Origin of the sequence: Pseudosporangium ferrugineum, assembly GCF_003002065.1 — a bacterium.
GTDB lineage: Bacteria > Actinomycetota > Actinomycetes > Mycobacteriales > Micromonosporaceae > Actinoplanes > Actinoplanes ferrugineus_A.
In genome coordinates this window covers 111,480-226,822 of record NZ_PVZG01000014.1, presented here as the reverse complement: position 1 = coordinate 226,822, position 115,343 = coordinate 111,480, and the positions used below count along the sequence as shown (strand labels likewise).

General features: G+C 71.2%; 95 protein-coding genes and 2 pseudogenes (1 of these 97 only partly in view). 72 read left to right on the top strand and 25 right to left on the bottom strand.

The window, feature by feature from the left end; translation table 11 throughout:
- The 6 genes from CLV70_RS27385 to CLV70_RS27360 all read left to right on the top strand — a co-directional run.
- On the top strand, nucleotides 1-1,404 hold the 3' end of the coding sequence (locus CLV70_RS27385) for an Rne/Rng family ribonuclease (RefSeq protein ID WP_106129470.1). It extends 1,686 nt beyond the left edge of the window; 1,404 of the gene's 3,090 nt are visible here — the last part of the coding sequence; its start codon lies beyond the left edge, outside the window; the stop codon is at nucleotides 1,402-1,404.
- A gap of 126 nt (nucleotides 1,405-1,530) precedes the next feature.
- Entirely contained in the window at nucleotides 1,531-2,076 is a 546-nt protein-coding gene (locus CLV70_RS27380; RefSeq protein ID WP_106129469.1) for a hypothetical protein, read from the top strand.
- Nucleotides 2,077-2,246: 170 nt separating this feature from the next.
- Nucleotides 2,247-2,561, top strand: coding sequence for a 50S ribosomal protein L21 (rplU, locus tag CLV70_RS27375; protein ID WP_015619590.1), 315 nt, complete (start codon nucleotides 2,247-2,249; stop codon nucleotides 2,559-2,561).
- Nucleotides 2,562-2,573: 12 nt separating this feature from the next.
- Entirely contained in the window at nucleotides 2,574-2,834 is a 261-nt protein-coding gene (gene rpmA, locus CLV70_RS27370) for a 50S ribosomal protein L27 (protein ID WP_106129468.1), read from the top strand.
- Between the two features lie 156 nt (nucleotides 2,835-2,990).
- Complete coding sequence (gene obgE, locus CLV70_RS27365; RefSeq protein WP_106129467.1) at nucleotides 2,991-4,496, top strand: GTPase ObgE; 1,506 nt, start codon at nucleotides 2,991-2,993, stop codon at nucleotides 4,494-4,496.
- A gap of 59 nt (nucleotides 4,497-4,555) precedes the next feature.
- A complete protein-coding gene (locus tag CLV70_RS27360) occupies nucleotides 4,556-5,008 on the top strand; it encodes a GNAT family N-acetyltransferase (protein ID WP_106129466.1) in 453 nt (150 codons plus the stop codon).
- Here the strand turns inward: CLV70_RS27360 and CLV70_RS27355 are convergent.
- Both CLV70_RS27355 and CLV70_RS27350 read right to left on the bottom strand, forming a co-directional pair.
- Complete coding sequence (locus CLV70_RS27355; RefSeq protein WP_106129465.1) at nucleotides 4,995-6,566, bottom strand: ricin-type beta-trefoil lectin domain protein; 1,572 nt, start codon at nucleotides 6,564-6,566, stop codon at nucleotides 4,995-4,997. The two genes, CLV70_RS27360 and CLV70_RS27355, sit on opposite strands and share 14 nt — an antisense overlap.
- Nucleotides 6,563-7,141, bottom strand: a complete 579-nt coding sequence (locus CLV70_RS27350; protein WP_146164179.1) for a type IV pilus modification PilV family protein — start codon at nucleotides 7,139-7,141, stop codon at nucleotides 6,563-6,565. Before CLV70_RS27350 ends, CLV70_RS27355 begins: the two co-directional genes overlap by 4 nt.
- A 111-nt stretch (nucleotides 7,142-7,252) precedes the next feature.
- On the opposite strand from CLV70_RS27350, the gene pepN reads away from it, so the two are divergent.
- The 7 genes from pepN (at nucleotide 7,253) to CLV70_RS27315 (ending at nucleotide 14,372) form a co-directional block, all read left to right on the top strand.
- Nucleotides 7,253-9,766 carry an aminopeptidase N gene (gene pepN, locus CLV70_RS27345; RefSeq protein ID WP_106129509.1) on the top strand — a complete coding sequence of 838 codons (2,514 nt, stop codon included), beginning with the start codon at nucleotides 7,253-7,255 and terminating at the stop codon, nucleotides 9,764-9,766.
- A gap of 55 nt (nucleotides 9,767-9,821) precedes the next feature.
- The gene (locus CLV70_RS27340) at nucleotides 9,822-11,345 is read left to right on the top strand and encodes a hybrid sensor histidine kinase/response regulator (protein WP_106129463.1); all 1,524 of its coding nucleotides are present in this window, start codon (nucleotides 9,822-9,824) and stop codon (nucleotides 11,343-11,345) included.
- A gap of 14 nt (nucleotides 11,346-11,359) precedes the next feature.
- Nucleotides 11,360-11,959 carry a nicotinate-nucleotide adenylyltransferase gene (gene nadD, locus CLV70_RS27335; protein WP_106129462.1) on the top strand — a complete coding sequence of 200 codons (600 nt, stop codon included), beginning with the start codon at nucleotides 11,360-11,362 and terminating at the stop codon, nucleotides 11,957-11,959.
- 74 nt (nucleotides 11,960-12,033) lie between these two features.
- Nucleotides 12,034-12,432, top strand: coding sequence for a ribosome silencing factor (gene rsfS / locus CLV70_RS27330; protein WP_106129461.1), 399 nt, complete (start codon nucleotides 12,034-12,036; stop codon nucleotides 12,430-12,432).
- Nucleotides 12,429-13,067: a histidine phosphatase family protein gene (locus tag CLV70_RS27325; protein WP_106129460.1), complete on the top strand. Its 639-nt coding sequence runs from the start codon at nucleotides 12,429-12,431 to the stop codon at nucleotides 13,065-13,067. The genes rsfS and CLV70_RS27325 overlap by 4 nt, the downstream gene beginning before the upstream one ends.
- A gap of 54 nt (nucleotides 13,068-13,121) precedes the next feature.
- The gene (locus CLV70_RS27320; RefSeq protein WP_106129459.1) at nucleotides 13,122-13,499 is read left to right on the top strand and encodes a hypothetical protein; all 378 of its coding nucleotides are present in this window, start codon (nucleotides 13,122-13,124) and stop codon (nucleotides 13,497-13,499) included.
- A gap of 24 nt (nucleotides 13,500-13,523) precedes the next feature.
- The gene (locus CLV70_RS27315; protein WP_106129458.1) at nucleotides 13,524-14,372 is read left to right on the top strand and encodes a DegV family protein; all 849 of its coding nucleotides are present in this window, start codon (nucleotides 13,524-13,526) and stop codon (nucleotides 14,370-14,372) included.
- Between the two features lie 210 nt (nucleotides 14,373-14,582).
- On the opposite strand, the gene CLV70_RS27310 is transcribed toward CLV70_RS27315, so the two are convergent.
- Nucleotides 14,583-15,533 (bottom strand): DUF1444 domain-containing protein, encoded by a 951-nt coding sequence (locus CLV70_RS27310; RefSeq protein WP_245908485.1) that lies wholly within the window; start codon nucleotides 15,531-15,533, stop codon nucleotides 14,583-14,585.
- A 548-nt stretch (nucleotides 15,534-16,081) separates the two neighbouring features.
- The gene (locus CLV70_RS27305) at nucleotides 16,082-16,885 is read right to left on the bottom strand and encodes a putative protein N(5)-glutamine methyltransferase (protein ID WP_106129456.1); all 804 of its coding nucleotides are present in this window, start codon (nucleotides 16,883-16,885) and stop codon (nucleotides 16,082-16,084) included.
- A 775-nt stretch (nucleotides 16,886-17,660) separates the two neighbouring features.
- On the opposite strand from CLV70_RS27305, the gene CLV70_RS41275 reads away from it, so the two are divergent.
- The 3 genes from CLV70_RS41275 to CLV70_RS27290 all read left to right on the top strand — a co-directional run bounded on the left by CLV70_RS41275 (nucleotide 17,661) and on the right by CLV70_RS27290 (nucleotide 20,968).
- Nucleotides 17,661-18,500 carry a helix-hairpin-helix domain-containing protein gene (locus CLV70_RS41275; RefSeq protein ID WP_106129508.1) on the top strand — a complete coding sequence of 280 codons (840 nt, stop codon included), beginning with the start codon at nucleotides 17,661-17,663 and terminating at the stop codon, nucleotides 18,498-18,500.
- Nucleotides 18,501-19,003: 503 nt separating this feature from the next.
- Nucleotides 19,004-19,507, top strand: a complete 504-nt coding sequence (locus CLV70_RS41270; protein WP_245908483.1) for a ComEC/Rec2 family competence protein — start codon at nucleotides 19,004-19,006, stop codon at nucleotides 19,505-19,507.
- An 18-nt stretch (nucleotides 19,508-19,525) separates the two neighbouring features.
- Nucleotides 19,526-20,968 (top strand): recombinase family protein, encoded by a 1,443-nt coding sequence (locus tag CLV70_RS27290; RefSeq protein ID WP_106129455.1) that lies wholly within the window; start codon nucleotides 19,526-19,528, stop codon nucleotides 20,966-20,968.
- Here the strand turns inward: CLV70_RS27290 and CLV70_RS27285 are convergent.
- On the bottom strand, nucleotides 20,965-21,597 hold the full coding sequence (locus CLV70_RS27285; RefSeq protein ID WP_106129454.1) for a hypothetical protein: 633 nt from the start codon (nucleotides 21,595-21,597) through the stop codon (nucleotides 20,965-20,967). The genes CLV70_RS27290 and CLV70_RS27285 overlap by 4 nt on opposite strands.
- Nucleotides 21,598-22,283: 686 nt before the next feature.
- Here CLV70_RS27285 and CLV70_RS27280 point away from each other — a divergent pair.
- From CLV70_RS27280 to CLV70_RS27190, 18 genes are all read left to right on the top strand, one after another.
- Entirely contained in the window at nucleotides 22,284-22,580 is a 297-nt protein-coding gene (locus CLV70_RS27280) for a hypothetical protein (protein ID WP_106129453.1), read from the top strand.
- Between the two features lie 75 nt (nucleotides 22,581-22,655).
- Nucleotides 22,656-23,216 (top strand): hypothetical protein, encoded by a 561-nt coding sequence (locus CLV70_RS27275; protein ID WP_146164177.1) that lies wholly within the window; start codon nucleotides 22,656-22,658, stop codon nucleotides 23,214-23,216.
- Nucleotides 23,213-24,976: a hypothetical protein gene (locus CLV70_RS27270; RefSeq protein WP_106129451.1), complete on the top strand. Its 1,764-nt coding sequence runs from the start codon at nucleotides 23,213-23,215 to the stop codon at nucleotides 24,974-24,976. The genes CLV70_RS27275 and CLV70_RS27270 overlap by 4 nt, the downstream gene beginning before the upstream one ends.
- Nucleotides 24,977-25,558: 582 nt before the next feature.
- Nucleotides 25,559-26,161 carry a recombinase family protein gene (locus CLV70_RS27265; protein ID WP_106129450.1) on the top strand — a complete coding sequence of 201 codons (603 nt, stop codon included), beginning with the start codon at nucleotides 25,559-25,561 and terminating at the stop codon, nucleotides 26,159-26,161.
- On the top strand, nucleotides 26,158-26,904 hold the full coding sequence (locus CLV70_RS39230; protein WP_146164176.1) for a hypothetical protein: 747 nt from the start codon (nucleotides 26,158-26,160) through the stop codon (nucleotides 26,902-26,904). The genes CLV70_RS27265 and CLV70_RS39230 overlap by 4 nt, the downstream gene beginning before the upstream one ends.
- Nucleotides 26,901-27,539: a hypothetical protein gene (locus tag CLV70_RS27255; protein ID WP_106129448.1), complete on the top strand. Its 639-nt coding sequence runs from the start codon at nucleotides 26,901-26,903 to the stop codon at nucleotides 27,537-27,539. The genes CLV70_RS39230 and CLV70_RS27255 overlap by 4 nt, the downstream gene beginning before the upstream one ends.
- A gap of 361 nt (nucleotides 27,540-27,900) precedes the next feature.
- Complete coding sequence (locus CLV70_RS27250; RefSeq protein WP_106129447.1) at nucleotides 27,901-28,158, top strand: hypothetical protein; 258 nt, start codon at nucleotides 27,901-27,903, stop codon at nucleotides 28,156-28,158.
- Between the two features lie 151 nt (nucleotides 28,159-28,309).
- On the top strand, nucleotides 28,310-28,573 hold the full coding sequence (locus CLV70_RS27245) for a hypothetical protein (protein ID WP_146164175.1): 264 nt from the start codon (nucleotides 28,310-28,312) through the stop codon (nucleotides 28,571-28,573).
- Nucleotides 28,574-29,047: 474 nt separating this feature from the next.
- A complete protein-coding gene (locus CLV70_RS41800; RefSeq protein WP_106129445.1) occupies nucleotides 29,048-29,401 on the top strand; it encodes a hypothetical protein in 354 nt (117 codons plus the stop codon).
- A complete protein-coding gene (locus tag CLV70_RS27235) occupies nucleotides 29,398-29,583 on the top strand; it encodes a hypothetical protein (protein WP_106129444.1) in 186 nt (61 codons plus the stop codon). The genes CLV70_RS41800 and CLV70_RS27235 overlap by 4 nt, the downstream gene beginning before the upstream one ends.
- A gap of 469 nt (nucleotides 29,584-30,052) precedes the next feature.
- Nucleotides 30,053-30,958 (top strand): hypothetical protein, encoded by a 906-nt coding sequence (locus CLV70_RS27225; RefSeq protein WP_106129442.1) that lies wholly within the window; start codon nucleotides 30,053-30,055, stop codon nucleotides 30,956-30,958.
- A gap of 129 nt (nucleotides 30,959-31,087) precedes the next feature.
- Nucleotides 31,088-31,417: a hypothetical protein gene (locus tag CLV70_RS27220; protein ID WP_106129441.1), complete on the top strand. Its 330-nt coding sequence runs from the start codon at nucleotides 31,088-31,090 to the stop codon at nucleotides 31,415-31,417.
- The gene (locus tag CLV70_RS27215; RefSeq protein ID WP_106129440.1) at nucleotides 31,414-34,890 is read left to right on the top strand and encodes a hypothetical protein; all 3,477 of its coding nucleotides are present in this window, start codon (nucleotides 31,414-31,416) and stop codon (nucleotides 34,888-34,890) included. The genes CLV70_RS27220 and CLV70_RS27215 overlap by 4 nt, the downstream gene beginning before the upstream one ends.
- Before the next feature lie 58 nt (nucleotides 34,891-34,948).
- Nucleotides 34,949-35,206, top strand: coding sequence for a hypothetical protein (locus tag CLV70_RS27210; RefSeq protein ID WP_146164174.1), 258 nt, complete (start codon nucleotides 34,949-34,951; stop codon nucleotides 35,204-35,206).
- Nucleotides 35,207-35,216: 10 nt separating this feature from the next.
- Entirely contained in the window at nucleotides 35,217-36,932 is a 1,716-nt protein-coding gene (locus CLV70_RS27205) for a GDSL-type esterase/lipase family protein (RefSeq protein WP_106129438.1), read from the top strand.
- A 686-nt stretch (nucleotides 36,933-37,618) separates the two neighbouring features.
- Nucleotides 37,619-38,062 (top strand): DUF4190 domain-containing protein, encoded by a 444-nt coding sequence (locus CLV70_RS27200; protein WP_158277833.1) that lies wholly within the window; start codon nucleotides 37,619-37,621, stop codon nucleotides 38,060-38,062.
- Between the two features lie 158 nt (nucleotides 38,063-38,220).
- The gene (locus CLV70_RS27195; protein WP_146164173.1) at nucleotides 38,221-38,760 is read left to right on the top strand and encodes a hypothetical protein; all 540 of its coding nucleotides are present in this window, start codon (nucleotides 38,221-38,223) and stop codon (nucleotides 38,758-38,760) included.
- Nucleotides 38,757-38,993 (top strand): hypothetical protein, encoded by a 237-nt coding sequence (locus CLV70_RS27190; protein WP_146164172.1) that lies wholly within the window; start codon nucleotides 38,757-38,759, stop codon nucleotides 38,991-38,993. The genes CLV70_RS27195 and CLV70_RS27190 overlap by 4 nt, the downstream gene beginning before the upstream one ends.
- Before the next feature lie 68 nt (nucleotides 38,994-39,061).
- On the opposite strand, the gene CLV70_RS27185 is transcribed toward CLV70_RS27190, so the two are convergent.
- Both CLV70_RS27185 and CLV70_RS27180 read right to left on the bottom strand, forming a co-directional pair.
- Nucleotides 39,062-39,838, bottom strand: a complete 777-nt coding sequence (locus CLV70_RS27185; protein ID WP_106129434.1) for a GntR family transcriptional regulator — start codon at nucleotides 39,836-39,838, stop codon at nucleotides 39,062-39,064.
- A complete protein-coding gene (locus CLV70_RS27180) occupies nucleotides 39,835-40,374 on the bottom strand; it encodes a GntR family transcriptional regulator (RefSeq protein ID WP_106129433.1) in 540 nt (179 codons plus the stop codon). Before CLV70_RS27180 ends, CLV70_RS27185 begins: the two co-directional genes overlap by 4 nt.
- 253 nt (nucleotides 40,375-40,627) lie before the next feature.
- Here CLV70_RS27180 and CLV70_RS27175 point away from each other — a divergent pair, with 253 nt between their 5' ends.
- The 15 genes from CLV70_RS27175 (at nucleotide 40,628) to CLV70_RS27100 (ending at nucleotide 51,234) form a co-directional block, all read left to right on the top strand.
- Entirely contained in the window at nucleotides 40,628-40,834 is a 207-nt protein-coding gene (locus CLV70_RS27175) for a hypothetical protein (protein ID WP_106129432.1), read from the top strand.
- Nucleotides 40,831-41,112, top strand: a complete 282-nt coding sequence (locus CLV70_RS27170) for a hypothetical protein (protein WP_106129431.1) — start codon at nucleotides 40,831-40,833, stop codon at nucleotides 41,110-41,112. The genes CLV70_RS27175 and CLV70_RS27170 overlap by 4 nt, the downstream gene beginning before the upstream one ends.
- Nucleotides 41,113-41,214: 102 nt before the next feature.
- The gene (locus CLV70_RS27165; RefSeq protein ID WP_106129430.1) at nucleotides 41,215-41,775 is read left to right on the top strand and encodes a DUF6907 domain-containing protein; all 561 of its coding nucleotides are present in this window, start codon (nucleotides 41,215-41,217) and stop codon (nucleotides 41,773-41,775) included.
- Nucleotides 41,772-42,128 carry a hypothetical protein gene (locus tag CLV70_RS27160; protein WP_106129429.1) on the top strand — a complete coding sequence of 119 codons (357 nt, stop codon included), beginning with the start codon at nucleotides 41,772-41,774 and terminating at the stop codon, nucleotides 42,126-42,128. The genes CLV70_RS27165 and CLV70_RS27160 overlap by 4 nt, the downstream gene beginning before the upstream one ends.
- 1 nt (nucleotide 42,129) lies before the next feature.
- Nucleotides 42,130-42,741, top strand: coding sequence for a DUF6907 domain-containing protein (locus CLV70_RS27155; protein ID WP_106129428.1), 612 nt, complete (start codon nucleotides 42,130-42,132; stop codon nucleotides 42,739-42,741).
- Nucleotides 42,738-43,331, top strand: coding sequence for a hypothetical protein (locus tag CLV70_RS27150; protein WP_146164171.1), 594 nt, complete (start codon nucleotides 42,738-42,740; stop codon nucleotides 43,329-43,331). Before CLV70_RS27155 ends, CLV70_RS27150 begins: the two co-directional genes overlap by 4 nt.
- Complete coding sequence (locus CLV70_RS27145; protein ID WP_106129426.1) at nucleotides 43,328-43,537, top strand: hypothetical protein; 210 nt, start codon at nucleotides 43,328-43,330, stop codon at nucleotides 43,535-43,537. Before CLV70_RS27150 ends, CLV70_RS27145 begins: the two co-directional genes overlap by 4 nt.
- Nucleotides 43,534-43,845 (top strand): hypothetical protein, encoded by a 312-nt coding sequence (locus CLV70_RS27140; protein WP_106129425.1) that lies wholly within the window; start codon nucleotides 43,534-43,536, stop codon nucleotides 43,843-43,845. The genes CLV70_RS27145 and CLV70_RS27140 overlap by 4 nt, the downstream gene beginning before the upstream one ends.
- Nucleotides 43,846-43,871: 26 nt before the next feature.
- A complete protein-coding gene (locus tag CLV70_RS27135) occupies nucleotides 43,872-44,966 on the top strand; it encodes an AsnC family protein (protein ID WP_106129424.1) in 1,095 nt (364 codons plus the stop codon).
- A 70-nt stretch (nucleotides 44,967-45,036) separates the two neighbouring features.
- On the top strand, nucleotides 45,037-45,285 hold the full coding sequence (locus CLV70_RS27130) for a hypothetical protein (RefSeq protein ID WP_106129423.1): 249 nt from the start codon (nucleotides 45,037-45,039) through the stop codon (nucleotides 45,283-45,285).
- Nucleotides 45,286-45,672: 387 nt separating this feature from the next.
- Nucleotides 45,673-45,963, top strand: a complete 291-nt coding sequence (locus CLV70_RS27120; RefSeq protein WP_106129421.1) for a hypothetical protein — start codon at nucleotides 45,673-45,675, stop codon at nucleotides 45,961-45,963.
- Nucleotides 45,964-45,982: 19 nt separating this feature from the next.
- Nucleotides 45,983-46,876 (top strand): hypothetical protein, encoded by an 894-nt coding sequence (locus CLV70_RS27115; protein WP_106129420.1) that lies wholly within the window; start codon nucleotides 45,983-45,985, stop codon nucleotides 46,874-46,876.
- Between the two features lie 9 nt (nucleotides 46,877-46,885).
- Nucleotides 46,886-47,743 carry a hypothetical protein gene (locus tag CLV70_RS27110; RefSeq protein WP_106129419.1) on the top strand — a complete coding sequence of 286 codons (858 nt, stop codon included), beginning with the start codon at nucleotides 46,886-46,888 and terminating at the stop codon, nucleotides 47,741-47,743.
- Between the two features lie 23 nt (nucleotides 47,744-47,766).
- Nucleotides 47,767-48,219, top strand: a complete 453-nt coding sequence (locus tag CLV70_RS27105) for a hypothetical protein (protein WP_146164170.1) — start codon at nucleotides 47,767-47,769, stop codon at nucleotides 48,217-48,219.
- A gap of 108 nt (nucleotides 48,220-48,327) precedes the next feature.
- Complete coding sequence (locus CLV70_RS27100; protein WP_106129417.1) at nucleotides 48,328-51,234, top strand: hypothetical protein; 2,907 nt, start codon at nucleotides 48,328-48,330, stop codon at nucleotides 51,232-51,234.
- A 65-nt stretch (nucleotides 51,235-51,299) separates the two neighbouring features.
- Here the strand turns inward: CLV70_RS27100 and CLV70_RS27095 are convergent, their stop codons facing one another.
- A complete protein-coding gene (locus tag CLV70_RS27095) occupies nucleotides 51,300-51,800 on the bottom strand; it encodes a hypothetical protein (RefSeq protein ID WP_106129416.1) in 501 nt (166 codons plus the stop codon).
- A 129-nt stretch (nucleotides 51,801-51,929) separates the two neighbouring features.
- Here CLV70_RS27095 and CLV70_RS27090 point away from each other — a divergent pair, with 129 nt between their 5' ends.
- Entirely contained in the window at nucleotides 51,930-52,163 is a 234-nt protein-coding gene (locus CLV70_RS27090) for a hypothetical protein (protein ID WP_106129415.1), read from the top strand.
- Nucleotides 52,164-52,301: 138 nt separating this feature from the next.
- Here CLV70_RS27090 and CLV70_RS27085 read toward each other — a convergent pair whose 3' ends face one another.
- The 7 genes from CLV70_RS27085 to CLV70_RS27055 all read right to left on the bottom strand — a co-directional run bounded on the left by CLV70_RS27085 (nucleotide 52,302) and on the right by CLV70_RS27055 (nucleotide 56,430).
- Nucleotides 52,302-52,793 (bottom strand): hypothetical protein, encoded by a 492-nt coding sequence (locus tag CLV70_RS27085; RefSeq protein WP_106129414.1) that lies wholly within the window; start codon nucleotides 52,791-52,793, stop codon nucleotides 52,302-52,304.
- 142 nt (nucleotides 52,794-52,935) lie between these two features.
- Complete coding sequence (locus CLV70_RS27080; protein WP_146164169.1) at nucleotides 52,936-53,346, bottom strand: hypothetical protein; 411 nt, start codon at nucleotides 53,344-53,346, stop codon at nucleotides 52,936-52,938.
- Nucleotides 53,347-53,473: 127 nt separating this feature from the next.
- Nucleotides 53,474-54,265: a hypothetical protein gene (locus tag CLV70_RS27075; protein WP_106129412.1), complete on the bottom strand. Its 792-nt coding sequence runs from the start codon at nucleotides 54,263-54,265 to the stop codon at nucleotides 53,474-53,476.
- Nucleotides 54,266-54,278: 13 nt separating this feature from the next.
- Nucleotides 54,279-54,593, bottom strand: coding sequence for a hypothetical protein (locus tag CLV70_RS27070; RefSeq protein ID WP_106129411.1), 315 nt, complete (start codon nucleotides 54,591-54,593; stop codon nucleotides 54,279-54,281).
- Nucleotides 54,590-55,315, bottom strand: coding sequence for a hypothetical protein (locus CLV70_RS39225; protein ID WP_146164168.1), 726 nt, complete (start codon nucleotides 55,313-55,315; stop codon nucleotides 54,590-54,592). Before CLV70_RS39225 ends, CLV70_RS27070 begins: the two co-directional genes overlap by 4 nt.
- Nucleotides 55,312-55,653, bottom strand: coding sequence for a hypothetical protein (locus CLV70_RS27060; RefSeq protein WP_158277832.1), 342 nt, complete (start codon nucleotides 55,651-55,653; stop codon nucleotides 55,312-55,314). Before CLV70_RS27060 ends, CLV70_RS39225 begins: the two co-directional genes overlap by 4 nt.
- 177 nt (nucleotides 55,654-55,830) lie before the next feature.
- A complete protein-coding gene (locus CLV70_RS27055; RefSeq protein ID WP_106129408.1) occupies nucleotides 55,831-56,430 on the bottom strand; it encodes a hypothetical protein in 600 nt (199 codons plus the stop codon).
- Nucleotides 56,431-56,583: 153 nt separating this feature from the next.
- Here CLV70_RS27055 and CLV70_RS27050 point away from each other — a divergent pair, with 153 nt between their 5' ends.
- From CLV70_RS27050 to CLV70_RS27025, 5 genes and pseudogenes are all read left to right on the top strand, one after another.
- A complete protein-coding gene (locus CLV70_RS27050; protein WP_106129407.1) occupies nucleotides 56,584-56,859 on the top strand; it encodes a hypothetical protein in 276 nt (91 codons plus the stop codon).
- Nucleotides 56,860-57,397: 538 nt separating this feature from the next.
- On the top strand, nucleotides 57,398-57,670 hold the full coding sequence (locus tag CLV70_RS40495; RefSeq protein WP_211303898.1) for a type II toxin-antitoxin system HicB family antitoxin: 273 nt from the start codon (nucleotides 57,398-57,400) through the stop codon (nucleotides 57,668-57,670).
- Nucleotides 57,671-57,780: 110 nt separating this feature from the next.
- Nucleotides 57,781-59,385 (top strand): annotated as a pseudogene (locus CLV70_RS27035) (ComEC/Rec2 family competence protein); the annotation flags it as partial.
- A gap of 89 nt (nucleotides 59,386-59,474) precedes the next feature.
- A complete protein-coding gene (locus CLV70_RS27030; RefSeq protein WP_106129406.1) occupies nucleotides 59,475-60,230 on the top strand; it encodes an SDR family oxidoreductase in 756 nt (251 codons plus the stop codon).
- A 157-nt stretch (nucleotides 60,231-60,387) separates the two neighbouring features.
- Nucleotides 60,388-62,832 (top strand): GH92 family glycosyl hydrolase, encoded by a 2,445-nt coding sequence (locus CLV70_RS27025; RefSeq protein WP_106129405.1) that lies wholly within the window; start codon nucleotides 60,388-60,390, stop codon nucleotides 62,830-62,832.
- A 593-nt stretch (nucleotides 62,833-63,425) separates the two neighbouring features.
- Here the strand turns inward: CLV70_RS27025 and CLV70_RS41260 are convergent.
- The 3 genes and pseudogenes from CLV70_RS41260 to rpsT all read right to left on the bottom strand — a co-directional run.
- Nucleotides 63,426-63,695: pseudogene (locus tag CLV70_RS41260) on the bottom strand (hypothetical protein); the annotation flags it as partial.
- On the bottom strand, nucleotides 63,692-64,666 hold the full coding sequence (gene holA, locus CLV70_RS27015) for a DNA polymerase III subunit delta (RefSeq protein ID WP_425440231.1): 975 nt from the start codon (nucleotides 64,664-64,666) through the stop codon (nucleotides 63,692-63,694). The gene holA and the pseudogene CLV70_RS41260, both read right to left, overlap by 4 nt.
- Before the next feature lie 1,017 nt (nucleotides 64,667-65,683).
- Nucleotides 65,684-65,950, bottom strand: coding sequence for a 30S ribosomal protein S20 (rpsT, locus tag CLV70_RS27010; RefSeq protein ID WP_106129403.1), 267 nt, complete (start codon nucleotides 65,948-65,950; stop codon nucleotides 65,684-65,686).
- 828 nt (nucleotides 65,951-66,778) lie between these two features.
- Between rpsT and CLV70_RS27005 the strand changes: the two genes are divergently transcribed.
- The gene (locus CLV70_RS27005) at nucleotides 66,779-67,687 is read left to right on the top strand and encodes a phytanoyl-CoA dioxygenase family protein (protein WP_245908481.1); all 909 of its coding nucleotides are present in this window, start codon (nucleotides 66,779-66,781) and stop codon (nucleotides 67,685-67,687) included.
- 30 nt (nucleotides 67,688-67,717) lie between these two features.
- Here CLV70_RS27005 and CLV70_RS39220 read toward each other — a convergent pair whose 3' ends face one another.
- Nucleotides 67,718-68,974, bottom strand: coding sequence for a phosphotransferase family protein (locus CLV70_RS39220; protein ID WP_158277831.1), 1,257 nt, complete (start codon nucleotides 68,972-68,974; stop codon nucleotides 67,718-67,720).
- 125 nt (nucleotides 68,975-69,099) lie between these two features.
- Here CLV70_RS39220 and CLV70_RS26995 point away from each other — a divergent pair, with 125 nt between their 5' ends.
- The 4 genes from CLV70_RS26995 to CLV70_RS26975 all read left to right on the top strand — a co-directional run bounded on the left by CLV70_RS26995 (nucleotide 69,100) and on the right by CLV70_RS26975 (nucleotide 74,166).
- Entirely contained in the window at nucleotides 69,100-69,633 is a 534-nt protein-coding gene (locus CLV70_RS26995; protein ID WP_106129401.1) for a DUF4240 domain-containing protein, read from the top strand.
- 484 nt (nucleotides 69,634-70,117) lie between these two features.
- Complete coding sequence (locus CLV70_RS26985) at nucleotides 70,118-71,197, top strand: MOSC domain-containing protein (protein WP_106129399.1); 1,080 nt, start codon at nucleotides 70,118-70,120, stop codon at nucleotides 71,195-71,197.
- A 299-nt stretch (nucleotides 71,198-71,496) separates the two neighbouring features.
- Complete coding sequence (gene lepA, locus CLV70_RS26980; protein ID WP_106129398.1) at nucleotides 71,497-73,374, top strand: translation elongation factor 4; 1,878 nt, start codon at nucleotides 71,497-71,499, stop codon at nucleotides 73,372-73,374.
- A gap of 513 nt (nucleotides 73,375-73,887) precedes the next feature.
- Nucleotides 73,888-74,166: a GlsB/YeaQ/YmgE family stress response membrane protein gene (locus CLV70_RS26975; protein ID WP_211303896.1), complete on the top strand. Its 279-nt coding sequence runs from the start codon at nucleotides 73,888-73,890 to the stop codon at nucleotides 74,164-74,166.
- A 318-nt stretch (nucleotides 74,167-74,484) separates the two neighbouring features.
- Here the strand turns inward: CLV70_RS26975 and CLV70_RS26970 are convergent, their stop codons facing one another.
- The 3 genes from CLV70_RS26970 to CLV70_RS26960 form a co-directional block, all read right to left on the bottom strand.
- On the bottom strand, nucleotides 74,485-76,137 hold the full coding sequence (locus tag CLV70_RS26970; RefSeq protein WP_106129397.1) for a PAS domain S-box protein: 1,653 nt from the start codon (nucleotides 76,135-76,137) through the stop codon (nucleotides 74,485-74,487).
- Between the two features lie 137 nt (nucleotides 76,138-76,274).
- Nucleotides 76,275-77,114 (bottom strand): hypothetical protein, encoded by an 840-nt coding sequence (locus CLV70_RS26965; RefSeq protein ID WP_106129396.1) that lies wholly within the window; start codon nucleotides 77,112-77,114, stop codon nucleotides 76,275-76,277.
- The gene (locus tag CLV70_RS26960) at nucleotides 77,104-77,889 is read right to left on the bottom strand and encodes an enoyl-CoA hydratase-related protein (protein ID WP_106129395.1); all 786 of its coding nucleotides are present in this window, start codon (nucleotides 77,887-77,889) and stop codon (nucleotides 77,104-77,106) included. The genes CLV70_RS26965 and CLV70_RS26960 overlap by 11 nt, the downstream gene beginning before the upstream one ends.
- Nucleotides 77,890-77,925: 36 nt before the next feature.
- Between CLV70_RS26960 and hemW the strand changes: the two genes are divergently transcribed.
- Both hemW and CLV70_RS26950 read left to right on the top strand, forming a co-directional pair.
- Complete coding sequence (gene hemW, locus CLV70_RS26955; protein WP_106129394.1) at nucleotides 77,926-79,125, top strand: radical SAM family heme chaperone HemW; 1,200 nt, start codon at nucleotides 77,926-77,928, stop codon at nucleotides 79,123-79,125.
- 72 nt (nucleotides 79,126-79,197) lie between these two features.
- On the top strand, nucleotides 79,198-81,102 hold the full coding sequence (locus CLV70_RS26950) for a S8 family serine peptidase (protein ID WP_106129393.1): 1,905 nt from the start codon (nucleotides 79,198-79,200) through the stop codon (nucleotides 81,100-81,102).
- Nucleotides 81,103-81,257: 155 nt separating this feature from the next.
- Here the strand turns inward: CLV70_RS26950 and CLV70_RS26945 are convergent, their stop codons facing one another.
- Entirely contained in the window at nucleotides 81,258-81,989 is a 732-nt protein-coding gene (locus CLV70_RS26945; RefSeq protein ID WP_106129506.1) for a DUF4870 domain-containing protein, read from the bottom strand.
- 219 nt (nucleotides 81,990-82,208) lie between these two features.
- Between CLV70_RS26945 and hrcA the strand changes: the two genes are divergently transcribed.
- The 10 genes from hrcA (at nucleotide 82,209) to CLV70_RS26895 (ending at nucleotide 112,753) form a co-directional block, all read left to right on the top strand.
- Nucleotides 82,209-83,231 (top strand): heat-inducible transcriptional repressor HrcA, encoded by a 1,023-nt coding sequence (gene hrcA / locus CLV70_RS26940; protein ID WP_106129392.1) that lies wholly within the window; start codon nucleotides 82,209-82,211, stop codon nucleotides 83,229-83,231.
- A 61-nt stretch (nucleotides 83,232-83,292) separates the two neighbouring features.
- Entirely contained in the window at nucleotides 83,293-84,435 is a 1,143-nt protein-coding gene (gene dnaJ / locus CLV70_RS26935) for a molecular chaperone DnaJ (protein WP_211303902.1), read from the top strand.
- A gap of 2 nt (nucleotides 84,436-84,437) precedes the next feature.
- Nucleotides 84,438-85,172, top strand: coding sequence for a 16S rRNA (uracil(1498)-N(3))-methyltransferase (locus tag CLV70_RS26930; protein WP_106129390.1), 735 nt, complete (start codon nucleotides 84,438-84,440; stop codon nucleotides 85,170-85,172).
- 65 nt (nucleotides 85,173-85,237) lie between these two features.
- Nucleotides 85,238-86,296, top strand: a complete 1,059-nt coding sequence (locus tag CLV70_RS26925; protein WP_106129389.1) for an iron chelate uptake ABC transporter family permease subunit — start codon at nucleotides 85,238-85,240, stop codon at nucleotides 86,294-86,296.
- Nucleotides 86,293-87,336 (top strand): FecCD family ABC transporter permease, encoded by a 1,044-nt coding sequence (locus CLV70_RS26920; RefSeq protein WP_106129388.1) that lies wholly within the window; start codon nucleotides 86,293-86,295, stop codon nucleotides 87,334-87,336. The genes CLV70_RS26925 and CLV70_RS26920 overlap by 4 nt, the downstream gene beginning before the upstream one ends.
- A 34-nt stretch (nucleotides 87,337-87,370) precedes the next feature.
- A complete protein-coding gene (locus CLV70_RS26915) occupies nucleotides 87,371-88,132 on the top strand; it encodes an ABC transporter ATP-binding protein (RefSeq protein ID WP_281260494.1) in 762 nt (253 codons plus the stop codon).
- Between the two features lie 37 nt (nucleotides 88,133-88,169).
- Complete coding sequence (locus CLV70_RS26910) at nucleotides 88,170-88,382, top strand: MbtH family protein (RefSeq protein WP_106129386.1); 213 nt, start codon at nucleotides 88,170-88,172, stop codon at nucleotides 88,380-88,382.
- On the top strand, nucleotides 88,379-90,085 hold the full coding sequence (locus CLV70_RS26905; RefSeq protein WP_106129385.1) for an ABC transporter ATP-binding protein: 1,707 nt from the start codon (nucleotides 88,379-88,381) through the stop codon (nucleotides 90,083-90,085). The genes CLV70_RS26910 and CLV70_RS26905 overlap by 4 nt, the downstream gene beginning before the upstream one ends.
- Nucleotides 90,082-91,833, top strand: a complete 1,752-nt coding sequence (locus CLV70_RS26900) for an ABC transporter ATP-binding protein (protein ID WP_106129384.1) — start codon at nucleotides 90,082-90,084, stop codon at nucleotides 91,831-91,833. Before CLV70_RS26905 ends, CLV70_RS26900 begins: the two co-directional genes overlap by 4 nt.
- A gap of 46 nt (nucleotides 91,834-91,879) precedes the next feature.
- Nucleotides 91,880-112,753 (top strand): amino acid adenylation domain-containing protein, encoded by a 20,874-nt coding sequence (locus CLV70_RS26895; RefSeq protein WP_106129383.1) that lies wholly within the window; start codon nucleotides 91,880-91,882, stop codon nucleotides 112,751-112,753.
- Between the two features lie 366 nt (nucleotides 112,754-113,119).
- Here CLV70_RS26895 and CLV70_RS26890 read toward each other — a convergent pair whose 3' ends face one another.
- Together CLV70_RS26890 and CLV70_RS26885 are read right to left on the bottom strand one after the other, a co-directional pair.
- Complete coding sequence (locus CLV70_RS26890; RefSeq protein ID WP_146164166.1) at nucleotides 113,120-113,593, bottom strand: GNAT family N-acetyltransferase; 474 nt, start codon at nucleotides 113,591-113,593, stop codon at nucleotides 113,120-113,122.
- 15 nt (nucleotides 113,594-113,608) lie between these two features.
- Complete coding sequence (locus tag CLV70_RS26885) at nucleotides 113,609-115,015, bottom strand: helix-turn-helix domain-containing protein (RefSeq protein WP_146164165.1); 1,407 nt, start codon at nucleotides 115,013-115,015, stop codon at nucleotides 113,609-113,611.
- Between the last annotated feature and the right edge of the window lie 328 nt (nucleotides 115,016-115,343).

Genomic DNA, 115,343 nt, shown 5'->3' with positions numbered 1-115,343 from the left:
AGCAGCCACATCGCGCTCTCCGGCCGGCACCTGGTCTACGTGCCGAACGGCAACGCGTCCGGGATCAGCCGCAAGCTGCCCGACAACGAGCGCAAGCGGCTGCGCGACGTGCTGAAGAAGATGGTGCCGGACGGCGCCGGCGTCATCGTGCGGACCGCCGCCGAGGGTGCCAGCGAGGACGAGCTGGCCCGCGACGTCAAGCGGCTGCAGGCGCAGTGGGAGGACATCCAGGCCAAGGCGGCCGAGGGCAACGCCCCGCGCGCGCTCTCGGAGGAGCCCGACCTGATCATCCGCGTGGTCCGCGACCTCTTCAACGAGGACTTCAGCGAGCTGATCGTGCAGGGTGACCAGGCGTACGGCGAGATCGAGAGCTACCTCGAGTCCGTCTCGCCCGACCTGGTCGAGCGCCTGCACCGGCACACCGGCAGCAACGACGTCTTCGCCGACAAGCGGATCGACGAGCAGATCCTCAAGGGCCTCGACCGCAAGGTCTTCCTGCCCTCCGGCGGTCACCTGGTGATCGACCGCACCGAGGCGATGACCGTCGTCGACGTCAACACCGGTAAGTACACCGGCGCGGGCGGCAACCTCGAGGAGACGGTCACCCGCAACAACCTCGAGGCGGCCGAGGAGATCGTGCGCCAGCTGCGGCTGCGCGACCTCGGCGGCATCGTGGTGATCGACTTCATCGACATGGTGCTGGAGAGCAACCGCGAGCTGGTGCTGCGGCGGCTCACCGAGTGCCTGGGCCGGGACCGGACCAAGCACCAGGTCACCGAGATCACCTCGCTCGGCCTGGTGCAGATGACCCGCAAGCGGATCGGCGCCGGGCTGCTCGAGGCGTTCAGCGAGACCTGCGACCACTGCAAGGGCCGCGGCCTGGTCATCCACACCGAGCCGGTGCCGGAGAAGCGCACGTCGGGTGCCGCCAACCAGGTCAAGGCCGTCGCGGCCGCCGCGCGTACGGAAGCACCGGCGCAGCCCGCCCGGGGTCGCCGCCGCCGCGGTGGCGCCGGCGAGCAGGCCCCGGCCGAGCCGGAGCCGGTGGCGGAGGTGCCGCAGCTCGCACCGGAGCCGGTGGTGGAGGATCCGGTGGCCGAGACGGCGGGGCTGCCCGTGGCCGGCTCGGGGATCGTCGCGGCGGCCGGCTCGGGCGTCATCGTGCCGGCGGCCCAGCCCGCCACGAACGACGACGAGGACGACTACGACATCAGCGGCTACGACCTCTCCCGGTACGAGGCGGACTCCGCCGCGTACCCGGCGGAACCGCTGCGGCTGACCGGGGCGGACGACCCGGACGCGGCCGACGACGACGAGGACGAGGACGACGAGCCGGTCGGTGCCGGCACGGGCCCGAGGCGGCGCTCCCGCCGCGGCGGTTCCCGGCGGCGCACCCGGCCGTAGAACTCCGCTTTTCGGGCGGTCCCGGCGGGTTTTTCCTGCTGGGGCCGCCCGCTCCATGTCCGGTGATCGATGTCGGCTACCCTCGTCATCCCCCCGCACGATCCCCACGAGGAGTACCCATTCCCCATGCGACGCCTGCTGTGCGCGACCGCCCTGAGCGGCGCCCTTGTCCTGCTCGGCGCCTGCTCGTCCGACGAACCCGCCGGCCCCGGTGCGACCGCCGCCCCGGACGCCGGCAGGTCGCTCCCGGCGATCCCCGCGCCGGGAGCCAGCGCGGGGGCCACCGGTTCCGGATCCTCCGGCGCCTCCGGGGCCAAGGGCGGCGACGCGGCGCTCAAGGGCAACACCGCGGCGATCTGCGCGCAGGCCGCCAAGACCGGCGGCGACGCCGGCAAGAACTTCGCCCAGGACCTGAAGTTGCTGATCGACGCCGAGTCCGCGCAGGACAAGGACGCGGTGGCCAAGGCCAAGGCCAAGACCGACCGGGACGTGGAGAACTACTCCTTCGCGCTCACCGACATGTCGAAGCTGGCCTCGGACCCGGAGCTCAAGGCGGCGCTGGCCGCCATGGGCAAGAAGGTCGCCGCGCTCAAGGGCGACGTGCGTAAACTCGACGCCGAGAAGCTGGAGGGTCTCCAGGAGACCCTCGCCAAGGCCTGCGGCACCGCCTGAGCGTCTCCCCGGTTTGGGTAGCGCGCCCACGATGAAGTACGCTATCCGTCGGCGCTTTTTCGCAGGCGCCATGTCCCTGTGCGCGAGGCAGTGATCTGCCGCGCCGGGGCCGAGTTACATCCGCCAAGCAGCGATGTTCCGCTGCGTAAGTCTCAGGGAGTCCGCGTCCCATGTACGCGATCGTCAAGACCGGCGGCAAGCAGTACAAGGTTGCCGAGGGCGACGTGATCGAGGTCGAGAAGCTCGCGGGTGTGCCCGGCGACTCGCTGACGCTCGCCGCGGTCCTCCTCGTCGACGGTGACAACCTGGTGACCGATGCGGCCAAGCTTGCCAACGTGACGGTGTCCGGCGAGATCGCCGAGCACACCAAGGGTCCGAAGATCCGGATTCACAAGTTCAAGAACAAGACCGGCTACCACAAGCGCCAGGGGCACCGCCAGCCGCTGACCCGCGTCAAGGTGACCGGCATCTCCAGCGGGAAGTAGGGACCAACCGCCATGGCTCACAAAAAGGGTGCTTCCAGCTCGCGGAACGGCCGTGACTCCGCCGCTCAGCGGCTCGGCGTGAAGCGGTTCGGCGGCCAGCTGGTCAACGCGGGCGAGATCATCGTCCGCCAGCGTGGCACGAAGTTCCACCCGGGCGACCTGGTCGGCCGCGGGGGCGACGACACGCTGTTCGCGCTGGCCAAGGGCAACGTGCTCTTCGGTCACAAGCGTGGCCGCAAGACCATCAGCATCGTGCCGGTCGCGGCCGAGTAAGCACGGCCGCACCGAGCGGGCGGGCCGCGGCGGGGGACGACCCCGCGGGCCGGCCCGGCAAGCGTCGCAGCGGGTCGTGGACCTTCCGGGGTCCGCGGCCCGCTGTCGTGTTCCACCGAGTCCCGCGCGGCGGGTTGTGAAGTAGGAGTTACCGAAGTGGCTACGTTCGTCGACCGGGTCGTGCTGCACCTGCAGGCAGGTGACGGTGGCCACGGGTGTGTCTCCGTACGCCGCGAGAAGTTCAAGCCGCTGGGCGGTCCCGACGGCGGCGACGGCGGCCACGGCGGCGGCATCGTCCTCGTGGTGGACCCGCAGCAGAACACCCTGCTGGACTTCCACTTCCGCCCGCACATCAAGGCGCAGAACGGCACCGGCGGGATGGGCGACAACCGGGACGGCGCCAACGGCGGCGACCTGGTGATCAAGGTCCCGGACGGCACGGTCGTCCAGACCCTCGAGGGCGAGGTCATCGCCGACCTGATCGGCGCGGGCACCACCTTCGAGGTGGCCCGGGGCGGTCGCGGCGGTCGCGGCAACGCCTCGCTGGCCAACACCCGGCGCAAGGTTCCCGGCTTCGCCGAGCTGGGCGAGCCCGGCGACCACCTCGACGTGGTGCTGGAGCTCAAGAGCGTCGCCGAGGTCGGCCTGGTCGGCTTCCCGTCGGCCGGCAAGTCGTCGCTGATCTCGGTCATCTCCGCCGCCAAGCCGAAGATCGCCGACTACCCGTTCACCACCCTGGTGCCGAACCTGGGCGTCGTCCAGGCCGGCGACCTGACCTTCACGGTGGCGGACGTGCCGGGGCTGATCCCGGGCGCGGCCACCGGCAAGGGGCTGGGCCTGGAGTTCCTGCGGCACATCGAGCGCACCTCGGTGCTGGTGCACGTGCTCGACTCGGCGGCACTGGAGATCGAACGCGACCCGGTCGCCGACCTGGAGGCCATCGAGGCGGAGCTGGCGGCGTACGGGGGGCTGGAGGACCGGCCCCGGATGGTCGTCCTCAACAAGATCGACATCCCGGACGGGCGGGACCTCGCGGAGATGGTCCGCCCCGATCTGGAGGCCCGCGGCTACCGCGTCTTCGAGGTCAGCGCGGTCACCCGGGAAGGGCTCAAGGAGTTCACGTACGCGCTGGGCGAGGCCGTCGCGGCGAACCGCCTCGCGGTGCCGGTGGCGGAGCCGACCCGCGCCGTGGTCCGCCCGCGCGCGGTCGACGAGAAGGGCTTCACGATCGAGCAGGACGCCGACGGCGTGTACGTCGTCCGCGGCACCCAGGTCGAGCGCTGGATCCGCCAGACGAACTTCGACAACGACGAGGCGGTCGGCTACCTCGGCGACCGGCTCGAGCGGCTCGGCGTCGAGGCGGCGCTGGCGAAGAAGGGCGCGCAGCCCGGCGACCCGGTGCGCATCGCCGACCGCGAGTTCGACTGGCACCCCAACACGGGCGAGTACGTCTCGGGCCCGCGCGGCACCGACGCCCGCCTCGAGGAGGACGCGCACCGGGCCACCGCGGCCCAGCGCCTCGCCGCCCGCAAGGCCCGCCGTGTCCGCTCCGACGACGAGCTGCTGCACATGAGCGAGGACGGCACGGTCTCCACCGTCTCGATGGCGGCCAAGCCGGTCCTGGTCACCGACGAGGACGACGGCACCGGCGACGATCAGTGATCGGCTGCCGTCCAGATCCCCGCAACCCGGCGGAAACGGGCGGCGCCTAAGCTCACCGCGTGCTGATCGAAGCTCGTCCCGCGACCGACCCCGAGTTGGGTGCCCTGCTCGTCGCCCAGCAGCGCGAGCTGGCCGACGCGGACGGTGGGCGGGACGGCGAGGTGTATCCGCTGCACGACGGGGTGGCGTACCTGGTCGTGATCGTCGGCGGGCGGGCCGTGGCGTGCGGCGCGTGGCAGGCCCTCGGGCCCGGGGCGGCCGAGCTGAAGCGCATGTACGTGCGCCCGGCGTACCGGGGCCGCGGCATCGCCCGGCAGCTGATCGTGGCGCTGGAGGAGGAGGCGCTGGCGGCGGACCGGCCGGTGCTGCGGCTGGAGACCGGCACCTACCTCCCCGCGGCCATCGCCCTCTACCGCTCCGCGGGATACACCCCCATTCCCGCGTACGGCGAGTACGCGGGCAACCCGTACAGCGTGTGCTTCGAGAAGTCGCTGGCGGTCACTTCTCGCTGACGTCGGTCACCGCGGAGCCGAGCACCATCGGGTCGGCGTTCCACTTCTGTCCCCGCGAGCCGTCGCAGGCCGCCAGCGTGCCCTTGCTCACGTCCTTGTTGCCGGTGGACCAGTAGTCGACGGTGGTGTCGGTCGGCGCCAGGCACCAGGGCGGGTTGCCCGGTGCGATCCCGTACGACGTCTCGATCCGGTACGCGGTGGCGAACACCCCCGTGTCGCCCCGCCGCGTCCACGTCAGCGCGGGAGCCGGCGCCGCGGCCGGGTCGCAGGTGACCACGCGCGGGTAGACGCCGTTCGCGGGGCTGTACCCGGGCGGGTTGAGCCGTCCGGGGCTGCTGAGGCAGTACGTGCGGTTGTCCCGGTCGCTGTGCAGCCAGATGACGCCCGTGGCACTGGTGGCGCCGTCGGCGATCGCGGGCAGGTGCCACACCTGGTTCCACTGCACGGTGCCGGCCGGGCTCTGCTTGCACGGCCAGATGACCATGTACGGCGTGGTCACGTCGTCGCCGGAGACGTCGAAGCAGCGGCCGAACTGCTCGAAGTTCACCAGCTGGTTGCTGCTCGCGCCGGCCCCGCCCGTCCCCACCGCCGGGTCCGGCTGGAAGCTGCGGGTGATCGTGTAGTCGTCGCCGCAGGCCTTGTCGTACTGGGAGACGCCGGGCGGGTCCTCGGCGGCGGCGTGCAGGACGATCGTGCTGCCGGGCACGCCGGGGGAGACGACGTGGAAGCACTGCTGGTCCCGGGCGCCGCCGCGGGTGCCCTCGAAGTTGGCCCGGTCGTTGAGGCTCCACTGCTGCCGTTCGATCACCGGGTCGGCGCACGGGCGGAAGACGACCTGCTCGCCGTGGTCCGGCGCGGCGTCGAGGCACATTCCCGGCGAGCCCGACGCCTGGGAGGAGACCAGAATCAACGTCAGCTTCGACGCGTACGCGAATCTCTGCCGTTCGTCGTTGCTGTCGCAGACCTGAAGGGTGAGCGGGTCACCGGCGAGCGGGGTGGCGGCCGGCGCCGCGAAACAGAGGTCCGGATCGTTGCGGCCGAGCACGTGCACCAGCCCGCCCGCGACGTTGCGGCGGGACCTGCTGTGCAGGGTGTAAGTGGCGGTGACCGTGCGCGGGACACCGTTCTCCCGCGCGTGCCCGGTGGACGACAGCAGTACGTAGACCGGCTTGTCGGTGCTCGACAGGTGGCCGCCCGTGCACGCCATCCGGTGCTCGCGGGCCCAGTCCAGGTCTCCCGCGGGCGGCCGGCTGGTCAGGTAGGAGACGGTGACCTCGTACGTCTGGCCGGTGGCCCGGCTGACCGGGCCGGTGAACGGGCCGCAGGGCAGCTTCGCGGGGTCGCCCACGCCGTCGGTGACGGCGAGCCGCAGGTGACCGAGCGCCACTTCGAGGCCCGACTGCGCCGCGTCGAGCGCCTCGGTGCTCTGCACGGTCGAACGGGTGCCCCTGACCTGCGTGCCGAGGGTGGCGGCGAGCAGGCCGCTCAGGCCCAGCCCGACGATCACGAGCAGCATCGCCATGGGCAGCGAACCGCGGTCGTCGTGGCGCCCGGTCACTGGTCGAACACCGGGTCGGTGCTGTCCGCGCTGAACAGCGACGTGGCGGCCCGGTAGCAGCGGCTGCTGCCGCAGTCGGGCGAGTCCCAGACGACGGCCACGACCAGCCGCACCATGGCCACCGGCAGGCCGGCGGACGGGCCGCACTCGCCGCCGCCGGCGGGCTGCCAGCAGCGCCCGACGAGGAAGTGCCGGTGGTAGACCACGTCGCGCACGATGGCCGGTTCGGCCACGTCCGGCAGGGGTACGGCCGGAGCGATCCCGCCCGCCGCCGCGTCCCAGCGGACCGTGCCGGACAGGTACCCGGCGGTGTCGAAGCCGCCGACGTCGGTGCACGACCCGCACTCGGCGCGCCCGGTCAGCAGCGTCGGGCCGCCGAGCCCGCGCGCGGCCTCCATCCCGCTCTGTGCCAGGCGGGCGGCGGTCTGGATCTGCGCCTGATAGCGGCTGGCCCGTACCGATGACACGAAGTAGGCGCCCAGCGCCGCCATCATGCCGGTGACCAGGGCGAGTGCGACGACAACCTCGATCATGGTGAACCCGCCGTCCGCGGGCACCCGGCTCTGTCGGCGCATGCCCCTCCTTGTCGGCCGGGAGGCCCGGCGGGTGAGGCGCTCCGGGCGAGTTTCTCGACACCGCCGGGGGTAGGACTGCGACGCGGCACGCCGATCGGCATGATGGTCGGCATGCCGAGCCTCACCCGCGCCGAAGCGACCGCCCGGGCCGCCACCGTCACCGTCACCGGATACGACATCGCCCTCGACCTGACCGGCGGCGGTGACACGTTCCGCTCGCGGACGGTGCTCACCTTCGGCGCCGAGCCCGGCAGCGCGACGTTCGTCGAGCTGGAGCCCGCCACGCTGCTGTCGGCGACGCTCAACGGGGAGCCGCTGGACCCGTCCGCCCTGGCGGACGAGCGGCTCACGCTGACCGGGCTGGGCGACGCCAACGAGCTCGTGGTCGAGGGCGAGATGCGTTACTCGAACACCGGCGAGGGCCTGCACCGCTTCACCGACCCCGCCGACGACCGCGTCTATCTGTACGGGCACATGTTCCTCGACGGCGCCCGCCGCATCTTCCCCTGCTTCGACCAGCCCGACCTCAAGGCTCCCGTGACGCTGAGCGTGACCGCGCCCGACGGCTGGCTGGTGGCGGCCAACGGGATGCCGGACGGCGAGGTCGTCGACGGCCGGTGGCGGTTCGCGGCGACGAAGCCGCTGGCGACGTACTTCGTGTCGCTGATCGCGGGGCCGTACCACGCGCGCACCGGCGAGCACGACGGCATCCCGCTCGCGCTCTACTGCCGGCAGGCGCTCGCCGAGCACCTCGACGAGCAGGCCGAGGAGCTGTTCACGGTCACCCGGCAGTGCCTCGACCGCTACCACGAGATCTTCGACGTGCGGTATCCGTTCGGCCACTACGGCCAGGCGTTCGTGCCCGAGTTCAACTTCGGCGCGATGGAGAACCCGGGCCTGGTCGTGTTCCGCGACGAGTTCATCTACCGGTCCGCGGTCACCGACGGCCAGCGCGAGCAGCGGGCCGCGGTGGTCGCGCACGAGATGGCCCACCAGTGGTTCGGCGACCTGGTGACCATGGCGTGGTGGGACGACCTGTGGCTGAACGAGTCGTTCGCCGAGTACCTCGGCACCCGGATCACCGCGGAGGCCACCCGCTTCACCGAGACCTGGACGACGTTCGCGATGCACCGCAAGGCGTGGGGGCTGCGCGCCGACCAGCGCCCGTCGACGCACCCCGTGGCACCGAGCGACGTCGACGACACCGCGCTGGCACTGCTCAACTTCGACGGCATTTCGTACGCGAAGGGCGCGGCGGTGCTGCGTCAGCTCGTCGCGTACGTGGGGGACAAGGCGTTCCTGGCGGGGCTCAACGAGCACTTCGCGGCCCACGCGTACGGCAACGCCACGCTCGCCGACCTGCTCGGTGCGGTCTCCCGGGCCAGCGGGCGTGACCTGAGCGCGTGGGCCGAGGTGTGGCTGCGCCGGGCCCAGCCCAACACGCTGCGGGCGGAGGTCGAGCGTACGGACGACGGCCGCTACGCCCGGGTGACGCTGGTGCAGACCGCGCCGGACGACTACCCGACGCTGCGTCCCCACAAGCTGTGCCTGGGCCTCTACGACCACACCGACGGCACGGTCACCCGCCGCCGGCTCGTCGAGGTGGACGTCGACCCGGAGGTGGACGGCGCCCGCACCGAGGTGCCCGAGCTGGCCGGGGAGCCCGTCGCGGACCTGCTGCTGGTGAACGACGGCGATCTCACGTACGCGAAGATCCGCCTGGACGAGGCGTCCGCTGCCGCCGTACCGAAGATCCTGCCCCTGCTGGACGACTCGCTGACCCGCGCCGTGATCTGGGGTGCCGTGCTCGATGCCGTCATCGACGGCGAACGTCCGGTGGCGGAGCTGGTCACGCTCGTGCTGGCGGCGCTGCCGGTGGAGCGCGAGGTGGTCGTCGCCGAGGACGTGCTGGGGATGACGCGGGCACTGGTGGACCACTACCCGGCGCCGGAGGCCCGGCCCGCTGCCCTGGAACTGCTCGCCCAGGCCTGCGGCCGGCTGGTCGCGGTGGCCGAGCCGGGCGGCTCGCTCCAGCTCGCGGGGGTGCGCGGGCTGATCGCGACGACCACCGACACCGTACGCCTGAACGCCTGGCTCGACGGCGAGGACGTCCCCGAGGGGGTGGCCGTCGACGCCGACCTGCGCTGGATGATCGTGTATCGCCTGGTGGTCCTGGGCGCCGTCGGGCCGGAGCGGATCGAGGCGGAGCTCGCCGCGGACCGCAGCGCCTTCGGTGAGCAGGCGGCGGCGCGGTGCCGGGCGGCGGTGCCGGACGCGGAGGCCAAGGCGCGCGCCTGGGAACTGATCATCAACGATCCCGGGGCGTCCAACCGCATCCTCGACGCCACCGCGCAGGGCTTCTGGCAGCCCGAGCAGCTCGACCTGCTCACCCCGTACGCCGAACGCTACTTCGCGGAGATCCCGGGCATGCTGGAGCGCCGCACCGGCATGAGCGGGGAACGGGTGGCGGTTTCCGCGTACCCGTCGCTGATGGTCGCCGCACGCACCCGTGAGCTGGCCGCGGACCTGCTCGCGACGCCCGGCGTCCCGTCGATCCTGCGCCGCGTGGTGATGGACGGCGACGACGACGTCCGCCGCGCGCTGCGGGCCCGCCAGGATAGGTGATTTCGCCCCTTACCTCGCGTACGAGCCGATAGCCTCGCAAGGACGGGGGTGAGCGGTGGAATGGTCCGAGGAGCTGTCCGGTGGCCTGCTGCGGGCCGCTCCGGACGCCATCGTGGTCATGGACGAGGGCAGGATCGTCCTGGTCAACGACCGCGCGGAGGAGATCTTCGGATGGCCCCGTGCCGAGCTGGTGGGCCGGCACGCCCGCGTGCTGCTCACCGACGCGGCCCGGGAGTCCTTCCCGGAGGCGCTCAAGCGCAGCGGTAAGGGGCTCGGGCCCGGCCCGGTCGGCATGGTGTCGCTGCGGGTACGCCGCCGCGACGGCTCGGAGTTCCCGGCGGAGGCGTCCCTCGCGGTCGTCGAGGTGCCCGAGGGCGAGATGACCGTGGCAGTCGTCCGCGACGTGAGCGAGCGGCACCAGCTGCAGGCCGAGGCGCACAGCCACCGCAGCCAGCGGCTCGAGGCGCTGGGCCAGCTCGCCGGCGGGATCGCCCACGACTTCAACAACCTGCTCGGCGTGATCGTGAACTACGCCAACTTCGTCATCGAGGAGGCGGAGTCGCCCACCCCTGACGTCGCCACCATCGCGGCCGACGCCCGGCAGGTGGTCAAGGCCGGCGAGCGGGGCACCGCGCTGACCCACCAGCTGCTCAAGTTCGCCCGGCGCGAGGTGGTGCGCCCGCAGGTGCTCGACCTGAACGAGGCGGTCGCGGACGTCGAGGGCCTGCTGCGCCGCTCGATCGGCGAGCACATCACGCTCATCACCCGCCCCGCGGCTTCCCTGCCGCCGGTGACCTGCGACCCCGGCCAGATCGAGCAGCTGCTGGTGACCCTGGGCGTCAACGCCCGTGATGCGATGCCCTCGGGCGGCAGCCTGGTGATCGACACGGCGGTTTCGCACATCGCCCCGGGCGAGCACGCCGAGCTGGCCGCCGGCGAGTACGTCCGGCTGCGGGTGTGCGACTCCGGCCGCGGCATGGCCCCCGACGTGGTCGAGCGCGCCTTCGAGCCGTTCTTCACCACCAAGCCCAACCACCAGGCGACCGGCCTCGGCCTGGCCACCGTGTACGGCATCGTCACGCAGGCCGGCGGCAGCGTCAGCCTCGCCTCGGAGCCGGGCGTGGGCACCACCGTCACCGTGCTGCTGCCCTCGTCGGAGGGGGTGGAGCCGGAGCCGGAACCCGCCGCCGGCCCGGTGGCCACCGGCGGGCACGGCGAGACGCTGCTGGTCGTGGAGGACGAGGCGGCGCTGCGCGACGTGGCCGGGCGCATCCTCTCCGGCGCCGGATACCACGTGCTCACGGCGGACGGCGGCCCGAACGCGCTGCGGCTGGCCGAGCTGCACGAGGGCGCCATCGACCTGCTGGTCAGCGACGTGGTGATGCCGGGGATGCTGGGCAAGGAGCTGGCCGAGCGGCTCACCGGCGTACGCCCCGCCACCCGCGTGCTCTACATGTCCGGGTACGCCCAGCCGGTTCTCGCCTCCCAGGGCACCCTCGACCCCGGGGTGGCCCTGCTGGAGAAGCCGTTCACGGCCGAGGACCTGCTGGCCGCGGTCCGCAAGCGGCTCGACGGCTGATCTACGATTCGCCGATGCAGAGGCGGCGGCGGATCGGCATCATGGGCGGGACGTTCGACCCCGTCCATCACGGTCACCTGGTGGCGGCGAGCGAGGTGCAGAGCCGCTTCGACCTGGACGAGGTCGTCTTCGTGCCGACCGGGCAGCCGTGGCAGAAGGGCACGGTCAGCCCCGCCGAGGACCGCTACCTGATGACGGTGATCGCGACCGCCTCCAACCCGCGCTTCCACGTGAGCCGCGCGGACATCGACCGGGACGGCCCCACCTACACCGTCGACACCCTGCGTGACCTGAACGCCGTGTACGGTCCGGCGGCTGACCTCTACTTCATCACCGGCGCCGACGCGCTGGCCCGGATCCTGTCGTGGAAGGACGCGCTGGAGATGCTCTCGCTGGCGCACTTCGTCGGCGTCACCCGGCCCGGCTTCGAGCTCACCGACGAGCACCTGCCGGCCGACACGGTGACGCTGGTGGAGGTGCCGGCGATGGCGATCTCGTCCAGCGACTGCCGGGCGCGGGTGGCAGCCGGGCAACCCGTCTGGTATCTCGTACCCGATGGTGTGGTGCAGTACATCGCAAAGCGGGAACTTTATCGGGGCGAACAACCGATATAGGGGTTTTTGCCCGGCTCGGGTTGTCAGACCCGTGTGAGAGGCTAGTACCTCTGAAACCGAACGAGGGGAGACCGGTGCCCGTCACCGACCGCGCCCGCGAGCTCGCGCTGACGGCAGCGCAGGCCGCCGCCGACAAGAAGGCGCAGGACATCGTCGTCATCGACGTGGCCGAGCAGCTCTACATCACCGACGCGTTCGTCATCGCGTCGGCATCGAACGAGCGGCAGGTCGTCGCGATCGTCGACGCCGTCGAGGAAGCGCTGCTCAACCTGCCGGAGAAGGCCAAGCCGGTCCGCCGCGAGGGCGAGCGGCAGGGCCGCTGGGTCCTGCTCGACTACGTCGACATCGTGGTCCACATCCAGCACACCGAGGAGCGCGAGTTCTACGCCCTCGACCGGCTGTGGAAGGACTGCCCGACGATTCCGTTCGTCGACCGCGACATGGCCGAGGCCGACTCGTCCGGCGCCGCATGACCACCACCCGCCTCATCGTCTGGCGGCACGGCAACACCGACTGGAACGCGGAGGGCCGCGTCCAGGGCCAGTCCGACGTCCCGCTCAACGCCCTGGGCGGGCAGCAGGCCGTCGACGCGGCCGAGCTGCTCGTCCGGCTGCGGCCCGCCGCCCTGATCTCCAGCGACCTGCGCCGGGCGGCCGACACCGCCGCCGCCCTGGCGGCGCTCACCGGCCTCTCGGTCACCCACGACGAGCGCCTCCGCGAACGCCACTTCGGCAGCTGGCAGGGCCTGACCATGGCCGAGGTCGCCCGGACCCGCCCGGACGAGCACGCCCGCTGGAAAGCCGGCGCGGATGTCGTGGGCGGCGGCGTCGAAACCCTCGACGACCTGGGCAAACGCGTGGCAGACGCGCTCCAGGCCGCGGCCGACGCGGTGCCGCCCGGCGGCACGGCCGTGGTGGCGACCCACGGCGCGGCGGCGCGGCAGGGCGTGGGACACCTGCTGGGGTGGCCCCGGGAGCAGCTCCGGACGCTGCGGGCACTGCAGAATTGCCACTGGGTCGAGCTGAGCCACGACGAGTCCCGGGGGTGGCAGCTGGCCGCCTACAACGTCGGGCCCTTCTCGGACCGGCCCGTACCCCCACCGGTCTGATTCCCTTCCCCCCGAGCATGGAACGTCGTCGCGGGCGGTAGCGTCCGAGGGATCATGACTTTTTCTCGCACGACCCTGCTCGCCGCCGTGATGGCCCTCTCCGTAGCGGGATGTGCCAACGGCGGCACCGACCAGGCCGGGGGTGCGCCCCCGTCCGCAGCCGCACCCTCACCGGCAGCCTCCTCGGAGGCTCCGCCGGCACCGGCGCCGTCGCCCGGGGTGCGCCGCACGATCACCGGGACGGTCACCGCCGGCGTCGAGGCCAACTGCCTGCTGCTCGACGAGAACCTGCTCATCTTCGAGAAGGAGTCCCTGCGCGCCGCGGCCAAGGAGGGCGCCACGGTCACCGTCACGGGCCACTCGTCGCCCGGCACGATGACCACCTGCATGCAGGGCACGCCGTTCCTCGTGACCGCGATCCGCGCGAACTAGCCGCCGATCCGTTACGGTGCCCGCATGCCCGTCGCGGTCGTCACCGACTCCACCGCGTACCTGCCGTCCGAGCTGAGCGGGACGTACGACCTCACCGTCGTCCCGCTCACCGTCGTCATCAACGGCGAGGAAGGCCTGGAAGGCGAGGAGATCTCCCCGGCCGAGGTGGCCCGCGCCCTCGGCGCCCGCCGCTCCGCCGTGAGCACCTCGCGGCCGGCCCCGGAACAGTTCGCGGACGCGTACCGGAAACTTCTCGCGGCCGGCGCCGACGGCATCGTGTCGGTCCACCTGTCGTCGAAGCTGTCGGGCACCTACGAGGCAGCCCTGCTCGCCGCGGCGGAACTCGGCCCGAAGGTCCAGGTCGTGGACAGCAAGACGACCGGCATGGGCCTGGGCTTCGCGGCCCTGGCGGCGGCCACGGCGGCCCGCCGAGGCGAAGACCTGGATCGCGTACGCCAGGCAGCCGCCGACCACTCGGCCCAGGTGAGCACGCTCTTCTACGTGGACACCCTGGAGTTCCTCCGCCGGGGCGGCCGCATCGGGGCGGCGTCGGCCCTGCTCGGCACGGCCCTCTCGGTCAAGCCCATCCTCCACGTGGTCGACGGCGCGATCGTCGTCCGCGACAAGGTCCGCACGGCGGGCCGCGCCCTCGCCCGCCTCGTGGACCTGGCGGTGGAAACCTCGGGCACGGGCGACGTGGACATCGCGGTCCACCACCTCGGAGCGGACGACCGGGCGACCTCCCTGGCGGACGCGGTGTCGGTGCGGCTGGGAGACCGCCTGCGCGACTGCTACATCACCGAGATCGGCGCGGTGGTGGCGGCGCATGTGGGACCGGGTGTGGCGGGTGTGGTGGTCCACCGCCGCGGGTGAGGGCCGCCGCTCTTGCGACCTCTCCGCCGTTCTGGCGCTGCCGGTCTTGGGGGCTCTCCGTCGTTTTGGCGCTGCCGCTCTTGCGGCCTCCCCGCCGTTCTCGTGCCGCCGGTCTTGCGGGCTCTCCGTCGTTCTGGCGCCGCCGGTCTTGCGGGCTCTCCGCCGTTCTCGCGCCGCCGCGGATCTTCGCCGGCGCCGTTCGGCCGTGTGTCAGGGCCAGGTTTCGCCGCGCCAGCGTTCGGGGGTGAGGCCCTGGGCGGTCAGGCCGCCGCTGATCTCCTCCCACGGCCGGACGGTGTCGCCGTACTGCACCTCGTCGGCCTTCGGCAGCAGCGCGGGCGAGTTCTCCGGCCACAGCGCCCGGGTGCGCCCGTCGTCGGTGATCAGCAGCTCGGCGGCGAGCGGCAGGTGTTCCGCCTGGCGCGCGTACCCCCAGGAGGCCAGGACCGCCTCGGCCCGGCGTACGCAGATCCAGTACGGCGAACCCGGCTCGGCGGAGTAGGGCACCGTCCGCCCGCGCTCGCCCGACACGTACGCCATCGGGGTGATCGCCCGCGGCGACCGCAGGAAAGCCGCCTCCGCCTGCGCGAACAGGCCGGGCAGGTGATCGCTGCCGTCGGCGGTGACGAGCAGGATCCCGCGCTCGGGAGCGAACGCCACCGGACGCCCGCCGACCTGCCCGGCCAGCCCCGCGAGCCACCCGTCGAGCAGCAGGTGCGAGGTCCAGTACGAGTCCCCGTCGTCGACGAACTGCACGACCACCGGCTCGTCGGCCACCCCGACCAGCTTGGCGCCGGACAGGTTGGCCCGGGCGGCCGCGAACACCTCGTCGTCGGTGACCCCCCAGCCGTGCCCGGCGCTCACGTACGTCATCGTGTCCGGCTGGTCGACCACCACGAACTCGGCCAGGAACGGCATCGCGGGCTGGCTCAACGGCGTCGACACGTCGGCGGGCGGCGTGGCCCCGCGCAGGACCGGGCGCAGCAGCGGCCGCGCCTCGGCCCAGGTGGCGGGAAGGCCGGGAGCCCGCAGCAACCCGGCAACGAACTGATCGACCCGCCCCCGGCCCACCTCGTCCAGCCGCAACACACTCGGCTCGTCATCCCCGGGCCGCGTGAACCGCACCGAGAACGACGCCGAGTGATAGCGCGCATCCTCCATGCCGGCACGGCGCAGGCGCTTGATGACCCGACTGGCCAGACGCGCCCGGGCCACCCTTCGGAACAAGCCCACGCCGCTCGTGCCCTCCCCGCGTATCGGTGGGGCGCCGACCTTATCGCCTCCGTCCAGCACCTGTCACGACCGTCGCATCGGTTGCGTCACTGTTACGACTGTTGCGCCACTTGTTCACAGCCATCCCGTCCCGCGCCCGTCACAACCACCCGAAACGCCGCCTCGGCTGCCTGGCTTTGGCCCGCCTGGCTTTGGCCCGCCTGGCTTTGGCCCGCCTGGCTCTGGCCCGCCTGGCTCTGGCCCGCCTGGCTTTGGCCCGCCCGGCTCTCGGCCGCCGGCTTTGGCCCGCCCGGCTCTCGGCCGCCGGCTTTGGCCTGCCGGCTCTCGGCCTGCCGGTTTTGGTCCGCTCTCTTTCGTTTGCCGCTTCTCGGCTGCCGCCTTTCGTTGCCGGCGCTGTCTGCCGGCTTTCGTTTGCTGTCTGTGTGGTGGCTCCCGGCGCCTTGCCCGTCGGCTCGTCGCCGCCTCGGACCTCGTGGTCAGGGGCGGGTGGCGGTCACGACCGTGGCTTCGAGGTCGTCGTCCGTGTGGGTTGCCGGGCGCAGGGCTGCCGCGCGTACGGAATCGGTCGCGGGTTCGATCTGATCGGTGGTGATCTCGGACAGCAGCAGGCCACCGGGCGCCAGCCAGGCCCCGGCCTCGGCGACGACGGCGCGGAAGACGTCCAGGCCGTCCGCACCCCCGTCCAGTGCCGTGCGCGGCTCGTGCAGGCGCGCCTCGGCCGGCAGGAAGGGGATGTGCCGGGTGGCGACGTAGGGCACGTTCGCGATGAGGACGTCGATCCGGCCCCGCAGCTCGCGGGGGAGCGCGGTGAAGAGGTCGCCCCGGTGGACGCTCGCGCCGAGGTTGTCGAGGGCACAGGCCACAGCGGCGGGATCGCTGTCGGCGGCATGCAGGTCGATTCCGGGTATGCGATGACGAACGGCCAGCCCGAGGGCGCCCGAGCCGCAGCACAGGTCGACGACGACAACCCCACCCCTCCTCTCCGTCCCACCGCCCGACGTGCCGGCGTGCTCCGCGGCCAGGGTGACCAGGAGCTCGCTCCGGACCCGGGGAACGAAGACCCCGGGACGAAGCCGGACCCGTACGCCGCAGAAGTCCGCATATCCCACGACCTGCTCAAGGGGCTCTCCCTCCGCCCGCCGCCGCACGAGTTCCCGCAGCGCCCCGGCGTCGGACGCGGCCTCTCCCAGCACCGCGGCCTCGTCCTCTGCGAACACGCATCCCGCGGCCCGCAGCCGTACGACCGCCTCGGCCAGGTCAGTATTCAGCACCGAACTCATCGATCTCCCGTTATCCACAATGCGCCGTTGTCCACAGGCACCGGAGCGGCCGGGGCCTGCCGAACCCTACGTTGCCGGGGTGCGTCAGGAGAGCAACCTCGAAGATGCCGTACGCGCCAGGCTCGAAGCCGTCCTGGCCCGGCCGGCTCCCGCACCCGTCGTGCCTCCCGTGCCGGCGGGCGCCGCCACAAGCGGATATCCCGCGGGCTCACCGTGGGCGACCCCGCCGACATCGATAGCGCCCCGGGCGCCCGCGACCGAGCCGGACGCCTCATTCTCCGGGTTGACGGTCTCGGCAGGGACGCACGCTCCGTCGCAGGTCGCGGTCGACCAGGGCGGAGCGGCTCTGCCCGCCGCTCTGCCCGCGGCTCCGTCCGCGGCTCTGCCCGCGGCGGCCGCTCGATCCGGTGCGGCGCAGGGCTGGCCGGTCGGTGGTGGGCCGCCGCTCAACTGGGCGGATGTCGTGCCGGGGTGGTCGAATGCGGTGCCGGGCTGGCCGCACGACGCCACGGGCTGGCCCGACGACGTCACCTTCCCCGCGGACGCCTTCGACCCACCGGGCGATCCAGCCGGCTCCGGCCCCGGGACCGGCTCCGGGACCGGCTCCGGCCCCAGGACCGGCTCCGGGACCGGCTTCGGCCCCAGGACTGGCCTCGGGCTGGGGCCCGGCTTTGGGCTGGGGCCCGACCTCGGGCCTGGCTTCGGGCCGGGGTCCGGGCTCGGCGTGGCGGGAGCCGGTGCGCTTGGCGCGCAGGGCGATCCAGCGGCGGGCGGCGTGCCTGCCTCGGCGGGTGGCTCTCTTGTTCCGGGTGCTGTTGCCGCGGCCGAGCCGGTTGATCTTGCTTATCGGCCTGCGTGGACGGCGTCGGACACGCCTCTTCGGCAGTCGGTGGCCGCTGAGGACGACTCGCCGCCCGCGCTCAGCGGTGCCGGTGCGTTCGGGGGCGGGCCGGGTCTGTTCGATCCGGGTCGGCGGGGTGTCAAGGCGCTTGCCGCGGTCGCGATCGTGGCGGTGCTGATCGCCGCGGTGATCGCTTGGCGGTCCCGGCCTCGGGTCGATCCCGTGGCGCCTTCCATCTCTACCGCGGATCCGGCGCTCGTGGAGGGCGCGGCGGTGGGCGGGAACCGGGCTGTCTCCGGGGGCGGGCGGCAATCGGGTGCTCCCGGTGCCTCTGCCGCCGCCGAAGTCGTCGTCGCGGTGGGCGGCAAGGTGCGCACGCCCGGTCTGGTGCAGCTGGCTTCCGGCGCGCGGGTGGCCGACGCCCTGCAGGCCGCGGGCGGCGCCGATCCCGGGGTGGATGTCGCGCCGCTCAACCTCGCGCGCAAGGTGGTCGACGGGGAGCTCATCATGGTCGGCGTCACCCTGCCACCGGGGGCCGCACCGACGGCGCCGGCCGGTGCGCGGAATCCGGCGGCGCCCGGTGGGCCGGTCAACCTCAACACCGCGACCCTTGCCGACCTCGACACCCTGCCGGGCGTCGGCCCGGTTCTCGCCCAGCGGATCCTCGATGCCCGGGACGCCCAGGGCGGCTTCAAGGCGGTGAGCGATCTGCGCAAGGTGGACGGCATCGGCACGGCCCGCTATGAGCAGCTCAAGGATCTGGTGACGGTATGAGCGGCCGGACGCGGGCGCCGGGCGCCGGGGCGGGGCCGTCCGGTTCCGGTCGACGCCGTGGTGCCGAGGACAAGGCACCTGACCTGCGGCTTGCCGGGTTCGCCGTGGCGTTGTGGCTGGCTGCTCTGGCCGCTCTGCACATGACGTCCCGCGCCGGCCTGACCCTCGGCCTCGTCGCCCTCGGTGCGGCAGCCGTCGGCGCGCGAGCCCGGCCGGCCCGGTGGCGGCGAGCGCTGCCGGCCCGGTGGCTGCGAGTGGTGCCGGCCCGGTGGCAGCGAGTGGTGCCGCGGCGGTGGCGGCGAGCGGTGCTGGCCCGGTGGCAGCGAGCGGTGCCGGCCCGATGGCGGCGAGCGGTGCCGCGGCGGTGGTGGCCGCCCGGGCGCAGGTGGAGAGTGCCTGCGCTTCGCTGGGTGGCCGTGTCCGTGATGGTCGGTGCAGCGACCGGGGCGGTCGCCACGGCCGCGCGGGTCGGTGTGCGTGATGCCGGTCCGCTGGCTGCGCTCGTGACGGCGAATGCCACCGCACGGGTGGAGGTGATCGTCCGGGATGATCCTCGGGCGATCCACGGCTCGCCGGGGCTTCCGCCGACCTACCTCGTACCCGTGGATCTTGTGGGGGTGTGGCCCGACGACGGGCCTGCCTTGCGGTTGTCGGTGCGGGCCCTCGTGCTCGGGTCCGATCCGGGGTGGCGGCCGTTGCTGCCCGGGCAGCGGGCCTCGGCCACCGGCAAGCTGCTGGAACCGCGCGGTGGTGACCTGCGCGCCGCCGTGGTGTCCGTGCGGGATCCTCCACGGCTGGACGGGCGGCCGTCGTGGGCGCAGCGGGCGGCCGGTTCGCTGCGGGCGGGGCTGCAGCGGGCGTGCGTACCCCTGCCTGATGATGTCGGGGGTCTGCTTCCCGGGCTGGTCGTCGGGGACACGAGCCGCCTCGATCCGGCGCTGGAGGAGGACTTCCGGGCGACCGGCATGACCCACCTCAACGCCGTGAGCGGCGCGAACGTCGTTTAGACACTGTACTCTGATGCAGTGCGAGCAGTCATCTATACGCGCGTATCCTCGGATCCGAACGACACCGGTCGTTCCGTGGATGAGCAGGAGGCAGACTGCCGGGCAGTCTGCGAACGCGCAGGCTGGCAGGTCGTGCGCGTCTTCACGGACAACGATCGAGGTGCAAGTCGGCACAGCCGCAAACAGCGGCCCGAGTACACCGCATTACGCCAGTTCCTCACCGACGGGGGAGCGGACGTCTTGGTCATGTGGGAGGGGTCCCGTGCGCAGCGTGACATCACTGCCTACGCCTCTCTCCGTGACCTGTGCGCTGAACGCAAGATCGGCTACAGCTACAGCGGACGCTTGTACGACCTGACCCGCACCGACGATCGATTCTCCACGGGACTCGACGCGCTGTTGGCCGAGCGGGAAGCCGACGTCACTCGCGACCGGGTCCTGCGTGCGGTACGGGCCAACGCGGCGAGCGGTCGGCCCCACGGCAAACTGCTCTACGGCTACCGGAGGGTCTACGACGATCGTGGTCGCTTCCTGGAACAGGTCGAGCACCCCGAGCAGGCCGAGGTAGTTCGAGAAGCGGCGAGGCGCGTCCGTTCTGGAGAGGCGCTGTACTCGATCGCGCAGGACTTCCAGTCTCGAGGCATCCCAACGCCTCGCGCAGGGAAGGGTTGGCGGCCGGAGCAGATTCCGCGGCTCGTGACGAATCCAGGCTATGTCGGCCGGCGAGTCCACAAGGGCAAGGTGGTCGGCGATGCGGTGTGGCCGGCAATCCTGGACGAGAACGTTTATGCCGATTGCGTCGCTCGACTGAGTGATCCCGCTCGGCGCACACACCGCGACAACCGGGCCCGGCATTTGCTTACAGGTGTAACGCGCTGCGCGCACTGCGATGGCCGCATGTTCGTACAGAAGGCCCCCCGACAGCAGAAAGGCACGGTGCTCACCTGCCGCACCAACTTCTGCGCCGCGGCGAAGGAGCAGCCGGTGGAGGACTTCGTCGTCGAGCTCTTGATCTCGCGGTTGTCACGCCCAGACTTCCTCGACTTGTACGCTGCTCCTGGGCAGGATGACGCCGCAGCAGCGCGAGCGGAAGCGGCCGAGTTGCGTGGACGTCTCGAGGGCTTCTACGCCGCGGCCGCTGAGGGAAAGGTCAGTCCTGAAGGGCTCGCTGCAATCGAAGCGCGGCTGCGTCCGCAAATCGAGGACGCTGACCGGCGCGCGGTCAGCGTATCCATCCCCGCAGTGTTGCAGGTGGCAGCTGGACCGCGGGCGCGCGAAACCTGGGCCGGGTTCAGCCTCGATCAGCAGCGGCAGATCCTGCGTCTCATGGTCGAGATCCGGATCTCGCGTGCCGGCCGCGGCACGCGCTACTTCAGTCCTTTGAGGCTGCGTAAGTCGCGGTGGTCCGGCGACGAACGTACGTGGGGCGAGATCTGGGCCGCCGATGAGGATCTCACCTAGTCGGACGTTGCCTCGCCTGGTCTCGTGCCTGTCGCGGGGCCGAGGGCGCCGGCCTTGCGGGCCTCGACTACCCACCGGCCTGCAGTGGAGTGAGATACATGGAAGGTCTCCGCTACCGCTTGCGTGGGCGGCTGTCCATCGCGGAAGGCAGCCCGGTATACCTGGGCGACTTGTTCCAGCAGTTCCCGGGTGACGCGCCGGCGCCGCTGCACCTCTGTGGCGCCGAAGGACCGGCGGGCGAAATGATCCCGCATCTTGACGATCTTTTTTGCGGTGCCCTCATCTAGATCGATTTCATCGAGATGCGGTCTGAGTAGGCGGTCGGTTGCCAGCGCGCCTGCTGCCTGCGCTGTGACGAATCGCAGCATGAACGCTGCGTCTGTCGAATCCCGGAAGAGCTTCGCGACCTCCTGATACCCGTTCCTGTACCCGCGGCCGCCCCGGATGCCGTTGATGATCGGCCCCTGGTCCGTGTCGACCATGACCGACAGCACGATCTCTGTCGGCCAGTCGTCGCGGCTGAGCTGGATGTCGAACCAGGCGGGAATGTCGGTCCCGTCGCGGGTCACGTAGTCGTCGGCCATGTCCAGCAGCCGGAAGCTGACCTCGGCTTCAGAGTCGAAGGGCATCGCGGGCTCCTAGCGGAACGGCCAAGCGTTCTGGATCTCCGCTACAGCTTACCCACTAGCGTTCACCCGATATCGGCAAAGCCGTGCGGCCAAATATCGGCAAAGTATCAGCTATGCTGATCCCATGATGACCAGTACGTCTGAGCCGAGGTCGAGAGTGCCGCTTGAACGCCTCTCAAGGGCCCGTGAAGTGGCGGCGTCCGGGCATGGCCGACAGGTGCGCATGCAGACACAGACGAGCCTCAGCGAGATCGCCGAAGCGTGTGGTGTTGATACCGGAACAGTTTGGAAATGGGAGATGGGAAGGCGCCGACCTCGCGGCGAGGCGGCCGTTCGCTACCTCGCTGTCATCGAGATGCTCGCGAGGGCCGCATGAATCCCCGCCTCATCGGCGGCACGGACTGCGCCACCTACCTGGATGTCCTCGTCGAAGCAGCTCCGCCCCTAAGTGCGTACCAGCGAGACCGGCTTCGTGGGCTATTCCGATCCAGGCTTATCGGTACAGCTTCGGCAAAGGTGCGGAGCGGGCCGCCAGACCTTGCTGTTCCGGATGTCTCAGCTCAGGAGGCCGCCTAATGGCCCCGGCTGCAGAGCGGCCCGGGTCTGCCAACCCGGGCCCGCCAACCACAACCACAACCACGCCGCCTGCCAGCGGCCGGAACACCCGTCCTCGAAAGGACACCCTCATGCGATCGTACGAGATCCAGCGGGAGACTGTCGCCCCGCCGCGAGGTCGGATCGTTGACCTGCCTGCGTCCCGCGCGTTCGGTCTGCCGCCGGTGAAGGGGCGCACGATGTGGGCGGTCGTCGTGCTGACCTGCGCTCACTGCGGCGCCGGCCATGTCCATCGCAGCGGCGACAGCAGCATGGTTCTCAGCGGCAAGCTGGTCCGGCGCTGCCCCGCCACTCGTCAGCGGTACCGGCTCGGCCCAGTTCAGCGCCGCCGCGAGGCACGCGTCTACCGCATCGCCTGGGCCGCGTGAGGGCCGGTGCCAACCATGTCTCGTACCACTCGTATGCCCGCATCTCGTCGGCGGCCCCTGCCGGAGCGGCGCATCATGACCGCCGACGAGGTGTTCGCCCAACTCGTCGCTCGCGGACTTTGCACCGCAGCCAAAGCCGCTGAGGCAGGTCATCCCGTGACGGATGAGGGACGCCGTCGACGCAGCCACAACTACGCCAACAGCTACGACCCTGACGTGCGCGCCGCGTTCGAAGCTGGCCGGTTGCACGGCCTCAACGAGGCAGACCAGGAACTGATCGCAGGGATCGCCCGAATGCTCGGCACCGAGAAGACGGCGACCATCCGGCAAGCGGCGCTCTGGCATGACAAGGATCAGCGGAAGGCCGAGTTGCGCCGCCGTTCGGACGCCGGCGACCCCGAGCTGATGGCCGAGGCCGCCCGCGAGCGTGCGCGAGTAGCCGCAGCGAACCGTCAACGCGACCAGGCCAGCATCGCCGCCGCTGAGGACGTCCCGCCCGTGCAGGGCTGGGAGGCCTGGCGCCAGTTCTGCACGGGCAGCGTGTGGGAGCGCATCGTCGGTGAGTACGCTGCCGCCGGGCAGCCTCTTCCAGCTCACCTGACCTCCGGTCGCCGGCACCTGCGGGTGGTGGCGTGACCAGCGCGCCGAAACCGCGGAAGCTCACCGTCATCCCGGGTGACGGTGAGCCGGTGGAGTCGGCCACCGCCCGGGCGAATCGTGAGCGGCAGGAGCGCTTCGCCGCCAAGCAGGCCGAGAAGCACGAGAAGGCTCGACTGGCTGAGAAGCGCAGGCAGCAGATCGCCGACGAGCGTCAGGCTCTGCTCGACTCTGGACTGCGTCCGATCGAGTTGATCTCGGACCCGGCAGCGATTCGCGACTTGACCGCGGCTGTCGACGAAGGGCTTCTGCCTGAGACGTACGTCCGCGAGGGACGCGTGGTGGTCATCGAGGAGCCGTCCGGCGCGGAGCATGAGGACGACGAGACCGCGAAGACGGTTGAGATCGTCACGGCGGACACGTTCAACCGATTGATGGCTCAGCACGCGTTCGTGTTCGAGCGGCGCCGGGAGAAGCTGCCGGATGGCAGCTACGACGAGACCCTGATCGAGGTTACGCCAGCGGCGCACGTGGCCCGAGCTGTGCTCGACTCGCGGCGCTGGAAACTGCGCCCGCTCAAGGGCATCGTCACGGCACCGACGTTCCGCTCGGACGGAACGCTAGTGCAGGACCCGGGCTACGACGAACTGGCACGAGTCATTTACTCGCCAACTCTCACCCTTGATCGTGTAGCCGACATCCCGGCAGACCGGGACGTCTACCAGGCCAAGGTGTTCCTCTTCGAGTCGCTGCTGGCTGACTTCCCCTGGGTTGGCCCATCTCGGGCGAACTTCATCGGGGCGCTGGTCGGGCCGCTTCTGCGGGCGTACCTCGGTGACGCGCTACTACCGATGCTGGCCGTGGACGCTACCTCGCCAGGTACCGGAAAGTCGTTGCTGGCCAGCATTCTCAAGGGCACCTACTCCGGTGTGATCCGGCCGTGGGTCGGCAAGGACGAGGAGCTGCGCAAGGCGATCACGTCGCTGCTGCTGGATCGTGGTGGGCAGGTCGTTGTGCTGGACAACGTGGGCAAGGGTGAGTCTGTCGATCAGCCCACCCTCGCGGCGCTGCTGACCATGAAAGTCTGGTCGGACCGCATTCTGGGCGTCTCGGGAAGCGTTCGAGTGCCGAACGATCGGCTGTGGGTGGTTACCGGGAACAGTCTGTCCATCGGGGGTGACCTCGGTTCCAGGACGGTGCTGGTGCGCCTCGACGCTAAGCAGCCGGATCCCTCCAAGCGTCCGTCCTCCGGTTTCGCCCTGGGCGATCTCGAGGAGTGGCTCGCCGCCTCGTCGAACCGGGCAATCCTGTTGTGGCACCTGCTGGTGCTCGTGCGCCGCTGGATCGCGGACGGGGCACCGCGCGTCGAGACACCGATGCGGACCTTCACTGCATGGGCTTCGGCCGCGGCCGGCTTCCTTGAGTGGCTCGGCGAGGGCGGGCAGTTCCTCACCAACGCCGCCTCGTTGGCGGAGGTCGATGAGGAGGAGGCGCAGTACGGAGCCTTCTACGCGAAGTGGTGGGAGCTGTTCCCGGACCGGGTCGTGTCTTGCAGTGAGCTGATCGAGTCGACCATGTCCGATGGGGCGCCGGAGCTGCGGCGAAACTGGGGGTCGGCGTTCATCCGACGCAGGGACGGGTCCATCCCGACAGCGGTGGGGCTGGGCAAGTTCTTGACGCCCGAGCGGGGCCGCTTCCGTGGGGGGTACCGGCTGAACGGCTTCTGGGACACGAAGTCCAAGACCTGGTCGTACTCGGTGACGCCGCAAGGCTGTCCCATCCCCGAAGGCGCGCAGTGAGCGGGGGTTGTCGGGGGTTGGAATGTGCTAACCCCCGACGGCCCGGAGCTAACCCCCGCCGCTGTCGGGGGTTAAAAGCGGACCTTTTCCCTAACCCCCGACAGAGATCAACAGTGTTACTGCAGGTCAACCCTCTAGAGCCATCGACGAATCGGGGGGTTCGGGGGTTAGGGGGTTGTTTTGAAGCTATCGCGTATGCGGGAGAGAAGTTTTTACACGGCCCTCAGTGGCGTATGTCCGTATTCGTCCCGCTCCTGCCATGCAAAAACTTCGCGCACGCATGTAGAGCGCGCCGCCTGCTACCCCCGCAACCCCCGAAACCCCCGACGGAGATCACCGAGAGTGCCTCTGAGCAGGGAATCCTTGGTGCGAGTTTGGCGGGGGTAGTGAAAACCAACCCCCGCCGCTCGTTTTCGCAACCCCCGCTAACCCCCGACGAGCGGGCCGCGGCCCGAGTTCCACTTCCTTCGTAGTGGAACGGGGACACGGCTGGGTGTCGAGACCGCGTCCGCCCTACCGAATCCGTTCCGAAACCTGTTCCACATCCCATGTTCCGCAATGACCGTACGGAGATGACTTCCGGTGCAATCCAGTGAACCGACAGGCGTCGAGCTCGGGTACGCCCGGGTCTCGACCGTCAAACAGAACCTCGACCGGCAGATCGCCGCCCTCCGCGACGCCGGCATCCCCGCCGAACACATCTACACCGACAAGAAGACCGGCGCCACGGTCGAACGAGAAGGTCTCGACGGGCTGCTCAAGTACGCCCGCCGCGGCGACACTCTGGTCGTCTACACCCTCGACCGGCTCGGCCGGAACCTCCGCGAGGTGCTCAACCTGGTCCACGACTTGGGGGAGCGGGGGATCGGGGTCCGGTCGATCGCCGACCCGATGCCGATCAACACCGCCGACGAGGGCATGGGTCGGATCGCGTTCCTGCTGCTCGCGCTCTTCGCTGAGATGGAACGGACCTTCACCGCCGAGCGTGCCGCCCACGCGCGCGCCGTCGCCGAGGCATCAGGTCGGCGCGCGGGGCGCCCGGTCGCGCACCCGCCGGAGAAGATCGAGTACGCCCGCCTGCTGAAGGGTCAGAACCTCAGCCTGGGTGCGATTGCCGAAAAGACCGGGATCCCGAAGACCTCGCTGACCCGCTACTTGGCCACCGACCAGGGATCGGGTGCATGATCACCGGGAATATCATGTACGAATCTGCAATGTGGCTACGTGAGTCGGCACGGTTGTCCGTGCGACTGGCGAGTCCATCGGCGCCCAGCGGTGTCAGTGAAGATCATCAGCAGACTGACGACTGGAAGTGGCTCGGCGATTCCGTTGGGGATCAGATGTCGCGGCGACACGACTACATCGAAGGACTCGCGTTCGCCTGGCGGAAGCACAGCTGCGAACGAGACCACTACGTCAGCCCTTTTCGGGACGTCGCCCAGATCTTCGTCAACCATGCCCTCGAAGTAGACCTGCAGCTCGAGAATCGGCTCCGCGCTGTAGTTGGTCACGCTCCCGACCAGGTGGTTCGCCAGACCATCACCGTTCGTCTCGATCTTTCCGGCGTACTCAAGAACGACCGCCCGCGCCTGCGCAAGCTCGTTGTCTCTTCGCTCGGCGGCGGCAAGTTCACGATCTTGCCGTGCAAGCTCTCGATCGGCAGTGGCGAAAGCCCGCTCGTCCTGAGCGTCTCTCCGCGCCCGTTGGGTCTCTTGGATCTGGTGGATGAGCAGCCAAATGGTGGCAATCGCGGCAGCGAGCGCAACTATCGCGCCGCCAAGCGTGGCCCATGCCTCGAGCTTGTCAGTCCAAGACGGCGGGTCGGGAGTAGGCGCCGGCGCGGCGAGCATCAGAGCGAGCACCGACGCACCGTACGGCTCGACCGCCTCGAAACACCTCAATCATTCGGCGATTGGAGAGTCGCATGAGCGACGAATTGGTGACCCCCGCCAACCTGATGTTCCCCGACCGCGGCGCGTGGGCCCGCAGCCGACAGACCGTCTACGCGGACGACGTCGACATGGTCCTCGAGGACGTCGGCGACGACCCGGCCGACTACGCCACCCGGACCGAAGTCGTCCAGGCTGCCACGGAGCTCGGTGACCTTTGGCGCCAGCTCGGTCGGGAAGTCCGCGAAGCAAACAAGGCCGCCCGCGCGGCCTGGCCGTTGTACGGCAGCCGGCACCGCAAGCGCTCCGCTGTCCTCGCCCTGGCCGCCGATCGGGACCGGCTCAGCCCGGAGAAAAAAGCCGTCGTCGAGCACGCCGACGCCGTCAAACACCACCGGCAGCTGATCGGCGCCGCACTCGAGCAGTTGCGCCGCGACGCCGGGCCCGGCCGGCTCCACCTCCGCACCATCGTCAACGCCCAGAAGTGGATGCCCGCCGGAGCCTGCCCCACCTGGCGGACCATCGTCGACCGGTGGAAGCAAGCCCGCGGCCACGCCGGCGAGGACTACGCCGAACAGGTCCAGCAACGCCCCACCGACGACGACGCCTGGCGACTCGAACTGGACCGGCGCGCGCAGATCAAGATGGCACGTGCCCGAGGACATCTGTGCTGACCTCAAGCGCACGGGCGCACCTTTTTCGCGGTTCGACCGGTCGAATGCGCCCGCGCGTTTCCGGTGTGAACGTTCAAAGCAGGGGACGGGCCCACTCATGCGCCGACGGTCACTCATGGGGTGGGTCCGCTTCGACCAAGATCACCTCTGGCCAAGGTCACACGATTTCGACGAATGGCCGGCTCGGAACATAGCGATGGGTCTAGCAGCAGGGGGTTTCATGCCTCGAATCAGGTGGGCGCAGAGGTGTTCGGGCCGGTCGTCGCGGACTCGGTTGCAGTGCCGGGCGTGGGCGATCCGGGGTGGGTCGGTGTGTTCGGCGCATGGCGGTCGGGCGCCGCAGGTCCGGCAGGAGGCGCGGATGGTGTTCGTGCGCGAGGTGTTCGAGCGGCATTTCTCCGCGAGCTGGGCGAAGTATCAGGAGGCGCTTGCTGTCTGGCAGGCGGATCGGATCGCGACGGCGTCCGGGCTGTTGGGGATTCCGGCTGCGGAGGTGCATGGCGGGCACATTGTGTGGTGCCACATGGAGCATGGTGTTCCTCCCCTCGAGGACGAGGCGCCGAAGATCACGGACTTCCCGATGGATGGCCGGCTTCGGAGGGCGGTGGAGCGGTGGTGATGTTCACGGGTGTTCACACGTTTTCTGTGATCACGTGTCACGTTCCTCGTGGCGTCACGTTGTTACGTGACACCGAGGCTGCTGTTCGCGGGTCTTGTGGGTTTGCGAGTTCGTGCTCGGTTGGCACGTCTTGTGGGTTGGCGGGTGTCCGGTGACGCACACGTCAGGGTTGGTCGGTGACGCGCTGGCGGCGGTCGAGGAAGCCCGGCTCCACGGCTACTCGGAGGGCGCCGCGCTCGCCGCCGCTGTCGACCACTTGGAGGACGCGACCCGGGACCAAGCCGTCATCATCGCCGGGGTTCTCGCGACGTGGTTGGCGTTGCAGATGCGCCCGACGTACAGCGAGGACATGCCCGCTTGGATTGAGTTCGTCAGCGGCTGCATGAATAGGGAGCAGATTGGCGGTGCCGATTGAGTCCGGCCAGCGAGCAGGGTGGGCCAGCTGCGCAAGGTCCGGGTGACTTCCTGGGGATCCCGCTCGGCGGTGGCCAGGTGCTGCTGGGTCCGCGCGGGACGGCTCTGCTGGCGGTGTCGCTGCGTTACGTCGAGCGGTGGGCGCGACGGGAAGGCTTCCCGCCGACTACGGACTTTGCGCGTCTCCGGCATTTCCTGGACGAGGCGGTGTCGCAGGTCAGGGCTTCCGCTACCGGATCTTCGGAAGTTCCGCAGGCCAGGGTTGATCCAGAGTTGTCGTCGTCCCGTCCTGGTCTGCTGGACCCGGTCGGCACGGCTGCTGCGGCGTCTTTGCTGTCTGTCTCGGATAGGGCGGTCAGGGAGCGTTGCAGGCGGGGCGAGTTCGCGACAGCGGTGCAGGTCGGTCGTGCGTGGCAGATCGAGCGGGCGGAGGTGGAAGCTGCGGCGTTACGCCGCACCGACGAGAGGTTCGGGTATGACGAACGCGGACGAGGTCATCGACAAGCTGCGGGCTTGGCTGGATCTGCCGGCCGATACGACGCCGGAGCAGGTGCTCGCCGCGGCCGAAACCAGCGCCATCCGCAGGGCAGCCGCGGTGGGGCTGCCAACCAACGCGACCTTTCAGCAGATCCAGGTGGCCGAGTCGGCGGTGGCTGCGGCTGTGGCGGCTGCGGAGCGGAAGGTAGCGGCTGCGGCCGCGGTCGGTCATTCGGTGTCGAGCGACTCGGAGTCATGGCATCCGGCTCTGCGGCCGTCAGAGGGCCGAGTACCCCAGAACGGCAGCAAGTCGATCGACTACTCGGCGATTCTGGCGGAGGGCAACCTGTGATCCGCTACCGCGTGATCGCGCCGATGATCTCCCCGGCTGCCTTCACGGAGACGATGAAGCATCAGCAGGTGCGGGCTGCCTACTTCGGCGACGAGGTGAGCGGCGATCAGGCCGATCTTGACCGGCTGCTCGCGGAGGGCTACCTCGAGGTGGTCGAGGACGGAGAGCAGGTTCCTGCATGACCTGGCCGGCTGGGGAGCTGCCTGCCGGGGCGGTGGTCTCGTTCGGCGACGGTTCCCTGCTCATCGGTCCCGCGACGGTCGGCTATGTGGCGTCCGCGCTGGCGGGGGTGGAGCGGCAGTGCCGGCTGGACGGGATCCGGCCGCCGGAGGCTTGGCTCCATCTGCGTGATGCCGCAGCCAAGGCTGCCGCTTTCGCTGCGGAAACAGCGAAAGTTCGCAAGATCCATGTCGTGCCAGAGTCCGCCCAGATTGGTCCTTCTCGGGTCGTTGACGCCGGGCGTGTGGCTGAGGTCTTGAGCTGTTCCCCGCAGTGGGCTCGGGCTCTCCTTCGGCGAGGTGACTTCGCCACCGCTCGGCGGGCGGGCCGTTCGTGGCTAGTCGACGAAGACGAACTGACCGCGCGGGTGATCAGACAGTCCCGCAGAGACGGGGCAGCGGCGTAAACCTCTGCCCGATGGAGAGGGCAGAAATGACGACGCTCCCGGAACGGATGCCGCGGCCAGGCGAGGACCCGACCGATTGGGCTTTCGCGGTCGGTGAGATGTCGGAGGCCGTGTACCGCCTCATGCGGCCGAATGGGACCGCCACCCGGTCGGTGAAGGCGGCGGCCAAGGCGAGGGCGGCCTACGGCGACGGCGATCGGCCGTTGACGCATGCGGTGGCCGCCTCGTCGTCCTCGAAGGCCCAGGCGTCGGCCCTTCCTCCGGGACGGGTTGCGGCTGCAACGTCGCGGGATCTGCGCGGAATCTACTCGGCCAACCCTCTCGTGGCCGAGGCTCAGGCCACAGGCGTGTACGCGTCCGCCGCGGAGGCGTCCGGCGGCATGACGCCGACACTGTTCCAGTCCGGCGATGTTCCCGCGTTCACTGCGTCCGGGATCGACCCGTCGCTTCTGCGGAATGTGCCATGGGCGGCCCGGCACGCGCTGGCGACGGAACCGGATCGTACGAGGGCGCTCCAGCTGTTCGAGGACCTATCCGGCCCGGACGGTGAGGTGCTGGCGGCGCAGTACGAGGATCATTCGGGCAATAAGGAGTACCGGGATCGGGTTCTCGCCTGGCAGCAGGCGGGCTGGGACCTCCACAACCGGCGACAGCAGGAGCGTCAGGCCGAGATTGCTGAGGCGCAGGCGGCGGAGGTCCGGGCGGCGATCGGGGACCCCGAGGAATGGAGCGAGGAACAGGGGTACGAGTACCTGTTCGGTGAGCTCGATCGTCGACGTGCGGACGTCGAGTTCGCTCGCGACGTGGCGATCCTCGAGGGCCGTTCTGTTGGCGAGGGCGCCGACATGGCGGCGCTGCGCAGGTCGGTGGAGGCGCGGGTTGCCGCGTCGGGTGGCCGGCTAACGATGCCTCAGCGACTTGTGGGGTTCTGAGGTGGTCGCGGGCGTCAAAGTCACCGTGCCGGCTGTGGAGAGGTGCCGGTTGCGGATCCAAGGTCGCGGAGCGGTTTCAACTTTCGCCGCGTTGAGGCCTCCTGCGCCCCACCACCACAGGGCTCGGCAATGAGCGGTCAGCGGTTCCTGAACCGCGATGGCACGGCCGCCGACCGGCTGACGCCCGACATGCCAATGATCGCACCCGATGCATTCAACGCCGTCCGCCTGCTCATCGCCGTTCTTGACGGCGACGTGGCCGAGGTGGAGCGCATCGCGTCGGACTTCCCGGCGATGCCGCTGCTGGGTGGGGTCATCTCCCTTGCCCTGATGCTGGGCGACCAAGCGACCGACGGCGATCGAGCGATCTTGCGGCGAATCCTGGACCAGCTGGCACTGATCCCTGAGCTCGACGCGGCCGGTACTGCCGAAGCGTATCGGGCGCGGAGGACCGCATGACGTCCCCGACCAGCGTTGGCCAGATCAGCGTTGAGATCGTTGCGGAACTCAAGGGCTTGGCGAAGTCGATCCGTAAGGGCCTGGAGAAGAGCTTTCAGGATCTCGACTTCTCGAAGGCCATTCAGGACGCGGCCGGCACCAAGCCGATCAAGGTGAAGGTTGAGCCGGAGTTCGATACCTCCGTCCTTCCGGAGAAGGTCAAGCGGACGCGGGTGCCGAAGGTCCCGGTCGAGCTGGACCCGGTTTTGGCCGCGTTCCAGCAGGAGGTCCGCCGGCAGACCGCAGCCCTGTCCCGGCAGGCCATCAAGATCCCCGTTGATGGGGATACGGCCGGTCTGCGTGCCGGCTTGGCCGCGCAGCTCGCCTCGATCAAGGCGCAGTCGCGGATTGAGATCCCGACCGAGCCTGGGGAGAAGGCCGCCTACGAGACGCGGCTGCGGGCGCAGCTCGCCGAGGTCGCCCACAGGGTCAAGCAGACCGTCACGGTCAACGTGGACGTCGACACCGGCCGGGGTGCTTCCGCGCTGACCGGTGTCGGCGCTGCTCTGCGGGGGTTCAGTAAGGCCCTGCCGAACATCGCAGGCGTGTCGTCCGCGGTCGCTGACCTCGGTGGTGCGCTGCAGAAGGCGGCGGGGAACTCGGCGCAGCTGGGCGGGAACCTCGTCGGGGCGTTCACCACCGCTGCGGGGCCGATCGGCGCGATCGTCGGCTTCCTCGCGGTGGCGACCGCGGGCATGGCGGCGCTGGGCGGCGCGGCGGTGGTAGCCGCGGGTGCGGTGTCCGCGGTGGCTGGCGCGGCGGCGTCGGTCCCTGGCGCTATCGCGGGTGGGCTGGCGGCGTTCGGTGCGTTGAAGCTCGGCTTTTCCGGGATCTCGGAGACGTTGGGTGCGGCGTTCAAGCCGAAGGCCGGCGGCGGCTCGGCGGGTGAGGATCCGGCGTCACGGGCCCGCAGGATCGCCGCCGCGGAGCGGGGGGTGGAGTCCGCCCGCCGTGGGATCGCTGCGGCGACGCGTGGGGTGCAGGCGGCGGAGCGCGGCTACGACGACGCCGTACGCCGTGTCAGTGAGGCGCAGCGGCGGGCGAAGCAGGCCCAGGAGGCGGTGAACAAGGCCCGTCGTGAGGCCCGTGAGGACATCGAGGACCTGAACCGTGCCCTGGCCGGGGCGAGGCTTGATGAGGAAGACGCCGCCCTGCGGGTCACCGAAGCGCTTCGGGCGCTGAATGAGGCCAAGGAGACCGGTGTCCTGCCGGATATTCAGCGCGCAGACCTGGAGTATCGGCAGGCCCAGCAGGCCCTTGAGGAGGCGAAGGACTCCACCGAAGACTTGGGTGAGGCGTCGGCTGACGCGAACCGGAAGGGCGTCGAGGGCTCCGACAAGGTCCGGGATGCTCTGGAGGATCAGCGGCAGGCGTTCCAGGCGGTCAAGGACGCCCAGGCCGGCGTGCTGGATGCTCAGAACGCGATCATCGCCGCGAACGATGGCCTGAAGTCGTCGTACGACTCTTTGGCGTCGGCGCAGGACTCGCTGGCGGAGGCGAACAAGAAGGCCGCTTCCGCGGGCGGTGGTGGTTTGGCGTCGCAGTTGCCGAAGCTGGCGCCGTCGGCGCAGGCGTTCGTGGATGCGATCAAGCGTTTGAAGCCTGCCTTCGATGATTTGCGGCTGGATGTGCAGCAGCGGCTGTTCGCGGGCTTGGACACGGTCATCACCACGTTGGCGGGTAGGTGGAAGAAGCCGCTGGGGCGGATCTTCGGCTCGTACGCGGACACGTTCAACGGTTTCTTCAAGAACCTCGGTAAGAGTCTGGGGAAGCCGAAGTTCATCCAGGACATCGAGACGGGTGCGGAGGGGTTCCGTAAGGGCCTCGACAAGATCCTTGATGCGGTGTCCGGGCCTTTGGTGGAGGCGTTCGGGACGCTGTCGGCCGCGAGTGCACCGTTCCTGGAGGCGCTCGGCGACGAGATCGCCGACGTTGTCACGAAGTTCTCGGAGTGGGTCGCGGCCGGGGAGAAGTCCGGTGCGTTGCAGGACTTCTTCACCGCGGCGACGGAGGCGATGCACCAGATTTTCCGGATCGGCGGGTCCGTGGTGTCGATCATCGGCAGCATCATCACGATCATCACGGGGCGCCGGCACGTCGGTAAGGACAAGTCCGCCCTCGAGGGGTTCGCCGACGGCCTGCAGAAGGTGTCGGATTGGCTGGACGACCCGGCACATCAGGAGGGGATCCGCCAGTTCTTCGAGAGCATCGTCGACGGCATTCAGAAGGCCGCCCGGTGGGTCAAGAAGATCGACGGGTGGATCGACAAGCTGAACGCTTTCATGACGGCGATCAGGGAGCTGTTCGGCGGCAGGGAAGGCAACGCGACCGGCGCGGGTAAGGGCGCCGCGGATGCGCTGACGGGGGTCGGCCGGATACTCGGCAGCAAGAGCGGCAAGAAGACCACGTCATCGCCGGGGCTGGGTAACCTGCGGCAGGCAGGAGACGACGCCGGCTCGGACTTCGGCGAGGGTCTGCTGGAGGGGCTGAAGCGGTCGATCGGGAAGGTCGGCGACAACATCCCTGGCTTGTTCTGGGAGGGCCCGGATTCTCTGGTCGGCCGGATCAAGGCGGGATTGGGGATCGCTTCGCCGTCGACGGTGATGGCTGCTATCGGCGACGACCTGATCAACGGGCTGATCAAGGGCATCGGTGACGGTCTGGCCGGGTTGAAGCGTAAGGCCGGGGAGATGGTCGCCAAGGTCCGTGAGGGCGTGGGTACGGTCACCGGCACCCTGGCGCAGAAGGGCCGGGACCTTGTGTCCGGGCTGGTGAAGGGTCTCGGGGAGAGGTATCCGACGGCGAAGAACACCGCGGTCGGGCTGAAGAACATCGTGACCGCCCAGTTCACGAACTCCGGGTCGACGCTGACCTCGGCCGGCAAGAACGTAGGCGCGAGCCTGGCAAACGGGATCGCCGCGATGTACCCGGCGACGAACCGGACCGCGAAGGGCCTCAAGACGCAGGTGCAGTCGCCCTGGGACAGGCCGGGTCAGATCCTGTACAACGTCGGCCAGATCGTCGCGCAGGGACTGCAGCAGGGCATCGACTCGCAGAAGCGGAACCTGGGCTACTACCTGACCAGCCTGGCGACGTACATCAAGTCCAAGAAGGGCCCGATCTCGAAGGACCGGGTCATGCTCCGCCCTGAGGGGCAGGCGATCATGTCCGGCTTGATCGACGGTATCGCTTCCCGCAAGGAGGCGCTGGGCGCGGAGCTGGCGGGCGTGACCAGCTTGGTCACCGATACCTCGTTCCCCGGATTGGGTGCGGATCTGGACGCTGCCGTGTCGAGCAATCTGGCGATCGCTGGGGCGCACACGTTCGTCCTGGACTTCGCGCCCGGCTTCACCGGGGATTTCCTGGTGGACGGGTTGAAGAAGAACATCAAGGCCCGCAACAACGGCAACGTGGTCGCCGCACTGGGCAGTTAGCGAATTGTCACAAAGGATTGGATAACAGATGGTCGCCTCGCCACTCCACGCGACGCTCGTGGCTGACGTCGAACGCGTGTTCACGCTGAACCAGAACTGCGGAACGATCCGCATCGTCGTCGTCTCCAACCCGGCGACCATCTATTTCAACACCAAGAACGTGCCGGTGCCCGCGGTGGCCTCGAACCAGGACGGCAATCAGGTGGTACCACCCGTTCTGGCGGCGGTCGACGTCCCCGACGAGACCGCCGGCGCTAACTCGGTCGTCCGCCTGCGGTCGGCCGGCACTCCGACCGTTATGGTCACAGGCTACTGAGGGGCAGGGAATGAAGTACAGCGCCAGTGGGGGATATCAACTGCTCGGGCAAGCCGCACACGCCGCCACACACAACCTCGCGGGCAATGACCCAATCTCAATCAACCAGTCTCAGGTGCAGGGCCTGTCCGAAGCGCTCAACACGATCGTCCGCAAGCCGGTCTACTACCTCGACGTCTACAACAATTTCTTCACCGCCGCGAACGTCTGGGTGACCGGGCAAATTAATGGGGCGACGACACTGACTGCGCAAGTACTGGCCGGCGGCACCGTGCTTCCCGTCGCCTCAGCATTAAACTTCGTCGTCGGGAGCGTGCTGATCCTCAACCCGGGAACTGCTAACCAGCAGCTCGTCAAGGTTAGCGCGGTCAACAGCAACAATCTGACGATCGCTCCAGCAACATCCGTGACGATGGCGCAGAACACCGAGATTGCGCATCTGTGGTCCAACAGCTCCCACATCACTGCCGACCCCTACGGATCTCGAGCCTATGGCTACTGGGCCGCTAACGCCCAAGCCAACGGACAGTACGTGTTCGCCGGCAGCGGCAAGAAGATTGTCTGGCTCGGTGACTCCTGGACGGCGGGCATCCTGCCCGGGTTCAAGGCCGCTCTCGATGCCCGCCTCGGCGAGACGACAGTCGTGAACGCTGGCGTACCCGGCAACACCCTGGCGCAGATGATCGCCCGTTTCGCGACCGACGTTGCACCGCAAACACCGGACTACGTGGTGGTCGAGCATGGCGTCAATGATGTCTATCAGTCCGTCGATCCCGCGCTGCTCGCCGCGCAGGTGGATCAGGTCGTCGCCTTGGTCCAGTCAATCGGTGCGATCGCGGTCTTCCCCGGCATGGTACCCCTGGCCGATTACCCCGTTCAGTCCGTGGCCCGGCAGGTTGAGCTCAAATCACAGCTATCCTCGCCGCAACTGCCCGCCACGACTATGGGCATTGTCGCCGCCCGGTTTGGTTTCCCGGGCGTCAACCCCGGCGTTGCGTCTAGTCTGCGGTTCGGCGGCGGCGCTCAGCCGCTGGCGACTGGCGCAAACAATATTGCGATCGGCCAGAACTCACAGGTCGCGCTGACTACGGGCGTGAACAACGTGGCGGTCGGCCAGCAGGCCCAGAACAAAATCACCACGCCGAACTTCAACGTTGCGATCGGCCAGGCCAGCCAGTTCAACCTCTTCACCGGCGCTGCGAACGTTGCCATCGGTAGCAACGCCCAGTTCAGCATGACGACCGGTGCGAACAACGTTGCGGTCGGGCACAACTCGCAGTACTCCCCGGCTGGAACAGCCGCGAACGCCACTACCTCCGGAGTTGGGCAAACTAGTCTCGGTTACGGCACAGGCCAGGCGTCGACGACGGCGGTCAACTACATCACCACCATCGGCTACAACTCAGTTGCCGGAGGTGGTGGGTCCTATGCAACCGCCCTGGGTGCGTTCACGTCGGCGACTGGCTGGGGGTCCGTCGCTATTGGTTGCGATACGAGCGGAGCCGGGGCTTCGACGAACGTTACAAACGAGATTGCGCTGGGCACCGCCAACCACACCACAAAGATTGCGGGCAGGCTGAACACCGCAGCCAGCGTGACGGGCAAAGCCGGTTTGAACGTCCCCCATGGGACGGCCCCGACCACTCCGGTCGACGGTGACATGTGGACCACCACCGCAGGGCTGTTCGTCCGGATCAACGGGGCGACGGTCGGGCCGCTCACATGACCGCGCAGACGCTTGTTTTGCTGCGGCAGATACTTTGCAATCAATCGGTTTCGGTTGGCGACCCGAACCTCCTGGCCTTGGCTCAGGCAGCGGCGCAAGCGTTGGCCGAAATTGATAGCGCCCTTGCTGAGGCGGCTCTCGAGGGCCAGTAAGTGGCCTCTACGTGCTCTCGCTTATGCCACATCTTGCGAGTAACAATTACAGCTGAACGAGTGTCTGCCGGCGCGATACCGGCGATCGCCGACCGCCTCCAAACCTCCAACGTCCAGCGGACTGAACGTCACGGGAGACGTACACCGAGGGCACGGAACCTGGAGCCGCGCGACCTCCTCCCGGGTTCGCGGCGTGTCGTCTTCGTCCAAGCGGTTGCCGGTCTCAGGGTCAAGAAGCGGGAGCATAAAGCTATGCTACGCCCCTTTTAAGGTAATTCTCGGCAGCGCAACACGTGTCGGTTGGTGGGAACTCGTGCGCGTTCGTCGTGGGCTGGCCGTACGGCTGACGAGGAACATGCCGCTCGGCGGCAATGGAGGTACGGATGACCCACTTCACTAGAGGCGGCTCAACGTTGGGCACGGTGCGGTCGGGTCTCCAGGGCTGGTGCTCGGCCGCGCCACCAGCCCTGACCCAGCCCGAGCCGAGGTCTCCTCATGTCGTACGACCCTCAGCAACTGCCGCCCACTCGGCCCATGCACCCGCAGCAGTTTGCCGCGCCGGATCATTACGCGGCCCAGCCGCCAACGTATGGATATCCGGTGTCGGGAGTGCCGATGTCGCCGGCGACCCCGTACGGGCAGCAGTACTCCCCCCAGGCGGTGTATCAGCAGCCGGTATACCAGCAGGTCGTCGTAGCGCCCGCCGCTCCCACATCGGGTTGGGCAACCGCGTCCATGGTGCTCGGCATCCTCGGCGCACTCGGGGGCTGGTGCATGCTCGGCATTCCATGCTTCGTGGCTATCGTCGCGGGTCACGCGGGTTTGATTGACACGAAGAACGGATCCAAGGGTGGGCGAGGCCTCGCCGTGACAGGTCTGGTTCTTGGTTATGTGTTCATCGTGCCGTGGGCCTTGTTCTTCTTCCTCGGTGGTTTGGGCGTCGCGACACCTGATGTCTCCCCAACGCCAACGCCCTAATCTGCGTATCGCCGTTTGGCGGTTTTTCAGGTCGAACGGCTAATTGCGATTGCCCAATCAGACCACTTCAACGTCGTCGCTTCCGGAGTTGGTCACGGTGCGGTCGGCTGGTATCCGGCCGGAACCAGCCCCGAACCCAGCCCATCCATGGAGCTCCCATGAGAAGCAAGACTTTCACCGTCGGCTTGGCGGTTCTCGCCGTAGTGGCCTTGGCCTGCGGCGCGAGCCCTTCACTTACTGAAGGTGGCGGTGCGGCGGGTGCCGCTGGTAAGGGCACGAACGTCGGACCGGTCGCCGTGAAGATGGGCCAGAAGTTGACCGTGGACACCGGGAGCTTGTCGGCGACGTACACGTTGTCGAAGGCGCAGGTGGAGACCCGCAGTGAGTTTGGTTCAGAGGCCGAGAACGGCGCCTACCTGCTGGCGTTCCTGCGTGTTGACGTGACAAAGGGCGAGACGTTCGCGTGTTCGTGTGAGCTGTCGTTGGTGCAAAAGAACGGTAAGGTCCGAGAACCGTCATTCGCTGGATTCGACGGCAAGCCGGAGTTCGAGTCTGCGGATTTGAAGGCTGGGCAGAACACGGACGGATGGGTGTCATGGGATCTGCCGCCAGATGAGATCAGCGGATCGAAGGTGCAACTGAAAATCTCTTCGCTTTTCTCCGATTCCGAGTATGGCTACTGGACGGTGAAGTCATGACTCGTACGACAGCGATCGTGATTTCAGCGGTGCTTTTTGCGGTGTCATTGCCGGTGATCGGCGTGGTGTCGCTGCAGACGTACCGGTGGACTCTGTGCCGCGAGGCCGGTGCCCTGGCCGCCAAACAGGCAGAAGGTAGTGGCGGCCTGGGCATTACGCCGGTGGTGGAGTACGACGTGTTCAATGGCTGCTCTACTACGATCCTCGGCACTAAGGTTCAGATTTTTCGCTGATCGTGGATCGATAGACGAAGCCCGCAGCGGGCATTGCGCAAGAGGAGGCCATTCGACCCCCCTCCCGATCATGTCGCGCTGGGAAGCTCGTACTGGATCTCGTAGTGCTGGCCCGCCTTGACCATGACCGTTACCTCGATCGGCCGCTGCTCCTCGGTGAACACCACGCGAAGCTGCCGCAGCACAGGCATATCCTCGGGCAACCTGAGCGCGATGAACTCGTCAACCGTCGCCAGCCGCGCCAGCACCTGGTCGACGGCATTGCGCAGTGGGAAACCCAGCTCAGCCAGGACTGCCGGCGTCCCTCCGCGGATCTTTCGGTTCTCCGCCAGCCGGGTGCCGCGAGCCACCTCGGTCGTGTAATACGACCACACCAACTCAGCCGGCTGGCCGTCCAAGCTCAACAGCTGCTGGCGGACCACCACGGGCGTACCGGCCTCAAGGCCGAAGGCAGCCGCCACCTGGGCCGGCGCGGGTACCTCACCGACGTGCAAGAGCTCGATGCTGCCGGCCCTGCCACGAGAGGCGTTGTCGGTGATCCACCTGTATGGCTGGTCGCGGGCCGGCTGCGGGTAATGGCTGGCCTGGATGACGGTCGGGGTGTGCGCAGTGACGAACACCCCGCGGCCCTTCTGACCCTCCACGAACCGCTCAGCCTTGAGAATGGCGAGCGCCCGCTGGACGGTCTTGTCGGTCACCCCATACTGGGTCATGAGGTCCGCCGTGGACGGGACCTTGTCGCCGGCGCGAAGGTCGCCGGACAGGATCAGGGCGCGTAGGTTCGCGGCGATCTGCTGCTGCCGCTGCCGGACACCATCGTCGGGGACACGGTTCGGGGCGCTCACTGCTCGGTGTTCCGCATCCGGTACTCGAGCGGCTCGACCCTGCTCGCGACCATCCGATTGACGGCGTACTCCACCGGCTCGCGGCCGGCAGGGGAGCTGACGCGACGGACGACGATCAGGGGCTCATGCTCGGCGACGTTGAGCAGCTCGGCGTCTTCCGAGGTGGGACGCTCCGCAGTGACTCGCTCGATCGATTCGTCCAGCGGGTGCCCGCCCTCGGCCAGCACTCGGACGGCGCCGCCGCGGACCTTCTTGTTCTCGGCCAATGCGGTGTCGGCGGCGATGGCGGCGGGGTAGTAGGAGGCGGCGATTTCGACGGGCTCGCCGTCGGCAAGGATGAGCCTCCGTCGTACGACGACCTCCGCGCCCGTGTCGAGCTGGAGGGCGTCGCGGACTTCTTCAGTTGGTGGCCCCGTCTCTACGACGAGTAGACGCTGTGTGCCGACCTTGCCCTGGGCTGCGGCATCGGCGGCCCAGGCGTCGCCTTGCTGCGTCTGGACGTAGCGGTCGGAGCTGCTTGAGCTTAGTTCGCTCATGGCGGTACCCCTCTTCCTGTTAGCGCTCCGATCATGCTCCCTGATCCTTAGTGCTAAGGCACCGGGAGTACTCAGGCCGGGTGACGCGCGAGTAGATGTGCCAGTCTCCTTGCAACCTTAGTACTTCAAGTACTAAGGTTCGGGTCAGCAAGGAGCAAGCAACACGAAAGCGGCCCCGGGCGCGGCGACTGCAACGCCTGCCCGGGGCCAAGGAACGCAACTCACCAGCGCTAACAGGAAAGGTCGTCCCACCGTGAATGGTACCGACGCCGACCTCACCGCCCTCCTGGGCCCGAACTACGCCGAGCGCCTGACCCGAGGTCTCAGCCCGGAGCAGCAGGCCAACGTCAACGAGTACGTCTCCCAGCACGGCGGTAGCCACGCCGCAGCCCTCAACGTCCAGAGCCCGGAGCTCGCCGCGCAGATCGACGCCCTGTTCAACCTGGCGGGCGCACGATGACCGACCTGCTGAGCGTCCCCGCCGTCACCTGCCCGCCGTACTGCTTCCGCTCGCACAACGAGCCGGCCGGCGAGACCGTCATCCACGAGACGAACCCCATCCAGATCGAGCAGGCACCGAACTGCGGCAAGCCGGTGGACCTGCGGGTGTCGCAGATCGAGGACGAACTGATCCCCCTGTTGCATGTCGGTGACGACACGTTCGACCTTGCCGGCGCCCGGCAGCTCCTCGCGTCGGTCTCCGCCCTGGTCGCCGTCATGGAGGGCGCTTCCCGCTGATCCGGTCGGCCTCCCCGTCCGGACCTCGACAGCCGGGGTCCGGATCGGTGGCCGACCGGCCAGCCAAGAGCCCAACCCGGAGGTCTGATCATGGCTCAGCCCGTGACGACTCTGCTGGAACCCGAAGACCCGAACCCCACATGTCTCGCCGCCATCACCTGGTGCAACGGCGACTGCCACGAGTGGGAAGACCTGCACCACAGCAGCGGCTTCGACACGATGGCCGCTCGCGCTGGTGCCGAGACCGAAACCACGATCAGCGTGTCCGTGTATCGCACGGACATCGCCGACGAGCCGGGCCCGGTCGAGATCTGCCTGCTCGCCGACTCGACCACCAGCGAACTGGTGTTCACCCCGGCCCGAGCCCGCCAGCTCTCCGCGATGCTGATGAACGCAGCCGACGACGCCGACCCCGCCCCGCACGGTGTCCTGAACATTCCCGCCGGACAGGTCCGCATCGGCGACGAGATCGACACCCCGGACGGCTGGCAGAAGGTCAACGGGCTGCTCATCTTCCCCAGCGCTGACTATGCAGCGCTGTTCACGCCCGAAAAGGACGACGTCGACTCCGACGGCTACCAGCACTCCACGACCGCGCCCGTCCGGGTGCGCCGGCGGATCCATGGTTCAACGGCCATCGCGTTCGTGGAGCCGATCCGATGATCGCCACCCTCGTCGCGCCGGATGCCGGCGGCTGCGCCACCTCCTGCCTGTGGCGCAGCAGCAACGCCGAAATCCCGCACATCCACGCTGAACCGGAAATCTTCTCCGGCCTGCGAGACGTGACCGCTGACCAGCTCGACAAGGTGATGAGCACCTTCACCGAGGACGACTGGAACTGGATCGAATCCGGACTCTTCAGCCACATCCGCAGCTTGGTCGGCGACATCCTCTGCGACGTCCTGAGCTTCCGCTGCGACGAGCAGACCGACGACCTGTTGTTCCAGTTCTGGCGCATCTATAAGGCGTATGACGCCACCTGGCCCGCCGACCAGCAGACCGCGCAGGGGGTGTGACGTGACCGCCGTACTTGAGCCCACAACCAGCCACGACTACCTGCTCTCGCTGCAAGCCCGGTTCGACGCCACCCGGCCCGCCTGCCCACCGTTCTGCGACGGAACGTGCACCGACTTGGGCCACTTCGGCGACGCGATCATGCACTCATCGGTGCCCCTTACGCTGCCCTGCACCCCGGACATGAAGGACGCGAACACCGCCGATGTGGAGTTGGTCGTCTGCCGTTACGACGCCCTCGAGGAACCGTCCGAGGAGTACATCGACCTCAACATCGAACGGTCCGGGAACCTGATATACACCGACGCTGTCTTCACCGCTCAACAGGCGTACGACCTGGGCGCGGCCCTCATGGCCGCCGCTCGACAGCTGTCCGGTGAACTGCAGGTGTTCGCCTCCGACGTGAAGATCGGCGACCTCATCGAGGTTGATGGTGGCTGGATGCACGTGTACGGGGTCCTCGCTGACAAGCCCAGCGACAACGTTCAGGTCTTCGTCACCGCGGACCCGGACGAGTTCTCCGACTTCGAGTACCGCGACGACAACCCGGAACACTTCAAGCTCGGGGATAGAACCTGCATCCGTCGGCGCCCGTCCGTCGGGAGCATCCGATGACCGCCGTGCTGCTCGACCGCCCCGCCGCCACAACCGCCGGATGCCGCTTCCCGACGTGGTGTGCCGGCGAGTGCCGGGCTGGCACACCGGGACCAAGCGGGGAGCTCAACCACTGGTCCACGGCCACTAACTTCCGGTCCTACGACCTTGACGAACGTATCGGTATCGAGCTGTACGCCTACGAAAACTCCGAGGACGGTGCCAGCCCTGTCGCGGTCTACCTGTCCATCGGAGACGACTACCTCGACGAGGACGGCGGACAGTTGACGGTCCGTCAGGCCCGCGGCCTCGGAGAGGCCCTGCTGACCTTCGCTCCGCGGCTTCCGCTTCACGAGGACCAGCTCATTCACGCCGTCGACCGCGACGGTGAGCAGTTCTTGACCGCCGAGTACCGGCGTGAGCGGGAGCGCCGGGACTGCAGCGTCCGGCCGGCGAATGTCGAGTTCTCGATCCGCCCTGACGGCACACGTAAGCACTGGATCCGGGAGCGTCTGTCGCTCGGCACGACCCAGCGTCTTGCTCGTGCTCTCATCGATGCGGCCGACCAGGCGGACAGGTCGAACCTGGAGCACGGGTTGGTGGACAAGTGACCCGGGAGCCCAAGGTCATCACCGTCGACTATGACGCGGTGCCGAAACGCTGGTGGGAGATGCCCTACTCGCTCGTCCACAGCATGGGCGAGGTGTACCGGTACGTGATCTGCACCCGCTGCGGCGGAGCGGTGGCAGTCCACACCTGGTTCGTGGTCAACACCCAGACCGACTACGTGCACGACTGTTCGGAGATGCCGCTGTGAACGGCATCGACCACCCGACCTGGTGCTCCCCACGGCTGTGCACGGTCGTCGACACCCTGCCGGCCGACGGCGGCGAACACCGTTCAGAGCCGATCAACATCGACCTGCGGCTCGTCGTCACCGACCGCGGACGGCTGTCCCCATCAGGCATCGGCTCGGCCTACATCACCCAGGCCGCATGCCCGTGGCCGACCAACACCTTCCTGCGCCTCGAGGTGCCCGGCAACGAAACCTCGATCCCGCTGGTCCAGGCCGCCGAAATCCTGGCCCAGCTCAACGACCTCATCCACGAAGGCACTCAATCTTGATCACTCACACGGAGGGAGGGACGAACATGATCGACAACGCGATCAACGCAATACTAAGCGACTGGAGGGCGATTCTCGGCGGTGCCCTACTAGCGCTGGCAGTCGTAATCGTCATTGGTCGCAAAGTTCGAAACTCCAAGGCTGGAAAGATCGCCGACAAGCTTGTCGGCCCCGTGATGTTCGCAGGCATGATCTGGTCTGCCGACGCAGTATGGATTCTGACCGGGCCGCAATTCCTCGGCCTTCCGGCCCCGCTGCGAATCGCCATGTTCGCGGTTCTGGAATTTGCGCTCCTGGTCGCCATGCTGCGCGCCAAGGACAGCATGGACCGAATCGGCCGCACCGGCGCGCACGGAGGTAGCGCCTGGCTCATCGCATCGCTGATCGCCCTGTTCGGGTTCGTCCTCGGCCTCGTCGAGGGCGGCCTGGTTGTCGCCGTGTTCCGGCCGATCATCCCGCTGGTTCTCACCAAGCTCTGGTGGGACGGCGTCCTCGGCGACAGCCCGCGCAAGGCTGGCTCCTTCAAGTGGACGCCGCGGAAGCTGTTGATTCTGATGGGCGCGATCGACGCCGACGACCGGGACGTCAAGACCGTCAACAGGGACCGGCTGATCCAGCGGATGACCGATCTTTACTACGACAGCCTGTACGGCCCTGAGGGCAAGCGCCAGAAGCTGCGGACTCGGCTGGCCCGGCTGACGCTGGACGCGGACGAAGAGATCATCCGTGAGGTGATGCGGCGCGTCAGGCGCACCCAGTGGACCACCGCTGCGCCATTGCCGTACGACGTGACGCAGCACGATGACGCAACGGTGACGCAGCCCGTGACGCAGTCTGACGCAGCACGTGACGCACGTGTCGCAGTCTCCCCGGCGCGCCGCGTGAAGCACGTGACGCAGGCCCTGACCAGCGGTGACGCAACTGACGCAGACCCGGCGACGCAGGCGGCGAGTCTCGTTTTGACGCAGGGCCTTTCCACTCGCGAAGCCGCCAGGAAGGTCGGCGGTGTTTCTCCGTCGACTGTCCTGCGTCGCGTCGAGAAGCTCCGTGACGCAACCGGTGACGCACCTCTGACGCAGAACCCGATCAACGGCCAACAGTTCGCTGACGCAGCCAAGTAGCACCCGACGGGACAGATCAACTTCGCAGGCTGGCTGTCCCGCCGGGCACTCCCGAAGGAGAACCCACATCATGACCCAGACCGTCCACGCGACGCGCACCAACTACCTCGAGGAGGCCGCGGAGCAGCTCCGCAAGGCCGCCGCGATCATCGACTTCAAGACCGAGGAACGCTCCTGGCCCCTCGACAAGATCGCTCAGGAGCGACGCCTGGTCGCCGAGGGATTCCACACCATCGCCGCTATCGAGCAGGGACTCGTCCCCACATCCCTCATGGCCGACGTACTCGTCCGAGTCGCTCAGGCGGGGGCGGCGCGATGACGACCGACCCGACGCACGTGCGCCTCTCCGCGGCAGTCCTCCTCGGGTCGCTCATGGCGGCCGGCGCCGGCGTACGGCTGCACCCCGACGGGGCCGAAATCTCGGCAACGGCGGTGTTCGCCGCTGTCGTCCTCTTCCTCAGCTGCCTCACCCGGTACCACGCCTCTCCGCCGTCGCCCGAGCGGCCGGCCTCCAGGAAGGACCGAGCCTGTGACCCTCGGTGACCGGGCCGCTTCCGGTTTGCTTGCACGCAAGCAAGCTGAAGGCGCGCGCCCGGACCGGAGCGCCATCAGCGGTGATGCGCCGGAACGTCCGCCGCTGAGGCTTGTCACACCCCCAGCGCAAGTTCCAATGCCTCCGGTCCTTCCGGTCGATGATCACTCTGCGTTGAGTCACGGCGACGCGCTCGCCGAGGCACTGACCAGCCACACGGCCACCGCCACGCTCCCGCCCACCGTCGCCGAAGCGGTCGCCGGCATCTGGCCGGACCGCGACGCCGTACGCCACGGCCTTGCAGGGCAACTCGCCTCCGCCGCCGCCGGCCTCGCCCAGGCCGCCGGTCTCGCGGCGTGCTGGGGCGCCGCGCACGTCCTGTTCGCCAGCAAAACCCGCGCCGCGATCACCGGCGCCGTTTTGCTCGCCGTCTTCCTCGTAATCGCCATCGCCTCCCACGCCTGACCGAACAGGAGAACTAACCGTGAACGAGTGGCTCAACGCCCACTACCTGCAACTCGGGGCAATCTTCCTCGGCTTTGCCTTCCGGTGGGGCGCAGGACAATTTCTCGCCAACGCCACGAAGGGCGGGAGAGGCGGCGGAGGTGACGCCGCACAGAAAGGCGCCGGAAAGAGCGGCAAGTGGAACAAGGCCCGCATCACCAAGTTCGTCGCCCTGTTCTTCTACATCGCTGCCGGCTGCCTGTTCGCCTATGGCGCCTACCCGCTGGCCGAGTGGCTCATCGGGTGGGGCACCGGGCTGGGCAGCTGGGTCAGCGTCATCTTCGGAGTCGCGACCATCGCCGCCGGTTGGCACGCCCTGCACGGCCTCGTAGGACTGGTCCACGACATGACCGACGGCACGCCCGACGACGAGGCGTTCAAAGCGGCGTTCATGGTGCCGACCACCATCCCGCTGGGCTGGGCCGCCCTGGTCGGCCTGTTCACGAATCCGCGGGGAGCCGCGACCGGCGTCGCCGTGCTGGCCGTCTCCCTGGTGACCGCCGTCTACGCGCACAAGATCCTCACTAAGGCGCACCACGCCCAGGGCCACTACCGACTGTGGATGTACTTCGCCACCGTCATCTGCGCGTTCGTTGGCTTCGCGCACATCCCGGCCCTGATCTACCTCAACGACTTCGCCGGCGGTCACCTGTCCGAAGGGCTGGTGTGGCTGCTCCGCATGAGCGTGGTCGCCGCCGCTGCCCTCTTCGTGATGATCGGGCTCGGTGACCTTCTCCGTGACTGGATCCCGGAGAAGTGGTCGCAGTGGGCCGCCATGTACTCCATCCCCGTCTTCACCGTCCTGGGCGTCACGTGGGCGTCCCTGACCGCGAACGCCGAGACCGGCCTCACCACCGTCTTCTCGGCGTTCTAGGAGATATCGATGACAAGGCCTCCCAATACCAGCAGCTCCGACGACAGCAAGGCCAAGGCGTTCTTCACCGCGTGCCTGACCATCGGTGGCGGGTTCGCCGGCCTCGCCGTCGCCGGGATCGTCCTCGGCTTCGACTACCTGCTCCACGGCGAACCCCACGAACGGGACCGCCTCGCCCAGCAACGCGCCGACCGGCGTATCAACCGCTACGCCGACGCCCTCGCCTGGCTCGACGACGACCGCGCCGCACGGGCACGCCACCGCCAAGCCCTGCGGGACTGGTTCGTCGCCGACCCGGCCACCCGCGGCGACCGCCCGGCAAGCGGAGAGACCGCCGGCCGGGTCACCGGAAGGGCATGGCGGAACCTGCTCGTCGGGTGGCGCCGGTTCAAGAACGGCTGGGATCAGGGCCGCGCCGGCGCCCGGCAGCGCCGCGACAACAACGAGCCCGGCTGGTGGAAACAGCCCACAGACAACACCGGCGGTGGACAGCCCGCCCAGCCCGACCCGGCCGGACCGGACGTCGCCGAGGTCAACCCCGTCCGGGGCTGCCCCCGCTGCTCCCGCGGCGTCCTCCGCAACGGCCTCTGCGACCGGTGCGGCCGACCCGACGACCCCCGCACCGACCCGGCACCCGGCCAGACCCTGCCCGGGCAGTCCGACGCCCAGGAAGACACAGGCGCGGCCCGGCCGCTGCCCCCCGACTGGCAGCCCCTCACCCCCCAGCCGGAACCGCCGCTCCGCGTCGCCGCGACCGTCGGCGACACCCCCACACCCGGCCCCGACCCGGCCCTCGACGACTACCAACAGCGCATCGACAACCTCGGCCACGAAATCGCCGCCACCAGCCCCACCGCCGCCGGCTGACCGCCAACCCGTAAAGGACAACCATGACAAGCCTCGCCACCACCACACCCGGCACGATGACCACCCCCGCAGCCGGCTCCACGGCCGGGACACTCGTCGCCCCCGACGGGCCCGGAGCCGCCGGCGTCGCCGCCGTGTCCCTCACCCGCCAATACCTGCTCCTCGACAAAGCCCACCAAGCCCTGACCATCCTGTTCGACGTCGGCGCCGACCTCACCCGCGAAGCGATCACCAACGAAGACCTGATGGGCTACCTCACCGCATCGTTCGGGGAGCGCTACTCCCAGGAACAGATCCGCACCATCGCCGGGATGCTCACCCAGATCGCCGAAGGCAGCCTCAACCTCGTCGCGCAGGCCCGCGACGCCTGCCAGGCCGGCGCCACCGCGAACCTGCACGTGCAGGCCATCGCCGAGCAGCTGCACGCCACCGGCGCCGACGGCGCCTACGTCGACGCGCAACGCCGCGCCGGCTGACCCCGGCCGCTCCGGTTCCGGCCGAACCCCTGCTGTTCGGCCGGTCCCGAACCGCCCGGAACACCCACCACCCGCACCCTGGACCGCGACTTCGAGGACGAGATCCCTGTGACCGACACCCTGACCCCGCCCGCGAGGCCGCAGCCGCCCCGCAAGGACAGCCTGCCCAAGGGTGTGTCCCTGCATCGGTACTGGAAGGAAACCCCCGACGGCCCGGCGGTGCGCCACGACCACGAACGGCCCGTGTCCGACGACACCGAACTGCCGGTCGGGGTGTGGTGGATGTGCCCCGCCGACCCGGGATGCCCGCGCGGCGAATGGGTGTTCCCCCGCGCCGACGCCACCCTGGCGCGGCCGAAGATGCGGGGCTGCCCCGAACACGTTGTGGAACTGCTGCCCGGCCGGGCGCTGCCGTCCGACGACGACCCGAAGCAGGCCGCCCGGGGCAGGTTGCAGCAGGCCCTCGCGGAGAAACGCGCGGCGATGGCGAAGGCCGCCACCGACGCCGCGAACGCCCGCCTGGCCGCGCTGAAGACCGCAAGCGCCCAGGAGGCCTCGCAGTTGCGGGACAGCCTGCGCGGGCACGCCCCTTCCGCCGCGGTGTCGCTGGCCGCGCTGGTCACCGACTGGGCGCTGCTCGACCGGCTCGGCGGACTCGAAACGTACGCCCTCGGCACATGCCTGATGGTCGGCGGCGCGGTCCTCGCCTACTGGGCCGTCTACCTCGGGGAACTCGTCTGGGCCCGCCGCATGGGCTACACCCTGCGTGAGCTGCCCCGCAGCCTGCGCACCCGGGCCATGTCGCACGCCCGGTGGATCGCCGCCGGAGTCCTCGCGTCCGGTCTGTGGCTGGTCATCGCCGAAACCCTGGGTGCGCGGCTGGACAACTGGCAGGGCGTGGTCGTGAACATGATGGCCGCTGTCATGATCGGCCTGGTCAACTACCACCCGTGGGCGGCCCTGGTGGAGCGCCGCAAAGCTGCTGCCCGCGCGGCGCGGGAAGCCGCCGAGGCTGCCGCCCGCGCCGAGCAGGAACGCCTGGCCGCCATCGCCGCCGAGCAGCAGAACCGCCGCCGGCAGGCGGAGGAAGCGAAGCAGGCCGCCGAACAGGCCGCGCAGGCCACCGCCCGGAAGGTGGTCCTGCCCGACGACGACCGGATCACCGCCGGCAGGAAGTTCGCCGACCGGTGGCAACGCATCGCCGACCAGGCCCGCGAGCGCCGCGACCTCACCGGCGCCGGGTTCGAACTATGGCGCACCGAAGTGGTGGTGGACGAAACCCGCAAACTCACCACCCAGCTCGACGGCGAAGACTTCGTCATCGGCCACGAGTTTTTGATCCGCGCCGAACCCGGTGTCCTCGCACCCCGCGGCACCGCCGTGTCGCCGTTCGTGGCGATGAAGCCGTGGCTGACGTCGATGCTGGAACTCGACACCGGCATGATCGACCTGGCGTATCAGCCGCAGCGGCTCACCGGTGACGGCTCCGACCCGAAACCGATGGTCAACCACGGCCTGGTCACCCTGTACGACCAGCATCCCCTCGCTGAGAACGTGCGCCACCCCGGACCGTCGGGGGTGTACGTCGACGGCAAGGGTGTGCGGTGGGGGTTCGCCGGCCGGGACATGCGCGGCCAGCCCGTTTACCGCCGTCACTGGCAGCCGGGGCAGGCCGGCGGGGGTGTCCGCATCGGGGTTACAGGGATGGGCAAGTCGGTGATCTCCCAGGTGACGGCGTACAACGACCTGCTGCTGGGGATCCTGCCGGTCATCCACGACGCCGGAAAGTCGCTGATGGACTTCATCGACTTCATGGGTGTCTTCCCGATGGGGCACACCAACGAGCACCGCGACGTGATCCGCGAGTCGATGTGGGCGGAGATGAAACGCCGCCAGGCGTGGATCAACACCCGCACCGCGACCGGCATCAACGGCATCGAGGTCCCCGCCGATCCGCAATGGGACACCGCCGGCGGGCCGCCGATCCGGGTGACGTGGGAAGAGTTCCACATGCACGCCCGGGATCAGAAGTTCATCACCTACCTAAGCTCGCAGGTGCGCCTGCAGCGCGCCACGGCGATCTTCGCTGAGGGTGCGACGCAGGGCGGTGGGCTGTCGGACTGGGCGGATCAGAACTTGAAAGAGCAGATGGCGGAGATCCTCATGCAGTTGATGAGGGTGTCGGACCACACCGCCCGCACCTCCGGGTACACGGGCGGGCTGATGCCGTCGACCCTGCCGGCGCTGCCGGGCATGTTGGTGATGCAGGACATGAAGGGGGAACCGGTGGCGTACCGGTCGGCGTTCATCCCCCGTAAGCCCGAGGACCCGGACGCCTTGTACTACCGCATGTTCGACCCGTACAGCAGCCCGGTCCCGGGCGTGCAGTACCTGCACGCTCCCGAACTGCCGGCGGAGACGGTGGAGGTGTTCCGCCGGCATGGGCTGATGGACTTGTGGGAGTTGGGTAAGACGAAGTCCGGCCGCGAGGAACTGATCAACGCGGCGGACCCGGAGCCCGGCCCGACTGTCGTCCCGGCGGATGCGGTCGCCCCGGTGGTGAAGCCGAAGCTGCCCGCCACGGATGTGGTGTTGGCGATGCTGATGCACAGGGTTGAGGAGGGCCAGCCGTCGATGGTGCAGGCGGACATGGTCCGGTCGTCGTGGTGGAAGCAGGTGGATGGGCCGTGGTCGAAGAACGACGGGGTGCCGGCGGAGTCGACGGTGATGCGGGCCTGCAACAGCCTGCTGGAAAACGATCCTGCGTTGGTGGCGCGTGATGACAGTGAGAAGCAGGCCAGGTGGTCCATCCTCCCGGCTGGGTTCGACCGCGCGCAGGCGGCGTTGACGGTGATGCGCGGCGCCCACCGGCGTCCTGCCGCCCCGGGTCAGGCTGCGGTGGGCGGGGTGGATGTGGTCGCGATGGAGCGTGAGGCGATGCTGGCCGCGGAGACCCGGGCGTGGATCGAGGAGCAGCAGCGGCAGGTCCGCGAGGCGCTAAACCCCCGTCGGTAGTTGTCCGGCAAACCGTGAGACCCCGCCCAGCAAGGGGGCGGGGTCTCGTTCGCGTCGAGTCTGGCTTACCCAGGAAAGCGAGCGCCGATGTCGAGGCGCATGGCGGTAAAGCCGTGATTGATGTGCGCCACGCACTCTGCCAGCGCGCTTTTGCGCAGGTCCAATGGCATCGCGTCGACGATGGTGCGGCCAGCTTCTTGGCCTTCCTGCCGAAGCGCCGCGAACACCTGCCCCGCACCGGACTGGTCGAATCCCAATCTGGTGATCATGTCGGTGTTCTCTGGCGGGTAGGCGACCGCCGCTATCGCGATGGTGTGGGCTGCCAGGATCGGATCGGCGGCGACGGCAGCGAGGTGCTCGCCGTAGCAGTCCGTGCCCCACATGTTCGCGGCTATCGCCCGCCAGATCGGCGTCGAGTCACGGTCATGCATGGCGAGCCGGCTACCTGACTGAAGCCGTTGGTCTTCGCCGTACTCCATCGAGTCGATCCAGTCTGCGCCATGTGGGGCCGGAAACGGATGCGTGGCGTCGCAGGGCATGCCCGTGATGGGCTGGTAGTCGGTCACGAGGCGGCTCCGTTCGGTCGGGTATCGCAAAGCGAGCCTACGTACAGTCGCCTTGCGCTAACAGTGGGTCATGGGTGAGTCGGTGTTTCCAAGGATCGGGTTTCGCTGTAACCCGTCTGGGAGGGCACCATGAAGGACATGTTCCGAGTGACCTTCCGCAACGTCGAGAACGACCGCGATCTCACAAAGGCGCTCTTCCTGCCAGAGGTGCCGGCCAAGGGCGAGAAGGTCCACGTGCGGCAGAAGCCCGACAGCTGGAAGAACCAAACCGGCACCGTCACCGAGCGAATCTGGTACCTCGTTGACGAAGACCCAGGCGCTTCCGAAGTGGTCGTCATGGTTTCGCTCGGCTCAGCCACGTAGCCGGTCCGTACGCGATGCCTCGCCCAACCTCGAGATTGGGTAAGGCATCCGCGTTCTCAGCCGTGATCGTGTGCCGCTCAGGTGAATTCGTTTGGCTCGCTCCTCCGAGGGCGCCGAGTCGCTCGCCGCGCCAATCAGTCAGGCGGCCTCGACATCCCGGAAGTAGCCGGTCGCGATTAAGCGCTCAATATGCTGCGACCAGGGCTCACGCACTTGCGGCCTCTCATCGGCTTCCCGGTGAGCGAGCGGCTCGGCCTGGTCCTTGCGTAGATGCAGAAGCTTTGCGTGCGGCAGCAGATCGATATGGGCAGAGCTGAAACCCTCGGAACGCAGGATGTAGCCGGCGCCTGAGACGCCTTCGCCGGAGTATCCCGAGGCGCAACCACCGAGCCAGAGTTCGCTGCCGCTGTCGTCGATGAGCACGAGGGTTGGGCTGTCACCACCGTGTCTGGTGAGCGGGACGTAGTCGTTGGCGTCGTTAAGCCAGGCATCGAGCTGGTAGTTGCGGAAGCCTCCGCTTCTTGAGCAGTGGGCTTCGACGAACTCGCCGAACATACTGCGGGTTAGCTTCCACGTGCGGAGGCTGACCCGAGTGATGTCACTGTGTTCAATCAACTTCTGTCCATGCATGCTGTAACTATATAGATACCCTCCGCACTCAGGGATGCGTCAAGGTGTAGCCCGGGACCATCCCCCACTGTCGGGTCGCCGTCTCGTTGGCGAGGCGCCTGGCCGGTCGAATGGCCGGCCAGGCGCCTCGAGTTGGCGGAAGTTACTTTCTCTTCGCCGCTTCCTTGGCGGCCAAGGTCAGCATCGCTTGGAAGGCGAGGGGATCGCCTGGGTTGTCGTCCGGACCGAACGCGGCGACAACCATCGCCTGGAATGTGGTGTGCAGGTCGTCGAGTTCGCCCCCCATGAGCACCAGCATCTCGCTAAGTCGGTCACGCAATTCACGAACCTCGTCGAAGGTCAGGTCGGCTTCGCCAGTCACGTAGCAGCGGTCTGTCTCGCTGCCTAGGAGGCGGTTGACCTGTACCTGGATGCCCGAGACGGCTACTGCCATCGACTCGTGCATGACCGTCTCGTCTGACGCCTCGTCATGAGTTCGAGTGCACCAGCCGGGACAGTCGGGCCGGCGTTGGTCGGGCCTGCCGGTTGGCGTCGTGCTGAGGGTTGTCGTCATGGTGTTGACCTCCTTCTCAGTGTTGCCGTGGAGATCACTTACCCAAGATCGAAGAATTTAGATCAACTCTTGCGTAACGCGGTGGCTGGTCCAACTGTCCAGCCCTGGACAGTTAGGGGACGTCCCGCTACTTCCCCTTCAGGGACCAGTCGGCGTCGCCGTCCTTGACCGTCGCGTCGCTGTACTGCGACGTGTTCGACATGGGCCAAACGCCGTTCGGGAAACTGCTCGGGTCCACGGCGTCGCCATGCAGCGTGATCATGGCAGCGACCTGGGCGCCGAGAAACGCCGCCAGGGTCGACGTGGCCGTCACGATCACCGTGGTGTTGACACCCACCTCTTCCAGGAACAGCGCGATGCCGGGACCCGAGAAGATCCCCGACCCCATGCCGGCAATCGACACAGCCAGAGCTGCGATGAACTTCGCAAGCACGCCGGCCAGGACGATGTAGAACGCGAGGCCCGCGCCCGCGCACGCCAAGAGATTGAGGGACGTGCTACCGGCAATCGAGCCGATCCGGGCCGCAGCGGACGACTGGGCGCCGGCCGCCGCCAGGTAGGCGTCCCGCGATTTCCCGGACCAGTCCGTGTCGTCGACAACGAGGTTCTGGGTGGAGAGGTCCGTCGCGACACCGTTGGCCTTGCCCTTGATGTCCATCCAGCGCCACGAGTCGATGAACATGAAGATCGGCGCCACAGCGCCCTTCAGTAGATCGATGAACCAGTCAAGGATGGCCTTCCCGACCTCGACGGTCTTCTCCGCGATCCACTTGAAGCCTTCAGCAACCGGCGGAGGGACGTACCAGCGACCGGCCGCACTGTTCGCCGCCGGGATGACCTGGGCAAGCTGGCCTTCGAAGGTTTTCAGCCCCGTCTCGATTTCTCGGATGACGGCCTCGTACTGCGCTTGACTGAACATGAGCTATCCCAGATCAGTAGATGTTGCGGATGCGGTGTTCGTTGGCCTTGTCCTCGGCGTCGTAGGTGTTCGCGACGTCGCGCAGCGTGGAGCCGATCCCGGTCATCGCGGACGCGCCTTCCTGACAGCGAGCACTGACGGCATGGATGACGTCGTTGTACGGGCCGACCATCAACTGGAACAGGCCGGCTTCGAGTCGGCCGAACTCCATGCCGGCGACCGTGGAGCTGAGCGTCGCGAGTTTGCCGCTCTGCTCGTCCCATTCGCCTGCCTCGTTGCGCAAGGCGTTGGTGGCGACGGTGACCTGTTCTGGGGTTGGTCCGGTCATTGGTCACCGTTCCGGGTTGTCGGGTTCGCGGTCATGGAGAGCAAGGTGGCGAGCGCGTCAGCGACAAGATCGTCAGCGCGGGATGAGCTTGGGGGAGGCGGAGGCTCCGGTCTCGCCCGTTTCAGTGCCACGGATAGGGCCGCGCTGACTGCGGATCCTTCCTCGCGTTCCGCCCAACGGGGAACGATGTCGCAGGCCAACAGTCCGCCCTGCCCGACCCGGACAACAACGTGTCGTCCGTCGTCAGCACCCTCATGCTCCTGATCCGCCGGGGCGGAGGCGGACCGTTGCGCGCCTTGCAGTTCGGTGATGGCCTCCTCGGCGACGTCGTTGACGTCACGCGTGAGCCCGTGAGGAGGCGCCGGCAGATCCGATTGTCCCGCCTCGCCAGCGAACTCATCGACATCGGCCCGGCGGCGCCACCAACGCTGCTGGTCGAGTGCATCGATCCACGACTCCATGGCCCGTCGCACCGCATCGCGGTTGGCGTCGAGTACAGCAGCAGCGAGTGCTTCGGGCGCGATGCGTTGCCGCCAACCGTCTCGTACACGAATGTCGGTGGGCGCACCGTCCGGCCCGAGGCTGACGCGCACCCACCCGGTGGCGTCGCTTCCCTCGGTTCGCTGCGGGGTCGCGGCGGCGAGGCCTTGGGCGAGCTGACTGAGCTGCGCGGCCTGCTGTTGGAGCTTCGGGGCCGGGTTGCCTGGCTGCATAGCGCTCATAGCCCCCGCTCTTCGTCGCCCGGCTGAAGGACAGCGCGGCAGATCAGCGCGAGGAATAAGGCAGCGGGGGCGAGCAGGAACGCGAAGATGATCGTGTTTCCGCCATTGATGGCTAGCACCATGGCTGTCAGCGCGATGAGGCCGGCTGCGATGCACAAGGCTGCCGCCGTAGTCACCTGCAGCGCCCTGCTCGCACCTCGCCAGCCGACTACAGCACCAACACATGCGACCACCGTGCTCGCGACCGCCAGCAATGCGGTGCCTGTGCGGCCGAAGGGGGAGGCGTCAGCGACTTCGTCGAAGCCGATGCTGGCTACGGCGACGACGAGAAGTTCCACGGCCGCGACCGCGCACAGCAGTGCGAGATTGAAACCGCTCGTTTTCTTGACGCCGTTTGCCGACCTCACTGCACCCCCGCCCTTCGGCCATCAGAAGCTCACAGACTCGCGCAGTTCGCTCTGCCCGTGCAACCCGGTGTCAGCTTCCTGATCTTCTGCCGGGTGTGGCCGACGGTGTTACGCGGCTACTCTCTCGGCCGCGACGTACGCCTCACCGCGGGCGTTCAGCGTCAAAGACTCGACGACGCGGCGCCGTCCGAGGCCGGGCTGGAAGTTCAGGGTGCCGTACCCCTTGCGGGCAAGGGCGTTAAGCGTGGCGCGGGTGGCCTGCCGACTGGCCCGCACCGTGCGGTCGGCGTGGACATCCGCCAGGCGCAGAGCCCGAACCTGGGCGGGCTCGAGCGGGGCCAGGTGCGCCCTAGCGAGCGTCGGCCGGACCTGCCGAACCTCGGCCGGCGCCGGGACGGCATCGGCGAGGCGGGGGGCGAGCTGGTTGGCCGTGCCGACCACCTCAGCGAGCGCGGCCAGCACGAGCTCGGCCGGCTTGGTGGCGATGATTTCGTGGACGGGCACGCCCTGGTGGGCGGCGCGGGCGATGCGCTGGCATTCGCGGTAGGCGGGGGCGGCCTCGGTGTAGGTGCCGCACAGCTCTTCGATGCGGGTGGGTCCGGAGAAGACCATGACGGCCCAGTGGGTGTCGAAGCGGGTGTAGGTGATGGTGAGGTGCCCGTACGTGCCGCTGATGCTTCGCGGGGCGAGGTTGGTAGCGTTCGGCATGGTTCGGCTCCCTGGTTGCTCAGGTTGTCGGACTGGGCCTCGGCGGGTCTCTCACCACCCGTCGAGGCCACCTGCTTACACTCCAAATGTTAGTTGTTTTTGGGGTGTCGAGGGAAGCTCGGTCACCCCAAAGAGTGAGTAGATTTGGGCTGAGTGCTGTGGCAGCATGGCCTCGTGACATCGGAATCTCCGGACCTCGAGCGCCTCGCTACGGATTTCGCCGCCGCCCGCGACGAGCTCGCCCGGCTGCGACGCCGGCTGCCCGAGGTTCAAAGCGAGATCGCGCGCCTGCGCCCCCAGGTGATCGATGCATTGGTGGACGACATCAAGCACGGCCGGCGCAGCCAAGCCGAGATCAGCAAGCTCACTGGGTATACCACCGAACGCATCCGCCAGCTCTGCCGAGCTGCGGGCGTCGAGGCGGCTTAGGTCCAATCGGTCGTCCCGCGTGGCTGTCTTCGGTGCAGTACCTGCTGGGCGGCCTCAAGCGTGACCGAGCGCATGGCGGCTGGATCGCTGCGCAGAAGTGGCCAGGTGTCGCGTTGCGGACACCGGAAGGTGCCATGTCTCGACCGAGCGCATGGCGGTTATTGACTGTGTGAGGCGGGCGGCCCTACGTTGCGTATGCCCGTGGTCACGGAACCGTGCAGCCCGTTTTCGACCCGGAATCCGTTTTGCGTGTGAAAGATGCGGCGTGTCAACTTGACGCCAGGAGCGACTTCGCACTTTCGACGTATGGTGAGGATCCAAATCCCGTGAGACTGTGGAAGAAGCCGCTTCCCAAGACGACCAACCAGGCAGAGATGCAGAAGATCCTGGAGGGAAACGGGTGGGTTCGAACCCAAGGCGGTAAGCACGTCGTAAAGATGGAGAAGCAGGGCCAAAGGCCGATCACCCTGCCTTCATGCAACGGGCAGCAGTACAGCCGAGACCTGACAAGCCGGATCTTCAAGCAAGCAGGGCTCAAATGATCGAGGGGCGCGCCGCGATGAGCGAGGTCAGAAGGTTCCAGCTAGAAGTACACAAGGACGAGAACGGCTACTGGGCCGAGGTGCTCGACCTGCCAGGGTGCTTCGCGAGCGGGCGTGACCTGACCGAGCTGTTCGAAGCGCTTAGCGAGGCCATCGGGCTGTACCTAACTGACGAGTCAGTGACGGTGACGGTGGACCGTGTGGAAGAAGAGATCGGAGAGAAGGTACGGAAGCTTCCGATCCGCGCGACGTTGGTCCCAGCCGGCTGATTTGCAGGCGTCGCCACTCGGCTGATCATCTTCCCTGCGGCCTGCCTCCCGATTGGAGGCGGGCCGCTTTCGTGAGATCACAGTACGAACGCGGTCGAAACCCTGTCTAGACGCCAATGAGCGGCGCGAACGTGGCGATCATCCTCGGCGTCGTGCTGTTCGCGGTACGGGCTGCGCGGGCCGGACCCGGGCTCACCGCGGTGGTCTGCGCGGCCGGCCTGGTCGGCTTCGTCATCCTCGCGCGGCCCTCACCGAGTGTCGTGCGTGCCGCCGCCATGGGGGCGATCGGGCTGGTCGGGCTCGCGGCGGGGCGGCCTCGGGCGGCGGTTCCCGCGCTGGCGGCCGGAGTTGCCGTGCTGATCGTGGTCGATCCCGAGCTGGCGGGGGACGTGGGGTTCGCGCTCTCGGTGCTGGCGACGGGTGGGTTGCTGCTGCTCGCACCGGTGTGGCGGGACGCGTTGGTGCGGCGCGGGTGGCCCGCTCCTGCTGCCGAGGCGCTCGCGGTTCCGGCCGCCGCGCAGGTGGCGTGCGGTCCCGTGGTGGCGGCCATCTCGGGTTCGGTGAGTGTGGTGGCCGTGCCCGCCAATCTGCTTGTCGTTCCCGCCATCGCGCCGGCGACGTTGCTGGGGGTGTCGGCCGCCGTCCTGTCGCCGGTGTGGCCCGCGGCGGCCGAGTTCGCGGCGTGGGCGGGACAGTGGCCGGCGCGGTGGCTCGTCGTCGTTGCCACGTACGGGGCGCGGGTGCCCGCGGGGGCGGTGCCGTGGCCCGGCGGGGTGGCCGGGGCGCTGCTGCTGGCGGCGCTCACCGTCGCCCTGCTGTTCGCGGCGCGCAGACCGGTGGTGCGGCGGCTGGTCGCGGTGGTCGCTGCGGGGACGGTGCTGGGGGCTCTGCCCGTACGGCTGCTGGCCGGTGGATGGCCGCCCGCCCGCTGGATCGTCGTGACCTGCGCGGTCGGGCAGGGGGACGCCGTCGTGCTGCGGGCCGGGCCGGGGCGGGCGGTCGTGATCGACGCCGGGCCCGAGCCCCGGGCCGTGGACCAATGCCTGCGGCGGCTCGGCGTACGGCGGGTGCTCCTGTTCGTCGTCAGCCATTTCCACGTCGACCACATCGGCGGCGTCGCGGGGGTCTTCCGGGGCCGGGAGGTGGCGGGAGTGATCACGCCGCCGTGGCCCGAACCGCCGGGTGGCCGTGCCGCCGTCGCTGCCCGGGCCGTCGCGGCGCGGGTGCCGATGGTGGCGGCCGGGCCCGGTTGGACGTACGCGGCCGGCGGGCTGGTGCTCACCGTGATCGGGCCGTTCGAGCCGTTGCACGGGACCAACTCGGACCCCAACAACAACTCCCTGGTGGTACGCGCCCGCGTGGCGGGGCGGACGGTGCTGCTGCCCGGCGATGCTGAGACGGAGGAACAACAGGAGCTGCTCGACCATCTCGGGCCTCACGCCGTACGCGCCGACGTGCTGAAGGTGGCCCATCACGGGAGCGCCTATCAGTTGCCGGAGTTCGTGGATGCGGTGGATCCGGCGGTCGCGCTGGTGTCGGTCGGGCGCGACAACGACTACGGGCATCCGAATGCGTCGCTGCTCGCGCGGCTGGGACGGGGTGGGGCGCGCGTGCTGCGTACGGACGAGAGGGGTGACCTCGCGGCCGTGGTGACGGGCGGTGGCGGGCTTGCCGTGGTGGCCAGGGGCGACCCGCCGTCGAGCGCGGGTCGGTGAGGCGGTGTCACGTTTCGGTGTGCCGGGTCGTCCCTGTGCCGGGGCCGTGGACGTTGCGCGGCGTGAGGGTTCGCGGAAGGAGCAGGAGCATGAGGGTTGCCATCGCCGGGGGTACCGGCCTGACCGGACGGCAGGTGGCCGACGTGCTTGGCGCGGCCGGGCACGAGACGGTGGTGCTGGCCCGGGGGCAGGGGGTCGATCTGGTGAGCGGCGCCGGGCTCGACGCGGCGCTCGACGGGGTGGATACCACGATCGATGTCAGCAACGTCACGACGATGAAGCGGGAGGTCGCCGTCGGGTTCTTCGAGCGGGCCGGGCGCAACCTGGTGGCCGCGGCCGGGAAAGCCGGGGTGCGGCATCACGTGGTGTTGTCGATCGTGGGGATCGACCGGGTGAAGACCGGCTACTACCAGGGGAAGCTGCGCCAGGAGGAGGTCGTTCGCGGCGGCGGGGTGCCGTGGAGCGTGCTGCGGGCGACGCAGTTCCACGAGTTCGCGGGCCAGTTGCTCGAGCGGCTGCCCGGGCCGGTGGCGCTCGTGCCGGCGATGAAGGTCCAGCCGATCGCGGTCCGGGAGGTCGCCGAGGCGCTGGTCAGGCTGGCGGTGGGGGAGCCGCGGGGCATGGCGGGCGACCTGGCCGGTCCGCGGGTCGAATCGCTGGTGACCATGGCGCGGCGGGTTATCGGGGCCGGCGGGGCGCGGCGGAGGCCGGTGCTACCGCTCCGGTTGCCGGGGCCGATGGGGCGAGGCGGGTTGCTGCCCACCGGGCCGGGGCCGCGCGGGGTGCAGACGTTCGACGAGTGGCTGGCCGAGGGGAGGGCAGGGCACCGCTTCGCGGGCCGCTGACCGTGCCGGTCGGTGTCGGCCGCCCCGGCCACTGTCCGGGCCGGGGACGGCGGTCGCGGTCACGGTCGCCGAGCGTTCATCTGGCGGATGATCAAGGGAGTATCGGTGATCATCGACGTCGTCGTAGGGTCGGGACTGATTCGCAGGAGGGTGCCGAATGTCTGTGTCGCGTAGTCGTGCCGTGCTTGCCGGGGCCGCCGGGGCGCTCCTCGTCGTGACGCTCACCCCCGTCCCCTCCGCCGGGGCCGCCTCGGTGCCCTCCGCCGGGGCCGGTCGGGGGCGGGAGGTACCGCTGGTTGAGGATCCGGTCGCCTATGTGGATCCGTTCATCGGGACCACCCGCGGCGGGAACGCGTGGCCCGGTGCCACTCGGCCGTTCGGGATGATCGCCTGGAGTCCCACCAGCACGAACGGGGACCAGACCAGCACCGGGGCGGCGAACGGGTACGAGTACAACGTCACCAAGGTGCGCGGTTTCAGCCTCACGCATGTCAACGGGGCCGGGTGCAATCCGGGCGCCGCCGGGGACGTGCCGATCATGCCGTACGTGGGGGAGGTGGACAGTTCGCCGACCGCGGACAGCAAGGACGCCAAGTACGTGTCGACGTTCTCGCACGCCAACGAGTCCGCGAGCCCGGGGCGGTACTCGGTCACGCTCGACTCGGGGGCGCGTACCGATCTCGCGGTGAGCATGCGGGCCGGGATCAGCGACTTCTCGTTTCCCGCCGGGTCGGCCGCCAACCTGCTGTTCCGGACCTCGAACTCGCTCAACGGCAGCGAGGACGCCGAGATCAGCATCGACGCTTCCGCGCGTACGGTGAATGGATCGGTGTTGACCGGGGGGTTCTGCGGGCGGCGCGGCAACGGGGGCGGGGCGGGCAACCCGAACCGGCGCTCCTACTACCGGTTGTTCTTCAGTGCGGTGTTCGACCGCGACTTCGCCCGGACCGGCACCTGGAAGGACGCGACGGTCACCCCCGGAGGCACCTCCGCGAGCGGCGGCGAAGGCTATCTCACCGGCGCCGACCGGGCCGGTCGCGGCTCCGGCGGCTGGGTCGGCTTCGACACGGGTTCGGACGCGGACGTACGCATGCGCCTCGGGATCTCGTACGTGAGCCTCGACGGCGCCGTGGCCAACCGCGAAGCCGAGGTCCCCGCCACCGCGACCGTCGACTCGGTGGCCGCCGCGACCCGGGCGGCCTGGTCCACCGAACTGGGCCGGGTGCGGGTCGGCGGCGGCACCGAGGCGCGCACGAAAGCGTTCTACACGGCCGTCTACCACTCGCTCATGCAGCCGCAGACCATGAACGATGTGGACGGCCGCTACCTCGGCGCTGACTTGCAGATCCACTCGAAGCGGCCCGGGCAGCAGGCGGTGTACGGCACCTTCTCCGGCTGGGACCAGTACAGGGCGCAGATCCAGTTGCTCGCGATCCTCCGGCCGGACGTGGCGGGGGACATGGCCCAGTCGATGCTCGACTTCGCGGCGCAGAACCGGGGCATCTGGGACAGGTGGCTGCACCTCGGCGCGCCGACGCACGTGATGACCGGCGACCCCGCGGCGCCGACGCTGGCCACGTACCACGCGATGGGCGTACGCAACTTCGACGTGCGAGGGGCGCTGGATTCCCTGGTCAAGCAGGCCACTGTGCAGAATCCGGACGCGCTTTCCGACGCCGGGTGCCCGGGACAGTGCGTGGGGCAGCGGCCGACGCTGAACACGTACCTGGCCCTGAAGTACGCGGCCAACGACATCTGCCACTGCTGGGGCGGCGCGGCGGAAACGCTGGAGAACTCGCTCGCCGACTTCTCGCTGGCGATGTGGGCGCAGCGGGCCGGTCGTGGCGACCTGTACCGGCAGTTCCTGCCCCGTGGCGACTACTGGCGGAACACGTACAACCCGGCGGTCGGCTACCAGGCGGCGCGCCGGGCCGACGGGAGCTGGCAGAGCGGCTTCAGCCCGTCGACCGACGTGGGGTTCGCGCAGGGTTCGAGCGCCACGTACACGTGGATGGTCCCGCAGGACGTGTCCGGCCTGGCCGCGGCGATGGGTGGCCGTGAGGCGGCGGCGGCGCGGCTCGACGGCTTCTTCCACGACGAGAACGGCAACTGGGCGGTGCTCGGCGGCAACGCGCTCCGCTACGACCCGACCAACGAGCCGGGCATCCACGCGCCCTGGCTCTACAACGGTCTCGGTCAGCCCTGGAAGACCCAGGAGACGGTGCGCCAGATCGTCGACACCGCGTACGGGACGGGCCCGGGAGGGCTCCCCGGCAACGACGACCTGGGCACGATGAGCGCCTGGTACGTGTTCGCGGCGATCGGTCTCTTCCCGCAGGTCCCGGGCCGTGCGGAGCTGCTCCTCGGGAGCCCGGTCTTCACCCGGGTGGTGATCGACCGCGGCAACGGCGTCCGGCTGACGATCAGGGCCAACGCCACGGAGCCGTACGTGCAGAGCGTCAAGCTGAACGGTGCCGGGCTGCGGAAGTCGTGGCTGCCGGAATCGTTCGTGCAGAGGGGCGGAACGGTGGCGTTCACGGTCGGCGCGGCCCCGAACCGGTCATGGGCAACGGCGGACGGAGACCTCCCGAAGGACCACTGACGAAACGGCGCCTATTCGTACCGGCGGGCGGCCGACTGGCGTGCGCGTTGCTGCTCGTCCAGGCCGTCGGCCCACTGCTGCGCCGTCCGGGGTCCATTGACCAGCCCGGCATCCCCCAACCCGAGCGCAGCCCCGCCGTCCCCGCTCGCCGCCGCGAATGGATCACCGGCCGGGCCGCCAGGGCGATGAGTCTCGTCCCCCGCCGGCCAGCCGTCGCCCCCGACCCGGGGAAGCCGCCTCGTCTCCCCGCCCGGAAACTCCTCCCTGGCCGGGAACGGCTCCTCCGTCCCACCGGGGAGCGGACCTCCCGGCCCGCCGTGCCAGGGACTCCGCGCTCCGTCGTGGCTCCGCCGGGCACCGTCCTCGCCGACGGGCAACGCCGCGGGCCGCAGGGGCGGAGCGTCCCCCGCGCGGCCGATCCCGGAAGGGGAGAGCCGCACGGTCTCGGCCCCCGGCGACCCGAACCCGCCGGCCCGAGGCTCGAAGCCGAACCCCTCCGGAAAGTCCCCGTCCCGCCGAGGCGGAACCCCGGCCACCGGCCCCCGAGCGCCCCGCCGGGCCGGCCGCCCGGCGGCCCGCCCGTCGCCCGGACCGGGTGCGGCAGGCCGGGGCCGCATCAGTGCCCCCGCCACCACGTCGTTCAGCTTGACCATCACCGCGACCGTCACCGGCAGCACGAGCACTCCCCACCAGCTGACCAGTTCGGCCAGGGCCAGCAGGATGCCGAGCGCGATCGCGCCCTCCAGGAACACGAAGCACAGGAAGCCGCTGGGCGCGAGATATTGCAGGCCGAGCAGGCGGGCGTACAGCGGCTGGCGGCGCACCTCATCGCGGGACAGCCCGGCGCGGCGGGAGCGGGTCACCGGACACCCCCGGACTGGCGCGCGCGGGCCACGGCGAACACGGCCTGCTCCAGCGCGTAGCCGCGGTCCTCCGCGCCGCCCTTCACCGCGGCGTTGCAGTCGGCGGCCGCGCGCATGGCGTCGACCAGGCCCTCCGGGGACCACCCGCGGCTGCGCTCCTGCGCCTTCTGGATCTTCCACGCGGGCATGCCGAGCGAACTGGCCATCTGATACGGGTTGCCACGCCCGGCCGACGCGACCCGGGCGACCGTGCGCACCCCGTCGGCGAGGGCGTCGGCGATCGGCACCGGGTCGACCCCCACGTGCAGCGCCCAGCGCAGCGCCTCGAGCGCCCCGGGCAGGTCACCGACCATCGCGGCGTCGGCCACGGCGAACCCGCTGACCTCCGCCCGCCCCTTGTAATACCGCGCCACGACGGCGGCGCTGATCCGCCCGTCGGTGTCGGCGAGCAACTGCGAGCAGGCAGCGGCGATCTCGCGCAGGTCGGTGCCCACCGCCTGCAACAACGCCGAAGCGGCGGCCTCGTCGCACCGCCCGCCGTGCCGCCGGAACTCGTCCCGCACGAAAGCGATCCGCTCCCGGTCACCCTTGAGCTTGACGGCGGGCACGACGGTGGCCCCGGCGGACTTCAACCCGTCCGCGAAAGCCTTGCCCTTCGCCGCCCCGAGATGCGCGACGATCAGCGTCACGTCGGGATCGGGATTCTTCGCGTAGGAGAGCAGCGCCGCGGCCAGATCCTTGCGAGCATCCTGCCCGCCACGAACCACCAGCACCCGCCGCCCGCCGAACAGCGAAGGACTGAGCATCTCGGCAACCTCGCCGGCACTCAGCTGCCCGGCCTCATACTCCCGCACATCGGCCCCGGGATCCTGCTCCCGCGCCCCCTCGACCGCCGCGGCGATCGCACGGGCGGCAAGCAACTCCTCGTCACCGAGGACGAGAAGGACCGGAGCGGAAGGTGCGCTGTTCACGCCCAGAATCTTTGCACGGGGGTCCGACACTTCCGCCAGCCTCACTCCTGCGCGCAGCCGTCTGATCATCGAACGCGAAACCAGACATATCGGCAACCCGCCATGCCTCCGGCGTGCACAACGCCCCCAATCAGGAGGGACGCGCCCCCCGAACCGAAGACGTGATCCGACGCACATGCCGACCGATAGCTCAGGGTCGAACCAAACACAAGGCCTAATTCGGGCGTGTCGGGAGGGTTCTCTTTTTTACCGTACGGCCACAGCCAGTTACGTGACACACGCCCGGCACCTGCCGTCCCCACCCGATCACGCACCCATCCGGCAGAGCGAACGGACCGCGCACGGTCACGGAGCCACGGCGGATTGTGGACGGTCGCCGCACCCTCGCCGGCCCGCGCCCACCGCATGGCGCCCGGCGCGGCAGCGGCGCGGCCCGCTGCCGCGCCTTGCCGCAAGCGTGCCGGTGAGCTCGGATGTGATCCTGCTGGTCGGCGGCACCGACGGAGGTGACGAGCAGTGTGCCTGCCCGCCGCGCGCTCGCCCGTAGCGCCGCGCGCTTGCCCGTAGCGCCGCGCGCTCGCCCGTAGCCCCGCGCGCTTGCCCGTAGCCCCGCGCGCTTGCCCGTAGCCCCGCGCGCCGCGCGCTCGCCCGTAGCCCGCTCGCCCGTTGCCCCGCGCGTGCCGCCAAGCGCGTGCTGCGTTGCGTCCGTTATGCCGCGCGTGCCGCCCCGCGCCGGTGCGCAGCGGCCCTGCGCCCGTAACGCCGCGCGCTTGGTGCGCAGCGCGTTTGCCCGGGCATGTAGTCGCGCGCCGCAGTTGTGCCATTGGTGCCGCGTGCGGTCAGGCAGGCGGCGCCGGGTCGGGCGGGCGGCGCCGGGTCGGGCGGCGGGTGGTGGTGCGAGCCGCCTGGGAGCGGGTACAGCTCAGGCACCGCTGGGCCCGGAGGTCCGGCGGTGCCTGGAGGTGTTGTTTGGTGGCCTGGTCGCGCCGGGTTGGCGCGGTGGTGGCCGGTCCGCGGTCAGGCAGACAGCGAGGCGACCCGCTTGGCGATGGCCGACTTGCGGTTCGCCGCCTGGTTCTTGTGGATGACGCCCTTGCTCACAGCCTTGTCGAGCTGGCGCGAGGCGTCACGCAGCAGCGCGGTGGCCGTCTCGCTGTTGCCGGCCTCGCTCGCCTCGTTCAGCTTGCGGATCACGGTCTTCAGCGACGACTTGACCGACTTGTTGCGCAGCCGGGCCTTCTCGTTCTGCCGGTTGCGCTTGATCTGGGACTTGATGTTCGCCACGCGACAGCCTTGTCCTGACTAGTTCGGATGATGTACTCGGACGGTGGTGAGTGCAGCCAGCAGCAGCGCGTCACCACACGCGACGAACCAATGTATCAGGCCCGCTGCGGCCCCCCAAATCGAGCGGTCCCCCGACCGGCCATCCGCCCAGCGTGCGGCCCATCCCGCCCGACATCCGAGGGCCCGGGCGGCGTGACGGCCGCACGGCGGAACGCCGGGGAGCGGTGGCGAGTGTGGCGGCTCACGGCGGACCGGCGGCAGGGTGGCGGCTCGCGGCGGAGCCGGACGGCAGGGTGGCGGCTCACAGCGAGCCGACGGCAGGGTGGCGGCTCGCGGTGAAGCCGGGCGGCAGGGTGGCGGCTCGCAGCGGAGCCGGGCGGCCGGGCGGCCAGGCGGCGGCTCGCGGCGCAGGCAGGTGTTCAGGACATCGAGGGGTCTGCTGCGTGCGTGGCCGGAGGCCGGGGCGACCGGTCGTGGGTGAGGCACAGCGGCCCACCCCACCGCCCAGCTCAACCCGCCCCCGGCCCCAACTGCCCCAATCGTCCCCGATGGCCTGGGCGTCCAGCCCTCCTCGGGTGCCCTTTTCTGCCCTCGCCCCTAACCCGCCGGGCCACTTTATTCAGGTTTTACTTCGGGCATACACAGAATGGGCCTGCCTTTATGCGTACCGAATAGATGCCTGTCGTATCAGCTGCATTCCGCATCACTCGCCGTGTCCGATCGGATGCTCGGTGAGACAGTCGAAAAAAGTCGCCGGGACTGTGCAACGGGGCACCTGTGAATCGGCGTCTTTATCAGTGCAGGCTCATGCCGCCTACCCGGAATCGAGTGGATCGCGTGTTGACGAATACCCATCCTGCCACGCTGAGTGGATACGAGCCGCTCACCTCGGAACAGCGCACCGAATTCCTCGAGCGCGGTGTCGTTCTCGTCCGCAACGCGCTGAGCGAGGAGCATCGGCAGCGGCTCGAGGACGCGGTCGATCGCGTGTACGCCGAGGAGAAAGCCGCAGGCGGCGTGCGTGACGACGGCGTGCTGCACCTCCTGGGCTTCCTCCCGCGCGACGAGTCCTTCGGCGAACTGCTCACCCACCCGACCGTCTTCCCGTACCTGTGGGGAGTCGCCGGCTGGAACATCTACAGCCACCACAATCACCTCGATGTGACGCCGCCCGCGCGCGGTGAGGAGCCGCCGTCGTGGGGCTGGCACCAGGACGGCTATCGCCAGAACTCCGATCCGGAAACGCTCGATCCCACCCAGCCGCGCCCGATGCTGTCGCTGAAGGTCGGATACGTTCTGTCTGATCTGTCGCGTACCGGCCGGGGTGCGACGAAAGTGATTCCGGGAAGTCACCTGCAGAACACGCTGGAGCGCCCGGCGGACAATACCGATCCTTCGAACGCCGTCGAAATAACCGCCGAGCCGGGCGACGCGTTCATTTTCGACCGTCGCCTCTGGCATTCCCGTTCCGCGAACCTGAGTGCGGTGACGCGCAAGATCCTTTTCGTCGGATACACGTACCGATGGATCCGGCCTCTCGACGACATGCCGATCGACCGTTCGAGCGCATGGTGGCAGAACCGGACCCCCGTGCAGCGGCAACTGCTCGGCGAATCGCCCGACACCATCAATTACTGGGGCGTGAAGTGGAACGGATATGTCGACGAGGACATCCCGCTGCGCCATGAGCTGCGGGAGCGCGGGCTCCTGGACCGTTCGATCCCGTGGCTGCGCTGATCGGATTCGGTCGTACCGTCTCGACCTGGGTCAGCGCCGGTGCCACCCGCGCCGGGAGGCGAGCCACGCCAGCGCCTGCTCGCCGCTGAACCGCTGGTGCTGCCGGCTGTGCGGGGACGCGCTGCTCGGCCCGGCGGCTGCACGCGTCAGCCAGTAGCCGCCCATCGCCGCCAGCACCCCGTCCACGCCGGCGCCCGGCGCTGCCCAGGGCTCGAGCAGAAGATCCACATCAAGCCCGCTCGCGTACGCCGTGACGAGCAGCGTCACGGTGTCGAACCACGGCGCGCCCAGGCACGGCCACGACCAGTCGCAGAGCCAGGCTTTCCCGTACGTGTCGATCATGATGTTGTCGATGCGCAGGTCGCCGTGCAGCATCCCGGTCCCGGCGACCAGTTCGGGCAACGCCTGCTCCAGGGCGGCAAGCTCCTCGAGGCGCGCCGGCACCCACGGGGGCGCGGGCGGAAGCGGTGCCCGCCCGCCCGCAACCTCCGACCACCACGAAAGCTCACTCCGCACGATCCCGCTCAGCGTCGGCAACCCCCCGAGCGCCGACAACCCGCCCGGCACCGCAAGCGCACCCCGGCCCGCCGGCCCGTCGAACACCTCCGCCCAGCCCGGCGCCCTCGGCCCGCTCGATCTTCCCACCCCACCCGCCGTGTCCGGTCCTGTCGACGTGGCCGCTCCACCCGCCGTGATCGGCCCTGTCAACGTGGCCGGTTCGCCCGCCGTGACCGGCCCTGTCGACGTGGCCGGTTCGCCCGCTGTGGCCGGTTCTGTCGACCTGGCCGGTCCGCTCGCCGTGGCCGGTCCGCTCGCCGTGGCGGGATCGCTCGGCGTGGCGGGTTGATCCGGCGTGGCCGGTGCGGTCGGCGTGCCGGGCCCGCTCGTGGGCAGTAGGCCCGTCGTGGGTCGACCAGCCGCCAGGGGCGTGGCCAGGGCATCCGCCGTCACCCGCCAGGCGTGCAGCGCCGCCGCGAGGTCCTCCGGCGTCCACGGCAGCCCCGGCAACCGTCCGTTGATTGCGTCGAGGCAGAGGACGAAATGGTCCTCGGTCGTCAGCGTCCAGCGTGGGCGTGGCGCCGGCACCTCCGGCGGGAGGGCGGATGTGATGACCGCCTCACGCGCGTACGCGTGGGCCTGTGAATGTGGTGCCGCCTTGAGGAAGGCGCGTTCCCCGGCCGAGGTCTCGACGACGGCCGCGAAGCTCCTGGTGAAGCCGCCGCCCGCGGTGGTCGCGGCGGTCACCCGGGCGCCGAACCGGTCCTCGATCGCGGTCCGCAGGGTCAACGGCAAATCACCCCAATGCGGACGTACGGCCGTAGCACCGTAGGCCACCTCGGGCAGGGATACCGGACGCATGACCCCATCCTGCCTTCCCGATTTTGTCGTACCCGGCTGGCAGGCTGTCGCCCATGAGAACGGACGACTTCTGGGCGGTCATCGACCGGGCGACCGCCGACCGGCCGGGTTCGCCCGACGAGGTGGCCAAGCGTGCCACCGCCGACCTCGCAGCCCTCGACCCCACCGAGATCGTGGCCTGGGGCCGCCACCTCGACAAGGTCCTGGCCGCCTCCGGCAAGGAGGACCTGTGGGCGGCGGCCTACCTGATCAACGGCGGCTGTTCGGACGAGGGTTTCGACAACTTCCGCGGCTGGCTGATCGCCAACGGCCGCGAAACCCTCGCCCGCGCGGTCCGCGACCCCGACTCCCTGGCCGACGTCCCCGCGGTCCGCGCGGCCGCAACCACCGGCGCCGTCTTCGAGGCGGAGGAGGTGCTGACCATCGCCGAGGTCGCCTACCGGGAGGCAACCGGCGACGAGTTCCCGCCCAGCGACTCCCCACCGGGCCGCCCGGACCCATCCATGCTGTGGGACTTCGACGACGAGGACGAGATGCAGCGGCGTCTGCCCCGCCTGTCCTCCCTCTTCCTGGAGCCCCCTGAATAGCCGCCGACACAGCCGCCGACCTCCCGGGCAGCCGGGCCGGCTCCGGCGGTCTCGTGAGGCTCCACGCGGCAGGGCCGTGCCGGGCTCCACCGGGCGGGAACGGCCCGCACCCCGCCGGGCGGGAACGGCCTGTGGCTCACCGGGCGGGAACGGCCCGCACCCCGCCGGGCGGGAACGGCCTGTGGCTCACCGGGCGGGAACGGCCCGCACCCCGCCGGGCGGGAACGGCCCGTGGCTCACCGGGCGGCAACTTGGCCGGGTCCACCCGGCGGCACCTTGGCCGGGGCCTATCCGCGGGGGCCGGCCGGGGTTCACGCTGCGGGACTGGGGCCGGGCCCTGCGGGTGGGCTGGGCTGGGCCACGCTGCGGTGCTGCCGGGGTCGCGCGGCGGGACCTGGCCGGGGTCATCCGTCCGGGCCGGGCCGGGTTCCACCCAGCGGGAAATTGGGTCGATCGGGAGGTGCGAAGTGGACAGGGTGGCGCCATGAGTGTTGACGAGCGAAGCCCGGCCGAAGCGTTCCCGCAAGCCCTTGTGGCGGCGGTGAGCTGCAACGACGCACATTCGTTCAGCAAGCCCAACCGCACCGCGATCGAGCTCGTGCCCGGCCTCGGAGTCCGCGGCGACGTCCACGCCGGCGTGACCGTGCGCCACCGCAGCCGAGTCGCCGTCGACCCCGCGCAGCCCAATCTGCGCCAGGTGCACCTCATCCACGCCGAGTTGCACGAAGAGGTGCGCGGCACCGGCTACGAGGTGCCGCCGGGCGGCCTGGGCGAGAACGTGACCACCTCGGGTGTGGACCTCCTCGCCCTCCCTTGCGGAACGATCCTGCGCTTCGGCCCACCCGTCTCCACCCGGCCTGCGGGCATCCCGTCGTCCGAGGCGGGCACGGACACCGCGGTCTCCGCCAACCCCGGCGCGGCAGCGAGCCCGTCGCCTTCCTCCGGCGCGGCAGCGAGCCCGTCGCCTTCCTCCGGCGCGGCAGCGAGCCCGTCGTCTCCGTCCGGCGCGGCAGCGAATCCGCCGTCTCCGTCCGGCGCGGCAGCGAACCCGTCGCCTCCCTCCGGCCCGGGACCGGACCAGGCCGGAGCGGGTTCGGCTCTCGCGGTGTCGTCTGGCTTGGGCGCGGTTTCCTCCTCGATCGCGTCGGCTGACGCACCCGTTTTCGCTCACCTCGGCGTGGGCATGGCGGACGGTTCGGGGCTGGGCGGCGGGGGCGGGCCGCTGGATGTTGTCGGTGCTGCTCAGCGGGCTTCGCTGGATGGTCCGACGGCGGAGGCGGTTGCGGTGCTTGCCGCTGTCGTTGAGGCCGAGGCCGCGTCGGGGGCGGTGGCCGACGGGCGGCCGGCTGTGGTGATCACCGGTTTGCGCAATCCGTGTCAGCAGATCAACCGGTTCCGGCCGGGGCTGCTGAAGGAGGTGCTCGGCAAGGACCCCGACGGGAGGATCGTGCGCCGGGCCGGGGTCATGGGAGTGGTGTTGCGCGGTGGGACGGTTCGGCCGGGGGATTCGATCACTGTGGAGTTGCCGGCGGTGGTTCCGCACCGAGCTCTGGACCGCGTCTGAGCCGAGGCTGGCGACTGCCCGGTGCGCCCGGAGCGGGGCGCCGGGGTGGACCAGGTGGCGCTGGTGGTGAGGGTGCCGGGGTGGACCAGGTGAGGGTGCTGGGGTGGCTGGGTGGGGCTGGTGGTGAGGGTGCTGAGGTGGCTGGGTGGGGCTGGTGGTGAGGGTGCTGGGGTGGCTGGGTGGGGTCGGGATCGGGTCTCGTCCGGGGGTGGGTTCGCGGCGTGGGACGATAGGGGGGCCGGACCTTGTGCCGGTTGGCAGTTTGGCAGGTCAGATCTGATTGAGAAGAACGGACGAACGTGCCTGGACCGCTCGACCCCGGCGTGAACATCATCGGAGCGACCGATCCGGGTCGTATCCGCAACTTCTGCATCATCGCTCACATCGACCACGGCAAGTCGACCTTGGCCGACCGGATGCTGCAGATCACCGGCGTGGTCGATCCGCGGCAGATGCGGGCCCAGTATCTCGACCGGATGGACATTGAGCGTGAGCGTGGCATCACGATCAAGAGTCAGGCCGTACGGATGCCGTGGGTTGTGCGGGAGGGGGATCAGAAGGGCGCGTCCGCCGTCCTCAACATGATCGACACCCCCGGGCACGTCGACTTCACGTACGAGGTCTCGCGGAGCCTCGCGGCGTGCGAGGGGGCGATCCTCCTCGTCGACGCCGCGCAGGGGATCGAGGCGCAGACGCTGGCCAACCTGTATCTGGCCATGGAGAACGATCTGCACATCATCCCCGTACTGAACAAGATCGATCTTCCGGCCGCCCAGCCGGAGAAGTACGCGGAAGAGCTCGCCAAGCTCATCGGGTGTGAGCCCTCGGACGTGTTGCGGGTCTCCGGCAAGACCGGCGCCGGTGTGGAGCACCTGTTGGACGAGGTCGTCCGGCAGTTCCAGCCGCCGGTCGGCGACGCCGATGCGCCGGCGCGGGCGATGATCTTCGACTCGGTGTATGACGTGTACCGGGGCGTCGTCACGTACGTGCGGGTCATCGACGGGCGGATCGAGGCGCGGGACCGGATCAAGATGATGTCGACCGGCGCCGTACACGAGCTTCTCGAGATCGGTGTCGTGTCGCCCGAGATGGAGAAGGCCGGGGCGCTCGGGGTCGGCGAGGTCGGCTACCTGATCACCGGCGTGAAGGACGTCCGGCAGTCCCGGGTGGGTGACACCGTCACCGGCAACAACCGGCCCGCCACCGAACCGCTCGGCGGATACTCCGACCCGAAGCCGATGGTCTACTCCGGCCTGTACCCGATCGACGGCTCCGACTATCCGGCGCTGCGGGACGCGCTGGACAAGCTGCAGCTCAACGACGCCTCGCTCACCTACGAGCCGGAGACCAGCGCCGCGCTCGGGTTCGGGTTCCGGTGCGGCTTCCTGGGGCTGCTCCACCTCGAGATCATCGGGGAGCGACTCGAGCGGGAGTTCGGGCTCGACCTGATCTCGACGGCGCCGAACGTCGTCTACCGGGTCTACACCGAGGACGCCGCCGAGTACGTCGTCACCAACCCCAGCGAGTTCCCCGACGGCAAGATCGCCGAGATCCACGAACCCGTGGTGCGGGCGACCGTCCTGGTGCCCAACGACTACGTCGGCGCCGTCATGGAGCTGTGCCAGAGCCGGCGCGGACAGCTGCTCGGCATGGAATACCTGTCCACCGAGCGGGTGGAACTGCGCTACACCCTGCCGCTCGGCGAGATCATTTTCGACTTCTTCGACCAGCTCAAGAGCAAGACCAAGGGGTACGCGTCGCTCGACTACGAACCCTCGGGCGAGCAGGTCGCCGAGCTCGTCAAGGTCGACATCCTGCTGCACGGCGAGCCGGTGGACGCGTTCAGCGCGATCGTGCACAAGGACAAGGCGTACAACTACGGCGTCACCATCGCGTCGAAGTTGCAGAAGCTCATCCCGCGCCAGCAGTTCGAGGTGCCGATCCAGGCCGCGATCGGCAGCCGGATCATCGCCCGGGAGACGATCCGCGCCATCCGCAAGGACGTGCTCGCCAAGTGCTACGGCGGTGACATCAGCCGCAAGCGCAAGCTGCTCGAGAAGCAGAAGGAAGGCAAGAAGCGGATGAAGATGGTCGGTCGCGTGGAGGTGCCCCAGGAGGCCTTCATCGCCGCGCTGTCGACGTCGGACGGGCCGGACACCAAGGGCGCCAAGAAGTAGGGAACGTACGGTCGCGGCGGCGGCCCCGGGTCACTGACCCGGGGCCGCCGCTGTCGTACGGGGGGACGGCGGCGGGCGGGGTCGTGAGGTGGAGGACGGGGCACAGGCGGGGCCGGTGCGGGGCGGAGTCGAAGGCGCGGGAGGGGGTGTGAGCGGTGGAGTCGAAGGCGCGGGAGGGGGTGAGGGTGGAGTCGGAGCCGCGGGCGGGGGTGTGCGCGGTGGAGTCGAAGCCGCGGGCGGGGGTGAGCGGTGGGGGGCGCGGTGCGGAGGGGGCCCGTGCGGGTGGGGTGGTACCGGGGCGGGTGGGTTGTGGGGGGCGAAAATCGACGGATCTTCGGGCGGGGGCGATGGCCTGGGTGAAGGGCGTGAGCTGCTGATATTCGTGGCGGCGCGGGGTGTGGGAGCGGTTGCCTGAGAGGTTCCTGCGGATTTCCCGGTTTGGTTTTTCGACGGGTCGGGAACTCTGCGGTGCGACGGACGCAACGAATAGTTCCACCCCCGAGGAGGATCTCCATGACTGTCACCGGCATCATCACCGCCCTCATCGTCGGTCTCATCATCGGCGCCCTGGGCCGCCTGGTCGTACCGGGCAAGCAGAACATTCCGATCTGGCTGACGATGGTCATCGGTGTCGTCGCGGCGCTGCTGGGCACCGTGATCGCCCGGGCCATCGGGGTCGCCGACACCGCTGGTGTCGACTGGACCGAGCTGCTCTTCCAGGTTGTGCTGGCCGCGCTGGGTGTGGCGCTGGTCGTCGGCATCGGCGGTCGCCGCGGCTACAGCCGTCGCTGACCTGAGGCCCCTCGGGGCCGTAGGAACCGCACTGCCAGAGACGCCGGATCCCGCAAAGGGGTCCGGCGTTTCGCATGCCCGCATGGTGGCGTGGGTGGTCGCGGTGGCCCGCGGGTGGTCGGTCAGACGGTGGTGGGAGCTGGTGGTCCGGGTGATGGGCCTGGGGTCGGTGAATGGGGTCGCGGCCGGCTGAGGGCGGCCGGTGGGTGGCCGGGCCGGGGTGGGCCGGGGTGGGCCGGGCCGGGCCGGAAGGCCGCTACGGCCTGGAGGGGGCACGGTGGCCGGGGGTGTGTCACGGGGGCTTGCTGGGGCCGTACGTCAGTAGCGGAATTTGTGTTGGGCACTTCGGCGGTTGACCCAGGCCGGGAGGGCGTCCACGTGTTCCAGGTGAGGGATGCGCTCGACCGGGTCGTGGGCTCGGGTCACGTCTCGCATGGTGACGACGAAGCCCTGGACGAGGCGGTCCTCGCGGAGGTCGCGGTAGGTGGCTTCGACCAGGACCTGGGTGTCGTCGGGGCGGCGGAGGGCGCAGTAGAGGACGCCGTCGCCGTCCTCGCGGAGGGCTCGGCGGACCTGGCCGCTGTCGTCGGGGTGGACGAGGTCCGCGAGGGTGGTGAAGGGGGCGAGTTCCTCGCGGCCGATGAGTTTGCGCAGGGCCGGGCTGGCGTAGCGGATGACCTGGTCGTCGTCGACCACCAGCATGATGTCGGCCGTGTTGCGGATCACGGCGCGCAGGTAGAGGTCGCTGTCGCGGCGGCCGACGGCGTCGACGAGGGAGATGCGGTCCAGGGCGAGGGCCGCCTGGCCGGCCAGGACCTCGAGGGCGTCGCGGCTGGTCGCGAGGACGTCGCGGCGGCCCTCCAGGAGCAGGGCGCCGCCGTTGGGGCGGGCCACCGCGAGCGGTTCCAGCCAGAGGGGGCAGATCAGGGTCGCCTGGCCGGTGCCCGGGTCGCCGTCGGCCGGCGGGGTCAGCCACCAGCTGCGGGGGTGCGGGGTCGCCGGCGCCGGCGGTACGGCATCGAGGGTCAGCTGGCGGTCGTCGGTGGCGAACAGCACCCGGGTGAGGTCGTTCGGGGGCAGGAGCTGGGTGACCGCCGCGCGGACCGCCTCGTCGACGGCGGCCTCGTCGGGCGCGGCGACCAGGGCGGCGCTCGCCTCGCGGAGGGCGCGTTCGCGGACCAGGGCCTGGCTGTTCAGGGTCACCGAGTCGGCGAGCCGGGTGATGGTCAGGACCAGGGTGAGCGCGGAGGCCACGGCGATCACGACGCCGTCGGTGACCGTGCCGGAGACCGCCTCGATCAGCAGGACCAGCGGCGGCGTGGCGACGGAGCAGCCGAGCAGCGTCGCCCACCGGCCCTCCCACGCGGTCGGGCGCGCCGGACCGGAGGTGGTCAGCCGGACCATCGACGGGTGCAGCGCGGCGCCGCCCCAGGCGAGGTAGAGCACCATGTAGCCGATCTCGCTGTACCAGGACGGGTGCAGCCCGTACGCGATGTCGCTGGCCAGCATGCCCACGGCCCCGGCGCAGAGCAGCACGGCCGACCAGTTGAACCAGGCGGCCACGATGAGCCGGCCGGCCACGCCGATGAGCAGCAGCGCGCCGAGCACGTCGGAGGCCGCGACGGCGCCGAAGTGGCCGCTGCCGCCGATGACGAAGACCCAGACGACCAGCAGCCCCGCGCAGGAGGCGGCGAGCAGGTCGATGAGCCGCGCCCGGTTCATGAGCAGGGCGCCGCCGCGGGTGAACTGGATCAGCGCCAGCGAGACGAACACGAACATCGTCAGGTAGCAGACGTCGGCGACGTTGCGCTCGTCGAGCGCGTAGAAGACGTCGCCGATGGCGAGGCAGGCGACCGCGGCGGCGAGCTGGAGCCAGGGGGCGACGCGGGCGGGCCGGTAGCGGCTCACCCCGACGGCGACGGCCCCGACGCTCGCGGCTCCGAAGAGGATCCATTCCAGGGCTTGGAGCACCCATAACTAGTACCAGGACGGTCGCTGTCTGTCCATGTCGATGTATACGCAGCGCTATGACCAGCGGCGCTGTGCGGGGAGGTGTCGACGGTCGTGAATAAACGTGAATGCGAGACGGAGTCGGGAAACGCCGCAGGTCAGCGGAACACCTCGACGGCGACCTCGTGGTTGCCGATCCGGCGGTCCCCGGTTACGGGCTGCCACTTTCCGTCCGGTGCGGACCATTCCCGGTCGGCGAAACGTACCCGTTCGAGTCCGGTGCTCTCGGCGTGGGCGACGAGCCAGTGTGCGTACCGCCAGCCGGAGTTGACGTCCTTGACGCTCACCGTCAGGTCCGCCAGCCGGTCCGCCTCCACGTCCCAGTCGAGCGCGAAGGCCTTCGCCAGCGCCTGGGCGGCGGCCGGGCCGCGCAGCGCCGGGTCGTCGTCCACCGAGCACTCGACCGCGCCGGTGGCCTGGCCGGTGAGGGCCCGGACCAGCACCTCGGCCTCGTCGGCCCACTTCTCGTACGCGTTCGGATAGGCCGACCGCTGCACCTTCTGCGCGGCGTCGGTGACCCGCATCTTCTTCCAGCCCTTGACCCGCTTCAGCGCCGAGTAGAAGCGGTTGGCCGCGTACCGGGGATCCTTGATCTGCTCCACGGTTCCCCAGCCCTTGCTGGGCCGCTGCTGGAAGAGGCCGACGGAGTCGCGGTCGCCGTCGTCGAGGTTCTCGAGCTTGGACTCCTGGAACGCGGTGGCGAGGGCGACCACGATCGCGCGCTCCGACATCTCGCGCCGCATGCCGACCGCGGAGATCGTGGCGGCGTTCGCCATCTGCACGGCGTCGAGGGTGACCTCGCCGTCGGCACGCACGGTGCACTCCGGGCCGAGGCTCGGCAGCTTGAGGCCGCCGTCGAAGGAGCTGGTCACGGCGAAGACGCCGAGCGCCCCGAGCAGGACGACCACCGCGACGACCGCGAGCGGCTTACGCTTCACCGGACCCTCCCTCGGGCACCCAGCTCGCCGGGCGCTTCTCCCGGAACGCCGTCACCCCTTCGCGTCCCTCCGCGGACTTGAAGTATGCCGCCGAGCGCGCGGACAGGTCGGCGAGATCCGCCCGGATCGACTCGGCCGGGGGACGGCGCAGCAGCTGCTTGGTGCCGGCGAGGGCGAGCGGGCCGCCCCGCACCAGCGACTCGCAGTAGCCGCTCACCGTCGCGTCCAGCGCGTCCGCCTCGACCGCCGCGGTGACCAGGCCGATCCGTTCCGCGCGGACGCCGTCGAACACGTCGCCGGTCAGGTAGAGCTCGGCGGCGGCCCGGGGTGCCAGCCGCGGCAGCACGGTGGCGCTGATCACCGCGGGAATCACCCCCAGGCGTACCTCGGAGAACGCGAACGTGGCCTCCCTGGTGCAGACCGCGAGGTCCGCGGCGGCGATGAGGCCGAGTCCGCCGGCGCGGGCGGGGCCGGCCACCCGGGCGACCACGGGCTTGGGGAACTCCCAGATCGCGGCGAGCACGTCGGCGAGCCGCTCGGCCGGCACCCGGCCGTTCTCGCGGGCCTCGGCGGTCTCCTTCAGGTCGGCGCCCGAGCAGAACACGGGGCCGGTGTGCGAGATCACCACGGCGCGGACGGCGGTGTCGGCCACGGCCGCGCCGAGCGCGGCGAGCAGCTCGTTCATCAGCGGCGTGGAGAGGGCGTTGCGGTTCGCGGGGCTGTCCAGCGTGAGGGTGGCCACGCCGGCGGCGGTGACGGTACGGACCAGAGCCATGCGGGAACATTATCTGCCCCCGTGCACACTTGACGGATGCCTGGACCTCTTCCCGACGGCGAGCCCGTGCCCGCTGACGGCTCGTTGCCGGAGTCCGCGCTGCGTACGGCCGGTGCCCGCGGCTTCGGCGTGTACGTGCACGTGCCGTTCTGCGCCAGCCGCTGCGGGTATTGCGACTTCAACACGTACACGGTCGCGGAGCTGGGCGGCGGGGCGAGCCGCGACGAGTACGCCGGCACCGTGCTGCGCGAGCTGGAGCTGGCCGCGGGCATCCTGCGGGCGCCGGTCGACACGGTGTTCGTCGGCGGCGGTACGCCCACCCTGCTCGACCCGGGCGACCTGGGCCGGATCCTGGAGGGCATCGACCGGGCCTGGGGCCTGACCGCGGACGCGGAGATCACCACCGAGGCCAACCCGGAGTCGGTGACGCCGGCGTCGCTCCAGGCCCTGCGCAAGGCGGGCTTCACGCGCATCTCGCTCGGCATGCAGTCGGCGTCGCCCGGCGTGCTCGCGATCCTCGACCGCCGGCACACCGCGGGGCGGGCGCCGCGTGCCGCCGCCGAGGCCCGGGAGGCCGGGTTCGACCACGTCAACCTGGACCTGATCTACGGGACGCCGGGGGAGACCGCGGACGACTTCGCCGCCTCGCTGGACGCGGCGATCCGGGCCGGGGTGGATCACGTGAGCGCGTACTCGCTGATCGTCGAGGACGGGACGCGGATCGCCGGGCGGATGCGGCGCGGCGAGCTGCCGTACCCGGAGGACGACGTCGCCGCGGACCGCTACCTCGCCGCGGAGCAGGCCCTGACGGCCGCGGGTTTCGCCTGGTACGAGGTCTCGAACTGGGCCACGTCGCCGGCCGCGCGGTGCCGGCACAACCGGCTCTACTGGACCGGCGGCGACTGGTGGGGGCTCGGGCCGGGCGCGCACAGCCACGTCGGCGGGGTGCGCTGGTGGAACGTCAAACACCCTTCCGCGTACGCGAAGAGGCTCGCCGAGGGTGTCTCGCCCGGGCTGGCGCGGGAGCTGCTGACCGCGGAGGACCGCCGGGTCGAGGAGGTGATGCTCCGGTTGCGCCTCGACGACGGGTTGCCGCTGGAGCTGGCCGATCCGCGGGGCTCCCGGCAGGCCCTGGCGGACGGCCTGCTCGAGCCGGTTCCGTACGCCGAGGGCCGCGCTGTCCTTACTCTCCGTGGTCGCTTGCTCGCGGATGCGGTAATTCGCGAGCTCGTTTAGCTTCGCGGCCGGGCCCCCCTGCCGATCCTGCGGGGGGCACCGGAGACGCCGGCGCCCGCGGAGGGGCGACGGATGCGAGTCTTCACCCGGCGGCACCTGGCCGCGGCGATCGCCGGCTGCGCGGTCGTGTTCGGCATGGGCAGCCCGGCCGCGGCGGCCGACGGCAGCGCCGAGGACACCTACGCGACGGTGCTCGACCCGGCCGGACGGCCCACGTTCGTCGAGGTCACCGCGCCGACCCTGGCGCAGGAGGTGCGCCGCGCCGAGAACCTCCCGGGCTCCATCGGCGCGTCCTTCGCCACCGAGGCCGGGGTGGCCGGGGCGCCCAGCGACGACACCTGGCGCGGCTCCCTGTGGGGCAACGACGCCCTGCACATCGACGACGTCACGCCCCGGCCGGGCACGACCGGTCAGCTCGTCGCGGTCCTCGACACCGGGGTGAGCCCCGCCGAGGAGGACTGGACCCCCGGGCAGGTTCGCTGCGACCTCGGCGCCGACGTGATCGGCGACGCGTACACCACCTCCTCGGGCGGCACCGGCTGCGTCGACCCGCACGGTCACGGCACGCACGTCGCGGGCACGATCGGCGCGGTCGCCGGCAACGGCAAGGGCGTGGCGGGCATCGCCTCCGGCGTGGGGATCATCCCGGTGCGCGTGCTCAACGCCTCCGGCACCGGCTCCGACATCGGCATCGCCCAGGGCATCGTCGCGGCGGTCGACCACGGCGCGACGGTGATCAACATGTCGCTGAGCGGCCCGCAGACCCCCAACTACAACACCGCCATCGCGTACGCCACCAGCCACGGCGTGTCGGTCGTGGCGGCCAACGGCAACAACCGGCAGACCGGCAACCAGGCGGTGTGGCCGGCGTCGGTGCCGGGGGTCATCGCGGTGGCGGCCACGACCGCACAGGGCACGTCGGCTTACTTCAGCAACAGCAGCGGTACGGCCACGGTCGCCGCCCCGGGCTACGGCATCCTGAGCATGGACGCCCGGCACACCGATCCGAGCTTCCCGTACGTCTCGATGAGCGGTACGTCGATGGCGAGCCCGCACGTGGCGGCGACCGTCGCGCTGTGGCGGGCCGGGCACGCGTCGGCCACGGCGGCGCAGGTGCGGGACGCGCTGATCGGCACGGCGATCGACGCGGGGCCGGCCGGGTTCGACAACGAGTTCGGGTACGGGACGGTGAATCCGTATCGACTGCTGACCGGCGTGGAGTGGCCGGCGGTACCGGCCGACCCGGCACCGGCCGACCCGGCACCGGTCGTGACCACCCCGGCGCCGTCGCCCGTGGTGACGACCCCGGCGCCGTCGCCGGTGGTGACCACGCCGACGCCGTCGCCGGTCGTCACGACTCCGCCGGCCGGGCCCGAGCCCGCGCCGCCGTCCCTGCCGGTGCCCGCGCCGGTGATCACGCCCCCGCCGGCCGTCGCGCCGGCCGCGCCCTCGTCGGTGCGGGTCACCGCCCAGGTCGAGGCGTTGCGGGTGAGCTGGGCGGCCGTGCCGGGCGGCGGCACCGCGCCGGTCAGCGGCTACCGGCTGTACCGCGACGGGGTGCTGCGGGCCACGCTCGCGGGCACCGCGCTCACCGACCGGGTCGACGGCGGGATCGCCCACACGTACGCGGTGGAGGCGTACGGCCCCGGCGGCACGTCCGCGCGGATCAGTGCCACGGGCACGGCCCGGTGGGCGGCGGCGAGGCTGGCGCTGAACCGTACGGCGGTGGCGAGGAAGGGGCGGATCGTCGTGCGCGGCACCTCGCTGCGGCCGGGGAGCGTGCTGACGGTCCGGGAGACGTACGCCTACCGCAAGACCACCCGTACGGTGGCGCTCGTGACCGTGCGGCTGACCGGCGGCGACGTGTCGGTGAGCGTGCTGCCGGTGCAGTCGGCGCGCACCGGGACGCTCACGGTGCAGGGCGTCGGCCGCGACGGGCGCGTCGTGCGGATCACCAGGTCGATCCGGGTCGGCTGACCCGGGCCGGGCGGCGGCGCGGTGATCCAGGCCGGGCGGCGGCGGGGTGATCCGGGCTGATCCGGGCCGGGTGGCGGCGGGGTGATCGGGGCCGGGTGGCGGCGGGGTGGTCCGGGCCGGGCGGCGCCGCCGAGAGCTCGGCGCCGCCCGGGCCGCTACTTGATCAGCGAGACCGTCATCGGGTAGTTGTACGGCTCGTTGTTGTTCGCCTTCACGCCCGCGATGACGCCGATGATCGTGGCGATCAGCCAGGCCGCGATGCCGACGAAGACGCCGATCACGATGCAGGTCAGCACCCAGCCGACGATCGCGATGATCGACCAGAGGATCTGGAAGTTCAGCGCCTTGACCGCCTCGGCCCGCACGTACGGGGACTGGTTGCCGCGGGCGAGCAGCGCCACCAGCGGGGCGATCCAGCCCGAGCAGCCGCCGCCGAGGAAGGCGCCGGCCGCGCCGCCGAAGTGGGCGACCAGGATCCACGTCTTGTCGTCGCCGCCGCCCTGGCCGTAGCCCTGCGGCGGGTAGCCGGGCTGGCCGTAGCCGCCGGGTGCGCCGTACGGGGGCTGGCCGGGCGGGGGACCGCCGTAGGGAGCGCCGGAGCCGGGCGGCGGGCCGCCGTAGGGTGCGCCGGAGCCGGGCGGGGGACCGTAGCCACCCGGGCCCTGCGGGGGCGGCGGCGGGTAGCCACCGGCTCCGGAGCCGGGCGGCGGGCCGTACGCGGGCGGCCCGGAGGCGGGCGGGGGGCTGCCGTAGGTGGGGGGCTGGGGGGAGCCGTACGCGGGGGGCGGCGGCGGGGCCGATCCGGGATCGTTGCCCGTATATGGGTTGAGCGGCGCGGTGGGGTCGGAGGGATTTCCCTCACCGGGCGGACGCGGCGGTTCTGTCATGCCGAACACCGTAGGTCCGCTGGTCGACGGTGGCGAGGGCAACACCCGGGCGAGGTCGGAGAATAGACAGTCGGCTAAGTGGCGGCAGCACTACCGGTCGATCATCGCGCGGGAGGCCGGTGCGACGTAGACTGGCACTCGACTTACAGGAGTGCCAAGAGCGAGAGTGTGCAAAACGGAAGCCGGGGCTGAGGGCTTGGGGCTGAGGGGGGAGGGGTCATGAGTCTCGATGACCGCAAGCTCGAGGTGCTGCGTGCCATCGTCGAGGACTACGTGGCCACCCAGGAACCGGTCGGCAGCAAGGCTCTTGTCGAGCGGCACCAGCTGGGCGTTTCCCCGGCCACCGTGCGCAACGACATGGCGGTCCTCGAGGAGGAGGGCTACATCCGGCAGCCGCACACCAGCGCCGGCCGGGTGCCCACCGACGCGGGCTACCGGCTGTTCGTCGACCGCCTGTCGCGGGTCAAGGCGCTGAGCCCGGCCGAGCGGCGGGCCATCGAGCGGTTCCTCGCCGGCGCGGTCGACCTCGACGACGTGGTGCACCGCACGGTGCGCCTGCTCGCCCAGCTCACCCGCCAGGTCGCCGTGGTGCAGTATCCGAGCCTTTCCCGGTCCTCGGTGCGGCACCTGGAGCTGGTGCCGATCTCCACCACCCGGGTCATGCTCGTGATGATCGCCGACACCGGCCGGGTGGAGCAGCGCCTGGTGGAGCTGCCCGCGCCGACCACCAGCGACGACGTGCTCGACCTGCGGCGCAAGGTCAACGCGAAGCTCGCCGGGCAGAAGCTCGCCGACGCCCCGCCGCTGGTGCAGGCGCTGGTCGACGAGTCGGCGCCCGAGGCGCGCACCACGATGGCGTGCCTCGCCTCCGTCCTGCTGGAGACGCTGGTCGAGCGCAGTGACGAGCGTCTCGCTCTGGCCGGCACGGCCAACCTGACCCGCGGCGGCGTGCTCGACTTCCAGGGCTCGCTGCGGCCGGTGCTGGAGGCACTGGAGGAGGAGGTCATCCTGCTCAAGCTCATCGGCGAGGTGGAGCCCAGCACCACCCGGGTCCGCATCGGCGACGAGAACGAGATCGACAATCTCCGGGCGGCCTCGGTGGTGAGCACCGGTTACGGACCGGGTGCGACGATCGTTGGTGGGCTCGGTGTCCTGGGGCCCACCCGGATGGATTACCCCGGCACCATCGCCACCGTACGTGCCGTGGCACGCTACGTTGGCGATCTGCTGGCACAGAACTGACGCAAAAGCGACGACGGTCTCCGGCGCACAGCGCGGGGCAGACATGAGGACTCGAAACCCTGTGGCCAAGGACTACTACGGAATTCTCGGCATCAGCCGCGAAGCCACCGACGACGAGATCAAGCGCGCCTACCGCAAGCTGGCCCGTCAGTACCACCCGGACGTCAATCCGGACCCCGAGGCGCACGAGAAGTTCAAGGACATCAACGCCGCGTACGAGGTCCTCTCCGACGACCAGAAGCGGCAGATCGTCGATCTCGGCGGCGACCCCCTGGCGCCCGGCGGCGGCGGGGCGGGCCCGGGCGGTCCCGGCGGGGCCGGCCCGTTCGTCGGCTTCCAGGACATCATGGACGCGTTCTTCGGCACGGCCGCCGGCGGCGGCGCCCGGGGACCGCGCCCGCGCACGCGGCCCGGCGCCGACGCCATCCTGCGCCTGGAGCTCGACCTGGTGGAGACCGCGTTCGGCGTCGAGGCGCCGATCACCGTCGACACGGCCGTGCTCTGCGGGCAGTGCTCCGGGGCCGGCACCGCGCCCGGCACCCACCTGGCCACCTGCGAGACCTGCGGCGGGCGCGGTGAGGTGCAGTCCGTGCAGCGGACCTTCCTCGGCCAGGTCGTCTCGTCGCGGCCCTGCCAGACCTGCCAGGGCCACGGCACGGTGATCCCGCACCCCTGCCCGACCTGCGCCGGCGACGGCCGCATCCGCACCCGCCGCTCGCTGACGGTGAAGATCCCGCCGGGCGTCGAGGACGGCATGCGCATCCGGCTGGCCCAGCAGGGCGAGGTCGGCCCGGGCGGCGGCACGGCCGGCGACCTGTACGTGGAGATCCACGAGCGCCCCCACGACGTCTACTCGCGCAAGGGCGACGACCTGCACTGCCGGGTGACGCTGCCGATGACCGCGGCGGCGCTCGGCACCCGGCTGACCATTAAGACGCTGGACTCCGAGGAGAACATCGAGGTCAAGGCGGGCACCCAGCCGGCGTCGACGCTGCGGGTGCGGGGCAAGGGCGTACCGCACCTGCGGGGTCAGGGGCGCGGCGACCTCTTCGTGCACCTGGACGTGAAGACGCCGACGAAGCTGACCCCCGACCAGGAGCGGATGCTGCGCGACTTCGCCAAGACGCGCGGCGAGGACGTGGCCGAGCTCAGCAAGCAGGGCGGGTTCTTCTCGCGCATGCGGGACGCGTTCAACGGCCACTGACCGTGTCCGCGCCGCTGTTCCTCGTCGACGAACTGCCCGCCTCCGCCCGGTTCACGCTGGCCGGCAAGGAGGGCCACCACGCTGCGGACGTGCAGCGGTTGAAGCCGGGTGAGGTCCTCGTCCTCGCCGACGGCCGGGGCGGCTCGGCCCGCGCCGAGGTCACCGCGGCCGGGCGGGGCAGCGTCGACGTGACCGTCGGCGAGCGGACGTTCGTCCCCGCTCCCGATCCGCGCCTGGTGGTGGTGCAGGGCATCGCCAAGGGCGACCGCGGCGAGCTGGCCGTGCAGGCGATGACCGAGATCGGCGTCGACGAGATCGCGCCCTGGTCGGCGTCCCGGTCGGTGGCGCAGTGGCGCGGCGACCGCGGCGTGCGCGCCCGGGAGAAGTGGGTGTCCACCGCGCGGGAGGCGGCCAAGCAGGCGCGCCGACCGTGGCTGCCGGTGGTCTCGGGGGATCCGGACGTGTCCACGAAGCAGGCGGCGGCCCGGCTCGGCTCGGCCGCGGCGGCCTTCGTGCTGCACGAGGAGGCGACCGACCGGCTCACCCGGGCGAAGCTGCCCGGGGCGGGGGAGATCGTGCTGGTCGTGGGGCCCGAGGGCGGCATCAGCGACCAGGAGCTCGGCGCGTTCGTCGCGGCCGGCGCCCAGCCGGTGCGCCTCGGCGACTCGGTGCTGCGCACCTCCACCGCGGGCGTGGCCGCCCTCTCCGTCCTGTCCGCCGCCCTGGACCGCTGGTGACGCCGGGAGGTCCAGCCGGCTGGACCGCTCGTGACTGGTAGGGAAGGCTAGCCTAAGCTTCGGGCATGGTCCTGACGCGTACGCCGGCGCCCGCGCGTGCGCCCGGACCCGCCGGCGGCGTCGCGGCCACCCAGGCGCGCCGTGGCCTGCTGCTGCTCGCCTGCCTCGGCGGGCTGGCGGTCGTCTGCCTGCTCAGCATCGCGCTCGGCACCCGCACCATCTCGCCGGCGACCGTCTGGGACGCGTTCTTCCACTACACCGACACCGACGACCAGTCCGTGGTGCGGGACCTGCGGGTGCCGCGCACGGTGCTCGGGCTGCTGGCCGGCGTCGCGTTCGGCCTGTCCGGCGCGGTGATCCAGGCGGTGACCCGCAACCCGCTCGCGGACACCCAGATCCTCGGCGTCAACTCCGGCGCCAGCCTCTTCGTCGTCTTCGCGGTCGGCGTGCTCGGCCTCACGAACCTGTCCCAGTACCTGTGGTTCGGCTTCGCCGGGGTCGCCTTCGCGCTGACCCTGGTCTACCTGCTCGGGTCGGCGGGCCGGGCCGGCGCCACCCCGGTGCGCCTCACCCTGGCCGGCGTCGCCCTCGGCGCGGTCATGGACGGCATCTCCGGCGGCATCCGGCTGGTCCGCCCGCGCGCCTTCGACTACCTGCGCTTCTGGGACATCGGCTCGCTGGCCGGGCACCCGATGCGGGTCGCCGTCACCATCCTGCCGTTCGTCGCGGCCGGCGCCGTGCTCGCCCTCGTCGTGGCGCGCTCGCTGAACGCCGTGGCGCTCGGTGACGATCTCGCCCGGACGCTGGGCGCGGGCATCGGGCGTACCCGGATCCTGGCGACCGTGTCGGTGATGCTGCTGACCGGCGCCGCCACCGCCGCGGTCGGCCCGATCGGGTTCGTCGGCCTGATGGTGCCGCACGTGGTGCGCTGGATCGTCGGCCCGGACCAGCGCTGGATCTTCGCGTACACGGTCGTGCTGGGCCCGGTGCTGATGCTGCTCGCCGACATCGCCGGGCGGCTCGTGGTGCGTCCCGGGGAACTGCGGGTGGGCGTGGTGACCGCGTTCCTCGGCGCCCCGGTGCTGATCTGGTGGGTGCGCCGCCGGCGGGTGAGCGCCCTGTGAGCGTCGACTTCGGCCGCCGGGTCGTCACGCTGCGGGCCGGGCGACGCGTCAGCGGCCGCTTCGCGCTCAGACCCGCCCTGATCTGCCTGGTCCTGGCCGTCGCGGCCCTCGCGGTGGGCGTCCTTGCCCTGGGTACGGGCGAGTTCACGCTCACCCCCGGTCAGGTGCTCGAGGCGCTGGCGGGGGAGGGCACCCGCGCCGCCCGCCTGGTGGTGGTCGACTGGCGGCTGCCGCGCGTCCTGCTCGCCCTGATCATCGGCGCGGCGCTGGGGCTGGCCGGCGCGATCTTCCAGGCGCTCACCCGCAATCCGCTGGGCAGCCCGGACGTCATCGGCTTCAACACCGGCGCGTACACCGGGGTGCTGATCGTCACGGTCTTCGCCGGCAACGGCTACTACCTGGTCGCGACGGGTGCGCTGGCCGGCGGGCTGATCACCGCGCTGCTCGTCTACCTGCTCGCGTTCCGGCGCGGCGTGCAGGGCTTCCGGCTGATCATCGTGGGCATCGCGGTCAGCGCCATGCTCACCTCCGCGAACCAGTGGTTCCTGATCAAGATGGACCTCCAGGCCGCGTACGCCGCGTCGATGTGGGGGCAGGGCAGCCTGAACGGGCTCGGCTGGGCGCAGGTCACCCCGGTCGCGGCCGGGGTGGGGGTGCTCTGCCTGGTGCTGATCGCGTACGGGCCCCGCCTGGCGCTGCTGGAGATGGGCGACGACGCCGCCGCGGCGCTGGGCGTACGCGTGGAGCCGGTGCGGCTCGCGTACCTGATCATCGGGGTCGCCCTGACCGCGGTGGCGACCGCCGCGGCCGGACCGGTCTCCTTCGTCGCGCTCGCCGCCCCGCAGCTCGCCCGGCGGCTGACCGGCACGCCCGGCATCGCCCTGGTCCCGTCGGCGGCGATGGGTGCCCTGCTGCTGATGGTCAGCGACTGGCTGGCCCAGCGGGCGTTCGCGCCGACCCAGCTGCCGGTCGGCGTGGTGACCGTGTCGGTGGGCGGCCTCTATTTCGTCTGGCTGCTGGTCCGCCAGGCCCGTCGGTGAGGGGGAGACCTTGAGCGTGCTCGCGGCCCGCGACATCACGGTCGGCTACGACCGGAAGACCATCTCGTCGCACCTGGACCTGGAGGTGCCGGCCGGCCGGTTCACGGCGATCATCGGCCCGAACGCGTGCGGCAAGTCGACGCTGCTGCGGGCGCTGGCCCGGCTGCTCAAGCCGTCGGCCGGCGAGGTGCTCCTGGACGGCGGCGACATCCACGCGCGCCCGGCCAAGGAGGTCGCCCGGCGGCTCGGCCTGCTGCCGCAGTCGTCGATCGCGCCGGACGGGATCACCGTGGCCGAGCTGGTGGCCCGCGGCCGGTTCCCGCACCAGAGGCTGATCCGGCAGTGGTCGCCGGCGGACGAGGCCGCGGTGGTCGCCGCGATGGCCGCCACGGGGGTGACCGAGCTCTCCGGGGAACCGGTCGACACCCTCTCCGGCGGGCAGCGGCAGCGGGTGTGGGTCGCCATGGTGCTCGCCCAGCAGACCCCGATCGTGCTGCTCGACGAGCCGACCACGTTCCTGGACATCGCGCACCAGATCGAACTGCTGGAGCTGTGCGTACGGCTGAACCGTGAGCAGGGCACGACCATGGTGGCGGTGCTGCACGACCTGAACCAGGCCGCCCGCTACGCCGATCATCTCGTGGTGATGAAGGCCGGCGCGGTGGTGGCGCAGGGCGACCCGCGCGAGGTGCTGACCGCCGACCTGGTGAGCGGCGTCTTCGGGCTCGGCTGCCGGATCATCGACGACCCGGAGACGCACACCCCGCTCGTGATTCCCCGCTCCGGCTTAGGCTAGCCTTACCTTTCAATCGGTCCCGCGCGAAGGAGTCACCGTGTCCAGCAACCCGTTCGACGACGAGAACGGCACCTTCCACGTCCTGGTCAACGCCGAGGAGCAGCACTCGCTCTGGCCGTCGTTCAAGGAGATCCCGGCGGGCTGGCGCAGCGTCTTCGGGCCGGCGTCGCGCCAGGAGGCCCTGGACTACGTGGACGCCAACTGGACCGACCTGCGCCCGAAGAGCCTGCGCGACAGCATGGCGCAGTGAGTCGTTCCGGCGGCCGCATCCTCCGCAGGACGGTCACCCGCAACGGCCGCCGCCTGTGGCCCGGCACGGCGCTGATCGGCGTGCACCAGGCCTGCGAGGCGGCGATCCCGATCCTCATCGGGGTCATCGTGGACAGCGCGGTCACGCCGGGCGACGGCACCGCGCTGGCGCTGTGGGTGGGGGCGCTGGGGGTCCTGTTCGCGGTGCTGACCATGGCGTACCGGTTCGGTGCGCGGCAGCTCATGAAGGCCATCGCGGAGGAGGCCCACCTGCTGCGCCTCGAGGTGTCCGCGAAGATCCTGCACCCGCGCGGGGTGCGTACCGACTTCCGGGCGGGTGACCTGCTCACGGTGTCCACGAGCGACGCCGACAACACGTCGTACCTGCTGGACTACGTGCCGCGGATCGCCGGTGCCGTGGTGGCGACCGCCATCAGCGCCGTCACGCTGCTGCTGATCTCCGTACCGCTGGGCCTCGCGGTCCTGGTCGCCACCCCGCTGGTGCTGGTCGTGCTGCAGCTCAGTGCGCCGCGGATCACCGAGCGGGTGGCGGACCAGCAGGAGCAGGCGGGCCGGGCCACCTCGCTCGCCACCGACCTGGTCACCGGCCTGCGCCCGCTGCGCGGCATCGGGGCCCAGGACGCCGCCGCCGAGCGCTACCGCGTGGTGAGCCGCCGCTCCCTCGCCGCGACCCTGCGCGCCGCGCGGACCCAGGGCGGCTACCTCGCCGCCTCGACCGTCCTGAGCACCCTGCTGGCCTGCGGCATCGCGATCCTGGCCGGCTGGTTCGCGCTCTCCGGCCGGATCACCGTCGGTCAGTTCATCACGGTGATCGGCTCCGCCCAGTTCCTCGTCGAGCCGTTCGGGCTGCTGGCCATCGTGCCGAGCTGGATCGCCGAGGCGCGGGCGTCGGCGGACCGGGTCGCCCAGGTCACCGACGCCGGGCTGGTCCTGCCCGAGGGCGTCGCCGCCCCCGCCGCCGAGCGGTGCGAGCTGCACCTGAGCGGCGTCCGGCACGGCCCGCTCGCCGGCCTCGACCTGCGGGTACGCCCGGGCGAGTTCGTCGGCGTGGTGGCCCGCCGCCCGGCCGACGCGGAGGCCCTCGTGCGGCTCCTCGCCACCCCGGCCGGCTACGAGGGCGCCGTGCGCCTCGGCGGCGAGCGCCTGGAGGACGTCGACCGCGACCACGCCCGCCGCCTGCTGCTGGTGGAGCCGCACCACGCCGACCTGTTCACCGGCACCATCGCCGCGAACGTGGCCCCGCACGGCGAGGATCCCTCGGCGCCCGGCGAGGGCCTCTCGATGGCCGGGGCGCTCGCCGCGGCCGCCGCCGACGAGGTGGTGGACACCCAGCCGGAGGGCCTCGGCACGCCGGTGGCCGAGCGCGGCGCGAGCCTCTCCGGCGGCCAGCGGCAGCGGCTCGCCCTGGCCCGCGCGCTGCTGGCCCGCCCGCCCGTGCTGGTGCTGCACGACCCGACCACGGCCGTCGACGCGGTCACCGAGCACGCCGTCGCCCAGGGCATCCGGGCGCTGCGGCACGGTCCGGGGTCCGGCTTCGCCACCGTGGTCATCACCGGCAGCCCGGCCCTGCTCGCGGCCACCGACCGGGTCGTCGTCCTCGGCGACGGCGTGGTCACCGCCGAGGGCGCGCACGCCGAGCTCGGTTCCTCCGACGACTCCTACCGCCGGTTGGTGCTCCGATGAAACTTCCGATCGCCACGGCGGCCGAGAGCCGCGCCTGGCTGCGGTCCGAGCTGCGCGGCCGGCCGGGCGAGGTGGCCGGCACCCTGGCCGTCGGCGTGCTCGCGGCAGCCGCCTCGATCGTCCCCGTGTACGCCCTCGGCCTGCTCGTCGACCGCGTCCGCGCCGGCGCCGGCACCTCGGCCATCGTGGGCATCTCCGTCGTGATCGTGGTCGCCGCGCTGGCCGGCGGGCTCGCCACCGGGCTGGGCTCGTACCTGGTCGGGCGGCTGGGCGCCCGGATGCTCGCCGACCTGCGGGAGGCCACCGTGGCGACCGCGCTGCGGCTGCCCGCCCGGGTGCTCGACCGGGCCGGGCGCGGCGACCTGCTCTCCCGGGTGGGCGCCGACATCGCGGCCGTCGGCAAGGCCGTCTCGGACGTGCTGCCCCAGATGATCTCGGCGCTGCTGCTCGGCGTGCTCAGCCTCGCGGCGATGGCCGGCCTCGACTGGCGGCTCGGGCTGGCCGGCGCCCTCGCCGTGCCGTTCTACGTGCTCGCCCTGCGCTGGTACCTGCCCCGGTCGGCCCCCCGGTACGCCCAGGAGCGCGCCGCCGTCGCCGAGCGGTCCCAGCTGCTCGTGGAGAGCATGCAGGGGCTGCGGACGGTGCACGCGTACCGGCTGGAGGACCGGCACCTGCGCGCCATCGACGGCGCGTCCGCCCAGGCCCGCGACATCTCGGTGAACGTCTTCACGCTGTTCACGCGCTTCGTCGGCCGGGTGAACCGCGCCGAGTTCCTCGGGCTGGCGGCGATCCTCGTGGTGGGCTTCCTGCTGGTCCGCGACGGCGCGGTGACCGTCGGCGAGACGTCGGCGGCGGCGCTGCTGTTCCACCGGCTCTTCAACCCGGTCTCGACGCTGCTGTTCACCTTCGACGAGGTGCAGGCGGCGGGGGCGAGCCTGGCGCGGCTGGTCGGCGTGCTCCGGATGCCGGTGGAGGAGCGTTCCGGCGGGCGAGCGCCGGCCGACTCGTCGCTGACCCTGGACGACGTCAGCTTCAGCTACGACGGCGTGACGCCGGTGCTGCGCAACGTGTCGCTGCGGGTCGAGCCCGGGGAGCGGGTGGCCCTGGTGGGCGCGACGGGTGCGGGCAAGACCACCGCCGCCTCGATCGCCGCCGGCATCCTGCGGCCCGGCAGCGGCGCGGCCCGGGTGGACGGCGTGCCGGTGACCGACCTGCCCGCGCACACGGTGGCCATCGTCAGCCAGGAGACCCACGTCTTCGCCGGCCCGCTGGCCGAGGATCTGCTGCTGGCCCGCCCGGAGGCCGGCCCGGCCGAGGTGGAGGCCGCCCTGGCCGCCGTCGGGGCGCTGGAATGGGCGCGGGCGCTGCCGGAGGGCCTGGCCACGGTCGTCGGGGACGGCGGTCACCACCTGACCGCCGCGCAGGCGCAGCAGCTGGCGCTGGCCCGGCTGGTCCTGCTCGACCCGGCGGTGGCGGTCCTGGACGAGGCCACCGCGGAGGCGGGCAGCTCGGGCGCCCGGGCGCTGGAGGAGGCGGCCGCGGCGGCGCTGGACGGGCGTACCGCCCTGGTCGTGGCGCACCGGCTGACCCAGGCCGCCGCCGCGGACCGGGTCGTCGTCATGGAGCACGGGTCCATCGTGGAGTCGGGCGCGCACGCCGAGCTGGTCGCCGCCGGCGGGCGCTACGCCCGGCTCTGGGCCGCCTGGGAGTCCCGGGCCCCGGCGAACGCGGAGACAAGGTTAGGCTAACCTAATCTCGCGTCGCTGACGGGGCGCTCCATATCGGAGGTGCGGGATGACGGCAGGGCTGCGGGACGTCGAGGGGCTGCTGGCGCGGTGGAACCACCACACCAGCCCGGCGACCACCTCGACCGTGGTGGACGCGTTCGTGGCCCGGGCGGCGCGGACCCCGGACGCCCTGGCCCTGGTCGCCGGCGACACCCGGCTGACCTACCGCGAGCTGAGCGGCCGGGTCTACGCCCTGGCCCGGGACCTGCGGTCGCGCGGGATCGGCGCCGAGGACGTGGTGGGCATCGGCATGCCGCGCTCGGCCGAGATGGTCATCGCGGTGCTGGCCACGATGACCGCCGGGGCGGCGTTCGTGCCGGTGGACCCGGCCTGGCCCGCCCAGCGCCGGGAGCAGGTCCTCGCCGAGGCGCGGGCCGTGACGGTGCTGACCGCGCAGGACGTGCCGCGGCACGGCGCCGAGCCGCCGGCCGTCGCGGTCCTGCCGGGGCAGCTCGCGTACGTGATCTTCACCTCGGGGTCCACCGGCCGGCCCAAGGGCGCGATGATCCGGCACGAGGCGATCCACGAGCGGCTGCGCTGGCAGCGCGACGAGATCCTGCACTTCGGGCCGGGCGACGCCACCCTGTTCAAGGCGCCGCTGTCGTTCGACATCAGCGTCAACGAGATCCTGCTGCCGCTCGTCTCCGGCGGCTACGTGGTGGTCGCCGAGCCCGGCGCGGAACGCGACCCGCAGTACCTGCTCGACCTGATCGCCACCGAGGGTGTGACCTTCGTCTACCTGGTCAGCTCCATGCTGGACGTGCTGCTCCAGCTGGCCCGGGGCACGCACCTGCTGGACGGCCTGCGGCACGTCTGGTGCGGCGGCGAGGTGCTCACCCCCGAGCTGTTCGAGCGCTTCCGGTCCCAGCTCGCCACGACCCTCTACCACGGGTACGGGCCGGCCGAGGCGACCATCGGCGTCTCCCACGTGATCTACCGCGACTCCGCCGAGCGCATCGCCACCTCGATCGGGCGCCCCAACCCGCACACCCAGCTCTACGTCCTCGACGACGGGCTGCGTCCGGTCGGCCCCGGCGTCACCGGCGAGCTGTACGCGGCCGGCTTCCTCCTCGGCCGCGGCTACGTCCACGCCCCCGCGCTCACCGGCTCCCGCTTCGTGGCGAACCCGTTCGGCGCCCCGGGCGAGCGCATGTACCGCACCGGCGACCTGGCCCGCTGGACGCCCGACGGCAGCCTCGAATTCGTCGGCCGCGCCGACCACCAGGTCAAGATCCGTGGCATGCGGCTGGAACTCGAGGAGGTCGAGGCCGTCGTCGCCGGCCACCCCGCGGTTCGCCAGGCCGTCGTGACCGTCCACGACCGGCACCTGATCGGGTACGCCGTCCCGTCCGCCGAGACGTCCGGTGACGACCTGCGCGCCTGGTGCGCCGACCGGCTCCCGGAATACATGGTCCCGTCGGCGTTCGTGCTCCTCGACGCCGTCCCGCTGACCCCGAACGGCAAGGTCGACCGCCGCGCCCTGCCCGCGCCGGCACTGGGCCCCGCCCGGTCGCGTGAGCCGGTGACCGAGACCGAGGCGCGGCTCTGCGAGGTGTTCGCCGGCGTCCTCGGCCTCGACGCGGTCGGCGCGGAGGACGACTTCTTCGCGCTGGGCGGCGACAGCATCGTGGCCATCGACGCCGTACGGGCCGCCCGCCGCGCCGGCTTCGCGCTGCGCGCCCGGGACCTGTTCGCCCATCCCACCCCGGCCGCGCTCGCCCTGGTGGTGGGCGACGCCACCCCCGGGGCCGCCGCCGTGGAGGCGACCGGCGCGGTGCCGCCGACGCCGATCCTCGCCTGGCTCGACGAGGTCGGCGACGGCCTCGACGGCTTCTTCCAGGCCGTCACGCTGCCCGCGCCGGCGGGGGAGCTCGCGCCGCTGATCGACGGCCTGCTGGCGGCCCACGACGTGCTGCGCGCGCGGATCGACGGCGCCGTGCTCACCGTCCGTCCGGCCGGGACGCTGACCGCCGCCGACGTGCTGCGTACCGGCGAGGACCTGGCGGCCACCGTCTCCCGGCTGAGCACCGACCGGCTGGTGGCCTTCTCGCACCGGGACGGCGAGCTGATCGTGGCCCTGCACCACGTGATCGTGGACGGCGTCTCGCTGCGCGTGCTCGCCGAGGACCTGCGCGGCGGGCTGCCGATCGCGCCCGCGCCGACCTCGTTCCGGCAGTGGGCCGCCGCGCTGCGCGAGGCCGACTTCCGCGACGACCTGCCGTACTGGACCGCGGCGGCGGCCACGCCCGTGCGCACCCTGGGCCGGCGCCTCCCGGCGCCGGGGGACACGGTTGCCACCGAGGAGACCCTGACCGTCACCCTGCCCGCGGACGTCACCGAGCGGCTGCTGACCGCCGTGCCGGCCGCGATCCACGGCGGGGTCAACGACGCGCTCGTGGCGGCGCTCGCGCTGGCGGTCTCGCCGGACGGGCCGATGCTGCTGGAGCTGGAGGGGCACGGCCGCGAGGAGGACGCCGCGGACCTCGACCTGTCGCGGACCGTCGGCTGGTTCACCACGCTCTTCCCGGTCCCGCTGGACGTCACCGGGCTGCCGCTCGCCGCTGCCGTGAAGGCGGTCAAGGAGCAGCTGCGGGCCGTACCGCACCACGGCATCTCGTACGGCGTCCTGCGCTACCTCGCCGGCCATGCCGAGCTGGCCGTCCAGCCGCAGGTGCTGTTCAACTACCTGGGCCGCTTCGCCGAGGGCGAGGAGGTCGTCGAGCGCCGCGACCCGCGCATGCCGCTGCCCCGCGCACTCGAGGTCAACGCCGTCACGGCTGGTTCCTCGCTGTCCGCGGTGTTCAGCTGGCCGGGCCGGGTGCTCGCGCGCGACGAAGTGCGGGCGATCGCGGACCGCTGGGTGGAGCTGCTCACCGCCATCGCGGGCGATCCGGGCGTCGCCGGTCACACGCCGTCCGACTTCCCGCTCGTCCGGCTCCGGCAGTCCGACGTGGACGCGCTCGGCCCGGACGTGCGCGACGTGCTCCCGCTGACGCCGCTGCAGGCCGGGCTCTACTTCCACGCCGCGTACGCGCCCGGCGCCGACCCGTACGTGGTCCAGCAGCTGATCCACCTCGACGGCCCGCTGGACGCCGACCGCCTGCGCCGCGCCGCCACCGCCCTGTTCGAGCGCCACCCGAACCTGGCGGCCGCGTTCCGGGCGGCCGGCGACGGCGAGGTGGTCGCGGTCGTCGGCGCCCCGGTACGGGCGCCGTGGCGCTACGTGGTGGCCGGCGACGTGGACGCCGTCGCCGCCGCCGAACGCGCCGAGCCGTTCGACCTGTCCCGCCCGCCCGCCATGCGGTACGCCCTCGTCCGCCTCGCCGCCGACCGGCACGTCCTGGTGCAGACCGTGCACCACATCGTCGCGGACGGCTGGTCGGTGCCGCTGCTCCTCGGCGACCTCCTCGCCCTGCACGCCGGCCGGGCGCTGCCCCCGGCGCCGTCGTTCCGGGACTTCCTGGCCCGCCGCGGCGAGGGCGATGTCGAGGCGTACGCCCGCCTCCTCGACGGCGTCACCGAGCCGACCCTGCTGGCGCCCGGGGCCACCGGGCCCGCCGCGAGCCTCACCGCGACCGTCGACGGCGCGGCCGTGCGGGCGCTCGCCCAGCGCCACGGCGTGACGGTGAGCAACGTGATCGCCGCCGCGTGGGGGGTGCTCCTCGGCCGCGTCACCGGCCGCTCCGACGTGGTCTTCGGTTCCACGGTGTCCGGCCGCGGCGGCGACGTCCCCGGTGTCGAGGCTATCGCCGGCCTGCTCATCAACACCGTGCCCGCCCGGGTCCGCTGGACCGGCGCGGAGACCCTCGCCGATGTGCTCGCCCGCTTCGCCGCCGCCCAGCGCGAGGTGGTCGAGCACGAGCAGACCGCGCTGGCGGAGATCCAGCGCCGGACCGGCCTGCCCGAGCTCTTCGACACCCTCGTGGTGATCGAGAACTATCCGGCCCCGGACGCCCCGGCCGGCGACGGGCCGCGGATCACCGGCGTGGACGTCGTCGAGGCGCCGCACTACCCGGCCACCCTCATGGTCAAGCCCGGCGGCACCGTCACGGTGACCCTCACCCACCGCCTCGACCCGGCCGCCGCGGGCCGCCTGCTCGACCAGTACGTCCGCGTCCTCACCGCCGACCCGGGCACCCCGGTCGCCGCCCTGGAGCTGCTCCCCGAGGCCGATCGGGCCGCGGTGCTGGCGCTCGCCGGCGGCGGGGACCCGGCGGCGCTGCCGCTGGTGCCCGCGCTGATCGGCGCTGCCGACCCGGCGCGGACCGCGATCCGGGCCGGGGCCGGCGACCTCCCGTACGCCGCCCTGTGGCAGCGCTCGGGTGCCGTCGCGGCGACGCTGCACGCCGCCGGGGTCCGCCGCGGTGACGTCGTCGCCGTGGCCACCCGCCGCACGGCCGACCTGCCCGTGGCGCTGCTCGGCGTGCTGCGCGCCGGGGCCGCGTACCTGCCGGTGGACCCGGGCTATCCGGCCGCGCGGATCGAGTTCATGCTGGACGACGCCCGGCCCGTCTGCGTGCTGGTGGACGACGCGAGCAACCGCGCCCTGCCGCCGCACGACGTCCCGGTCGTCCGGATCCGCACCGCGCGCGGCGACGCGCCGGACGTGCCCGTCGGGCCGCTCGACGCCGCGTCGGTCGTCTACACCTCCGGCTCGACCGGGCGCCCCAAGGCGGTCGTCGGCACGCACGGCGCCCTCGCCAACCGCCTGGCCTGGGCCCGCGAGCGGTGGGACGGCGAGGTCCGGGTCGCGAAGAGCTCGATGAGCTTCATCGACGGCACCACCGAGCTGCTCGGCGGCCTCGTCGCGGGCGCCACGGTCGTCCTCGCCGACGACGCCACCGCCGCGGACGGCGCGCTGCTGGCCCGGCTCGTCGCCGGGTCCGGCGCCACCCAGCTGCTGGCCGTGCCGAGCCTGGCCGCCGCGCTGGCCGAGACCGCGCCCGAGCTCGTACGCGGGCTGCGCCGCTGGATCACCAGCGGCGAGGCACTGGACGCCGGCACGGTCGCCGCCCTCGCCGCCGCCTCCCCGGACGCCGTCCTGGTCAACTCCTACGGCGCATCGGAGAACACCGGGGACGTGCTCACCGGCACCGTCGTGCCCGGCGAGACCGTGACGCTGGGCCGGCCCGTGCCCGGCGTACGCGTGTATCTGCTCGATGCCGCCCTCGACCCGGTGGCGCCGGGCGCGGCCGGCGAGATCTACGTCGGCGGCGTGCAGCTGGCGCGCGGCTACCGCGGCCAGGGCGGCGCCACCGCGGCCCGGTTCGTCGCCGACCCGTTCACGCCCGGGGAGCGGCTCTACCGCACCGGCGACCTGGGCCGCTGGACGGACGGCCGGGTCGAGTTCCTGGGCCGCAACGACGACCAGGTCAAGGTGAACGGCCACCGGGTCGAGCCGGCCGAGGTCGAGGCGGCCCTGCTGCGCCGGCTCGGGGTCCGGGAGGCCGTCGCGGTCGCGCGCCGCTCGGCCCTGCACGGGTACGTGGTCGCCGAGCCGGGGGAGACCCTCGACCCGCAGGCCCTGCTCGCCACCCTGCGCGAGGAGCTGCCCGCGTACCTGGTGCCGGCGACGGTGACCGTGCTGGACGCCGTACCGCTGCTGCCGAACGGGAAGCGGGACCGGCGCGCCCTGCCCGACCCGGTCGTGACCACCGGCGAGCCGCCGCGGACCGCGCGGGAGGCGGAGGTCGTCGCGCGCTTCGCCGAGGTGCTCGGCGCCGGTGTGGGCGTGCACGACGACTTCTTCGCCCGCGGTGGCGACAGCATCAGCGCCATCCGGCTGGTCAACCTGCTCGCCCGCGACGGCCTCACGCTCTCCGTCCAGGACGTCTTCCGGATCCGTACGGCCGCGGCGATCGCCGCCACCGCGGACGGACCGGCGCCGGAGGTGACACCGGCCGCGCCCGACGAGGTGTGGGAGCTGTCGCCGCTGCAGGAGGGCGTGTACTTCCAGGCGACGTACGAGGACGGCGCGGCCACCTACATCGCGCAGAACGTGTTCGACTTCGACCGGCGGCTCGACGTACCCGCGCTGGAGCTGGCCTTCGCCGCCCTGCTGGACCGGCACCCCACGCTGCGGGCGTCCTTCGCCGGCGAGCCGCGTCCCCGGCAGATCATCGCCGCGTCGGTGCCGGCCGCGGTGACCGTCGTCGAGGGCGGCGACCCGGAGGCGATCGCCGCCGAGGACCGGGAGCGGCCGTTCGACCTGACCGCGCCGCCGCTGATCCGGCTCACCGTGGTGCGCAACCCGGACGGCACCGACCGCCTCCTGCTCACCTGCCACTTCCTGCTGTGGGACGGCTGGTCCCGCGAGCTCGTGCTGCGCGAGCTGTTCGCCCTGTACGACTCGCGCGGTGCCCGGGGCGCGCTGCCCATCGGCGGCCCCGGCTTCCCCGACTACCTCGCGTGGATCGCCGCCCAGGACCGGGACGCGTCGGCCGCCGCGTGGAAGGCCGCGCTGGGCGAACCCACCGTCGTCGTGCCGGAGGCGGCCGGCCGCGAGCCGATGCTCTCCGAGCGGATCCTGGCGGCGCTGCCGACCGCGGTCACCACCCGGCTGCACGAGCAGGCCCGCCGGGCCGGGGTCACCCTCAACTCGGTGCTGACCGTGGCGCTGGCCCTGGTGCTGGGGCATCGCACCGGGCGCGGCGACGTCACCTTCGGCACCACGGTCGCCGGCCGCCCGACCGCGCTGCCCGGCATCGAGAACGTCATCGGCCTGTTCCTCAACACCGTGCCCGCCCGGGTCGTCGCCACGCCCGCCGCGACCGTCGCCGACCTGGCCCGCCGGGCCCAGCGGGACCGGATCGACCTGGCGCCGCACGAGTATCTCGGCCTGGGCGACATCCAGCGGGCCACCGGCCACGACCAGCTCTTCGACACCCTGTACGTGCTGCAGAACTTCCTCGCCGACAGCACCTTCGACGACCTCGAGGCCGCGCAGGGCATCGTGAACGTCGAGTACACCGACACCACGCACTACCCGCTGACCTGGGTGCTGACCCCGGGCGCGAACCTGCGGGTCAAGCTCGAGTACCGCCCCGACGTGGTCACCGGGGCCGCGGCGAGGTCGATGGTCGACCAGCTCGTGGGCGTGCTGCGGGCGCTCGCGGACGGCCTGGACGTGCCGGCCGGCGCGGTGCCCCTGGCGTCGGAACGGGCGCTCGCCGGGCGGACGACCGCGATCCCGGAGACGACCGTCGCCGGCATGCTGGCCGATCAGGCGGCGCGGACCCCGGACCTGACCGCGCTGGTCTTCGGCGAGCAGCGGCTGACCTACGCCGAGCTGGACGCGCGGATCGACGCGGTGGCCCGCGGGCTGATCGCGCGCGGTGCCGGGCCGGAGCGGATCGTGGCGCTGGCGCTGCCGCGGGGCATCGACATGGTGGTGGCGTTGTTCGCGGTGTTGCGGGCGGGGGCGGCGTACCTGCCGTTGGATCTGGACCTGCCGGCGGAGCGGCGCCGGGCGATGATCGACGACGCGGCGCCGCTGCTGGTGCTGACCTCGCTCGACGGTGTGCCGGTCGACGGCGGGCCGGTGCGCGCGGCGGTGCACCCGGACCACCCGGCGTACGTCATCTACACCTCCGGGTCCACGGGCCGGCCGAAGGGGGTCGTGACGCCGTACCGGGGGCTGACGAACATGCAGCTCAACCACCGGGCGGAGATCTTCGGCCCGACCGTGGCGCGGGCCCGGGCGGCCGGCGTCGAGCGGCTGCGGATCGCGCACACGGTCAGCTTCTCCTTCGACATGTCGTGGGAGGAACTGCTGTGGCTGGTCGAGGGCCACGAGGTGCACGTCTGCGACGAGGAGCTGCGGCGGGACGCCACGGCGCTGGTCGCGTACTGCCGCGCGCACGGCGTCGGCGTGGTCAACGTGACGCCGACGTACGCGCACCACCTCATCGACGAGGGCCTGCTGGACGGGCATCAGATGTGGCTGGTGCTGCTCGGCGGCGAGGCCGTCACCGACGCCGTGTGGTCGCGGCTCGGCAGCCCGCCGATCGGTTACAACCTCTACGGCCCGACCGAATACACGATCAACACCCTGGGCGCCGGTACGGCGGACAGCCCCACCCCCACGGTCGGCCGTCCCATCTTCAACACCACCGGGTACGTCCTCGACGCCTGGCTGCGCCCGGTGCCCCCGGGCGTCGCCGGCGAGCTCTACATCACGGGCGCCGGACTGGCCCGCGGCTACCTCGGCAGTCCCGCGCTGACCGCGTCGCGCTTCGTCGCGGGCCCGGACGGCACCCGCCTCTACCGCACCGGTGACCTGGTCCGGGAGCGGCCGGACGGCAACCTGGACTTCCTGGGCCGCAGTGACGATCAGGTGAAGATCCGGGGCTACCGCATCGAACTGGGCGAGGTGGAGTCCGCGGTCGCCGCGGTGCCGGGCGTCCGTCAGGCGGCGGTCCTTGCCCGCGACGGCAAGCTGCATGCCTACCTGGTCGGCGACGCCACGCCCGCCGAGGTCCGTGCGGCCCTCGCCGAGCGGTTGCCGTCGTACATGGTCCCGTCGCTGTACGCGGTCGTGGACGCGCTGCCGCTGACCGTCAACGGCAAGCTCGACGTGCGGGCGCTGCCCGAGGCCACCCCGATCCTGTCGGTCACCCGGGGCCCGCGCGACGAGCGGGAACGGGCGCTGGCCGGCATCTACGCCGACGTGCTCGGGCTGCCGGGGGTGGGCATCGACGACGACTTCTTCGCGATCGGCGGGGACAGCATCTCCTCCATCGCGGTCGCCGGGCGGGCGCGCAAGGCGGGGATGCCGATGACGCCGCGCGACGTGTTCCGTCGCCGCACCGTCCAGGCCCTGGCCGCCGCCCTGCCCGCCGCGGCCGCGGAGACCGTGGCCGACGACGGCCTGGGCGACGTCGCGCTGACGCCGATGCTGGCCGAGACGGTGAAGTCGGCGACGCCGCTGGACCACTTCTACCAGTCCATGGCCTGGCATACGCCGGCCGCGCTCACCCGCGCCCGCCTCGAGGACCTCCTCCAGGCCGTCGTCGACCGCCACGACCTGCTGCGGGCCACCTTCGACGGCACCCTGCACGTCCCCGCCCCCGGCCTGCGCGCCGCCACGCTGCTCACCGAGGGACCGCTCGACGAGGCCGCCGAGGTGGCCCGCCTCGACCCGGCGAACGGCGTGATGCTGCGCGCCGCCTGGGACGGGCGCACCCTGCTGCTCGTCGTCCACCACCTGGTCATCGACGGTGTCTCGTGGCGGATCCTCGCCGAGGACCTGCGCCGGGCCTGGCGCGGCGAGGAGCTCGCACCGGTCGGTGCCTCGTTCCGAACGTTCGCCGCCTCCCAGCCGTCCTACCCGGACCAGGAGGAGTTCTGGCGCCGTACGCTCGCCGGGCCGCGAGCGCCGCTCGGTGACCGCCCGGCCGATCCCGCGGCCGACACGGCGGCGACGGTCCGCTCGGTGACCGTGACTCTGCCCGCCGAGGTCACCGTCCCGCTGCTCACCACCGTGCCCGCGAGCTTCTTCGGCGGCGTGAACGACGTGCTGCTGACCGGCCTCGCGGTCGCCGTGAACCGGTGGCGCGGCACGGACGGGCCGGTGCTGGTCAGCCTGGAGGGCCACGGCCGCACCGGCGAGCTGGACCTGTCCCGTACGGTCGGCTGGTTCACCGCGATCCACCCGGTCCGGCTCGAGCCCGGCACGACCACCGACCTGGCCGCCGCGACGCGGGCGGTCAAGGAGCAGCTGCGGGCCGTGCCCACCGACGGGCTCGGCTACGGCTCGCTGCGCTGGCTGCACGACCGCGACCTCGGCCCGGCCCCGGAGATCCTCTTCAACTACCTGGGCCGGTTCGGCGGCGCCGACGGCGGGGAGTGGGCGCAGGCGGCGCCGCTGCGGGAGGGCGTCGATCCGGCGAACCCGGCGATGCCGCTGGAGATCAACGCGCACGTCACCGGCGACACGTTCGAGGCGACCCTGTCGTGGCCGGCCGGGTTGTTCGCCGAGGAGCGCGTCATCGCGCTGGCCGAGCGGTGGACGGCCGTCCTGCGCGAGCTGGCGACCGTGGACCTGGGCGGGCACACGCCGTCGGACTTCCCGCTGGTCCGGCTCACCCAGGACGACGTGGACGCCTTCGCCGGCGCGGCGGACGTGCTGCCGCTGCTGCCGCTGCAGGAGGGCATGTACTTCCACGCCGTCACGTCCGAGGTGGACACGTACGCGGTCCAGCAGATCGCCGAGCTGACCGGCGAGGTCGACCCGGCCCGGCTGCGCGCCGCGGTCGAGGCGGCCGTACGCCGCCACGAGGCCCTGCGCGCCTCCTTCCGGGAACTGCGCGACGGCCGCATCGTCCAGGTGATCGCCGCCGACGTGCGGGTGCCGTGGCGCGAGGCCGACCTGACCGGTACGCCGGAACGGCTCGGCGAGGTCGCGGCGGAGGAGCTGGCCCAGCCGTTCGACCTGGCGCAGCCGCCCGTGCTGCGCCACGCGCTGGTGTCCCTGAGCGCCACCGAGCACCGGCTGATCGAGACGATGCACCACATCCTCGCCGACGGGTGGTCGTACCCGCTGGTCTTCTCCGACGTCGTGGCCGCGTACCACGGGCGGGAGCTGGACCCGCCGGTGACGACGTTCCGCGATCACGTCGAGTCGGTGGTGACCCGGGATCGCGAGGCGGCCCGCGCCGCGTGGCGTGCTGCCCTGGACGGCGTGGCGCCCACGGCGCTGTACCCGGAGGTCACGGCGGTGTCGGAGCACGGCAGCGCGTTCGCCCACGTCGACCGGGCCGGCGAGCTCGCGGACGTGGCGCGGGCGTACGGGATCACCGTCAGCACCCTGATCCACGGCGCCTGGGGGCTGCTGCTGGGCCGGCTGCTCGGCCGCGACTCGGTGGTGTTCGGCTCGACCGTCTCGGGCCGCGGCGGCGAGCTGCCCGGCGTGGAGTCGATCGTCGGGCTGCTCATCAACACCGTGCCCGTCCCGATGGCGTGGCGCCCGGACGAGCCGGCCGGCGACGTGCTGCGGCGCCTCCAGGAGCAGCAGACCGACGTGCTGGACGTGCAGCAGGTCGGGCTGGCCGAGCTGAACCGGCTGGCCGGCGTGCGGGAGCTGTTCGACTCCATGGTCGTGGTGGAGAACTTCCCGCCGGTCGACGGCGGCGACGCGCGCGGCCTCGGCGTGCGCGGCTTCACCGGTACGGACTCACCCCACTACCCGGTCTCCCTGGTCGCGTTCCCGGGCGACCGCCTCACCCTCGAGATCAAGTACGACGCGGCGATCGGCGCACCGGCCGCCCGTCGCCTCGTGGAGCAGGTGGCCTCGCTCGTGAACCAGCTCATCGACGGCCTCGACCGCCCGGTGTCCGCCCTCTCCCTGGGCGCCGTCGCCGTCTCCCCGGCGGCGGAGCTGACCTCCGGCGGCACCCTGGACCTCTGCCTGGAGCACCCGGACGCCATCGCGGTCGGCACGCTCACCTACGCCGGCCTGGAGGCACGCGCGAACCGCCTCGCCCACGAACTGATCGCCCGCGGCGTGTGCCCCGAGTCGCGGGTGGCGGTCAGCCTGCCCCGGTCCGAGGAGCTGATCGTCGCGCTGCTCGCGGTGGTCAAGGCCGGCGGTTGCTACGTGCCGGTGGACACCGCGGCCCCGGCGGCCCGGCAGCGGTACATCCTCGACGACGCCCGGCCGGTCTGCGTGATCGGCGAGGGCGGCATCGACGTGGCCGCGCCCGGCCGGCCCGAGACCCGGCCCGCGGTGGCGCTGAGCCCGGACAACGCGGCGTACGTCATCTACACCTCGGGCTCCACCGGCCGGCCCAAGGGCGTCGTCGTGACCCACCGCGACGTCCGCGCCCTGTTCGCCGCCGCCGAACGGCACTTCTCCTTCGGGCCGGACGACGTGTGGACGATGTTCCACTCGTACGCGTTCGACTTCTCGGTCTGGGAGCTCTGGGGCCCGCTGCTGCACGGCGGCCGGCTCGTGCTCGTGCCGCACGACGTCGCCCGCGACCCGCGGCGCTTCCGGGCGCTGCTGCGCGACGAGCGGGTGACCGTCCTCAACCAGACGCCGTCGGCGTTCTACCCACTGATCGAGGCGGACGCGGAGGAGCCGGACCGGCTGCCGCTGCGCTACGTCGTCTTCGGCGGCGAGGCCCTGGACCTGTCCCGCCTCGGCCCCTGGTTCGACCGCAACCCGGCGCCGCGCCTGGTCAACATGTACGGCATCACCGAGACCACGGTCCACGTGTCCTTCCGCGCGCTGGACCCGGCGGACGTCGGCCGGCCCAGCGTCATCGGCGTCGCGCTGCCCAGCCTGGCCGTGTACGTGCTCGACGCGTACCTGCAGCCGGTGCCCGAGGGCGTGACCGGCGAGCTGTACGTGGCCGGCGAGCAACTCGCCCGCGGCTACCTGGACCGCCCCGCCCTGACCGCGTCCCGGTTCGTGGCCAACCCGTACGGCCCCGGCCGCCTCTACCGCTCCGGCGACCTGGCCCGCTGGGAGGACGGCGAACTCGTCTACCTGGGCCGCTCCGACCATCAGGTGAAGGTGCGCGGCTACCGCATCGAGCCCGGCGAGATCGAGGCGGCGCTGCTGGGCCTGCCCGGCATCGCCAACGCGGCGGTGATCGTGCGCGGGGGGCGGCTGGTGGCGTACCTGGTCGCGCGGGCGGGCAGCCGTCCGGACGTGGACGCGATCCGCGCGCACCTCGCCTCGGTGCTGCCGGACTACATGGTGCCCGCCGCGTTCGTCACGCTGGACGCGTTGCCGCTGACCGTCAACGGCAAGCTCGACCGCGAGGCGCTGCCCGCGCCGGCCCGTACGGTCGCCGCCCCGGCCGTGGCCACCGGCGAGAGCGCCGCGGTCACCACCGTGCGGAGCCTGTTCGCGGAGGTTCTCGGCCTCGACAGCGTGCCGGCCGACGGCGACTTCTTCGCGCTGGGCGGGGACAGCATCGTCGCCATCCAGCTCGTCAACCGCGCCAAGCGCAGCGGAGTCAGGCTGTCCCCGCGGGACGTGTTCCTCAAGCGCACCCCGGCCGCGCTGGCCGGCACGGCTCCCGCCGAGGCGCCGGCGCCTGCGCCGACGGGCGACGGCGTCGGCGAGGTGGCGTTGCTGCCGATCGTGCACCGGCTGGCCGAGCTGGGCGGCGGCATCAACCGGCTGCACCAGGCGGACCTGCTGCGCGTCCCGGCGGACGCGACCGCGGACCGGCTGCGGGCCGCGCTGGACACGCTGGTCGCCCACCACGACGCGCTGCGGCTCACGCTGAGCCGCCCGGCGCCGATGCTGTGGGCCCAGGAGGTCCGCGCCACCGGCTCGGCCGTGCTGACCACAGTGGACGGAACGGATCCGGGGCTGATCCGGCGCGAGGCCGAGGCGGCGGTGGCCCGGCTCGACCCCGACGCCGGGCGCGTGCTCGAGGCCGTCTACTTCGCCGGCCGGCACCGCCTGCTGCTGGTCGCCCATCACCTCGTCGTCGACGGCGTCTCGTGGCACATCCTCGTCGACGATCTGCGGCGGGCGTACGAGGGCGCGGCGCTCGATCCGGTGGGCACGTCGCTGCGGTCGTTCGCCCGTACGCTGACGGAACAGGCCGGCACCGCCGCCCGGATGGCCGAATTCCCGCACTGGCAGCGCACCCTCGCGCCCGGCGCCGAGCTGGTGCCCGGCGCGGTGACCTTCGGGCTCACCGTGGGGCAGACCCGCGACCACGAGGTGCGCATCCCGGTCGACCCGTCGATGCTCACCGGCGACGTCACCGCCACGCTGCTGCGGACGCTGCACGCGGCGGTGAACCGCTGGCGTGGCACCGGCGACGACCTGCTCGTGGACCTGGAACGGCACGGCCGGGAGCCGGTGGGCGACGCGGACCTGTCCCGCACGGTCGGCTGGTTCACCTCGATCGCCCCGGTACGGCTGCCGGAGCTGCCCGAGGGCGACGGGCTGGGCTACGGCCTGCTGCGCTACGTCAACCCGCGCAGCGCGGCGGCCCTGGCCCGGCTCGGCACGCCGCAGGTGCTCCTCAACTACCTGGGCCGGTTCACCGACGACGACGCGGACTGGTCGCCGGCCGGCGAGGACGTCCGGGTCCGGCCCGACGACGACCTCGGCACGCCGTACCTGCTGGAGATCAACGTCGCGGCCCGGGGCGCCGAGCTGCACGCCGTGCTGACGTACGCCGACGAGGGCCTCGGCCGGGACGCGGCGGCGGCGATCGCGGACGCGTGGGCCGCCGAGCTGGCTCCCGCCGCCGAGCGGGAGTGGCCGCTGTCGCCGCTCCAGGAGGGGCTGTTCTTCCAGGCGAAGCTCGCCGGCGACGCGGACGTCTACATCGCGCAGAACGCGTTCGACGTCGACCACCGCCTCGACGTGCCGGCCCTGGAACGCGCCTTCGCGGCCGTGCTCGCCGCCAACCCGGCCGCCCGGCTCGCGTTCACCGACGAGGGGCGCGAGAAGCCGGTCGCGCTGCTGCTTGCCGAGGTGCCGGTCACCGTCGAGGTGGTCGAGAACCCCGGCGACCTCGACGCGGTCCTGGCCGCCGACCGGTCGCGCCCGTTCGACCTGGGCGCGCCGCCGCTGGCCCGGCTCACCGTGATCCGGCTGCCGGGGGGACGCGACCGGCTGCTGTTCACGTACCACCTGCTGCTGTGGGACGGGTGGTCGCGGGAGCTGGTGCTGCGGGACCTGTTCGGCGCGTACGCGGGCCGGCCCGTACCGCGCAAGAGCGCGAGCTTCACCGACTACCTGGACTGGATCGCCCGGCAGGACCTCGACGCGTCCCTGACGGCGTGGTCGGCGGCCCTGGCCGGCGCCGAGCCGACGATCCTGTACCCGGCCGCCGCCGGCACCCGGCCCGTGCTGGCCCGGAGCCTGGCGCTGCACCTGACGCCGGAGCAGACGGCCCGCCTCACCGAGCAGGCGCGGGCCGCCGGGGTGACCCTCAACGCCGTGCTCAGCACCGCGCTCGGCATCGTGCTGGCCCACGCGGCCGGCCGCCCCGAGGCGGTCTTCGGCACCACCGTGGCCGGGCGCCCCACCGAGCTGGACGGCATCGAGGAGGTCGTCGGCGTCTTCCTCAACACCGTGCCGCAGCGCGTCACCCTCGGCGCGGCCGAACCGGTGAGCGAGGTGCTGCGGCGCGTCCAGGCCGAGCGGATCGAGCTGATGCCGCACGAGTACGCCGGCCTGGGCGACATCCAGCGGGTGGCGGGACGCGGCCCGCTCTTCGACAGCCTGTACGTGCTGCAGAACTTCCTCGGCGACGACACGTTCACCGACCTGGAGACCGAGCACGGGATCGTGGGCGTGGAGGCGGTCGACGCCACCCACTACCCGCTGACCTGGGTCGCCACCCCCGGCCGCGCGCTGCGGGTGCGGCTGGAATACCGGCCCGATGTGGTGCCGGCCGCTCAGGCGCAGGCGCTGCTGGACCGGCTGCGCGCGGTGCTGACCGGCTTCGACGCCGCCGCTCCGGTCGCCTCGATCGCCCTGCCCGCGTCCCCGCCGCAGGCCGGCGTCGCCGCGGAGATCCCCAACCTGACCATCGCGGAGATGCTGGCCGAGCAGGCCGCCCGTACGCCCACCGCCGCGGCGCTGACCCACGACGGCACCACGATCAGCTACGCCGAGCTCGACGGCCGGGTCAGCGCCGTGGCCCGGGGGCTGCGCGCCCGCGGCGCCGGGCCGGAGCGGATCGTGGCGCTGGCGCTGCCGCGGGGCATCGACATGGTGGTGGCGTTGTTCGCGGTGTTGCGGGCGGGGGCGGCGTATCTGCCGTTGGATCTGGACCTGCCGGCGGAGCGGCGCCGGGCGATGATCGACGACGCGGCGCCGCTGCTGGTGCTCGACTCGCTCGCCGGGCTCTACCGGGAGGTCGGCGAGCCCTGGCTGACCGACTTCGCCCCGGGCACGCCCGGCCGCCTCGACCGCCCGGCGTACGTCATCTACACCTCCGGGTCGACGGGACGGCCGAAGGGGGTCGTGACGCCGTACCGGGGGCTGACGAACATGCAGCTCAACCACCGCGAGGCGATCTTCGGGCCGACGATCGAGGAGGCCGGCGGGCGGATCCTGACCATCGCGCACACGGTCAGCTTCTCCTTCGACATGTCGTGGGAGGAACTGCTCTGGCTGGTCGAGGGCCACCACGTGCACATCGCCGACGAGGAGCTGCGGCGGGACGGGAGGGCGCTGGTCGCGTACTGCGCCGCGCACCGCGTCGACGTCGTCAACCTCACGCCGACGTACGCGCAGGCCCTGCTCGACGAGGGCCTGCTCGGCGGCGACCACCGGCCGTGCCTGGTGCTGCTCGGCGGCGAAGCCGTCCCGGACAAGCTCTGGGCGACGCTGCGGGACACCGGCGGGGTGTCCGGCTACAACCTCTACGGCCCCACCGAATACACGATCAACACCCTGGGCGCGGGTACGGCCGACAGCGCCACCGCCACCGTGGGCCGTCCCATCTTCAACACCACCGGGTACGTGCTCGACACCTGGCTGCGTCCCGTGCCCGCGGGCGTGGTCGGCGAGCTCTACATCGCCGGCGCCGGGCTGGCCCGCGGCTACCTGCACCGGCCCGGCCTCACCGCCTCCCGCTTCGTCGCGGGCCCGGACGGCACGCGCCTCTACCGCACCGGTGACCTGGTGCGGGAGCGGCCGGACGGCAACCTCGACTTCCTCGGCCGCAGCGACGACCAGGTGAAGATCCGTGGCTACCGCATCGAGCTGGGTGAGGTGGAGTCCGCCGTCGCCGCGGTGCCCGGCGTACGCCAGGCCGCGGTTGTCGCGCGCGACGGCAAGCTGCACGCCTACCTGGTCGGTGACGCGTCGCCCGCCGAGGTGCGCGCGGCGCTGGCCGAGCGCCTGCCGTCCTACATGGTCCCGTCGCTGTACGCGGCCGTCGACGCCCTGCCGCTGACCGTCAACGGCAAGCTCGACGGCGCCGCCCTGCCCGCGGCCGCCCCCGTGGCGACGACGTCCCGGCCGCCGGCCGACGACCGCGAACGCCGCCTGTGCGAGCTGTTCGCCGAGGTGCTGGGCCTGCCGTCGTACGGGGTCGAGGACGACTTCTTCGACGCCGGCGGGCACTCCCTGTCCGCGATGCGGCTGCTCGGCCGGGTCCGGGCCGAACTCGGCGGGGACCTGTCGCTGCGGGCGCTCTTCGACGCGCGGACCCCGGAACGGCTGGCCCGGATCACCGCCGGACCCGCGCGGGCCGCCCTCGCCGCCCGCCCCCGCCCGGAGGTTCTGCCGCTCTCCCCGGCGCAGCAGCGGCTCTGGCTGCTCGACCGGCTCGACCCGGGATCGAGCGCCTACAACTACCCGCTGGTGGTCCGCCTTGCCGGCCGCCTCGACGTGCCGGGCCTCTCCCGGGCCCTGGCCGACGTGGTGGGCCGCCACGAGGTGCTGCGCACGCTGATCCGCGACGGCGCGCAGCACATCGCGCCGGCGCCGGAGACGATCCCGGTCGAGACCGGCACCCCGGTCGCCGAGCTGGTCGACCGCCCGTTCGACCTCGCCGCCGACCTGCCGATCCGCGCGGCCGTCATCGAGGAGGGGGAGACGACCGTCCTCGCCCTCGTGCTGCACCACATCGCGATGGACGAATGGTCGGACCGGCCGCTGCTGCGCGACCTGAGCATCGCGTACGCGGCCCGGACCGCGGGCGGCGAACCGGAATGGGAACCGCTGCCCGTCCAGTACGCCGACTACGTGCTGGCGCTCGCCCCGGCGCCCGGGGACTTCTGGCGGGAGGCGCTCGCCGGGCTGCCCGACGAGATCACGCTGCCGGCCGACGGTCCGCGTACGGTGGCGAAGCGTCCGGCCGGCACGGTGACCACGACGCTGCCCGCCGCCCTCACCGACCGGCTCCGGGAGGTCGCGCGGGCCGAGTCCGCGAGCCTGTTCATGGCGCTGCACGCCGCCCTCGCCACCCTGCTGTCCCGGCACGGCGCCGGCACCGACGTGCCGATCGGCAGCCCCACCTCCGGGCGCGGCGACGCGGCCCTCGACGACCTCGTCGGCTTCTTCGTCAACACCGTCGTGCTGCGCGCCGACCTCAGCGGCGACCCGACCTTCGCCGAGCTGCTGCGCCGGGTGCGCGCCGCCGACCTGGCCGCCTTCGAGCACGCCGACGTGCCGTTCCAGCAGGTCGTGGAGCTGGTCAACCCGCCGCGGGTGCCCGGCCGCAACCCGCTGTTCCAGGCGATGATCGGCTACTTCCACCGGCCCGCGGACGCCGGCCCGCTGCTCGGGCTGACCGTCCTGGACGCGCCCGAGGTCGCCGCCGACCCCAAGGTGGACCTCAACGTCACCTTCGTCGACGGCGGCCCGGACGGCCTCGAGGTCACCTGCGAGTACGACACCGGCCGCTTCCGCGCCGGCACCGCGGCCCGCCTGCTCGACCGGCTGACCGTGCTGCTGACCGCGTTCGCCGCCGACCCCGGCCTGCCGGTGACCCAGGCGCCGCTGCTGACCGCGGAGGACCGGGCCGCCCTCGCGCACCACACCCCGGGCGCCGCGACCGGCGACCCCTGGCACACCCTGCTGTCCCGCCACGACGGCGAGGCCCTGGTCGCGGACGGAACCCGGTACACGTACGCCGACCTCGACCGGGCCTCCGACGCGATGGCCGCCGCCCTGGCCGCGCGCGGCGCCGGCCCGGAGAGCATCGTGGGCATCCACCTGCCGCGCTCGGCCGACCTCGTCGTCGCCGTGCTCGCGGTGGCGAAGGCGGGGGCCGCCTACCTGCCCCTCGACCCGGCGTTCCCGGCCGCCCGCCGCGAGTTCATGATCGCCGACGCCCGCCCGGCGGTGATCATCGACGAGGCGTTCCTGGCCACCGTCGTCCCGGCCCCCGCACCGGCCGTCACCCGGCACCCCGGGCACGCGGCCTACGTCATCTACACGTCCGGCTCCACCGGCCGCCCCAAGGGCGTCGTCGTCACGAACGCGAACCTGGCGGCGTTCCTCGCGGCCGTCCCCCTCCCGCCCGGCGAACGCCTGCTCGCCGTCACCACCCTGTCGTTCGACATCTCCGTGCTCGAACTGATGGGCACGCTGCGCGCCGGCGGCACGATCGTGCTCGCCTCACCCGCCGAGGTCCGCGACCCGCACCTGCTGGCGCGGCTCGTCGCCCGCGAACGGATCACCGCGCTGCAGGCCACCCCCTCGCTCTGGGCGGCGCTGCTGGAATCCTCCGACGTGGACCTCACCGGGGTACGCGCCCTCGTCGGCGGCGAGGCCCTGCCCGGGTCCCTGGCCCGCGCCCTGCACGAGCGCACCGCGAGCGTCACCGACCTGTACGGCCCCACCGAGGTCACCGTCTGGGCCACGGCCGAACAGGTCGACGCCGGGTGGGACGCGACGATCGGGGTGCCCCTGCCCGGCACCTCCGCCCACGTGCTCGACGAGCGGCTGCAGCCCGTACCGCCCGGCGTGGCGGGGGAGCTGTACCTCGGCGGCGTCCAGGTCACCCGCGGCTACCTCGGCCGCGGCGCGCTCACCGGCTCCCGGTTCGTGGCGGCGCCCGGCGGGGACCGGCTCTACCGCACCGGCGACCTCGCCCGGTGGCGCGACGGCCGGCTCGAATACCTCGGCCGCACCGACCACCAGGTCAAGGTGCGCGGCTTCCGGATCGAACTCGGCGAGATCGAGGCGGTGGCGCTCACCCACCCCGAGGTGACCCGGGCCGTCGTCGTCGCGCGCGGGGACCGGCTGGTCGCGTACGTGACGACGACCGCGGCGTTCACTCCCGCCTCGCTCACCGGGCTCTTCGAGTCGGCGCTGCCCGGCTACATGATCCCGGCGGCCTGCCACGTCCTGGACGCCCTCCCGCTGACCCCCAACGGCAAGGTCGACCGCAACGCCCTGCCCGACGTCGCCGCCGCCCCCGGCACCCCGGCGGTCACGCCCCGCTCCCGCACCGAGGCCCTGGTCGCCCGGCTCGTCGCCGAGGTGCTCGGCGTCGCGGCGGTCGGCGTGGACGACGACTTCTTCGCCCTGGGCGGACACTCGCTGCTGCTGGTCCGGCTGGCGACGGCGCTGCGCCGCGAGTTCGGGGCGGAGATCCCGGTCGCCCGCCTCTTCACCGCCCCCACCGCCGCGGCCATCACCCGCCTGCTCACCGGCGACGCCCCGGCCGGGGACGCCCTCGCGCCGGTGCTGCCCCTCACCCCCGCCGGCGGCCCGCCGCTGTTCTGCCTCGCCCCGGCCGGCGGGCTCAGCTGGCAGTTCGCCGGACTCGCCCGGCAACTGCCGATGCCGCTGGTCGGCCTGCAATCGCCGCTGCTGTCCGGCGCCGACCTGCCGCCGACCCTGACCGAACTCGCCGCCCGGCACGCCGACGCGGTGCAGCAATACCAGCCGACCGGCCCGATCCGGCTCCTCGGCTGGTCCTTCGGCGGCGCCCTCGCCCTGTGCGTGGCCGCGGAACTGACTGCCCGCGGGCGTACCGTCGCCTTCACCGGAATGCTCGACGCGCGGCGCGACACCGGGTCGCCGTCCACGCTGGCCGGGCTGCTGACGGAGATGGGTTACGCCGTAGGGGAAACGGACCTGACCATGCCCGAAGCGGTCGCGTTCGTGCGGGCCGCGGGCGGCAGCGTGGCGACCCTCACCGAGGAGCAGATCGCCCGGATGCTGGAGAACTATCTGGCCTCCGACCGCCTGATGGCGTCCGCGGCGTACCCGGCGTACCCGGGAAAGGTCTTCTTCGTCGAGGCGACGGTGCCGGAACAGGGCTTCACCGGCCCGGCCGCCCCGGCCTGGCGTGACCGGGCCGCAGAGCTGGAGGTGCACGAGCTGGCGGTGACCCACTCGGCCCTGCTGGACCCGGCGACGCTGGAGAAACTGGGCCCGCTGCTAGCGAAAGCTCTCACCCTGGACCTGGATGGCAAGATCGTGGGGTAGGCAGCTGCTGGGCAGGCTAGAGCGGCAGCCGCCATTCGTGAGATGACCTCGGGTCCCGTGTGAGCGAGGACGGCCACCGCATGATCGTCTGTGCTTTGTGGACACAGCATCAGCGTGCTCCTGGCTATGCCAGCCGACACGGTCGGGCTTGATCAGCACTAGGTTCGCCGCTGGGCGTCCTGGCACTGGTCCACCACCCTCGCCCCGGCAGCCCTTGCCGTCCTCGCGATCTGCGCCGCCGACGCCCGACCGGCAGACCGTCCCGCTCAGACCGACATGATCGAACTGGCCGTCAACGAGATACGCCGCCGGATCAACGTCTCGCTGATCCGGCCAACCCACAGCATCGCCCACTGTTTGCGCTGGTCACTCCCCAAGCTGTTTGCTCATGCGCACGCCGACGAGCAGGTCGTGTCGTTCAGTTCCGACGACGGTGTAGTTCGCCGCCTCGTAGAGATCGATGGCGGGGCGCTGGTCGGGACCTGTGAGCAGGGTGGCGCGCCGGTAGCCGTGGCTGCGGGCGATCTCCTCGAGCCGAGCCAGCATGGCCTTGCCGTAGCCGCGGCCTTGGACGTGCGGAGCGACGCGCATCCGGGTGATCTCGCACGTTACCGGGTCGATCTCGCGCAGCGCACCCATGGCGACGACATCGGTGCCGAGCTGGCCGACGAGCAGGGTCCCGCGGCCGGTGAGGTAGGTGGCGTCGATGTCGTCGAGGTCGCCGGCGTAGACATCGGCGTCGGCGGGTACGCCGGCCGCGGCTAGCCCGTACGCGTTCAGAGCGGCCACTTGAGCGTGATCGACGTTGCGGTACTCGCGGATCACGAAGTCCTCGGTCATGGTCATCATGCTGGCCTACTGGGCGGGTCCGGCGCCGATGGCGAGGACCTCATGCAAGGCCCGGACTCTCGGGGTACTGCGCCGCGCAGCGGGAATGGCGTATGCCACGGCTTGGGCTCGCCGCCAGACGATGGCTGGCCGATGCACAGCGGGCAGCTGCTGCAGGACGGTAGCGGCGTAGTCAGCTCCTTGAACGATGTCGCCGTTGTGGACCATGCACAAGGCGCGGTCGAGGCGCACCAGGTTCGGATCAAGGTGTTCATCGGGTCCGAAGGCCGAGATTGCGTCGTCCTGGGCCTGCCAAGCGGCGCGGCTTTCGCCGAGCGTGGTCAGCGCGTGAGAGCGGTAGAAGTGCAACTGTCCAGCTGTGAACGCGTACGCCGTGTTGTCGGGCATCTGTTCGACGGCGCCGTAGAGGTCTTCGGCGTGGCGCAGTGCAGCGCGGGCGGTGTGCGCATCGGCCGTGGTTGCGGCAGCACGGGCCAGGATCGCCCATGCCATCGCGGTGATCGGCGCTCTGTGGTTCCGCGTCAGCAGTTCCGCTTCACGGGCTGCCATCATCGCGGCGTATGGATCACCCAGGTGCAGACTTGCAACGGCGCTACGGGAAGCGACCCAGGCGCGTAGCAGGGGGTCCCCGGCCTCGTCAGCGGCCAATCGGGCGGTGTGGACCCATTCGCGGGCGTGTCGGTACTGGGCAAGGTTGACCATGGTCATGGAGACAAGACCTGCGAGGCGAGCGGTGACGGCGCATAGGTCCCGGCGCTGGCCAGCGGGCAGCTTGCGGTCGGTGAGGATCTGCAGGTCATCAAGGTCGGCGAGGATGTTGTCGAGGAACACCGTGGCGGGCTGGGTCTTGTAGGTGCGACCGTACTGGGCCGCGACGGCTTCCTTGTGCGCCACGGTGCTGTCGGACAACGTGGAGCCCGAGAGGGCTTCGTCGACACGACGGCGGATCTGGTCGCCTCGGCTCGCCACGAGATGCGTGCCGTGACGTGCGACGTCCTGCGAGTCCGTGCCGGATACGAGGGAGCGGGACGAATCCAGGGCTGGCGGCCGGTGGCCGTCGGCGGCATCGCTGTAGTCGGCGGCGAACCCGAGGTCGACAGGGCCGGTGCCGTACACCCGGCATAACCCGTCGAGGTAGGCGCTCGACGGACGCTCTTCGCCGCGTTCCCACCGCGAAACCCGGGAAGCGACCAGCCTTTGTCCGACGCCTGCGACCGTGACCATCTGGTCAATCACCTGGGTCAGCGACCAGCCCCGGGGGAAGCGGTACGCGCGCAGGCGGCTGTGCCCGCAGTGCCCCGTGATCGCCTGGGCAAGTTCCCGCAGCGACCATCCCTGTTGCGGTGCCTGTGCCCGCAACCGGGCAGCGCAACGGGCGGCGTGTGGGTGATCCAGCCTGTCCGAAAACGTCACGCCTGCGAGCAAATCACGTCCACGTCCGGATGCCTATGGCGCTCTTGCGCACTGTGGCGCGGACGGTGCGCGTGCCGCACTTCACGCGCCACGTTGTGCCGATTACGCGGACTTTGCCGCGCACAGTGGCGCGTTGGGCGCCTTGCCGGGAACCGGACTTGCGGTGACGCTCGGTGCCCTGGTGCTCACGTCGTTCATTGCAGCTCCTCGCTCGCCGTACCTGCCGGACGGCGGTGCGGCGGGTGAGTCTCATCGGCGCGACGGACTCCCAGTCGTCCGTCAGCCGAAAGGAGAGCGGGACGAGGTGGCTGCCTTGCTCGACGGTATT

What these genes read in the sequence shown, in the direction of transcription:
- CLV70_RS27380 (WP_106129469.1), top strand. Translation starts at nt 1,531, where the DNA reads ATGCGACGCCTGCTGTGCGCGACCGCCCTGAGCGGCGCCCTTGTCCTG.
- rplU (WP_015619590.1), top strand. Translation starts at nt 2,247, where the DNA reads ATGTACGCGATCGTCAAGACCGGCGGCAAGCAGTACAAGGTTGCCGAG.
- rpmA (WP_106129468.1), top strand. Translation starts at nt 2,574, where the DNA reads ATGGCTCACAAAAAGGGTGCTTCCAGCTCGCGGAACGGCCGTGACTCC.
- CLV70_RS27350 (WP_146164179.1), bottom strand. Translation starts at nt 7,141, where the DNA reads ATGCGCCGACAGAGCCGGGTGCCCGCGGACGGCGGGTTCACCATGATC.
- pepN (WP_106129509.1), top strand. Translation starts at nt 7,253, where the DNA reads ATGCCGAGCCTCACCCGCGCCGAAGCGACCGCCCGGGCCGCCACCGTC.
- nadD (WP_106129462.1), top strand. Translation starts at nt 11,360, where the DNA reads ATGCAGAGGCGGCGGCGGATCGGCATCATGGGCGGGACGTTCGACCCC.
- CLV70_RS27325 (WP_106129460.1), top strand. Translation starts at nt 12,429, where the DNA reads ATGACCACCACCCGCCTCATCGTCTGGCGGCACGGCAACACCGACTGG.
- CLV70_RS27320 (WP_106129459.1), top strand. Translation starts at nt 13,122, where the DNA reads ATGACTTTTTCTCGCACGACCCTGCTCGCCGCCGTGATGGCCCTCTCC.
- CLV70_RS27315 (WP_106129458.1), top strand. Translation starts at nt 13,524, where the DNA reads ATGCCCGTCGCGGTCGTCACCGACTCCACCGCGTACCTGCCGTCCGAG.
- CLV70_RS27310 (WP_245908485.1), bottom strand. Translation starts at nt 15,533, where the DNA reads ATGGAGGATGCGCGCTATCACTCGGCGTCGTTCTCGGTGCGGTTCACG.
- CLV70_RS27305 (WP_106129456.1), bottom strand. Translation starts at nt 16,885, where the DNA reads ATGAGTTCGGTGCTGAATACTGACCTGGCCGAGGCGGTCGTACGGCTG.
- CLV70_RS27285 (WP_106129454.1), bottom strand. Translation starts at nt 21,597, where the DNA reads ATGCCCTTCGACTCTGAAGCCGAGGTCAGCTTCCGGCTGCTGGACATG.
- CLV70_RS27280 (WP_106129453.1), top strand. Translation starts at nt 22,284, where the DNA reads ATGCGATCGTACGAGATCCAGCGGGAGACTGTCGCCCCGCCGCGAGGT.
- CLV70_RS27275 (WP_146164177.1), top strand. Translation starts at nt 22,656, where the DNA reads ATGACCGCCGACGAGGTGTTCGCCCAACTCGTCGCTCGCGGACTTTGC.
- CLV70_RS39230 (WP_146164176.1), top strand. Translation starts at nt 26,158, where the DNA reads ATGATCACCGGGAATATCATGTACGAATCTGCAATGTGGCTACGTGAG.
- CLV70_RS27255 (WP_106129448.1), top strand. Translation starts at nt 26,901, where the DNA reads ATGAGCGACGAATTGGTGACCCCCGCCAACCTGATGTTCCCCGACCGC.
- CLV70_RS27250 (WP_106129447.1), top strand. Translation starts at nt 27,901, where the DNA reads ATGGTGTTCGTGCGCGAGGTGTTCGAGCGGCATTTCTCCGCGAGCTGG.
- CLV70_RS41800 (WP_106129445.1), top strand. Translation starts at nt 29,048, where the DNA reads ATGACGAACGCGGACGAGGTCATCGACAAGCTGCGGGCTTGGCTGGAT.
- CLV70_RS27225 (WP_106129442.1), top strand. Translation starts at nt 30,053, where the DNA reads ATGACGACGCTCCCGGAACGGATGCCGCGGCCAGGCGAGGACCCGACC.
- CLV70_RS27220 (WP_106129441.1), top strand. Translation starts at nt 31,088, where the DNA reads ATGAGCGGTCAGCGGTTCCTGAACCGCGATGGCACGGCCGCCGACCGG.
- CLV70_RS27215 (WP_106129440.1), top strand. Translation starts at nt 31,414, where the DNA reads ATGACGTCCCCGACCAGCGTTGGCCAGATCAGCGTTGAGATCGTTGCG.
- CLV70_RS27205 (WP_106129438.1), top strand. Translation starts at nt 35,217, where the DNA reads ATGAAGTACAGCGCCAGTGGGGGATATCAACTGCTCGGGCAAGCCGCA.
- CLV70_RS27200 (WP_158277833.1), top strand. Translation starts at nt 37,619, where the DNA reads ATGCACCCGCAGCAGTTTGCCGCGCCGGATCATTACGCGGCCCAGCCG.
- CLV70_RS27195 (WP_146164173.1), top strand. Translation starts at nt 38,221, where the DNA reads ATGAGAAGCAAGACTTTCACCGTCGGCTTGGCGGTTCTCGCCGTAGTG.
- CLV70_RS27190 (WP_146164172.1), top strand. Translation starts at nt 38,757, where the DNA reads ATGACTCGTACGACAGCGATCGTGATTTCAGCGGTGCTTTTTGCGGTG.
- CLV70_RS27180 (WP_106129433.1), bottom strand. Translation starts at nt 40,374, where the DNA reads ATGAGCGAACTAAGCTCAAGCAGCTCCGACCGCTACGTCCAGACGCAG.
- CLV70_RS27170 (WP_106129431.1), top strand. Translation starts at nt 40,831, where the DNA reads ATGACCGACCTGCTGAGCGTCCCCGCCGTCACCTGCCCGCCGTACTGC.
- CLV70_RS27160 (WP_106129429.1), top strand. Translation starts at nt 41,772, where the DNA reads ATGATCGCCACCCTCGTCGCGCCGGATGCCGGCGGCTGCGCCACCTCC.
- CLV70_RS27150 (WP_146164171.1), top strand. Translation starts at nt 42,738, where the DNA reads ATGACCGCCGTGCTGCTCGACCGCCCCGCCGCCACAACCGCCGGATGC.
- CLV70_RS27135 (WP_106129424.1), top strand. Translation starts at nt 43,872, where the DNA reads ATGATCGACAACGCGATCAACGCAATACTAAGCGACTGGAGGGCGATT.
- CLV70_RS27130 (WP_106129423.1), top strand. Translation starts at nt 45,037, where the DNA reads ATGACCCAGACCGTCCACGCGACGCGCACCAACTACCTCGAGGAGGCC.
- CLV70_RS27110 (WP_106129419.1), top strand. Translation starts at nt 46,886, where the DNA reads ATGACAAGGCCTCCCAATACCAGCAGCTCCGACGACAGCAAGGCCAAG.
- CLV70_RS27105 (WP_146164170.1), top strand. Translation starts at nt 47,767, where the DNA reads ATGACAAGCCTCGCCACCACCACACCCGGCACGATGACCACCCCCGCA.
- CLV70_RS27090 (WP_106129415.1), top strand. Translation starts at nt 51,930, where the DNA reads ATGAAGGACATGTTCCGAGTGACCTTCCGCAACGTCGAGAACGACCGC.
- CLV70_RS27085 (WP_106129414.1), bottom strand. Translation starts at nt 52,793, where the DNA reads ATGCATGGACAGAAGTTGATTGAACACAGTGACATCACTCGGGTCAGC.
- CLV70_RS27080 (WP_146164169.1), bottom strand. Translation starts at nt 53,346, where the DNA reads ATGACGACAACCCTCAGCACGACGCCAACCGGCAGGCCCGACCAACGC.
- CLV70_RS27075 (WP_106129412.1), bottom strand. Translation starts at nt 54,265, where the DNA reads ATGTTCAGTCAAGCGCAGTACGAGGCCGTCATCCGAGAAATCGAGACG.
- CLV70_RS27070 (WP_106129411.1), bottom strand. Translation starts at nt 54,593, where the DNA reads ATGACCGGACCAACCCCAGAACAGGTCACCGTCGCCACCAACGCCTTG.
- CLV70_RS39225 (WP_146164168.1), bottom strand. Translation starts at nt 55,315, where the DNA reads ATGAGCGCTATGCAGCCAGGCAACCCGGCCCCGAAGCTCCAACAGCAG.
- CLV70_RS27055 (WP_106129408.1), bottom strand. Translation starts at nt 56,430, where the DNA reads ATGCCGAACGCTACCAACCTCGCCCCGCGAAGCATCAGCGGCACGTAC.
- CLV70_RS40495 (WP_211303898.1), top strand. Translation starts at nt 57,398, where the DNA reads ATGATCGAGGGGCGCGCCGCGATGAGCGAGGTCAGAAGGTTCCAGCTA.
- CLV70_RS27030 (WP_106129406.1), top strand. Translation starts at nt 59,475, where the DNA reads ATGAGGGTTGCCATCGCCGGGGGTACCGGCCTGACCGGACGGCAGGTG.
- CLV70_RS27025 (WP_106129405.1), top strand. Translation starts at nt 60,388, where the DNA reads ATGTCTGTGTCGCGTAGTCGTGCCGTGCTTGCCGGGGCCGCCGGGGCG.
- CLV70_RS26995 (WP_106129401.1), top strand. Translation starts at nt 69,100, where the DNA reads ATGAGAACGGACGACTTCTGGGCGGTCATCGACCGGGCGACCGCCGAC.
- CLV70_RS26985 (WP_106129399.1), top strand. Translation starts at nt 70,118, where the DNA reads ATGAGTGTTGACGAGCGAAGCCCGGCCGAAGCGTTCCCGCAAGCCCTT.
- CLV70_RS26975 (WP_211303896.1), top strand. Translation starts at nt 73,888, where the DNA reads ATGACTGTCACCGGCATCATCACCGCCCTCATCGTCGGTCTCATCATC.
- CLV70_RS26960 (WP_106129395.1), bottom strand. Translation starts at nt 77,889, where the DNA reads ATGGCTCTGGTCCGTACCGTCACCGCCGCCGGCGTGGCCACCCTCACG.
- hemW (WP_106129394.1), top strand. Translation starts at nt 77,926, where the DNA reads ATGCCTGGACCTCTTCCCGACGGCGAGCCCGTGCCCGCTGACGGCTCG.
- CLV70_RS26950 (WP_106129393.1), top strand. Translation starts at nt 79,198, where the DNA reads ATGCGAGTCTTCACCCGGCGGCACCTGGCCGCGGCGATCGCCGGCTGC.
- CLV70_RS26945 (WP_106129506.1), bottom strand. Translation starts at nt 81,989, where the DNA reads ATGACAGAACCGCCGCGTCCGCCCGGTGAGGGAAATCCCTCCGACCCC.
- hrcA (WP_106129392.1), top strand. Translation starts at nt 82,209, where the DNA reads ATGAGTCTCGATGACCGCAAGCTCGAGGTGCTGCGTGCCATCGTCGAG.
- CLV70_RS26925 (WP_106129389.1), top strand. Translation starts at nt 85,238, where the DNA reads ATGGTCCTGACGCGTACGCCGGCGCCCGCGCGTGCGCCCGGACCCGCC.
- CLV70_RS26900 (WP_106129384.1), top strand. Translation starts at nt 90,082, where the DNA reads ATGAAACTTCCGATCGCCACGGCGGCCGAGAGCCGCGCCTGGCTGCGG.
- CLV70_RS26895 (WP_106129383.1), top strand. Translation starts at nt 91,880, where the DNA reads ATGACGGCAGGGCTGCGGGACGTCGAGGGGCTGCTGGCGCGGTGGAAC.
- CLV70_RS26890 (WP_146164166.1), bottom strand. Translation starts at nt 113,593, where the DNA reads ATGACCGAGGACTTCGTGATCCGCGAGTACCGCAACGTCGATCACGCT.